Annotated in this window: 111 protein-coding genes and 1 tRNA gene (2 of these 112 running past the window's edge); 79 read left to right on the forward strand and 33 right to left on the reverse strand. The window is 33.1% G+C overall.

The genetic code is table 11. The annotated features are described in order from the left end of the window. The 3 genes from BUA46_RS07580 to purN all read right to left on the reverse strand — a co-directional run. Positions 1-846 carry the 5' portion of a PfkB family carbohydrate kinase gene (locus tag BUA46_RS07580; protein WP_019386861.1) on the reverse strand. The gene continues 81 nt to the left of window position 1, outside the view, so the window shows 846 of its 927 coding nt (coding positions 1-846); its start codon is at positions 844-846; its stop codon lies off the left edge, out of view. A gap of 211 nt (positions 847-1,057) precedes the next feature. Then, positions 1,058-1,699: a ribonuclease H1 domain-containing protein gene (locus tag BUA46_RS07585; protein WP_019386860.1), complete on the reverse strand. Its 642-nt coding sequence runs from the start codon at positions 1,697-1,699 to the stop codon at positions 1,058-1,060. Between the two features lie 44 nt (positions 1,700-1,743). Continuing rightward, the gene (gene purN / locus BUA46_RS07590; RefSeq protein ID WP_019386859.1) at positions 1,744-2,316 is read right to left on the reverse strand and encodes a phosphoribosylglycinamide formyltransferase; all 573 of its coding nucleotides are present in this window, start codon (positions 2,314-2,316) and stop codon (positions 1,744-1,746) included. Positions 2,317-2,503: 187 nt separating this feature from the next. Between purN and BUA46_RS07595 the strand changes: the two genes are divergently transcribed. The 6 genes from BUA46_RS07595 to BUA46_RS07620 all read left to right on the forward strand — a co-directional run bounded on the left by BUA46_RS07595 (position 2,504) and on the right by BUA46_RS07620 (position 7,395). Beyond that, entirely contained in the window at positions 2,504-2,737 is a 234-nt protein-coding gene (locus BUA46_RS07595; protein ID WP_007647141.1) for an acyl carrier protein, read from the forward strand. 22 nt (positions 2,738-2,759) lie between these two features. Further along, positions 2,760-4,010, forward strand: coding sequence for a beta-ketoacyl-ACP synthase II (gene fabF / locus BUA46_RS07600; RefSeq protein WP_019386858.1), 1,251 nt, complete (start codon positions 2,760-2,762; stop codon positions 4,008-4,010). A gap of 7 nt (positions 4,011-4,017) precedes the next feature. Next, entirely contained in the window at positions 4,018-4,758 is a 741-nt protein-coding gene (gene rnc, locus BUA46_RS07605) for a ribonuclease III (protein WP_026009968.1), read from the forward strand. A gap of 119 nt (positions 4,759-4,877) precedes the next feature. Next, complete coding sequence (locus BUA46_RS07610; protein ID WP_019386856.1) at positions 4,878-5,363, forward strand: IPExxxVDY family protein; 486 nt, start codon at positions 4,878-4,880, stop codon at positions 5,361-5,363. Next, positions 5,363-6,805, forward strand: a complete 1,443-nt coding sequence (gene pyk, locus BUA46_RS07615) for a pyruvate kinase (RefSeq protein ID WP_019386855.1) — start codon at positions 5,363-5,365, stop codon at positions 6,803-6,805. Before BUA46_RS07610 ends, pyk begins: the two co-directional genes overlap by 1 nt. A gap of 47 nt (positions 6,806-6,852) precedes the next feature. Then, the gene (locus BUA46_RS07620; RefSeq protein WP_019386854.1) at positions 6,853-7,395 is read left to right on the forward strand and encodes a hypothetical protein; all 543 of its coding nucleotides are present in this window, start codon (positions 6,853-6,855) and stop codon (positions 7,393-7,395) included. 81 nt (positions 7,396-7,476) lie between these two features. Here BUA46_RS07620 and dinB read toward each other — a convergent pair whose 3' ends face one another. Further along, on the reverse strand, positions 7,477-8,577 hold the full coding sequence (gene dinB, locus BUA46_RS07625; RefSeq protein ID WP_019386853.1) for a DNA polymerase IV: 1,101 nt from the start codon (positions 8,575-8,577) through the stop codon (positions 7,477-7,479). A gap of 79 nt (positions 8,578-8,656) precedes the next feature. On the opposite strand from dinB, the gene BUA46_RS07630 reads away from it, so the two are divergent. The 4 genes from BUA46_RS07630 (at position 8,657) to BUA46_RS07645 (ending at position 12,554) form a co-directional block, all read left to right on the forward strand. After that, positions 8,657-9,130, forward strand: a complete 474-nt coding sequence (locus BUA46_RS07630) for a CYTH domain-containing protein (RefSeq protein WP_019386852.1) — start codon at positions 8,657-8,659, stop codon at positions 9,128-9,130. Further along, positions 9,127-9,681: a YciI family protein gene (locus tag BUA46_RS07635; RefSeq protein WP_019386851.1), complete on the forward strand. Its 555-nt coding sequence runs from the start codon at positions 9,127-9,129 to the stop codon at positions 9,679-9,681. Before BUA46_RS07630 ends, BUA46_RS07635 begins: the two co-directional genes overlap by 4 nt. After that, positions 9,681-10,559 (forward strand): endonuclease/exonuclease/phosphatase family protein, encoded by an 879-nt coding sequence (locus BUA46_RS07640; RefSeq protein ID WP_019386850.1) that lies wholly within the window; start codon positions 9,681-9,683, stop codon positions 10,557-10,559. The genes BUA46_RS07635 and BUA46_RS07640 overlap by 1 nt, the downstream gene beginning before the upstream one ends. Positions 10,560-10,736: 177 nt before the next feature. After that, positions 10,737-12,554: a T9SS type B sorting domain-containing protein gene (locus BUA46_RS07645; RefSeq protein ID WP_019386849.1), complete on the forward strand. Its 1,818-nt coding sequence runs from the start codon at positions 10,737-10,739 to the stop codon at positions 12,552-12,554. Positions 12,555-12,629: 75 nt separating this feature from the next. Here BUA46_RS07645 and BUA46_RS07650 read toward each other — a convergent pair whose 3' ends face one another. After that, positions 12,630-13,679: an isoaspartyl peptidase/L-asparaginase family protein gene (locus tag BUA46_RS07650; protein WP_019386848.1), complete on the reverse strand. Its 1,050-nt coding sequence runs from the start codon at positions 13,677-13,679 to the stop codon at positions 12,630-12,632. 120 nt (positions 13,680-13,799) lie between these two features. Here BUA46_RS07650 and amaB point away from each other — a divergent pair, with 120 nt between their 5' ends. The 3 genes from amaB (at position 13,800) to BUA46_RS07665 (ending at position 18,094) form a co-directional block, all read left to right on the forward strand. Further along, positions 13,800-15,353 carry an L-piperidine-6-carboxylate dehydrogenase gene (gene amaB / locus BUA46_RS07655; RefSeq protein WP_019386847.1) on the forward strand — a complete coding sequence of 518 codons (1,554 nt, stop codon included), beginning with the start codon at positions 13,800-13,802 and terminating at the stop codon, positions 15,351-15,353. Between the two features lie 156 nt (positions 15,354-15,509). Further along, positions 15,510-16,901, forward strand: coding sequence for a DUF1800 domain-containing protein (locus tag BUA46_RS07660; protein ID WP_019386846.1), 1,392 nt, complete (start codon positions 15,510-15,512; stop codon positions 16,899-16,901). 2 nt (positions 16,902-16,903) lie between these two features. Then, positions 16,904-18,094, forward strand: a complete 1,191-nt coding sequence (locus BUA46_RS07665) for a DUF1501 domain-containing protein (protein ID WP_019386845.1) — start codon at positions 16,904-16,906, stop codon at positions 18,092-18,094. Between the two features lie 339 nt (positions 18,095-18,433). On the opposite strand, the gene BUA46_RS07670 is transcribed toward BUA46_RS07665, so the two are convergent. Both BUA46_RS07670 and BUA46_RS07675 read right to left on the reverse strand, forming a co-directional pair. Then, the gene (locus BUA46_RS07670) at positions 18,434-19,567 is read right to left on the reverse strand and encodes an ATP-binding protein (RefSeq protein WP_019386844.1); all 1,134 of its coding nucleotides are present in this window, start codon (positions 19,565-19,567) and stop codon (positions 18,434-18,436) included. A 39-nt stretch (positions 19,568-19,606) separates the two neighbouring features. After that, entirely contained in the window at positions 19,607-20,359 is a 753-nt protein-coding gene (locus tag BUA46_RS07675) for an SDR family NAD(P)-dependent oxidoreductase (RefSeq protein WP_026009966.1), read from the reverse strand. A gap of 249 nt (positions 20,360-20,608) precedes the next feature. Between BUA46_RS07675 and BUA46_RS07680 the strand changes: the two genes are divergently transcribed. The 14 genes from BUA46_RS07680 to BUA46_RS07745 all read left to right on the forward strand — a co-directional run bounded on the left by BUA46_RS07680 (position 20,609) and on the right by BUA46_RS07745 (position 36,082). Then, positions 20,609-21,610, forward strand: coding sequence for an AAA family ATPase (locus tag BUA46_RS07680; RefSeq protein ID WP_019386842.1), 1,002 nt, complete (start codon positions 20,609-20,611; stop codon positions 21,608-21,610). A 76-nt stretch (positions 21,611-21,686) separates the two neighbouring features. Beyond that, entirely contained in the window at positions 21,687-22,553 is an 867-nt protein-coding gene (locus BUA46_RS07685; protein ID WP_019386841.1) for a DUF58 domain-containing protein, read from the forward strand. A 36-nt stretch (positions 22,554-22,589) separates the two neighbouring features. Beyond that, a complete protein-coding gene (locus tag BUA46_RS07690; protein WP_019386840.1) occupies positions 22,590-24,230 on the forward strand; it encodes a BatD family protein in 1,641 nt (546 codons plus the stop codon). After that, a complete protein-coding gene (locus BUA46_RS07695; RefSeq protein ID WP_019386839.1) occupies positions 24,230-25,234 on the forward strand; it encodes a vWA domain-containing protein in 1,005 nt (334 codons plus the stop codon). The genes BUA46_RS07690 and BUA46_RS07695 overlap by 1 nt, the downstream gene beginning before the upstream one ends. Positions 25,235-25,249: 15 nt before the next feature. Beyond that, complete coding sequence (locus tag BUA46_RS07700) at positions 25,250-26,287, forward strand: VWA domain-containing protein (protein WP_019386838.1); 1,038 nt, start codon at positions 25,250-25,252, stop codon at positions 26,285-26,287. Positions 26,288-26,396: 109 nt separating this feature from the next. After that, positions 26,397-27,242 (forward strand): tetratricopeptide repeat protein, encoded by an 846-nt coding sequence (locus tag BUA46_RS07705; protein WP_019386837.1) that lies wholly within the window; start codon positions 26,397-26,399, stop codon positions 27,240-27,242. Positions 27,243-27,309: 67 nt separating this feature from the next. Beyond that, on the forward strand, positions 27,310-29,079 hold the full coding sequence (locus tag BUA46_RS07710; RefSeq protein WP_019386836.1) for a BatD family protein: 1,770 nt from the start codon (positions 27,310-27,312) through the stop codon (positions 29,077-29,079). 1 nt (position 29,080) lies between these two features. After that, complete coding sequence (locus BUA46_RS07715; protein ID WP_019386835.1) at positions 29,081-29,839, forward strand: tetratricopeptide repeat protein; 759 nt, start codon at positions 29,081-29,083, stop codon at positions 29,837-29,839. Positions 29,840-29,899: 60 nt separating this feature from the next. After that, entirely contained in the window at positions 29,900-30,184 is a 285-nt protein-coding gene (locus BUA46_RS07720; RefSeq protein ID WP_019386834.1) for a hypothetical protein, read from the forward strand. A 94-nt stretch (positions 30,185-30,278) separates the two neighbouring features. After that, positions 30,279-31,871 (forward strand): SulP family inorganic anion transporter, encoded by a 1,593-nt coding sequence (locus BUA46_RS07725; RefSeq protein ID WP_019386833.1) that lies wholly within the window; start codon positions 30,279-30,281, stop codon positions 31,869-31,871. A gap of 10 nt (positions 31,872-31,881) precedes the next feature. After that, positions 31,882-32,664 (forward strand): universal stress protein, encoded by a 783-nt coding sequence (locus tag BUA46_RS07730; RefSeq protein WP_019386832.1) that lies wholly within the window; start codon positions 31,882-31,884, stop codon positions 32,662-32,664. 47 nt (positions 32,665-32,711) lie between these two features. After that, positions 32,712-33,341 carry a carbonic anhydrase family protein gene (locus tag BUA46_RS07735; protein WP_019386831.1) on the forward strand — a complete coding sequence of 210 codons (630 nt, stop codon included), beginning with the start codon at positions 32,712-32,714 and terminating at the stop codon, positions 33,339-33,341. A gap of 7 nt (positions 33,342-33,348) precedes the next feature. Further along, positions 33,349-34,032, forward strand: a complete 684-nt coding sequence (locus BUA46_RS07740; RefSeq protein WP_019386830.1) for a DUF2490 domain-containing protein — start codon at positions 33,349-33,351, stop codon at positions 34,030-34,032. Between the two features lie 187 nt (positions 34,033-34,219). Continuing rightward, positions 34,220-36,082 carry a SulP family inorganic anion transporter gene (locus BUA46_RS07745; RefSeq protein WP_019386829.1) on the forward strand — a complete coding sequence of 621 codons (1,863 nt, stop codon included), beginning with the start codon at positions 34,220-34,222 and terminating at the stop codon, positions 36,080-36,082. Positions 36,083-36,139: 57 nt separating this feature from the next. Here BUA46_RS07745 and BUA46_RS07750 read toward each other — a convergent pair whose 3' ends face one another. Next, positions 36,140-36,655, reverse strand: a complete 516-nt coding sequence (locus BUA46_RS07750; RefSeq protein WP_019386828.1) for a CvpA family protein — start codon at positions 36,653-36,655, stop codon at positions 36,140-36,142. Between the two features lie 75 nt (positions 36,656-36,730). Between BUA46_RS07750 and BUA46_RS07755 the strand changes: the two genes are divergently transcribed. From BUA46_RS07755 to BUA46_RS07765, 3 genes are all read left to right on the forward strand, one after another. Next, positions 36,731-37,087 (forward strand): hypothetical protein, encoded by a 357-nt coding sequence (locus BUA46_RS07755; protein WP_019386827.1) that lies wholly within the window; start codon positions 36,731-36,733, stop codon positions 37,085-37,087. 139 nt (positions 37,088-37,226) lie between these two features. Further along, complete coding sequence (gene pheS, locus BUA46_RS07760) at positions 37,227-38,246, forward strand: phenylalanine--tRNA ligase subunit alpha (protein ID WP_019386826.1); 1,020 nt, start codon at positions 37,227-37,229, stop codon at positions 38,244-38,246. Position 38,247: 1 nt separating this feature from the next. Beyond that, entirely contained in the window at positions 38,248-38,643 is a 396-nt protein-coding gene (locus BUA46_RS07765) for a hypothetical protein (RefSeq protein ID WP_019386825.1), read from the forward strand. Positions 38,644-38,767: 124 nt separating this feature from the next. Here BUA46_RS07765 and BUA46_RS07770 read toward each other — a convergent pair whose 3' ends face one another. Further along, a complete protein-coding gene (locus BUA46_RS07770; protein WP_019386824.1) occupies positions 38,768-39,769 on the reverse strand; it encodes an NAD(P)H-dependent glycerol-3-phosphate dehydrogenase in 1,002 nt (333 codons plus the stop codon). Between the two features lie 211 nt (positions 39,770-39,980). Here BUA46_RS07770 and BUA46_RS07775 point away from each other — a divergent pair, with 211 nt between their 5' ends. The 3 genes from BUA46_RS07775 (at position 39,981) to lysM (ending at position 42,092) form a co-directional block, all read left to right on the forward strand. After that, positions 39,981-40,931 (forward strand): hypothetical protein, encoded by a 951-nt coding sequence (locus tag BUA46_RS07775; RefSeq protein ID WP_019386823.1) that lies wholly within the window; start codon positions 39,981-39,983, stop codon positions 40,929-40,931. A gap of 165 nt (positions 40,932-41,096) precedes the next feature. Next, the gene (locus BUA46_RS07780) at positions 41,097-41,444 is read left to right on the forward strand and encodes a hypothetical protein (protein WP_019386822.1); all 348 of its coding nucleotides are present in this window, start codon (positions 41,097-41,099) and stop codon (positions 41,442-41,444) included. A gap of 150 nt (positions 41,445-41,594) precedes the next feature. Continuing rightward, the gene (lysM, locus tag BUA46_RS07785; protein ID WP_019386821.1) at positions 41,595-42,092 is read left to right on the forward strand and encodes a peptidoglycan-binding protein LysM; all 498 of its coding nucleotides are present in this window, start codon (positions 41,595-41,597) and stop codon (positions 42,090-42,092) included. An 85-nt stretch (positions 42,093-42,177) separates the two neighbouring features. Here the strand turns inward: lysM and BUA46_RS07790 are convergent, their stop codons facing one another. The 4 genes from BUA46_RS07790 to BUA46_RS07805 form a co-directional block, all read right to left on the reverse strand. Beyond that, positions 42,178-43,029: a mechanosensitive ion channel family protein gene (locus tag BUA46_RS07790; RefSeq protein ID WP_019386820.1), complete on the reverse strand. Its 852-nt coding sequence runs from the start codon at positions 43,027-43,029 to the stop codon at positions 42,178-42,180. A gap of 64 nt (positions 43,030-43,093) precedes the next feature. Beyond that, a complete protein-coding gene (nadD, locus tag BUA46_RS07795; protein WP_019386819.1) occupies positions 43,094-43,672 on the reverse strand; it encodes a nicotinate (nicotinamide) nucleotide adenylyltransferase in 579 nt (192 codons plus the stop codon). A 9-nt stretch (positions 43,673-43,681) separates the two neighbouring features. Continuing rightward, positions 43,682-44,266 (reverse strand): guanylate kinase, encoded by a 585-nt coding sequence (gene gmk / locus BUA46_RS07800; protein ID WP_019386818.1) that lies wholly within the window; start codon positions 44,264-44,266, stop codon positions 43,682-43,684. Positions 44,267-44,319: 53 nt separating this feature from the next. Continuing rightward, positions 44,320-45,177, reverse strand: a complete 858-nt coding sequence (locus BUA46_RS07805) for a YicC/YloC family endoribonuclease (protein ID WP_026009963.1) — start codon at positions 45,175-45,177, stop codon at positions 44,320-44,322. Between the two features lie 346 nt (positions 45,178-45,523). Between BUA46_RS07805 and BUA46_RS07810 the strand changes: the two genes are divergently transcribed. From BUA46_RS07810 to BUA46_RS07840, 7 genes are all read left to right on the forward strand, one after another. Further along, positions 45,524-46,576 (forward strand): tyrosine-type recombinase/integrase, encoded by a 1,053-nt coding sequence (locus BUA46_RS07810; protein ID WP_019386816.1) that lies wholly within the window; start codon positions 45,524-45,526, stop codon positions 46,574-46,576. A gap of 8 nt (positions 46,577-46,584) precedes the next feature. Next, on the forward strand, positions 46,585-47,325 hold the full coding sequence (locus BUA46_RS07815) for a hypothetical protein (protein ID WP_019386815.1): 741 nt from the start codon (positions 46,585-46,587) through the stop codon (positions 47,323-47,325). A gap of 158 nt (positions 47,326-47,483) precedes the next feature. Next, the gene (locus BUA46_RS07820) at positions 47,484-47,726 is read left to right on the forward strand and encodes a helix-turn-helix transcriptional regulator (protein ID WP_019386814.1); all 243 of its coding nucleotides are present in this window, start codon (positions 47,484-47,486) and stop codon (positions 47,724-47,726) included. Beyond that, positions 47,723-48,253: a hypothetical protein gene (locus tag BUA46_RS07825; RefSeq protein ID WP_019386813.1), complete on the forward strand. Its 531-nt coding sequence runs from the start codon at positions 47,723-47,725 to the stop codon at positions 48,251-48,253. The genes BUA46_RS07820 and BUA46_RS07825 overlap by 4 nt, the downstream gene beginning before the upstream one ends. Before the next feature lie 32 nt (positions 48,254-48,285). Beyond that, positions 48,286-49,200, forward strand: coding sequence for a phage/plasmid replication domain-containing protein (locus BUA46_RS07830; protein ID WP_019386812.1), 915 nt, complete (start codon positions 48,286-48,288; stop codon positions 49,198-49,200). A gap of 26 nt (positions 49,201-49,226) precedes the next feature. Continuing rightward, positions 49,227-49,574, forward strand: coding sequence for a hypothetical protein (locus BUA46_RS07835; RefSeq protein WP_019386811.1), 348 nt, complete (start codon positions 49,227-49,229; stop codon positions 49,572-49,574). Positions 49,575-49,592: 18 nt separating this feature from the next. Further along, entirely contained in the window at positions 49,593-50,153 is a 561-nt protein-coding gene (locus BUA46_RS07840; protein ID WP_019386810.1) for a hypothetical protein, read from the forward strand. Between the two features lie 76 nt (positions 50,154-50,229). On the opposite strand, the gene BUA46_RS07845 is transcribed toward BUA46_RS07840, so the two are convergent. Together BUA46_RS07845 and BUA46_RS07850 are read right to left on the reverse strand one after the other, a co-directional pair. Beyond that, positions 50,230-50,311, reverse strand: a tRNA-Leu gene (locus BUA46_RS07845). 17 nt (positions 50,312-50,328) lie between these two features. Beyond that, complete coding sequence (locus BUA46_RS07850) at positions 50,329-50,577, reverse strand: GIY-YIG nuclease family protein (RefSeq protein ID WP_019386809.1); 249 nt, start codon at positions 50,575-50,577, stop codon at positions 50,329-50,331. Between the two features lie 234 nt (positions 50,578-50,811). Between BUA46_RS07850 and BUA46_RS07855 the strand changes: the two genes are divergently transcribed. The 3 genes from BUA46_RS07855 to pth all read left to right on the forward strand — a co-directional run bounded on the left by BUA46_RS07855 (position 50,812) and on the right by pth (position 53,333). Further along, positions 50,812-51,753, forward strand: a complete 942-nt coding sequence (locus BUA46_RS07855; RefSeq protein ID WP_019386808.1) for a ribose-phosphate pyrophosphokinase — start codon at positions 50,812-50,814, stop codon at positions 51,751-51,753. A gap of 56 nt (positions 51,754-51,809) precedes the next feature. Next, positions 51,810-52,460: a 50S ribosomal protein L25/general stress protein Ctc gene (locus BUA46_RS07860; protein WP_019386807.1), complete on the forward strand. Its 651-nt coding sequence runs from the start codon at positions 51,810-51,812 to the stop codon at positions 52,458-52,460. Positions 52,461-52,706: 246 nt separating this feature from the next. Further along, positions 52,707-53,333 carry an aminoacyl-tRNA hydrolase gene (gene pth / locus BUA46_RS07865; RefSeq protein WP_019386806.1) on the forward strand — a complete coding sequence of 209 codons (627 nt, stop codon included), beginning with the start codon at positions 52,707-52,709 and terminating at the stop codon, positions 53,331-53,333. A 28-nt stretch (positions 53,334-53,361) separates the two neighbouring features. Here pth and BUA46_RS07870 read toward each other — a convergent pair whose 3' ends face one another. Further along, positions 53,362-56,340 carry a reprolysin-like metallopeptidase gene (locus tag BUA46_RS07870; RefSeq protein ID WP_019386805.1) on the reverse strand — a complete coding sequence of 993 codons (2,979 nt, stop codon included), beginning with the start codon at positions 56,338-56,340 and terminating at the stop codon, positions 53,362-53,364. A gap of 154 nt (positions 56,341-56,494) precedes the next feature. Between BUA46_RS07870 and BUA46_RS07875 the strand changes: the two genes are divergently transcribed. From BUA46_RS07875 to BUA46_RS07955, 17 genes are all read left to right on the forward strand, one after another. Next, positions 56,495-57,013: a hypothetical protein gene (locus BUA46_RS07875; protein ID WP_019386804.1), complete on the forward strand. Its 519-nt coding sequence runs from the start codon at positions 56,495-56,497 to the stop codon at positions 57,011-57,013. A 57-nt stretch (positions 57,014-57,070) separates the two neighbouring features. Then, a complete protein-coding gene (locus tag BUA46_RS07880; protein WP_019386803.1) occupies positions 57,071-58,006 on the forward strand; it encodes a bifunctional riboflavin kinase/FAD synthetase in 936 nt (311 codons plus the stop codon). Further along, positions 57,996-59,312: an HTTM domain-containing protein gene (locus BUA46_RS07885; RefSeq protein WP_019386802.1), complete on the forward strand. Its 1,317-nt coding sequence runs from the start codon at positions 57,996-57,998 to the stop codon at positions 59,310-59,312. The genes BUA46_RS07880 and BUA46_RS07885 overlap by 11 nt, the downstream gene beginning before the upstream one ends. Positions 59,313-59,356: 44 nt before the next feature. Further along, positions 59,357-60,628 carry a serine--tRNA ligase gene (serS, locus tag BUA46_RS07890; RefSeq protein ID WP_019386801.1) on the forward strand — a complete coding sequence of 424 codons (1,272 nt, stop codon included), beginning with the start codon at positions 59,357-59,359 and terminating at the stop codon, positions 60,626-60,628. A gap of 570 nt (positions 60,629-61,198) precedes the next feature. Beyond that, the gene (locus tag BUA46_RS07895) at positions 61,199-62,974 is read left to right on the forward strand and encodes a tetratricopeptide repeat protein (protein ID WP_019386800.1); all 1,776 of its coding nucleotides are present in this window, start codon (positions 61,199-61,201) and stop codon (positions 62,972-62,974) included. Between the two features lies 1 nt (position 62,975). Further along, positions 62,976-63,488, forward strand: a complete 513-nt coding sequence (locus BUA46_RS07900) for a GNAT family N-acetyltransferase (protein WP_019386799.1) — start codon at positions 62,976-62,978, stop codon at positions 63,486-63,488. Between the two features lie 2 nt (positions 63,489-63,490). Then, the gene (locus BUA46_RS07905; protein WP_019386798.1) at positions 63,491-63,814 is read left to right on the forward strand and encodes a DUF4286 family protein; all 324 of its coding nucleotides are present in this window, start codon (positions 63,491-63,493) and stop codon (positions 63,812-63,814) included. Between the two features lie 60 nt (positions 63,815-63,874). Then, the gene (gene rsmA, locus BUA46_RS07910; RefSeq protein WP_019386797.1) at positions 63,875-64,663 is read left to right on the forward strand and encodes a 16S rRNA (adenine(1518)-N(6)/adenine(1519)-N(6))-dimethyltransferase RsmA; all 789 of its coding nucleotides are present in this window, start codon (positions 63,875-63,877) and stop codon (positions 64,661-64,663) included. Positions 64,664-64,722: 59 nt separating this feature from the next. Beyond that, positions 64,723-66,096, forward strand: a complete 1,374-nt coding sequence (gene mgtE / locus BUA46_RS07915; protein WP_019386796.1) for a magnesium transporter — start codon at positions 64,723-64,725, stop codon at positions 66,094-66,096. A gap of 192 nt (positions 66,097-66,288) precedes the next feature. Continuing rightward, positions 66,289-67,224, forward strand: coding sequence for a 2-hydroxyacid dehydrogenase (locus BUA46_RS07920; protein ID WP_019386795.1), 936 nt, complete (start codon positions 66,289-66,291; stop codon positions 67,222-67,224). Positions 67,225-67,233: 9 nt separating this feature from the next. Next, complete coding sequence (locus BUA46_RS15295) at positions 67,234-67,647, forward strand: response regulator transcription factor (RefSeq protein ID WP_019386794.1); 414 nt, start codon at positions 67,234-67,236, stop codon at positions 67,645-67,647. Positions 67,648-67,749: 102 nt separating this feature from the next. After that, a complete protein-coding gene (locus tag BUA46_RS07930; RefSeq protein ID WP_019386793.1) occupies positions 67,750-68,256 on the forward strand; it encodes a DUF4199 domain-containing protein in 507 nt (168 codons plus the stop codon). 7 nt (positions 68,257-68,263) lie between these two features. Next, entirely contained in the window at positions 68,264-68,722 is a 459-nt protein-coding gene (locus BUA46_RS07935; protein WP_019386792.1) for a DUF1801 domain-containing protein, read from the forward strand. Position 68,723: 1 nt separating this feature from the next. Then, positions 68,724-69,095 carry a VOC family protein gene (locus BUA46_RS07940; RefSeq protein WP_019386791.1) on the forward strand — a complete coding sequence of 124 codons (372 nt, stop codon included), beginning with the start codon at positions 68,724-68,726 and terminating at the stop codon, positions 69,093-69,095. Between the two features lie 12 nt (positions 69,096-69,107). Then, positions 69,108-69,494: a VOC family protein gene (locus BUA46_RS07945; RefSeq protein WP_019386790.1), complete on the forward strand. Its 387-nt coding sequence runs from the start codon at positions 69,108-69,110 to the stop codon at positions 69,492-69,494. A 25-nt stretch (positions 69,495-69,519) separates the two neighbouring features. Next, positions 69,520-70,284: a sulfite exporter TauE/SafE family protein gene (locus BUA46_RS07950; RefSeq protein ID WP_019386789.1), complete on the forward strand. Its 765-nt coding sequence runs from the start codon at positions 69,520-69,522 to the stop codon at positions 70,282-70,284. A gap of 98 nt (positions 70,285-70,382) precedes the next feature. Then, positions 70,383-70,835, forward strand: a complete 453-nt coding sequence (locus BUA46_RS07955) for an NINE protein (RefSeq protein ID WP_019386788.1) — start codon at positions 70,383-70,385, stop codon at positions 70,833-70,835. A 67-nt stretch (positions 70,836-70,902) separates the two neighbouring features. Here BUA46_RS07955 and BUA46_RS07960 read toward each other — a convergent pair whose 3' ends face one another. Genes BUA46_RS07960 through BUA46_RS07970 form a run of 3 tightly spaced genes read right to left on the reverse strand, consistent with a single transcriptional unit; the run spans position 70,903 to position 74,522 of the window. Then, positions 70,903-72,729, reverse strand: coding sequence for a GNAT family N-acyltransferase (locus tag BUA46_RS07960; protein ID WP_019386787.1), 1,827 nt, complete (start codon positions 72,727-72,729; stop codon positions 70,903-70,905). Between the two features lie 22 nt (positions 72,730-72,751). Continuing rightward, positions 72,752-74,002: an aspartate kinase gene (locus BUA46_RS07965; protein WP_019386786.1), complete on the reverse strand. Its 1,251-nt coding sequence runs from the start codon at positions 74,000-74,002 to the stop codon at positions 72,752-72,754. A gap of 40 nt (positions 74,003-74,042) precedes the next feature. Then, the gene (locus BUA46_RS07970; RefSeq protein WP_019386785.1) at positions 74,043-74,522 is read right to left on the reverse strand and encodes a GNAT family N-acetyltransferase; all 480 of its coding nucleotides are present in this window, start codon (positions 74,520-74,522) and stop codon (positions 74,043-74,045) included. A 120-nt stretch (positions 74,523-74,642) separates the two neighbouring features. Here BUA46_RS07970 and fbp point away from each other — a divergent pair, with 120 nt between their 5' ends. Next, positions 74,643-75,653: a class 1 fructose-bisphosphatase gene (gene fbp, locus BUA46_RS07975; protein ID WP_019386784.1), complete on the forward strand. Its 1,011-nt coding sequence runs from the start codon at positions 74,643-74,645 to the stop codon at positions 75,651-75,653. A 65-nt stretch (positions 75,654-75,718) separates the two neighbouring features. On the opposite strand, the gene BUA46_RS07980 is transcribed toward fbp, so the two are convergent. Together BUA46_RS07980 and gltB are read right to left on the reverse strand one after the other, a co-directional pair. Beyond that, on the reverse strand, positions 75,719-77,182 hold the full coding sequence (locus BUA46_RS07980; protein WP_019386783.1) for a glutamate synthase subunit beta: 1,464 nt from the start codon (positions 77,180-77,182) through the stop codon (positions 75,719-75,721). Between the two features lie 4 nt (positions 77,183-77,186). Beyond that, positions 77,187-81,701, reverse strand: coding sequence for a glutamate synthase large subunit (gltB, locus tag BUA46_RS07985; protein WP_019386782.1), 4,515 nt, complete (start codon positions 81,699-81,701; stop codon positions 77,187-77,189). A gap of 509 nt (positions 81,702-82,210) precedes the next feature. Between gltB and BUA46_RS07990 the strand changes: the two genes are divergently transcribed. The 4 genes from BUA46_RS07990 to BUA46_RS08005 all read left to right on the forward strand — a co-directional run bounded on the left by BUA46_RS07990 (position 82,211) and on the right by BUA46_RS08005 (position 86,349). Continuing rightward, complete coding sequence (locus BUA46_RS07990; RefSeq protein WP_019386781.1) at positions 82,211-83,221, forward strand: outer membrane beta-barrel protein; 1,011 nt, start codon at positions 82,211-82,213, stop codon at positions 83,219-83,221. 90 nt (positions 83,222-83,311) lie between these two features. Further along, complete coding sequence (locus BUA46_RS07995) at positions 83,312-84,598, forward strand: ammonium transporter (protein ID WP_019386780.1); 1,287 nt, start codon at positions 83,312-83,314, stop codon at positions 84,596-84,598. A gap of 160 nt (positions 84,599-84,758) precedes the next feature. Beyond that, positions 84,759-85,097, forward strand: coding sequence for a P-II family nitrogen regulator (locus BUA46_RS08000; RefSeq protein WP_019386779.1), 339 nt, complete (start codon positions 84,759-84,761; stop codon positions 85,095-85,097). Positions 85,098-85,116: 19 nt separating this feature from the next. Beyond that, positions 85,117-86,349: an ammonium transporter gene (locus tag BUA46_RS08005; protein WP_019386778.1), complete on the forward strand. Its 1,233-nt coding sequence runs from the start codon at positions 85,117-85,119 to the stop codon at positions 86,347-86,349. 315 nt (positions 86,350-86,664) lie between these two features. On the opposite strand, the gene BUA46_RS08010 is transcribed toward BUA46_RS08005, so the two are convergent. Next, a complete protein-coding gene (locus BUA46_RS08010; protein ID WP_026009960.1) occupies positions 86,665-89,256 on the reverse strand; it encodes a phosphoenolpyruvate carboxylase in 2,592 nt (863 codons plus the stop codon). Between the two features lie 285 nt (positions 89,257-89,541). Here BUA46_RS08010 and BUA46_RS08015 point away from each other — a divergent pair, with 285 nt between their 5' ends. The 3 genes from BUA46_RS08015 (at position 89,542) to nadB (ending at position 94,040) form a co-directional block, all read left to right on the forward strand. Further along, positions 89,542-91,353 (forward strand): hypothetical protein, encoded by a 1,812-nt coding sequence (locus tag BUA46_RS08015; protein ID WP_019386776.1) that lies wholly within the window; start codon positions 89,542-89,544, stop codon positions 91,351-91,353. 205 nt (positions 91,354-91,558) lie between these two features. After that, on the forward strand, positions 91,559-92,485 hold the full coding sequence (nadA, locus tag BUA46_RS08020) for a quinolinate synthase NadA (protein WP_019386775.1): 927 nt from the start codon (positions 91,559-91,561) through the stop codon (positions 92,483-92,485). A 1-nt stretch (position 92,486) separates the two neighbouring features. Next, positions 92,487-94,040, forward strand: a complete 1,554-nt coding sequence (gene nadB, locus BUA46_RS08025) for an L-aspartate oxidase (RefSeq protein WP_019386774.1) — start codon at positions 92,487-92,489, stop codon at positions 94,038-94,040. A gap of 57 nt (positions 94,041-94,097) precedes the next feature. On the opposite strand, the gene BUA46_RS08030 is transcribed toward nadB, so the two are convergent. Next, positions 94,098-94,430, reverse strand: coding sequence for a single-stranded DNA-binding protein (locus tag BUA46_RS08030; RefSeq protein ID WP_019386773.1), 333 nt, complete (start codon positions 94,428-94,430; stop codon positions 94,098-94,100). Positions 94,431-94,599: 169 nt separating this feature from the next. Between BUA46_RS08030 and BUA46_RS08035 the strand changes: the two genes are divergently transcribed. Continuing rightward, on the forward strand, positions 94,600-94,950 hold the full coding sequence (locus tag BUA46_RS08035) for a hypothetical protein (protein WP_019386772.1): 351 nt from the start codon (positions 94,600-94,602) through the stop codon (positions 94,948-94,950). A gap of 103 nt (positions 94,951-95,053) precedes the next feature. On the opposite strand, the gene BUA46_RS08040 is transcribed toward BUA46_RS08035, so the two are convergent. Both BUA46_RS08040 and BUA46_RS08045 read right to left on the reverse strand, forming a co-directional pair. Then, entirely contained in the window at positions 95,054-95,521 is a 468-nt protein-coding gene (locus tag BUA46_RS08040; RefSeq protein WP_019386771.1) for a CBS domain-containing protein, read from the reverse strand. A gap of 97 nt (positions 95,522-95,618) precedes the next feature. Continuing rightward, on the reverse strand, positions 95,619-96,140 hold the full coding sequence (locus BUA46_RS08045; RefSeq protein ID WP_019386770.1) for a hypothetical protein: 522 nt from the start codon (positions 96,138-96,140) through the stop codon (positions 95,619-95,621). A 157-nt stretch (positions 96,141-96,297) separates the two neighbouring features. Between BUA46_RS08045 and BUA46_RS08050 the strand changes: the two genes are divergently transcribed. From BUA46_RS08050 to BUA46_RS08065, 4 genes are all read left to right on the forward strand, one after another. After that, positions 96,298-97,266, forward strand: coding sequence for an NAD-dependent epimerase/dehydratase family protein (locus BUA46_RS08050; protein ID WP_019386769.1), 969 nt, complete (start codon positions 96,298-96,300; stop codon positions 97,264-97,266). 57 nt (positions 97,267-97,323) lie between these two features. Further along, on the forward strand, positions 97,324-97,914 hold the full coding sequence (locus BUA46_RS08055; RefSeq protein ID WP_019386768.1) for a HupE/UreJ family protein: 591 nt from the start codon (positions 97,324-97,326) through the stop codon (positions 97,912-97,914). Positions 97,915-98,267: 353 nt separating this feature from the next. Continuing rightward, on the forward strand, positions 98,268-98,699 hold the full coding sequence (locus BUA46_RS08060; protein ID WP_019386767.1) for a deoxycytidylate deaminase: 432 nt from the start codon (positions 98,268-98,270) through the stop codon (positions 98,697-98,699). Between the two features lie 2 nt (positions 98,700-98,701). Beyond that, positions 98,702-100,300, forward strand: a complete 1,599-nt coding sequence (locus BUA46_RS08065) for a S41 family peptidase (protein ID WP_019386766.1) — start codon at positions 98,702-98,704, stop codon at positions 100,298-100,300. Here the strand turns inward: BUA46_RS08065 and BUA46_RS08070 are convergent. The 3 genes from BUA46_RS08070 to BUA46_RS08080 are packed head-to-tail and all read right to left on the reverse strand — an operon-like array spanning position 100,297 to position 101,764. Further along, on the reverse strand, positions 100,297-100,905 hold the full coding sequence (locus BUA46_RS08070) for an NAD(P)-binding domain-containing protein (RefSeq protein WP_019386765.1): 609 nt from the start codon (positions 100,903-100,905) through the stop codon (positions 100,297-100,299). The genes BUA46_RS08065 and BUA46_RS08070 overlap by 4 nt on opposite strands. An 11-nt stretch (positions 100,906-100,916) precedes the next feature. After that, complete coding sequence (locus tag BUA46_RS08075) at positions 100,917-101,120, reverse strand: hypothetical protein (protein WP_019386764.1); 204 nt, start codon at positions 101,118-101,120, stop codon at positions 100,917-100,919. Between the two features lie 56 nt (positions 101,121-101,176). Further along, positions 101,177-101,764, reverse strand: coding sequence for a MarC family protein (locus BUA46_RS08080; protein WP_019386763.1), 588 nt, complete (start codon positions 101,762-101,764; stop codon positions 101,177-101,179). A gap of 110 nt (positions 101,765-101,874) precedes the next feature. On the opposite strand from BUA46_RS08080, the gene BUA46_RS08085 reads away from it, so the two are divergent. The 5 genes from BUA46_RS08085 (at position 101,875) to BUA46_RS08105 (ending at position 108,900) form a co-directional block, all read left to right on the forward strand. Beyond that, the gene (locus BUA46_RS08085; protein WP_019386762.1) at positions 101,875-102,438 is read left to right on the forward strand and encodes a DUF3109 family protein; all 564 of its coding nucleotides are present in this window, start codon (positions 101,875-101,877) and stop codon (positions 102,436-102,438) included. A 303-nt stretch (positions 102,439-102,741) separates the two neighbouring features. After that, positions 102,742-103,722 (forward strand): ribonucleotide-diphosphate reductase subunit beta, encoded by a 981-nt coding sequence (locus BUA46_RS08090; RefSeq protein WP_019386761.1) that lies wholly within the window; start codon positions 102,742-102,744, stop codon positions 103,720-103,722. Positions 103,723-103,918: 196 nt separating this feature from the next. Further along, positions 103,919-106,408 carry a ribonucleoside-diphosphate reductase subunit alpha gene (locus BUA46_RS08095; protein ID WP_019386759.1) on the forward strand — a complete coding sequence of 830 codons (2,490 nt, stop codon included), beginning with the start codon at positions 103,919-103,921 and terminating at the stop codon, positions 106,406-106,408. Between the two features lie 138 nt (positions 106,409-106,546). Then, positions 106,547-108,310 (forward strand): Na/Pi cotransporter family protein, encoded by a 1,764-nt coding sequence (locus BUA46_RS08100; protein WP_019386758.1) that lies wholly within the window; start codon positions 106,547-106,549, stop codon positions 108,308-108,310. Between the two features lie 86 nt (positions 108,311-108,396). Further along, positions 108,397-108,900 (forward strand): RDD family protein, encoded by a 504-nt coding sequence (locus BUA46_RS08105; RefSeq protein WP_019386757.1) that lies wholly within the window; start codon positions 108,397-108,399, stop codon positions 108,898-108,900. Positions 108,901-108,969: 69 nt separating this feature from the next. Here BUA46_RS08105 and BUA46_RS08110 read toward each other — a convergent pair whose 3' ends face one another. The 4 genes from BUA46_RS08110 to BUA46_RS08125 form a co-directional block, all read right to left on the reverse strand. Beyond that, a complete protein-coding gene (locus tag BUA46_RS08110; protein WP_019386756.1) occupies positions 108,970-109,833 on the reverse strand; it encodes an OmpA/MotB family protein in 864 nt (287 codons plus the stop codon). A 129-nt stretch (positions 109,834-109,962) separates the two neighbouring features. Next, positions 109,963-110,244: a pyrimidine/purine nucleoside phosphorylase gene (gene ppnP, locus BUA46_RS08115; protein WP_019386755.1), complete on the reverse strand. Its 282-nt coding sequence runs from the start codon at positions 110,242-110,244 to the stop codon at positions 109,963-109,965. 82 nt (positions 110,245-110,326) lie between these two features. Next, the gene (locus tag BUA46_RS08120) at positions 110,327-112,603 is read right to left on the reverse strand and encodes an inorganic phosphate transporter (RefSeq protein WP_019386754.1); all 2,277 of its coding nucleotides are present in this window, start codon (positions 112,601-112,603) and stop codon (positions 110,327-110,329) included. A gap of 72 nt (positions 112,604-112,675) precedes the next feature. Continuing rightward, complete coding sequence (locus tag BUA46_RS08125; RefSeq protein ID WP_019386753.1) at positions 112,676-113,878, reverse strand: porin; 1,203 nt, start codon at positions 113,876-113,878, stop codon at positions 112,676-112,678. Positions 113,879-114,262: 384 nt separating this feature from the next. Between BUA46_RS08125 and BUA46_RS08130 the strand changes: the two genes are divergently transcribed. Then, on the forward strand, positions 114,263-114,583 hold the full coding sequence (locus BUA46_RS08130) for a toxin-antitoxin system YwqK family antitoxin (protein WP_019386752.1): 321 nt from the start codon (positions 114,263-114,265) through the stop codon (positions 114,581-114,583). A gap of 74 nt (positions 114,584-114,657) precedes the next feature. Here BUA46_RS08130 and BUA46_RS08135 read toward each other — a convergent pair whose 3' ends face one another. Continuing rightward, positions 114,658-115,343: the 3' portion of a hypothetical protein gene (locus tag BUA46_RS08135; RefSeq protein ID WP_019386751.1), read on the reverse strand. It continues 487 nt past the right edge of the window; 686 of the gene's 1,173 nt are visible here — the last part of the coding sequence; its start codon lies beyond the right edge, outside the window; its stop codon occupies positions 114,658-114,660.

The raw sequence follows: 115,343 nt of genomic DNA on the forward strand, positions 1-115,343 counted from the left end.
CATTCGCTGGGTGCCAAATTTTTCAACACAAAACGAAGCTAAAGTTGATCCGTAGATAACAGCGTTTTTCATATTTTCAAACGATGTGTCGTCTGTTTTCGCAATATATCCAGCGAATCCACCAGCAAATGTATCTCCAGCTCCCGTTGGGTCAAAAACTTCCTCCAAAGGTAAGGCCGGGGCATAAAAAACATGGTCGTTATGGAAAAGTAACGCACCGTGCTCTCCTTTTTTAATGACCACATATTTAGGACCCATTTTGTGAATTTTCCTGGCTGCAACAAGTAAAGAGTATTCACCCGTTAATTGTCTCGCTTCTTCATCATTTATAGTAATAACATCTACACGTTTTATTACATTTAGTAAATCATCTAAAGCACAATCCATCCAAAAATTCATGGTATCTAAGATTACCAATTTTGGTTTAACCGACATTTGATCTAAAACACTAGATTGGACGAGAGGATGCAAGTTTCCTAACATAACAACCCCAGCATCTTTGTAATTTTCTGGCACTTTTGGATTAAAATCTGCTAAAGTATTTAACTCGGTTACCAAGGTATCACGAGTATTCATATCATTGTGATAGCGCCCACTCCAAAAGAATGTTTTTCCCTCTTTCACAATTTCAATACCTGAAATGTCAATATTTCTATCTGAAAGTAAATCTAAATATTCTTGTGGAAAATCTCCGCCAACAATCGAAACTGCAGCAGTATCAACATTAAAATAAGAAGCCGCAAGACCTATGAAAGTAGCGGCGCCGCCCAAGATTTTATCGGTTTTGCCGAAAGGCGTTTCTATAGCATCAAATGCTACCGTACCTACAATGACTAATTTGCTCATAAATGAGGTGTGAAATTAAGGTGCAAATATAAGTCTTTTTATAGATTACGTTGTGTTTATTTTTTCAATTAATTACCTTAGAAAAAAGTTAAATTTAAATGTGACTTTTTAAAAAAGCAGGTGTCTTAATATTGAATGCTATTATTAACAGAAATTGGGGGATGATATTATATTGTCTCCTTTTTTGATTTTTATTATTGCATATTATCAACTATTTTCTACCAAAATCGGCAGGAATTTCTCCCCAAGCTTTGGTTTCCCATTTTACAATTACCGTATTATAAGTATTGTTTTTTAGCCAATAGATAGCTCTATCTACCAAATCGAATACAGGTTTGTTTTTTTCGCTACGTTTTAGTTTGGTATTACATTTTTTATTTTTCACCCAGCTTATAGCAGTTTTAGAGTCGGTATATATTATTCTATCGCTATTGTTTTTTTTAAGTAGGGCTAAACCATGAACAATGGCTAAAAACTCACCGATATTGTTAGTGCCTTCTTCAAAAGGACCTTGAATAAAAAGTTGTTCTTTGGTTTTGGTGTCTACACCTCGGTACTCCATTTTACCAGGGTTACCGCTTGATGCCGCATCAACGGAAATAGAATTATAATTGGGTTGTCCTATTTTTTTAAGTTGAACTTCCGTAAGTTCACTTTTTAAGGATTTGTTTTTACCTATATAATCTTTGTAATTTCCTTTCAGCGCTTTTTTTGCTGCTTCAAAAGTTAAAAACGATTTGTATTGAGCGCCTTCAAAGTTTGATATTTGAGCTTTACAATCATCCCAAGTTTCAAAAACACCAGTTTTATGGCCCTTCCAAACGGTATAATATTTCTTTTTCTTTTTGCTCATTTACATCATTCTTCTAAAAAAGGAAACCTATTCAAATGTTACTGTTAATCGTGCCCTAATAATAGTTTGCTTACTACTTTGGGAAAGTGTTCCATTTCTAATTCGTGAATTTTTGCAGCAACATCTTCAGCTGAATCTGTTTTTTCAACTTGACATTTAGCTTGAAAAATAATAGCACCTTCATCATAATGTTCATTAACATAATGAATGGTTATCCCTGTTTCAGTTTCATTATTAGCCACCACAGCATTGTGTACATGCATGCCATACATCCCTTTACCTCCATATTTAGGTAATAAAGCAGGGTGCACATTAATCACTTTGTTTGGGAATTCACTTAAAATATGATCTGGAAATTTCCATAAAAAACCAGCCAAAATAATAAGATCTGGTTTGGCTGCTCTTAAAATGTTTAACACATCGTCTGTTTCTGAAAGGGCTATTTTGTTGAATGACAGTGCGCTAACTTTAAGCTTTTTAGCTCGCTCCAAAACTTTGGCATGAGGATTGTTACTGAGTACTTGAATAACAGACGCATTATCGCTGTTGTGAAAAAACTTAATTAAATTTTCAGCATTAGTACCACTTCCGGACGCAAAAATTACAATACGTTTCATTTTACAGACTATAGTGTTAAATATTGTTCAAACAAAAAAAAGAATAATTATTAACAATTAGAAGGTAAAAACTAAATACTTAAAAGTAATTTTAGTAAATTACCAACACATTTTTAAAGTAAAAGTGTATTATAAAATAAAGTTTTTTATTTTTGCCAACTAATTAAAACATTTAAATTAAAAGATTATGTCAGACATTGCATCAAGAGTAAAAGCGATTATCGTAGACAAATTAGGAGTAGATGAGAACGAAGTTGTTACTGAAGCTAGCTTCACAAACGATTTAGGAGCAGACTCTTTAGACACTGTAGAATTAATTATGGAATTCGAAAAAGAGTTTGATATCCAAATTCCAGACGATCAGGCTGAAAATATCGCAACAGTAGGTCAAGCTATTTCTTATATAGAAGCTGCAAAATAAGCAAAAAACAAGCAAATACTTTATGGAATTAAAGCGAGTTGTAGTCACAGGATTAGGAGCTTTAACACCAATTGGCAATACCAAAGAAGAATATTGGGAAGGCTTAATTAGTGGAAAAAGTGGGGCTGCGCCTATAACATATTATGATACCGAAAAGTTTAAAACAAAGTTCGCTTGCGAATTGAAAAACTTTAACGTAACAGATTTTATCGACAGAAAAGAAGCGCGAAAAATGGATAAGTTTGCACAATACGCCATGGTGGCTGCAGACGAAGCTATTGCCGATTCTAAATTGGATTTAGATAAAGTTAATAAATTACGTGTTGGTGTTATTTGGGGTGCAGGAATTGGTGGTTTAGAAACCTTTCAGCAAGAAGTTTTGAACTTTGCTGCCGGTGATGGAACACCGAGATTTAACCCGTTTTTCATTCCTAAAATGATTGCAGACATAGCGCCAGGTAATATCTCTATAAAACATGGTTTTATGGGGCCTAATTACACAACGGTCTCTGCTTGTGCGTCTTCGGCTAATGCTATTTTTGATGCTTTAAACTCTATACGTTTAGGGCATACAGATATAGTTGTTACCGGTGGAAGTGAAGCAGCAGTTACTATTGCTGGTATGGGTGGTTTTAACGCGATGCATGCGCTATCTACTAGAAATGAAAGTCCTGAAACAGCCTCTCGTCCTTTTGACGCTACAAGAGATGGTTTTGTTTTAGGTGAAGGTGCAGGAGCACTTGTTCTAGAAGAATACGAACATGCTAAAGCAAGAGGAGCTAAGATATATGCAGAATGCGTTGGAGGAGGTTTATCTTCTGATGCTCATCATATGACAGCGCCACATCCAGAAGGCATTGGTGTTATTGCAGTAATGAAAAATTGTTTGGAAAATGCAGGCCTTAGACCGGAAGATGTAGACCATATTAATACACATGGTACTTCTACCCCGCTAGGAGACGTTGCAGAATTAAAAGCAATTTCAGAAGTGTTTGGAAGTCACGCTAAGAACATAAATATTAATTCGACAAAATCAATGACTGGGCACCTTTTAGGTGCAGCAGGAGCTATAGAAGCAATTTCGGTTATATTGGCTATGGAGCATGGTATAGTACCACCAACAATAAACCACACGACTGTAGATGAAAACATTGATCCTGAATTAAATTTAACCTTAAACAAGGCTCAAAAGCGAGACGTAAAAGTAGCAATGAGTAATACATTTGGATTTGGCGGTCATAACGCTTGTGTATTGTTCAAAAAATTAGATTAAATCCCGAATGGATAAAATTCGTAACATACTAAATTCCCGTTTTAAACGTAACGGGAATTTTTTTATGGAATTAAGTAAAATCCTTGGGTTTAAACCAAAAAATCTTAAATACTACAAAAGAGCCTTTACGCACCGGTCTATGAACATTAGAGACCCTAAAGGCAATGCATTTAATTATGAACGTTTAGAATTTTTAGGTGATGCCATGTTAAGCTCAGTAATTGCATCACATTTATACCTTGAAGTACCGAGTGGCGATGAAGGTTATTTAACCAAAATGCGATCTAAAGTTGTAAGTAGAGAGCATTTAAATGAGCTAGGTAAAGATTTAAAACTTATTGACTTGGTGGAAAGTAAAATCCCTCCAGGACAGTTTGGAGACAATATCCATGGTAATATATTTGAAGCTCTAATAGGAGCTATTTTTCTAGATAGAGGGTATAAATATTGCGAGAAGTTTATTTATAAACGCGTTATTACCCCTTATGTTGATATCGAAACTTTAGAAGGAAAGGTTATAAGCTATAAAAGTTTGCTAATTGAATGGTGTCAAAAAGAAAAAAAGACTTTTGGTTATAATGTTTATGAAGATACTGGAAATGACGATGTACGACATTTTTCAGTAAAATTATCGGTAGACGAAAAAGTTATTGCTAAAGCCAGAGCAACTTCAAAGAAAAAGGCAGAAGAAAAAGCTTCCAAACGTGCCTTTTTTGCTTTCCAAAGCAGAATGTCAAAGATGCTATAATCTTCTTACTTTTCATTAATTTTACTAAAACGTTTTAGTGGTTTTTCTTTGTAAGAATAGCACAATCTTAATATAACTGAACGTTTTTAATACTATATTTACGAAATTTAAAATAAGTTATGGCTGTTCACAAACTTATTCTTGATGATGCTTTTGAGGAGGCATTGTATACTTTAATTGCAATTCATTGCAGACTTGAAGATTATCGTTTAGCATATCTTCTCAATAATCATTTAGGTATAACCCTCGCTAGAAAAGCATCAGATTTAGATTATAACAATGGACAAGTATCTTATTCAATATTTGAATGGGAAGACCAAAAACAATTAGTAACATGGAGTTTGGTTTCTAACATTTGTAAAACCGAAGAATTTCAGAAAACAGATTATAAGTCGTTATTCGACAACCAAGAAAATATAACCAAAACATTTCAATTAGTGCCAGAGTATAAAACTGTAAATTATTTTTTAAAAATAGACAGTGAAATCAGTTTTAGTAAAGAAAAATATATTATCGATAGTATATTAAAATTACCTCAAATTGCTACTGCTTACAGTGTTGATTCTAACACTTTGAAATCTAAAGAGAATTTAATATTTAACTAATGTCAATAAATAAAAAAACCAAAATAGTAGCAACTCTAGGTCCAGCTACAAGTACGAAAGAAGTTTTAAAAGGCATGCTTGAAGAAGGCGCTAATGTTTTTAGAATAAACTTTTCTCATGCCGACTATAAAGATGTGAAGGAACGTATTCAAATGATTCGTGAGCTAAACGAAGAGTACGGATACACTGCCGCTATACTTGGAGATTTACAAGGGCCAAAACTTCGTGTGGGAGTTATGAAGGAGGAAGTAGTTGTAAACCCAGGAGACGAAATAATTTTTGCAACAGGCGAACGTTTTGAAGGCACTAAAGAACGTGTTTATATGACCTACGAAAGGTTCCCACAGGACGCGAATCCTGGAGAACGTATCCTTTTAGACGATGGAAAATTAATTTTCGAAGTTGTTTCTACAGATAAAAAGAAGGAAGTAAAAGCAAAAGTTATTCAAGGGGGACCATTAAAATCAAAAAAGGGAGTTAATCTTCCTAATACTAATATTTCACAACCGGCGTTAACAGAAAAAGATATAGAAGATGCTATTTTTGCCATCAAACAAGATGTTGATTGGATTGCACTTTCATTTGTGCGTCATGCTGAAGATTTAATGCAATTACGAGATTTAATTGCTAAACATGCAGACCACAAAATTCCTATTATTGCGAAGATTGAAAAGCCAGAAGCAGTAGAAAATATAGATAAAATTGTAGCACATTGTGATGGTTTAATGGTTGCACGTGGCGATTTAGGAGTAGAAGTTCCAGCTGAGGAAGTACCACTAATTCAAAAGCAATTGGTGTTGCGTGCTAAAAAAGCAAGAATTCCGGTAATTATTGCTACGCAAATGATGGAAACCATGATTTCTAGCTTAACACCAACACGAGCTGAAGTTAACGACGTTGCAAACTCTGTTATGGATGGCGCCGACGCTGTAATGCTCTCTGGAGAAACTTCCGTAGGTCAATACCCTGTGCAAGTTATCAAGCAAATGGCAAATATTTTAAAGAATGTAGAAAATTCTAAGTTAATTCAAGTTCCTCAATTGCCACCTCATATTCGTACCAATCGATACATCACAAAATCAATATGTTATCATGCCGCAAATATGGCTAATGAAATTAATGCAAAAGCTATATCCACATTAACCAATAGTGGGTATACTGCATTTCAGATTTCAGCTTGGAGACCGTCATGTCATATCTTAGTATTTACTTCAAACAAGCGTATTTTAACACGTTTAAGTTTACTTTGGGGTGTACGTGCCTTTTATTATGATAGGTTCGTAAGTACCGATGAAACCATTGAAGATGTTAACAAAATTGCATGTAAAATGGGCTATTTAGATGTGGGCGATATGCTTATAAGTTTAGCAGCGATGCCAATTCAAGCCAAAGGAATGGTAAACACATTACGTGTAACAGAAATAGAAAGCTGCAGTTTTTAAGCTAGTTTTAATTAAAAATATACGTGTAAATTTTATCTCTTAATCATATGAAGTTGATACAGAATAATTTAAAATTAATAGCTGCCATAGCCATACTTATTTATAGTACAAATACGATGGCACAGTCAACAAGCGTCGTTGTTATTGATAGTACTTCGAAGAAAGAAAGTAGATTGAAATTTGCATGTGGATTTGGATTGAATTTTGTCGGGGCAACAAACATAAGTTTATCTCCAAATTTAATTTATAGAGCAAGTGATAAAATTAACCTAGGTTTTGGATTACAGGGTAGTTATGCAGCTGTAAAAGACTTGCAAAAAACAACTACATTTGGCTTTAATGCCATTAGTATTTATACACCAACAAAAAAATTCAGCATGTTGTTAGAGTTAGTTCAACTCAATGTAACTACCAAAATAGAAACTCCAATAGAAGATAAAAATAGTTATTGGGATACCGCACTTTTTGTAGGCGCAGGGATTAATATAACCAATAAATTTACAATTGGAGCAAAGTATAATTTACTCTATAATGAAGACGAAAGTGTTTATACAAGCCCTGTTGTGCCTTTTGTAAATATTATATTCTAGGATAAGCTTTATTACGCTAGTTCATATTTTCATGATTTGTTTTGAGAAATAAAGTATGGGGAGCGTCAATATAACCTTAAGCTAAAACTCAAACTTTAGTTGTACACTAACACTTTTTTTAATTTCGGGAGTTTTCTTTTTTTTGTTGTTTAAATTAGATAGTGAAATACCCAACAATCGTACTGAATTACTTAGTCGTTCTTGGAATAATAAATCTTTAGCAGTTTCTAAAATCACACTTTTATCACTTATAAAATAAGGCAATGTTTTACTTCTAGTTTGTAGTGTAAAATCACTATATTTTATTTTTAAGGTTAACGTTTTTCCTGCAACATTACTTTTGTTTAAGCGTCGTGCAACTTCTTCAGAAATATGGTCTAATTTTTCAAGCATAAAAACTTCAGAAGACAAGTTTTCAGAAAATGTGCGTTCAGCAGCTAAACTTTTTCGGGTTCTATCGGGTTTCACTTCACTGTCATGAATACCTCTAACAATGTAATAATAGTAGCGTCCAGACTTTCCAAAATTTTCATCTAAATACTGCAAAGATTTTTGCTTCAAATCTAATCCAGTAAAAATGCCTTTTTGGTACATTTTTTCAGCAGTTACTTTACCAACTCCATAAAATTTTCTAATATCTAATTGTTCTAAAAACGATAATACCTCTTCCGGATTTACCGTTTTTTGTCCGTTTGGTTTATTATAATCACTAGCAACTTTAGCAATAAACTTATTTATAGAAATTCCTGCCGAAGCGGTCAATCCAACTTCATTTAAAATACGTTTTCTTATATCTTTAGCTATTAAAGATGCACTTGGGTTACCTTTTTTATTTTGGGTTACATCTAAATAGGCTTCATCCAGAGATAATGGTTCCACCAAATCGGTATAATCATAAAATATTTTTCTAATCTTTTTTGAAATTTCGGTATATCTGTCAAATCGAGGGCGTACAAAAATTAAATCAGGGCACAATTTTGCAGCCAATGCCCCTGCCATCGCACTTTTTACACCATAAGTTCTGGCCTCATAGCTAGCTGCACTTACCACGCCTCGCTTACCACCACCACCAACAGCAATAGGTTTTCCATTTAATTCTGGGTTATCCATTTGCTCTACAGAGGCATAAAATGCATCCATATCTACATGAATAATTTTTCGTATTGGTAAATCGGTAGACATAGTGTAAATTTATGAATTCATAAGTTTGAAAGATATCTTATATAAGTTAAAAAAAAATCTCGTTTTTGCGAGCTTTATTATGATAGAAATTGAACGTAAATTTTTAGTGCTTTCGTCAGATTTTAAAGAAGAAGCATATAAGAAAACAAGAATAATTCAAGGCTTTTTAAACACTCACAAAAAGCGTACGGTACGAGTGAGATTGATTGATAATGAAGGTGTTTTAACCGTTAAAGGGTTGTCTTCTAAAAACGGTTTATCGCGTTTTGAATGGGAGAAAGCAATAACAAAAGAAGATGTATTAGAACTTTTAAAATTATGCGAACCCGTTGTAATTGATAAAATTAGATATCTTGTTAAAGCTGGAAATCATATTTTTGAAGTTGATGAGTTTCTCGCAGACAATGAAGGATTAATTATTGCTGAAATTGAATTGAAAAACGAAAACGAAACCTTCGAAAAACCATTTTGGTTAGGAAAAGAGGTTACAGGAGATATAAAATATTATAATTCGCAATTAAGTAAACAACCCTATAACACTTGGAATACATGAAAAAAATAATTGTATTACTTTCAATTACGGCCATTTTATTGAGCTGTAAAGAAGAGGCCAAAGCATCTATTGCAGACATAAAAGAACAATCTGAGGGGGAAATAAAAGACATAGTGAGCACCGAAGAAGTGGCTCCAGAAATCATTGAGGAAGTTCCTGAAAAGACAATAAAACAAATAAAAGAAGAGCTTAAAACTAAAGGCTTTAAAACTTTTGACTATGTAGATGAAAAAACCAAAGACACATTTTTGATGCAGCAATATTTCTTGGTGTTTTTGAAGAAAGGTCCAATTCGAGGTCAAAATGAAGAAGAGGCGGCAGAACTTCAAAAATTGCATATGGAACACTTAGCTAAAATGTACGAACTAGGTTATGCTGATATTTCTGGGCCATGTGGAGACGATGGCGATTTAAGAGGCATTACCATTTACAACGTCCCTAATTTAAAAATGGCAGATAGTTTAGCAAATGCCGACCCAATGGTAATAGCTGGTCGATTACAAACTGAAGTTCATCCATGGTGGGCAGCCAAAGGTTTCATGTTAAGATAATGATTAGATTTATAAAGCCCCATTTATCTAAAATCAATGTTATTGTAACTATTGCATTATTATTGATTCATTTTGTAATTAAAGAAAGCACTCATTTCTTTTCATTGCTATATTACACCTTCCCATTACCTTTAATAATCTGTGCTGTTATTTTCTTTTCATTTTTTCTAAACAAAAAAATCAGAAGAAATAATCTACTTCTGGCATGCTTACTTTTAGTAGTGTGGCTGGGAAGAAGTTTTAAAATAAATACATCTGAAGTCATTCAAGAAACAGATATTGAAATCGTTTTTTGGAACGCCACCCACAAGAGAGAACTTGAAGATGTTTTTAGTCGCGTTGAAAATATACCTGATATTGTGGTTCTCGTAGAATATCATGCTAAAGAATTAGAGGCTGATAAATTAAGATTCCCAAATTATTTCTTTTATTGGCATGCGGATAGTGAGATTGGTGTTTTTTCGAAAAAACCTATAAACATAAAAAGAGTGCTTGTTGCCAAAGATGAAACAGCCATTATAAATTTTGAAACAAATCAATTAAATTTTTATGCAATTGATGTGGGTTCGAGCTTAATTGTATTTCGAAAAGAGCAAATCAATTTCGTCATGAAATCGATTAAAATCAACAAAAAAGCCATAGTTTTAGGAGATTTTAATTTACCTCTAGAGTCGAAATATTTAGAGGATATCAAATTGAATTTCAACAATGTTTTAACCGAAAAAGGAAATGGTTTTAGAGAAACTTGGTTTTGGAATTTACCCTTGTTATCAATCGATCATATCTGGGTTTCAAAAGATTTACGTATTGTAAATGCTGAAAAAATAGGTACTTTTAAATCTGATCATAGCATGATCAAAACGGTGATTAGAGATTGAACAAGTTACTTAAATTGTCAAAAGATTTCTGAAAGAATATAATATCTTCCCTTCAATGTTTAATTGTTGATTGTTTTTTCAATAATATTGTTATCTAAATAATGTAAATAAGCATTTATCATCAATTATAGAACTTCTTTATTAATAGCGGTTATTATTTGTGCTTTTATTCAAAAAATGAATGCACAATTAGGATTTTGTACAGGAAATTCTGGAGATCCAATTTTTACAGAAACGTTTGGAGCTGGAACAACAAATGTGGAATTACCTCCTGGAACAACAACCTATACCTTTGCAAATACGTCTCCTAACGATGGTTTTTATACGGTTTCTAGCAACTCTAATTGGTTTGGTTGGCATAATATTACAGATCATACTAATGGTGATACCAATGGCAGAATGTTAATTGTAAATGCCGATTTTACTGCAGGTGAATTTTACAGAACAGCTATTAGCGGATTATGTGAAAACACAACTTATGAGTTTTCTTCGTGGATGATGAATTTACTTCCTGCATCGGGATGTGGAGGTGTAGGAATTCCAATTAATGTGAAATTCGAAATTTGGGATAACACCGACACTAACCTATTAGCGAGTGGCGATACAGGAGATATTACAGGTACTTCAAGCCCAAACTGGCAACAATACGCACTAGTTTTTCAAACATTACCAAGCCAAACATCTGTTATTTTAAAAATGATAAACAATGGTGTAGGCGGTTGCGGAAACGACTTGGCTTTGGATGATATTGTTTTTAAGTCTTGCGGAGATTCTGTTGTTATAGAAGACTCGTCAAGTACAAATATAACAAACATTTGTGAAGATGAGGGACCTTTTACTACAACTTTAACTGCAACCCCAGACTTCACTATATTTTCATCACATTTTTATCAATGGCAAGAAAGTACAGATGGTATCAATTGGGTTGATATTCCAGGAGAAACGAATACGAGTTACACCGCTTTAGCTATTACAGCCACAACCTTTTATAGAGTAAAAGTCGCAGAAGACATAATCAATGTCAATAACGATTCGTGTAATTCTACTTCGGAGATTTATGAAATTAGAATCGTAGAGCTCCCTAAAGCACCTTTGAGTAATGGCGATTTAATAATTTGCGAAAACGATGACACTGCTCTAACGGTTACAACTCCAATAGATATTACTGTAAATTGGTACGATGCTCCTACGGGTGGAAATTTACTTCTGGCAAATAGTAACTCATATAAACCTAATACCACTGGTATCTATTATGCCGAAGCAGTAACTCAAGTAGCAAATTGTTCTTCGGATACAAGAACAACTATGCAAATAGAATATCTTGAGACCCCAGAAGTAACAGATGAAACTATCACCTTCTGTGAAAATACCAACATAAATATACACGCCAACCCAACAAACCCTACTGCTGTAACTTCTTATCTCTGGAATACAGGAGCAGATACCGAGAGTATTGAAGTTTCAAATTCTGGTACTTATACCGTTGAGGTTGCTAATAATTCATGTAGCGTAATAAAATTCATAACGCTAACACAAATTGAAAATCCAATAATTGATGTCGTAGAATCAGAAGGTACCAGTATTATAATTACCACAACAAATACGGGCAATTTTTTATATTCTCTTGATGGTTTTAACTATCAATCGAATCCTGTGTTTTCAAACATTGAAGGTGGACAATATACCATTTATGTTAAGCATCAAGATTGTAATCAAGTAACCACCACTCAGCACATCCATTTTCATATCCCAAAGTTCTTCACGCCTAATAATGATAACGCTAATGACACGTTCAATTTAAAAGGTATTGAATTTTATAATTCTTCTCAAGTGTCCATTTTCGACAGGTATGGAAAACTATTGAAAATAGCTATTAACTCTGCCTTTTCTTGGGATGGAACATTCAACAATCAGCAACTGCCATCAGGCGATTATTGGTACATTGTAATTGTAGAAAATCAAAAATTTACTGGACATTTCACCTTAAAACGATAATTCGAATTTCATTCAATCGATTAGTTCAGTTTCCAAATTCTTCAACTCTAATAAATTAAAATCGGTGTACTTTAACTAATTTTTAAACATTCCGATATACAATTCGTCTTTATCATTCATAGTAGCTCTAAACATGCCTTGGGTATTAAATTCCATAGCCATATTTCCATTCTTATCAATAGCAACTATCCCTCCTGTGGCACCTTGTTCTCCAATGGATGGTAACTTGTTTTGAATTACTTCTTTTGCTGCCTCTTTAAGACTTAATCCTTTATATTCCATAAGGGCAGAAATATCATAAGCTACCATGCCGCGGATAAAAAATTCGCCCCATCCTGTACTTGAAACTGCACAAGTGTTGTTATTGGCGTAAGTTCCCGCCCCGATAATAGGCGAATCTCCTATGCGACCCCAACGTTTGTTGGTCATACCGCCTGTTGAGGTTCCTGCTGCTAAATTACCATACTTATCTAATGCGGCACAACCTACGGTTCCGAATTTAGAGTCATTTATATCGTCATTATAAAATGAAGCCACTTTATTTTTATTAGAGTCTTGAACTCGCTTTAATGACTTTAATTTTTGTTCGGTAATAAAGTAGTTGGGTTCAACAATTTCTAACCCTTGTACTTTTGCAAACGTTTCAGCACCATACCCAGAAAGCATCACATGTGGTGATTGATCCATTACAGCTCGAGCTAAATTAATTGGGTTTTTAACGGTTTTAGTTCCTGCCGAGGCTCCTGCATTTAGGGTTTGTCCATCCATAATGGAAGCATCGTGTTCATTGATGCCTTCGAAAGTTAAAACAGCGCCTTTTCCAGCATTGAAAAGCGGGGAGTCTTCTAATATAGTTATGGTTTTTTGTACCGCATCTAAACTCGTGCCTCCATTTTTCAAAATGTCATAGCCTACGCGAATGGCTTCTTCTAGTTTTTGGCGGTATTCTGCTTCTTTTTCTTCGGATATATTATCGCGCCTAATGCTTCCAGCTCCACCGTGAATGACAATTGAAAATTCAGCTTTTTTAACTTCTTTTTGAATAGTTTCAGGACTGCTTTTAGAATCGTTTTTACAAGAAAAAACAATCAAAAATGTAAAAATTAAATAGTAAAATGTTTTCATGAAATATGAATTGAATTGCAGACTAAGTTAACAATTTTATAGTTAGTAAATATTAACAAAATCGACTTTTAATTAGTATATTCGCAATTAATTTCAATATAGTTAATAAATCAATAATTTATGAATACAATAGCGACCAATTTCGGTATAGATAAAGCACTTCAAATTTTAGGAATACAAGCGTTAAATAATGGAACTTCTACTGGAACAAATCAATTTTCTAGCGGAGAAATTATTGAAAGCTATTCTCCTGTTGATGGTCAGCTAATTGGAAAGGTAAAAACAACATCAAAAGCTGATTACGAAAACGTAATGCTAGCTGCGACTTCTGCCTTTAAAATATGGAGGACTACACCTGCGCCGCAACGTGGAGAAATTGTACGACAGTTTGGAGAAAAATTAAGAGAAAAGAAAGAAGCCTTAGGTAAATTGGTGTCTTATGAAATGGGTAAAAGCTATCAAGAAGGCCTAGGTGAAGTTCAAGAAATGATAGATATCTGTGATTTTGCTGTAGGTTTATCGAGGCAGCTTCATGGTTTAACAATGCATAGCGAAAGGCCCGGACATAGAATGTACGAGCAATATCATCCATTGGGTGTTGTTGGTATCATTTCAGCATTTAATTTTCCAGTAGCAGTTTGGGCTTGGAACACTGCTTTAGCTTGGGTTTGTGGTGATGTTTGTGTTTGGAAACCTTCGGAAAAAACACCTTTGTGCGGAGTTGCCTGTCAGAATATCGCGGCCGAAGTTTTTGCAGAAAACAATTTACCTGAAGGGATATCATGCCTAATAAATGGAGATTATAAAGTGGGTGAGTTTATGACCAAAGATACTCGAGTGCCTTTAATTTCAGCAACCGGTTCTACCCGAATGGGAAAAATTGTGGCACAAGAAGTAGCTGGACGTTTAGGGAAATCTCTTCTAGAATTAGGTGGAAATAATGCCATTATTGTTACACCTGATGCCGATATAAAAATGACAGTAATAGGTGCTGTGTTTGGAGCTGTTGGTACTGCAGGACAACGTTGTACATCAACGCGTCGATTAATTATTCATGAATCAGTTTATGATAATGTTAAAAATGCCGTTGTTGACGCGTATAAGCAATTGCGTATTGGAAATCCTTTAGATGAAAAAAATCATGTTGGACCATTAATTGATAAGGATGCCGTAAAAATGTATAAAATGGCCTTAGAAAAAGTGGTTGAAGAAGGCGGAAAAATTGTCGTAGAAGGCGGTGTACTTTCAGGAGAAGGTTATGAAAGTGGTTGTTATGTAAAACCTGCAATTGCCGAGGCAAAACCAGAATTTAAGATTGTACAGCATGAAACTTTTGCTCCTGTTTTATACTTATTAAAATATGAGGGCGATGTTGAAAATGCTATTGATATTCAGAATAATGTAGCTCAAGGATTAAGTTCAGCTATAATGACGAATAATTTGCGTGATGCTGAACGGTTTTTATCTGTTCAAGGCTCTGATTGTGGAATTGCAAATGTTAATATAGGAACATCTGGTGCCGAAATAGGTGGTGCTTTTGGTGGTGAAAAAGAAACTGGAGGCGGTAGAGAATCTGGTTCTGATGCTTGGAAAATATACATGCGTAGACAAACAAATACAATTAATTATACAACCGAATTGCCTTTAGCACAGGGCATTAAGTTTGATTTGTAATTTAGGGTTTCACTAAAATAGTTAAAAACCGTTTCAATTTTGAAACGGTTTTTTTTTGTAACTTCTTAGTCCAGATTAAACCATTTTAAAAAGTTGAAGTCTAAGAGTTTGCAACCATATTATTAAAGAAGGTTTGATTATTAAGATTACTACTCTATGAAAGCTAAGCACATTCAACATTTATACAGACGAATTGGTTTCGGAATTTTGCCTTCTACTTTAAATGAGTTATCGAAAAAAAGCAAGAAAGAAGTCATTCAAAATCTTATCATTTCTTCAAAAAATGTGACGCCTCTAGAAGTTGATACTTCTGAGATCATAGCTATTGTAAGTGGTAATATGATGATGAATTCTAAATTGGACCCAGAAACACGCAGAAAAATTCAAAAATTAAGTCGTAAAAAACAGTTAGAATTGAATGTTTCATGGATTGAGAGACTAACGCATTCATCGGAAATTTTAAGGGAAAAAATGACCCTCTTTTGGGCCAATCATTTTGTGTGTGAAGATAACAGTATCACTTACATCCAACAATTCAATAATACACTTAGAAAGCATGCTTTAGGCGATTTCAGAGATTTTGTCAACGCCATTTCAAAAGAAGCAGCAATGACAAAATATTTAAATACAAAACAAAATAAAAAACAAAAACCTAATGAGAATTTCGCTAGAGAATTAATGGAGCTATTTACATTAGGTGTGGGCCATTATACCGAAGAAGACATTAAAGAAAGTGCTAAAGCATTTACAGGTTATAGTCATAATTTACGCGGTGAATTTGTTTTTAAAAAACGTGCGCATCATGAAGGGCAGAAAACCTTTTTTGGAAAATCCGGTAACTTCTCTGGAGAAGATATCATCAATATTATACTAGAGCAAAAACAATGTGCCAAATATATTTGCGAAAAAATATACCGCTATTTTGTTAATGATACTCTTGATAATAAGTATGTTAATGTCATGACTGATGTGTTTTACAAAGATTATAATATTGAAAATCTGATGCGATTCGTATTACAATCAGATTGGTTTTATGATGAAAAAAATATAGGGACAAAAATAAAATCACCAATTGAGCTTTTAGTAGGTATGAAAACTTTGGTGCCTACAGAATTTAAGAATCCTAAACAATTATTATACATTCAAAGATTACTTGGTCAAACCCTGTTAGACCCTCCAAATGTTGCAGGTTGGAAAGGTGGTAAAAGTTGGATTGATAGCAATACCATTGTTCTACGTTTAAAACTGCCTTCTCTTTTACTGAATGAAGCTTATATTTCTAAGGCAAAAGATGGACAAGAAGATGCGGGGATGCAAATAAAAAAGGAGTTTTTTAAGAAAAATTATGGCAAGCGTTTTAAAGCTGAAGCAAATTGGAAATATTTCAATACGCAGTTTAAAAATGTTAGAATAAGCGAATTTCAACAGCATCTTTTAGCATGTGAAGTAAATGAAACTACACAACAATATTTAAATACTTTAGAAAAAGTGTCTAAAAAAGAATACTGTGTACAACTTATGTCGCTTCCTGAATATCAAATGTGTTAATTATGGACAGAAGAAAATTTTTAAAACAGTCATCCTTAGCTAGTAGCTTGTTTTTTGTTCCTAGTTTTGTAAAGGCATTCGAAGAAGTGGCAAGTAATAAATTAGGTTACAAGCGTTTGGTAATCATTCAACTATCAGGAGGTAATGATGGTTTAAATACGGTAATCCCTTTTAGAAACGATTTGTATTATAAAGAGCGTCCAGCCTTAGCTCTATCGAAAAAGGATATTATAAAACTTAATGATGAAATCGGACTTCATTCTAGCCTAGAACCTTTAAAAAAACTATATGATAAAGGTTATTTATCAATTATAAATAATGTAGGCTACCCAAATCCGGTGAGATCTCACTTCAGGTCTATGGATATTTGGCAAACAGCAACAGATTCAGATACTTATTCTCAAAACGGTTGGGTGGGTCGTTATTTGGATCATTATGGAAAAAACTCGCACAGCGCCATTGAAGTTAATGAAAGCCTATCGTTAGCCATGAAAGGCGAAAACCTTAATGCCATTGCAACTCAAGATGCTAAAGCGCTATACAATTTATCTAAAGACCCTTATTTTAAAAACCTTAATAGACATCAAAATGATGCACATTTAAGCGAGCATAATTTAGGGTATTTGTATAAATCCATGATAGCTGCAGAATCTTCAGCAAAATATATTTATGAAACCAGTAAAACAGTTACAAGTCTTCAAGAGTATCCAAACAATAAATTTGGGAAACAGCTAAAAACTACTGCGCAATTCATCAATTCAGGATTGCAAACGAGAGTGTTTTATACTTCTTTAGGAGGGTTTGATACACATGTCAATCAGTTAAACACTCAAAAAAAATTATTAGGTCAATATGCTAATGGAATTGATGCTTTTGTTCAGGATTTAAGAAACAATAATACTTTTAAAGACACGTTAATATTAACATTTTCTGAGTTTGGTCGTCGCGTAAAGCAAAATGCCAGTGTAGGTACAGACCATGGTACTGCCAATAACGTTTTTGTAATTGGCGAAAACTTAAAAAAACAGGGAGTTTATAATAATATGGCGAGTTTAAGCGATTTAGACGATAATGGAGATTTAAAATTCGAAATAGATTTTAGAACTATTTATGCTACTGTATTAGATAAATGGCTTGAAGTAGATGATAAAAAAGTCCTCAATAAATCTTTTAATCAATTGGATTTCATTTAAATTAATTTAGGCGTTACCGCAAGGGTCGGGCTTTTTGCTATATCTTTTTTAGAACGCATTTTAGGAGCAAAGGTTATCGCTTACAGTTAAATTGTAATTTAAGGCAAAGTTTGTAGCTATTGTGTTCTAAAAAAGGATGTCGCGGCAATCCCTAACGCAGTTCACAATTATCAATGAATTTATTGGCATTATAAAGAAATAAGAAACAAAAAAACCTTGACTCTGTTTCGATTTGGAGCACAAGGTTTTATAAATTGATTAATAGCACTGCAAATGTACTACTTTTTCTATAATCTCAAATGGATGAATGTTAAAAAACTGTTAACTTATTAACATTTGTTAACTATATTTTACTTTTCTAAGGATACGTAATGACTCTTTGTAAAGATCATAAACTTCTTTATTATATGCTTTTAAGTATGGCTTAGCTTCATTTAATTTATCTATGGCATTATGGAATAAATTTAAATAACAAATTAAATAGGTGGCAGGTAAATTTTTTAAATCTATTTCTTCTCTTGCGGTTAAAGTTATCCCTTTTTTAAGTTTTTCTAACAGCGTATTATTGATATTGTAAATATGGTGAAGGTCTTTTTTATCAAATTGAGGTGGTTCAAAGAGTAAACGCGTGTCAATATTATATTGTGCATTATCTTCAAATTTTATAATGGTTTCTTCTAATTGATAATATTTGTTTGAATTTTGTAAACCCAAATTCACATATTCAATAATTTTAAAACTATTGTCATCAATGTCTATAGAGACTTCATCTAGAGCCGAAAAAAACAAACGCACCTGCTCATTTATGAGTTCAATATCTACTCTAGAAAAGAATATTTCATCTTTTATAATTTTTTTCTGACCCGCCCAACACACTACAAAATATTCTTTAAAAACTTTGTATTGGGCATTAAAATCTACTCGTGTGTTCATAAACTCGAAAACACCGTTTAGTGTATGTTCAATATTGTTTTGAGCATGTTTTTCAATGGCTTCAACAATTTTAGAGTTCACATCCTTTATCTCTATATCGAAAACTTTAGGCATACTCATGCTTCCGTCTCTAAAGAAAACCGAACCACCGTAATATTTCCAAATGTTTTTTCTTAGCGACGTGATTTTTGCTGTAGATCGAATAGTAACTAACCCCACAACTTTATCATCTGGTAAATGCGGAAATGGAATGTTTTCATACTGAACAATAGGCGGATTAGTTAAGTATGCATTTATTAAATTCTGAATTTTGCTATCATCAAAAAAATCAACTCCGATGATGTTGTTGTCTTCATCTTCAACACCAATAACTATATATGAATTATTATCAGGATTGCTATTCGAAAGGGCACAAACGTGTTTTAAAAACTTCGCTTTTCCTTCTTTATGGCTAATATCAATTTTACGCTTTTTGTCATAAAAACTATTCTCATCGTTATGAGCCAATAGATGTTTTATAAGTAGGCGTTTGTTAATCATAATTTTCAATTCCTAAGTAAGTAGAAATTTATCTTTTGTTTATAATTCTTTTTTTACTGTGACACTATTAGCCTGAGCAGTCGGGAACACCAACAAATCGGCTATATTAACATGAGCGGGTCTCGTTACGGTAAAGTAAATAATTTCGGCAATATCTTTGGCTTGTAAAGCCTTAAAACCTTGATAAACCGTATTTGCTTTGGCATCACCTTTAAATCGCACTTGAGAAAATTCGGTTTCTACTAAGCCTGGGTTTATAGAACTTACTTTAATCCCAAATGGGTTTAAGTCTATACGCATGCCTTCCGTAATTGCTAAAACTGCATGTTTACTAGCGCAATATACGTTGCCTTTAGGGTAAACTTCTTTGCCTGCCGAAGATCCTATGTTAATAATATGCCCAGATTTTCGATCCGTCATTTGTGGAATTACCGCTTTACTAACATATAACAGCCCTTTTACATTAATATCCATCATAGTATCCCAATCGTCTACACTACCTTCATGTATAGGGTCTAAACCATGCGCATTTCCCGCATTATTTATTAGAATATCAATAGTATAAAATGGTTTCGGTAAACCCTTTATAGCCTTAAATGTTTCCTCTTTATTTCGAACATCAAAATTTAAAATATGTACATCGGTTAGACGCTCTAAAGCATTTTGTATGCTATTCAAACGTTCTAATCGTCTTCCACAGAGCACCAAATTAATACCTTGTTTTGCAAATTCATACGCGGTGGCTTCACCAATACCGCTTGTAGCTCCAGTAATAAGGGCAGTTTTTTTCATTTGTAGTTGTATTATTCTGATTATAAAAATAATTAAAAGGGCAACATATTTAGAAGCCATTCAATTTTAAAAAGAATCGATTAATCAGTAATTAAGATAAACTTATAATAATTATTTGTTAAATACCACAATCATTGATATTCGTTGGTATTTTTAACCATTTTTTAACACCACTGCACTATTTTTTTTAACATTTTGCAGTCCTTAAAAACAAAGTGTAAATTCGAGCTTTTAATAATATAAGAAATGATGGAAGAAACAGGGACAATTGATATTAAAACAATTAACGAGAAAATTGAAAAGGAAAGTGCTTTTGTTGATTTACTGATGCTGGAAATGAATAAAGTCATTGTAGGCCAAAAACACATGGTTGAACGTTTGTTAATTGGTTTATTGGGGCAAGGTCACATTTTACTTGAAGGTGTGCCTGGATTAGCAAAAACATTAGCAATTAATACGTTAGCACAAGCTGTAGATGGAAGTTTTAGTAGAATTCAATTTACGCCAGATTTATTACCTGCCGATGTTACTGGGACACTAATTTACAACATGAAAGTAAATGATTTTTCAATTAAAAAAGGTCCTATTTTCGCAAATTTTGTTTTAGCAGATGAGATTAACAGAGCACCTGCAAAAGTGCAATCGGCTTTATTAGAAGCTATGCAGGAAAAACAGGTAACTATTGGCGATGAAACGTTTGTTTTAGATAAGCCATTTTTAGTAATGGCGACCCAGAATCCTGTAGAGCAAGAAGGAACCTATCCTTTACCAGAAGCGCAGGTTGACCGTTTTATGTTAAAAACCGTAATAGATTATCCAAAAATAGACGAAGAGCAATTAATAATGCGTGCTAACATGAAAGGTGCATGGGAAACTGTGAAATCTGTAGTTTCAACAGCTCAAATTCTAAATGCCCAAAAGGCAGTTAGAGAAGTGTATATGGATGAGAAAATTGAAAAATACATTTTGGATATCATTTTTGCTACGCGTTATCCAGAAAAATATAGACTTCCGGCTTTAAAACCATTAATTTCCTTCGGAGCATCGCCTCGTGGAAGTATCAATTTAGCAACAGCAGCAAAATGTTATGCATTTATTAAGCGTCGTGGATATGTAATCCCTGAAGATGTGCGTGCCGTAGTTTATGATGTGTTAAGACACAGAATTGGTATTACCTATGAAGCAGAAGCTGAAAATGTAACTTCAGAAGATATCATCAACAAAATTGTAAACGAGATTGAAGTACCTTAAAATTGACAATTGATAATTGACAGTTGATTATTAAATAAAACTAATCAATAAAAAATATTCAATAGACAATTGAAAAATGGATACTAAAGAATTACTAAAAAAAGTTCGTAAAATTGAGATCAAGACACGCCGTTTGTCTGATCATATTTTTGGAGGTGAATACCATTCTACTTTCAAAGGGCGTGGTATGACTTTTAGTGAAGTGCGACAGTATCAATTTGGCGATGATGTTAGAAATATAGATTGGAATGTAACGGCACGTTATAACGAACCTTTTGTTAAGGTTTTTGAAGAAGAACGCGAGCTTACCATGATGCTTATGGTAGATGTTTCTGGTTCCGAGATGTTTGGAACATCACAGCAATTTAAAAATGAAGTAGTAACAGAAATAGCCGCAACTTTAGCCTTTTCGGCTACTCAAAACAACGATAAAATTGGTCTTATTTTATTTTCAGACCAAGTGGAATTATACATTCCTCCTAAAAAAGGACGTTCTCATGTATTGCGTATTATTCGTGAACTTATTGAGTTTAAACCAGAAAGTAAAAACACCAATTTAGCCGAAGCTTTAAAATTCATGCAAAACGTTATGAAGAAAAAAGCGATTGTTTTTGTACTGTCAGATTTTATTGCCGATGACTATCGCCAAACCATGAAAATCGTTTCAGGAAAGCACGATGTTACTGGCATCAGGATTTATGATAAGCATGAAGAGGAAATCCCAAATTTAGGAATGGTACAAATGCAAGATGAAGAAACTGGCGAGCTTATGTTGGTGAATACGTCATCAAAAAAAGTACGACTTAATTATGGTAAATTTTATCATCAAAAAGTAGAATATTTTAGAGAGAGTTTTACCAAATCAGGAGCAGGAACTATTGATTGTCGGGTAGATGAGAGTTACGTTAAAAAACTTTTAGGATATTTCAAAAGACGAGGATAAAGAGATTAACCATTTATGAATAGCACATTACGATATATGAATAGAATATGCTCCATCTTCGGATTACCGTCTTTGGTCATATATTCTATTTTCTTTTTTCTATGTTATTTTTCAGCTTCAGCACAAGTAACTTCTTCTATTGATTCTACATTAATAAAAATTGGAGAACAAATTACGTATCATATTCAGGTAGAAACAGACACGACAGATTTAGTGGTTTTTCCAGAAGGCCAAACTTTCATACCTCTTGAAATGATTGAGTCTTATGATATTGACACACTAAAGAAAAAAGACAAATACAACCTAATAAAAAAATACGGATTAACTCAGTTTGATTCTGGAGCTTACACCATTCCAAGACAAAAAATAATTATTGGCGACAAAACTTTTTTCACAGACTCACTTAAAGTTGAAGTTAATAATGTTGAGGTTGATACCACTCAAGGTCTTTACGATATTAAACCGATAATTGCGGTTAATAAAAAAGGAAGTAATTGGTGGAAATATGTATTGCTTACGCTCCTTATTCTGGGTGTTTTAGCATTTTTATTGTTCTGGTTTATTTGGCGCAAAAAACCATTAACTGAAGACCAAAAAATAGCCCTTTTACCACCATACGATAGAGCGAAATTAGCCTTGAAAAAATTAGACGAAAGCTCATATTTAGAAAATCAAAATTTAAAAGATTATTATTCGGAGTTAACGTTCATAATAAGGAATTATCTTGATGAAAAAGTATATGATAAAGCTTTAGAAAGCACAACAGATGAACTAATATCTAGACTAAATTTACTTAAAGAAGCCAATCAAGTTGATTTGAGTAATGAGGATATAAAAAATCTTGAAAGCATTTTAAAACGTGCCGATTTAGTAAAATTCGCAAAATCTGCTCCAGATGTTGAATTGGCTAAAATGGATAGAGAAACTATCGATGTTGAGATTGACCATGTAAAAGAAGCATTGCCAGAACCAACCGAAGAAGAAAAGCTTCTTGATGAAAAATACAGAGAAGAACAAGAACGAAAAAAGAAACGTAAAAAGATTTGGTTAACTGTAGGGATTAGCATCTTTTTATTACTCGCTACACTAACAGCATTATCTGTAAAATATGGTTTTGATTTTGTAAAAGACACCATTATTGGTCATGATAGTAAGGAGCTTTTAGAAGGCGATTGGGTTCGAAGCGAATACGGATTTCCGCCGATTACCATTTCAACTCCAAAAGTTTTAAAACGAATGGATGCTGGTTTATCTGAAGAATTAGCTGCACAAGTTGATATTACGTTATTTGGATACGGTACGTTAATCGACAAGTTTAATGTTGTTGTAGCCACATCGAAATACAAAAATTTAGGTGATAACAAAATCGATTTAGAGCAAGTTATTGATGGGAATTTAAAAACTTACGAAGCCGCAGGAGCACAAAATATTATTACTAAAAGAGATAAGTTTGTTACGCCAAATGGAGCCGAAGGGTTAAAAGTATACGGTTCGCTTCAAATGCCGGCATATCCAGGTTCTGAGAGTTTAGAAAATGGCAAATATGTCATATTGGCTTTTAACGCAGAAAATGTGGTACAGCAAGTGTCCTTATCTTGGAAAGAAAATGATACTTACGCAGACCAGATGGTGGAACGTATTTTAAATTCAGTTGAACTTAAACCAGCAGAAGAGTAATGTTTGAAGGGATTGAATTTGTAAATAAAGAGATGTTTTGGTTGCTATTGGCGTTTCCTCTGGCTATACTTTGGTATTTGTTAAAGCATAACAAACAAACGGCAGAGTTAAAAATTTCAAGTTTAAAAGGTTTTAAAATCACAAATTCTTGGTTGCCAAAACTCAGGCATTTATTATTTGTATTACGTCTAATAGCATTAGCGTTACTAATAACTGCACTTGCAAGACCTCAGTCTGTTGATGTTTCAACCAAAACTAAAACTACGCGAGGTATTGATATTGTAATGGCTATAGATGTTTCGGCGAGTATGTTGGCTAAAGATTTATCACCAAACAGATTAGAGGCCTTAAAAAAGGTGGCTGCAGAATTTATTAAAGGAAGACCTAACGACAGAATTGGTTTAGTAGAATACGCAGGCGAGAGTTATACAAAAACGCCAATTACTAGCGATAAAGCCATAGTGCTACGCTCATTAAAAAGTATAAAATATAACACCATTATTGAAGGAGGTACCGCTATTGGTATGGGTTTAGCAACTTCAGTAAATAGGTTGAAGGATAGTAAAGCAACAAGCAAGGTCATTATTTTATTAACCGATGGTGTCAATAATTCTGGATTTATAGACCCTAAAATAGCTAGTGAATTGGCTGTAGAATATGGCATAAAAACATACACCATTGGGCTTGGAACTAATGGTATGGCATTGTCGCCAGTGGCTATTTTACCAAACGGTAATTTTCAATACGGTCGAATTCAAGTGGAAATAGATGAAGAGTTACTAAAAGAAATTGCTGAAGTTACCGGCGGAAAGTATTTTAGAGCTACCGATAACAAGAAGCTTGAAGAGATTTATGATGAAATAAACAAACTTGAAAAAACAGAAATTGAAGAATTTAAATATTACAATTACGAAGAAAAGTATAGACCATTAGTCATTCTAGCAGGATTGTTCTTGCTTATGGAATTACTATTGCGTTATACAATTTTTAGAAGTTTTATATAAAATAAAAGAAGAAGAGTGTTTCAACTTGAAGAAAAAATATGGTTTTGGGGATTAGCAATTATTCCAATAATTCTGCTCCTCTTTTTGGCGCTCCATTTTTGGCGATATAAAACGCAGAAAAAGTTTGCAGAAGCCTCTTTGTTAAAAAGATTGAGCCCTAATAGATCGGTATTTAAATCTGTTTTAAAAGCGCTGGTTTTAAGCTTAGCTTTTCTTTGTTTAATAATTGCGTTAGTAAACCCTAAAATTGGCACAAAACTAGAAACGGTAAAACGAGAAGGTGTCGATATTGTTTTTGCTGTCGATGTTTCCAAAAGTATGTTGGCAGAAGATATTGCACCAAATCGATTGGAAAAATCGAAGCAATTAGTCACTCAAATCATTAATAATTTAGCAAGTGACCGCGTTGGCATTATTGCTTACGCAGGAAAAGCTTTTCCGCAATTACCAATTACAACAGATTATGCTTCGGCTAAAATGTTTTTACAAAGCATGAATACCGATATGTTGTCTTCACAAGGAACTGCCATTGATGAAGCCATAAAATTGGCAAGAACTTATTTTGATGATGAAGAGCAAACCAATCGGGTATTAATTATCATTTCTGATGGTGAAGACCATAGCGAAGTGGCTGCAACTGTTGCCGAAGAAGCTAGTGAAGAAGGTATTAGAATTTTCACAATTGGAGTTGGCGATGTTAAAGGCGGACCAATTCCAGAAAAACGAAATGGTATAGTTTTAAACTATAAAAAAGATAACCAAGGCGAAACGGTTATTACAAAATTAAACGAAGAAACACTACAAAATATAGCCGCTGAAGCCAACGGCGCTTATATTAATGGTAAAAATACGAACGATGTTGTTGAGAATATTCGTGAAATTTTAAATGCCATGGATAAAACTGAATTTGAAGCCAAAGAATTTGCCGATTTTAAAGATCAATTTCAATGGTTTTTAGGTTTCGGAATTTTCTTGTTATTAATTGATGTGTTCTTATTAGAAAGAAAAACAGCATGGTTAAAGAAGTTAAATTTATTTAATGAAAATCTTTAGAAAAATGAAACTCTATTGAAACACAGGCTAGCGGTGAGCAGTCAAGAGATTAATTTATAATTTTTTTAACGAACAAAACAACTAAGGTTTTATAAATTAGAAATAAAAAATGATTCGAAACATAGTACTTTTATTATTAGTGATACCTTTTATTTCTTTCGCTCAGGAAGTAAGTAAAGAACAACTTATGGCTGCAAAAACAGCTAATAATTTTGTTTATGAAGGCAACGAATTATTAGAAGATGAAGATTTCGTTTCAGCAGAAATGGCCTACCGTAAAGCCATTGCTAAACAATATTCAACCGAAGCCGGAGCTTACAACTTAGGGACATCTTATATTAAAAGTGGCAATTTTGACGAAGCATTATACCGTCTAGAACAAGCCACAAAAATTGCAAATTCTAAATCAGAAAAACACAAAGCCTTTCATAATATTGGTAATCTTTTAATGGAAAATAAAAAGTGTATGGAAGCTGTTGAAGCCTATAAAAATGCACTAAGAAATAATCCTGCCGATGATGAAACACGATACAATTTAGGTGTTGCTAAAAAATGCGCTGAACAACAACAGGATCAAGACGACCAGAATAAGGACGACAAAAAAGATCAAGAAAAGAAAGACGACAATAAAGAAAATCAAGATAAAGAGAATCAAGAAAATAAAGACCAAGAGGGCGATAATAAAGACGATAAAAAGGAAGAAGGCGACGAAGATAAAAAGGAAGGTGAAGACGAAAAAGATGATGAAGGGAAGCCTAAGGATGAAGAAAAAGATAAAGGTAAAGGTGATGAAGACAAGAAAAAGGAACAGCCAAAGCCGCAACCTGGTCAGTTGTCTCCGCAGCAAATAAAAAACTTGTTAGAAGCTATGAATAATCAGGAACAAAAAGTTCAGGAAAAAATGAATGCTGAAAAACAAAAAGGTGTTAAAATAAAAACTGAAAAAGACTGGTAAATAAACCTTGAAGATAGATTCCGTATTGTCATGCTAACCGCAGTCAAAGCATTTCGATTTAATAATAATGATAATTAAAAAATACATATACATATTAGTAATACTCGTTTCAGCTTCTGCTTGGGCGCAAGTCAATTTTGATGCTAAAGTGAGCAAAAACAAACTTGGTGTTAATGAGCGTCTGCGTATTGATTTTGAAATGAATCAAGATGGAGATAATTTTGTGCCGCCAGATTTTGTTGGTTTTACGGTAGTTGGTGGGCCAAATCAATCAGTAAGTAATTCTTGGATTAACGGAAAACGATCGTTTAAAAAAACCTATACATATTTTTTAGCACCTAAAAAGCGTGGTGAATTTACAATTTCGCAGGCTACTATTAGTATAGAGGGAGAAACTTATAAAACGACACCTATAAAAATTCAAGTTACTGCTGCGGTAGATATTCCGAAAGACCCGAACGATCCAACTTATTTGGCTTCAGAAAACATTCATCTGGTTGCAGAAATTTCAAAAACAAACCCGTATTTAAACGAAGCCATTACGGTTGTTTATAAGCTTTATGTATCGCCTAAAATTGCAGTTGATAACTGGAATGAATTGGACACGCCTAGATATAACGACTTTTGGAGTCAGAATATAAATACTCAAGGTCAAAAAGTTCAAAATGGAATATACAATGGTGAAGATTATCGCTATTTAGTTTTAAGAAAAACCGTTTTATATCCGCAGAAAACAGGAAAACTTAATATTGAGCCATTAACATTAGATATTTCAATGCGTGTACCATCAAACCGTCGAGATATCTTTGGAAGTCTATTAATGACTCGAATTAACAGAACGGTTTCAGCCGGAAATAAAACCATAAATGTAAAAGCTTTGCCTGAAAAAGGAAAACCTGTAGATTTTACTGGTGCTGTTGGTGATTTCGACTTAAATGTCACAGCCTCTAAAACAGAATTGGATGCTACTGAATCACTTCAAGTTAAGGTAAATGTTGAAGGTAATGGAAATTTAAAATTATTTAAACTTCCTAAAATTTCGCTTCCAAGTTCTTTAGAGGTTTATGAACCCGAACATAGTGAAAACGTAAAAACAAATTTAGCCGGCATGCAAGGTAGTATTACGGATAGTTATACGGTAGTGCCACAGTTTAAAGGTAAATATCCAATTCCAAGCATTTCATTTTCATATTTTGATTTAAAAACAGAATCTTACAAAAGGCTGTCTTCCAACGAAATTGTAATTAATGTTTTAAATGGACCTTCTAATAACGCGTCTTCAAATGAAAGTGCTGTAACTGCTAATAACAAACAAGCGGTCGTTTTAAATAGCGATCAGTTTGCTTTTATAAAAACCAAGACGAATTTTGTGGATGCGAAAACAGAATATTTTTTCAAAACCAAACTGTTTTGGAGTTTATTATTGGTGCCTTTTTTAGCAATTCCGTTGGCTATTTTTATTCGCAAAAAGAAAGTAGCGAGAGATGCCGATGTTTATGGAAACCGTATTAGAAAAGCTGATAGATTAGCACGCAAATACTTAAGTAATGCTAAGAAATCTTTAGGCCAAAAAGAAGCATTTTACATTGCTTTAGAAAAGGCTTTACACAACTATTTAAAGGCTAAACTACACATTGAAACTAGCGATTTAAGTAAAGATAAAATTAATAATTTGTTAGATGGTAAGGGTGTTGAAGCAAGTGTCATTAAAGATTTTGAAAGCATTTTAGAACGTTGTGAGTTGGCACGTTATACACCTATAGATATTGTAACCATGCAAGAAGATTATGAGAAGGCAGCAAAAACAATTTCTTTAATAGATAAACAAGCACGTTAACATGAAACGAATATTATATATACTATCTTTTTTGTTATGTTTAAGTGTTTTTGCACAAAATCAAGCTCAGTTTGATAAGGCAAATGCGTTGTATAATGATGGTAAATATGCTGAAGCCATCGATAATTACATGGCTATTCTTGAAACCGGAAAGCATTCTTCAGATTTGTATTTCAATTTAGCAAATGCCCATTATAAACTTAATAATATAGCTCCGAGTATCTATTATTATGAAAAAGCATTATTGCTAAATCCGAATGATACTGATATCGAGAATAATATAGCCTTTGCAAAAAATATGACTATTGATGCCATAGATGTTGTTCCTGATGCAGGTTTTTCAAAATTGTTAAATACAACGACAAATAAAATGACTTTTGATAATTGGTCTAAACTCTCTGTAGCTTTAGTATTTGTATTCGTCATGTTGTTTTTGGTATATTATTTTGCTTATTCAACTTTAAAAAAGAGGCTCGCATTTATTGGGAGTATTTCTGCATTAATACTAATGTTTATAACATTGGCGTTTGCGTTTCATAAGTATAATCTTGATAAAATAGATAATCCTGCAATTATTTTTGCTCAAGAAAGTAAAGTAAGAAGTAACCCAAATTCCAGAAGCGAAGAATCGTTTAGGTTACATGAAGGCACTAAAGTCCAGGTCGTTGAAGCTTATAATGACTGGAATAAAATTAAACTTTCAGACGGCAAAACAGGCTGGATAATTTCTAAAGACTTAAAACTGTTGAAGGATTTTTAAAAATAATTTAACAATATTATCAGAATCATGTATTATATTTGTGGTTTCAATTTTTAATTTATGATTAAAAACATTATTGCAATTTTCTTTTCTGTAATTCTTTTGGCGCTTATAGCGGCACCTGCTATTATTATTGCAATAGACGATTCAGTAGATACTTCTATAATTTACAGTGTTTCAGAAGAAGAAGAAACTACAAAAATTAAATTACAATCTCCACAAGACCTTTTTGATTCAGAGCGTTTGTTTGAGTTTAATAATTTAGAAACCATTGTGTATTTCTTCAAAAAATACCCCAAACCTCATTTAAATTTAATTTCCCCGCCCCCCGAGTTTCACATATAATAATTTCAGATTTATAGACCATTTAGGTCTTAATTAATTATTTACTTACAGCTTTTGGTATGAAAAATTCCCAAGAGCAATAATTTATTATAATATGTTTAAAACTATTAAGAATGACTTGCCAGCGAGTATAGTCGTATTTTTTGTTGCATTACCATTATGTTTAGGTATTGCATTAGCTAGTGGAGCTCCACTTTTTTCAGGGTTAATTGCAGGTATTATTGGCGGAATTATTGTTGGATCATTAAGTGGTTCTAAAATAGGAGTTAGTGGTCCTGCTGCAGGTTTAGCGGCTATTGTATTGGCAGCAATTGCTACATTAGGTAGCTATGAGAATTTTTTAGTTGCCGTTGTTTTAGGTGGAATAATCCAAATAATATTTGGAATTTTAAAAGCGGGAGTTATTGGATATTATTTCCCATCATCAGTTATTAAAGGAATGCTAACCGGTATTGGGATTATCATTATTTTAAAACAGATACCTCATTTTTTAGGGTATGATTCTGATCCTGAAGGGGACTTTGCATTTATTCAAGTTGATGGAGAAAATACATTCTCTGAAATAATCAACACCATTAATCACATCCAACTTGGATCGGCTATTATAGGTATAATTAGTTTAGCAATCTTATTGCTTTGGGATAAGGTATTATCTAAAAAAGGAAAAATATTTCAGTTAGTACAAGGGCCATTGGTTGCTGTGGTAGTTGGTATTATTTTTTACGCATTAACGCAATCGCACGAAACGCTTTCAATTGCTCAATCGCATTTGGTAAGTGTACCTGTTCCTGAAGATACTGCATCTTTTTTAGGTCAGTTTAGTTTTCCTAATTTCTCGGTGATAACAAACCCAGATGTTTGGATAATCGCTTTTACCATTGCACTTGTGGCAAGTTTAGAAACCTTGTTATGTGTTGAAGCGACTGATAAGTTAGACCCGCATAAAAACGTAACCCCAACCAATAGAGAGTTATTAGCTCAAGGTACTGGAAACATTATTTCTGGTATGATTGGCGGGTTGCCAATAACTCAGGTTATTGTTAGAAGTTCGGCGAATATACAATCTGGTGGGCGTAGTAAAGCCTCTGCCATTATACATGGTTTTTTCCTGTTAACTTCTATCATATTAATCCCTAGATTGCTAAATATGATACCGCTTTCGGTTTTAGCGGCTATATTATTAATTGTTGGTTATAAGCTTGCAAAACCTGCATTATTTAAAAAAATGTATAATTTAGGATGGAAGCAATCCATTCCATTTAACGTCACTGTTCTAGGAATTGTGTTTATTGATTTACTTTACGGTATCGGTCTTGGATTAGCAGTTGGAATTGTTGTAATACTTTTAAAAAGTTATCAAAACTCTCACTTCTTGCATATTGAAGACAAAAGTAACGGCAAACACAGAATTAAAATGACGCTTGCAGAAGAAGTAACATTTTTTAATAAAGGTGCTATTTTAAAAGAGTTAGACAGCTTACCTAGAGATACTTATTTAGAGTTAAATCTATTAAATACGAGATACTTGGATAATGATATCATTGAGATTCTTGAAGATTTTCTTTTTAAAGCTAAAGAGCGAAATATTGATATAAAGCTAGTATCTAAACGTGGTGTTGAAGAAAACCCAGAAAGCTTCATCAGATTCTTCAATGAAAGACCAAAATCAAGTTTAAGTTTAAGCTAAAAAAATTAAAATGAAAAATAAATATAAAATATTAGTGCTTTCAGATGTCAATAATTATACAGAAATCATTCTGAAAAACGCGGTAAGTCTTGCTAAAATGATAGATGGGGAAATCGAGTTATTATGCATCAAAAAACCAGCAGAAATTGTAAAAGAAGATAACCAGTTATCGGCAATGCGAACAATTAATCAAAAACACTTCGCGGTAGATAAAAAAATACAAAAATTGGTAAATTCTTTTTCTAAAGATTATAACATAAATATCAATTATACACTATCTTATGGAAATGTAAAACAAGAGATTAATAAGCATATAAAGAAACACCAGCCTGATGTAGTTGTATTAGGAAAAAGAAAATCTAAATTATTAAAGTTAGTTGGAGATAAGATTACAAAGCATGTTCTGAAAAAACATAAAGGTGCTGTAATGTTGTCTTCATTAGAAAATATTTTAGAGCCTGAGAACAACATTGCATTAGGCATGCTAAACGAAATGGAAGATTCTTTAGAGTTTGCAAAACGTTTAACACAAAAAACTCAGAAGCCAATAAAATCATTTAAATTGGTAAATAAAATAGAGACTGAAAATCATTCGATAAATAATAATAAAGACACTGTTGAGTATGTTTTTGAAGAAAATGAAAATGTAATCAGTAACCTTTCAAATTATCTATTAAAAAGTAATATCAACTTATTATTTGTGAATAGAGAAAAAATAAATAACAAGTGTGAAAAGCATCTTATAAAATCGGGAGACGATAAAGTAGATGTTTCATTACTCTTAACAGCATAATATATTTCAATAATTTAAAAACATTAATTAAAAACAAATAATTCATTATGAAAGCACATACTAGAGAAACACAAGCCACCATGACTCCCGAGAAGTCAATTCGATTTTTAAAAGAAGGGAATTTAAGATTCCAACAAAACCTAAAGGCTAACAGAAATCTATTAGAGCAAGTAAATGATACTAGCGATGGGCAATTTCCTTTTGCTACCATTTTAAGTTGTATAGATTCTAGAGTATCTGCAGAATTGGTATTCGACCAAGGTTTAGGCGATATTTTCAGTGTTCGTATTGCGGGTAACTTTGTAAACGAGGATATTTTAGGAAGCATGGAATTTGCTTGTAAATTGGCGGGCACAAAGCTTATTGTTGTATTAGGGCATACTGCTTGTGGCGCAGTAAAAGGTGCTTGCGACGATGCGAAATTAGGAAACCTTACTAAGCTAATCGAAAAAATAACACCAGCGGTAAAAGCAACGCCAGAACCTAAAGACGCAAGTTTAAGAAACTCTAAGAATTTAGATTTCGTAGATTCTGTTGCAAAAAAGAATGTAGAATTAACTATTGAAAGAATACATCAAGAAAGTCCTGTGCTATCAGAGATGGAAAAAAATGGCGAGATAAAAATTATAGGTGCTATGTATGATATTAATACAGGAGCCGTTGATTTTTACGAATAGCATTTAAATGGTAAACTATATTCTAAACATTAAAGTAAATCTGGTGGCATTAACTATGGTGTTGATGCTGCCAATTTATGCCCAATCTCAAGATAGTAATTTTGGTAATTGGCTTATTTATATTGGTAACAAAAAATTAAACAATAATTGGAATCTACACCACGAAGTTCAATATAGAAATTATAATGCCATTGGCGACTTAGAACAACTGCTTCTAAGAACAGGTTTAGGTTATACGTTCAACAATAGTAAAAACAATCTTTTACTGGGTTACGGTTATATACTTTCTGAAAACTATTTAGGCAATACAGATGAAAAAATTTCGGTAAACGAACACCGTATATTCCAACAATTTATTACAAAACAAAATTTTAATAAGTTTTCACTACAACACCGATATCGATTTGAACAACGATTTGTAGAATCGGATTTTAAAATGAGATGGCGTTATTTTTTAGGGCTAAATGTACCTTTTTGTGTAAGTGAAGATCAAACCAGTAAATTGTACTTCTCAGCGTATAATGAAATATTTTTGAATACCAAATCATCAGTTTTCGACAGAAACAGGTTATATGGTGGCATAGGCTATAACATCAACAAAAACATAAGAGTTGAAGCTGGATATATGAATCAGTTTTTTGAAACCAGTAGTCGAGATCAGTTTAATATCTTAACCTTTGTAAACTTCTAGAAAAGAAGAATGACAGAATTAAAAAGCTAATACTTTGGTAATAGCTTTTTTTTTGCCTCAATAACAATTAACTTAGAAAATTAATATTAAATTTCAGTAATGAAATGCGTTATATCAATCGAGTTTGGAAGAATGGTAAGGTTGTGAACGAAAATATTTCACTTAATAAAACACTAAAATTTATCAAATGAAAAATTTATTCTCGAATATAAAAGGCGATGCTTTTGGTGGAATTACAGCTGGTATTGTTGCATTACCGTTGGCATTAGCATTTGGTGTATCATCTGGGTTAGGTCCAACTGCAGGGCTCTATGGAGCCATTTTTATAAGTTTCTTTGCTGCGCTTTTTGGTGGTACAGCTACTCAAATTTCTGGTCCTACTGCACCAATGACTGCTGTAAGTATGGTGGTAATTGCTGGAATTATAGCCGTGAATGATGGCGATGTTACAAAAGCGTTACCAGTAATTTTAACGGTATTCTTATTAGCAGGACTCATGCAAATAGGTTTAGGGATATTAGGTCTGGGAAAATATATTAGATACATACCTTACCCCGTAGTTTCTGGATTTATGACAGCAATAGGTGTTATTATTTTATTAACTCAAATTTTACCTTCATTAGGTTATTACCCTAAAGAAGATGAGGTCTTTGTAGAAACTTTTAAACCGCAAGCAGAAGAAGTTATTCTTGAGAATATTTTGAAAGAAGAAGCAGGCGAAGGCATTTTAGTTTTAGAAAATTTTAAAGAGACTATTGATAGAGCTGAAAAAATAACGCAAGCAGATATTTTGAAAGAATCCCAAACTCTGGCGGCAAAGGAAGCTTCAGGCGCATTAGGTGCTATCAAGGCACTTCCAAGAGCGTTACAACACATTAATTGGTTAGAACTTATACTAGCATTGGGAACGATTATAATTATTTATGGGTTTAAAAGAATTACTAAAGCCGTACCCAGCACATTGGTGGCATTAATAGTCATGTCTGGAATTGCCGTTGGTTTTGGACTAGAATACAGGCCAATTGAAGAAATTCCAAGTGGGCTACCCATTCCAAATCTAGAAATATTTACCAGTTTTAAGTTAAGCAGTATAACACCTTATATTTTTACAGCTCTTACATTGGCATTATTAGGGGCTATCGACTCATTATTAACCAGTGTAGTTGCAGATAATATGACGAAAACTAAGCACAAACCAAATAAAGAATTAGTGGGTCAAGGTATTGGTAATAGTATTGCCGCTATTTTTGGCGGTATTCCAGGTGCTGGGGCAACTATTAGAACGGTGGTAAATATCACTTCTGGTGGTAAAACCAAATTATCAGGAATGATAGCAGGTGTTATGCTCTTAATTATACTTTTAGGTTTAGGACCAATTGCCTCACAAATTCCGGCGGCTGTATTAGCCGGTATTTTAATTACCGTTGGTATTGGGGTAATGGATTATAAAGGATTAAAAGCCATACCAAGTTTACCTAGAGATATAAAATTAGGGCCGTTTAAAATGAGTTCGGAAGTTTTAATTATGCTGGTCGTATTATTGCTTTCAACGTTCTGGAATCTTGTTTACGCTGTAGGAATTGGTTTGATAATAGCCTCATTAATGTTTATGAAAAAAATAGGCGATTTAACTGCTGAACGTAGTGATGTTAAACCACTAAAAGAAGAAGCTTGGGCAGATGAAAAAGGCTTTCCAACCAATTTAAAAGAAGAAGTATTCATAAAGCATATTAAAGGGCCATTATTTTTTGGTTCTACTAGTGAATTTCAGCAATTAACAGCACAAATTCCAGATACAGCAAGTACGGTTATAATTAGATTAGGCCGTATGCAATATATGGACCAATCTGGATTATATGCAATGGAAGACATGCTACAAGATTTAAATAAAAAGAATATAGAAGTCCTTTTTGTTGGGTTGCTTAGACAACCTAAATATATGATGGAACGTATTGATATTATTCCAGATTTAATTCCTTATGAACATATTTTCGATTCTTTTAAGGAATGTATCGCTTGGGTAAAAGCAAATGTAAAAGACGTGTATTAAACATAAGGAAATTTATCATTTAGACTAACAGAAGACCACTCGAAAAGAGTGGTTTTTTTATGCTTCAGTTTCAGGGTTTTCAGCTTCTTCTTTTGGCGTCAATAAATCCGGAAATATCATCGGAAATACGGATTTTACAGGTTCGTAAAAAGCAGAATCCCTCTTCGTATCTTCATCTAAAAAAGGGATTGTATTATTCAGTTTGTCAAATATATTTAAAACCACACTTAAAATTAAAGCAATTTTTAATGCACCAAAAACACCACCAGCCAATTTATTTATAATGCCTAAAGCAGCAAAGTCTGCTAATTTAGTTAACGCTTTACCCGCAAGACCAATCGCTAAAACAATAACAACAAACGTAATAGCAAAAGCGGTAATATTCACGGTTTTGTCAGACCAATCGGTTTTGTTTTGTAAAAATTCGGCAGCAAAATTACTAAAATGTATGGCGCCGTAAACTCCTGCTAATAGAGCCACTAACGAGGCAACTTCAACAAAAAGCCCTTTCATAAAACCTCTTACTAAACCAAATAAAACTAATGCACCTAAAACAATGTCTATAACTCCCATAATTAATTACAATTTCAACAAATATAAAATAATAGTCACAATATGGTTTATTAACTTTGCAACCTATTAAATATTATGGCAAGAGACAAACAATTAAAAGAACGCTGGGAGCTTTTGGTAAAAAAACTATCCAACCAATTTGCAGATGGAGAAACTCTCGATCTCGATGCCATTATTTATTTAATCGGTGTACAAGAATTAGGACAGTTAAACCGAACTTTTAAAAAAGACCAAAAGCTAGACCTCATGCACATTGCCATTTGCAAGTTGTTAATGCCGTACGGTTATTACGAACTCGATTTTGTAGATAACGATGGCTGGCCACATTATAAAACCTTAGAGGCCTTACCACATTTAAAAGCGGGCGAGCAAAGTGTATTAATGAAAGAGGCTATTGTAAGCTACTTTCTAGAAACCGAGTATATCATTTAAAGTAATTTGGGCGTTACCACAAGGGTCGGGCTTTTCATTCCAATCTTTTTAATCGTGCCTCATAAAAAGGATTTCCTTTTCAATCCCTAACGCAGTTCACGTAAAAAATAGTAAATTTGCCATCATTTTGTAAAAGGTCATGATAGATAAGATAAACCAACTCATAGCAGAAGCCGAAGCATTTAAAGCCCAATCCAAAGAAGAGGTAGAAGCGTTTCGTATAAAATACTTAGGTAAAAAAGGATTACTTAATGAGTTTTTTGCAGAGTTTAAAAATGTGGCAAACGACCAGAAAAAGGAATTTGGTCAAACCATTAATAAACTTAAAAAAACTGCCGAAGATAAAGTTAACGCTTTAAAAGAAGAGCTGGAGAGTAAAGAAGAAGTAATAGGTGTTTACGGCGATTTATCGCGCCCAGGAGAGCCTATTCAAATAGGAGCGCGTCACCCAATTTCAATTGTAAAAAATCAAATAATAGATATCTTTTCTCGCATAGGTTTTAATGTAAGCGAGGGTCCAGAAATAGAAGACGATTGGCATAACTTTACAGCCTTAAACCTTCCGGAGTATCATCCAGCGCGCGATATGCAGGATACCTTTTTTATTCAAACCAATCCAGATATTTTATTACGTACTCACACCAGTTCTGTGCAAGTGCGTTATATGGAAAATAATAAACCACCAATAAGAACCATATCTCCAGGTCGAGTTTACAGAAACGAAGCCATATCAGCACGATCACACTGTTTTTTCCATCAGGTAGAAGGTTTGTATATTGATAAAGACGTGAGTTTTGCAGATTTAAAACAAACGCTTCAACACTTTACCACCGAAATGTTTGGTAAAAGTAAAATTCGTTTGCGTCCGTCTTATTTCCCGTTTACAGAACCAAGTGCAGAAGTAGATGTGTATTGGGGCTTAGAAACCGAAATAGATTACCGCATTACAAAAGGAACAGGATGGTTAGAAATTATGGGATGTGGTATGGTAGACCCTAATGTTTTAGAAAACTGTGGCATAGACTCTAAAGAATACACAGGTTTTGCCTTTGGTATGGGTATAGACCGAATTGCTATGTTATTACATCAAATAGGTGATATTCGCTTGTTAAGTGAAAATGATGTACGTTTTTTAGAGCAATTTAAAAGCGCTCTTTAGATTGAAAAAAGACATCCATATACCAAAAGTTGAGGACGTTTATATAGCGGTGGTTAATGAGTATAATGACGTTTATAAAACTCAAGATTGGAACGCATACATAATTAATGATAAGAATGTAGACTTAGATATGATTCTTATTGTTACCAGCGGTTATTCTGAAAATAAAACCACTTCTGTTTTTAGAAAGAAATTAGACACTCTGCCTAAAAAAAGTTATGCCAAAATAGAGCTGATGCAAGAAGAGCTTTTTGCGTTAAATAACACATTTAAAGTGTCTTTTTTTGAAGGAAACACCATGTTTGATAAAACATACACGTTTAGAAAAAATACGATTAATTTAAAAGCATTACAATCAGTGCCTTTGATGGATGCAAAAGGAGTTTTGGTAAAATAGACTTTGGCAGGATGGCCCGCGTTAGGGATTGAGCAATTGTTGGAGCTCCTCGCAGAGAGCGACTTGCGAAAGCCCGACCCTTTTAGGGTAACCTGCCTGCCGGCAGGCAGGCGCCCAAATTTTTCTAATCTAACTTTTCGGTCAATTTTTTAAACACTTTTTTAGGATCTTTATTTTCGTATAAAATCTCATAAACTGCGTTTATAATTGGAATTTGTGCTTTTTTTGCATTTTTTTCATGCAGTAAATGGGCACTTTTGGTGGCATAATACCCTTCGGCAACCATACTCATTTCCATTTGGGCCGATTTTACAGTGTAACCTTTACCAATCATGTTGCCAAACATACGGTTTCGAGAAAATACCGAGTAACCTGTTACCAATAAATCGCCCAAATAAGCCGAATTATTGATGTTGCGTTTCATTTTATGGCGTTTTTTAATGAAGCGTTTCATTTCGCGAATAGAATTACTCATTAATACGCTTTGGAAGTTATCGCCATAACCTAAACCGTGTGCTATTCCTGCTGCTATGGCGTAAATGTTTTTAAGCATTACGGCGTATTCTATTCCTATAATATCGTCGCTTATTTTAGTTTTTATATAATCGCTAGACAGATTCTTAGCAATTTGTTTTGCTTTATCTTGATCTGAGCATGAAATAGTTAAATAAGATAAACGCTCTAAGGCAACCTCTTCTGCATGACAAGGACCAGCAATAACTGCAATGTTATCAAAAGGAATGTTATAGGCTTCATGAAAATGCTCACCTACTAAAAGCCCTGTTTCAGGCATTATACCTTTTACGGCAGAAACTATAATTTTATTTGATATATCTACTGTTAGTTTTTCCAATTCACTGTGCATAAATGCCGAAGGAATTGCAAAAATTAAAACATCGGCATAAGTAGCAATTTCATTAATATCGTTACTTAGTTTAAGTTGCTCTAAGTGAAATTCTACAGAACTTAAATAATTAGGATTGTGCTGCTCTCTTAACAAATGCTCTTTGGTATAAACACTACGCATATACCAACCAATTTCATCTAAATTTTCGCAAAGCATTTTTACAATTGCTGTAGCCCAACTTCCTGCGCCAAAAACCGCATATTTTAGAGGTTTATCCATAGATTTAAATCGTTTTCTATTTCAAAAATACATAATTATTTTTCCATTTTAAGAACCGAGGTGCAAAAGAATAAATATCGGCTTCATAAGCGCAAAAACAATGGGAGTCTTGCTAAAAATGAACCACTTGAATAAGTCTTAATAATACCTCTATTTCGTTTTTGGCACGTGTTTTGAAACCTTAGTACTAAGAACCCTAAAATGATATATTATGAAAACGATAAAAATACTTTTAAGTTTTGCATTAACAGCAACCCTTTTTACTTCGTGTTATACTGAAGTCGTGGTAGATGATTTTGCTTATGTTGATGAACCTACAATTTCTTTAAATCAATTATTACGCTCGCACGAGCTTTGGTATGTTGATATTAACAGCACACTTGGTTATGGAGAAACCCCGTTTTTACAAAAAGCATTTACGGTGTCATTTATTAATGGTGTTGTGTATGCTAATAACAATATTGCAGGATTAGGTGCTAATGGTGATGGCTTTGGGATTGATGTTGGTGAGTATAACGCTTATGAAAACATTTTAGATGTGTATCATGATATTGATGGGTTTTCAACTTTTGATGTTTATGAAATAGATTATAATACTATTGAATTGTATAATCCAAATAACGATACCTCGTACTTTTTAGATGGTTACCAAAGAAATAATTTTGATTACGATTTTGTTTTCTACGACAATATTCATTATTTCTTACAAGAATATGAAGCTTGGGAAAAAACGTATACCAGTGAATATGGTGCTATAAATGAGTTTGATAATGAAAATTATTTACAATTTTTAGCAGGCGGAAACGATTCTACATTCAGAAGCTCTCAAGATGATACCGGAATAAATGCGAACAACTTATATTGGGATTACACAGGGGTGTATGGCGTAGGAGATGTGTATGGTGATGCCTACTTAAAAACTTTAACATTAGATTATGATTATTTAGGCAATGAATATTTTGAATTGAGCGTTATAAATGACGGAAAGATTGAATTGTTTCATCCGTCATCTGAAACGGTTTATGAATTTGAAGGTAGAGGATATATTCAATATTTAAAATCTGAAAGTGGTACGAAAAAAGAAAAAGTACAATCGGATAAATTGCGTAAGCAAAGAAAAGATAAAGTAGCAAATCCTAGAGAAAATACTCGAAAGGTTTAAAAATAAAAAGTGATTATTCACTAATAATTTTGGTTGGTTATTTAGTTTAGAAACCGTTTAAAGCAACTTGCTTTAGGTGGTTTCTTTTTTTAATCTAATTTTTTTTTGTGACTAAATAGAACTTAGTGTTTCCTATAAGTAAAAGTCTATAGCGAATATTGTAAAATGGGATTATATTCATTTAATAAAAATAGTGGCGTTAAACTGATTGATTTTGACAAAACTGAAGGTGTTGCCAATGATTTAGAATTGAACGAGGCTCTCGCCAGAAAACTAGAAGCATCAATCAACGACTTATGTATACAAGTAGAAGAATTAAAGATTAATGTCGTAGAGGATATTGTTTCAGTTTCAGGGTTGGTATGTGATGTTGCTACAAAAAATAAGGTGATTTTAATAATAGGAGGAACATTTGGTATATCAACTGTTAACGACCAGATAATTGTAGAAGACCAGGAAATCTCAGCACAATTTCATACGGTTTCAAGTGCGGATAGCTTAGTTGAAAATTAATTCTAAATTTAAGTAAGACCCTGAAACAGCTAATGATTCTTGGTATGAAGAAAACTTCAAGAGGTTTATTTTATTTCAAAAGATTTTGATTGTGACCAAATAGAAATTATTGTGTCTTAAAAATATTAACCCTTAAAACAAATTATAAAAATGGGACTATTTTCATTTATAAAAAATGCCGGAGCTAAAGTTTTCGGTATTGGCAAAACTGATGCAGAAGAAACTGCGGTAGCTGTAGCTGAAGCAGCGGCAAAAGAACTAAAATTAGAAGAGGCTGCTGCGAGAAAATTGGAAGAAACAATTACAGATTTACAACTGAAAGTTGAAAATTTACACATATTTATTGATGATGACGCGGCTAAAATTGCAGGCATAGCTTATGATCAAGCAACAAGAGAAAAAGTAGTTTTAGTTGTTGGAAACTCAAATGGAATATCAACTGTAGATGACCAGATGACTGTTGAACATGAAGAGCCAGCAGCACAATTTCATACCGTGGTAAGAGGTGATACTTTAGGTAAAATTGCAAAAAAATATTATGGTAACGCGATGAAATACCCTGTTATATTCGACGCGAATAAACCAATGCTTACCCATCCAGATAAAATTTATCCTGGGCAAGTATTAAGAATCCCAACTTTAGATTAGAACATGAGAACCTAGTTAATAGCTAATTATGTTATGTTCGAAAACCAGCTTGAAAGAGTTGGTTTTTTTTTGCCTATTCTTGAATTTAATCAGGTGGATTTGCTGTTACATTTGATTTTACATGCACATCCATTTGCGGGAATGGGATAGTGATATTGTGTTCAGCAAATTTCTGACTTATCTTTCGGCGTATATCGCTTTTCACCTTACTTATTCGAAATATATTTTGACTAAAAAACAAGACCTGAAAATCTAATGAGGAATTTCCAAAATTAACTAATCGGGCTTCAGTGGATTCTCGCCCAGATATATCTGGATGTTCAAATGCGCATTCTTCCAGAATTTTTATAACCAAGTCTATATCGCAACCGTAAGCAACGCCTACATCAATTCTAAAGCGTGTTTTCATGGTTTGATGGCTCCAGTTTATAACCTTATTAGTTGTAATTAATGAATTGGGAATTATAATGGAAACATCATCGGTATTTAACGCCTTTGATGTTCGTAAACCGATAGATTGAATCTTAACAATATCCCCATCGATATCTAAAACATCATCTATTTTTATGGATTGTTCTGAAAGTAAAATGATACCTGAAATAATATCGTTAAAGGTTTGTTGTAAGCCTAACCCGATACCAACTAATAATGCTGCAGAACCAGCCAAAAGCACGGTCACTTTAACCCCAATAGTTTCGAGCATAAGCCCAATGGCAATGACCCAAATTACGTATTTAATAATTTGAAATAAGGCATAAACACTACCTCGTTGCAAATTTCTAAATCGACGTTTACGAAATAGCGCTTTTTTTATTAACCAGAGCGTTAATTTTGTAAAAAGGAAAATTAGTAAAATAACCGCAATAGTATAAACCTGAATCTTATTTTCACCTATGCTAATGAGCTCAATTTCTAAAAACTCCTTAATTGTTTCCATGTTTTATTGTATTGCTAAATAAAGTATAGCTAATATAATTTAGTTTTGATGAATTTAGTTTCGATTATCGATAAAAATTCATCTCATCTAAATATTCCCAAACGTTTTTTGGAAGCATAGGTTCTACATTTTTACGAGCTTTAATAGCTTTTCGTATAAAAGTTGATGAAAGTTCCATAATTGGCGCATCAATAGCATGAATTTTTTCGTGACCGTCAAATTGAGATGCTTCAATATTTTTGGTAATTCTTGGGTAAACGTAAATATGATGATTTTCAAGAATTACCTGATAGTTTTTCCATTTGTGGAAACTCTTTAAATTATCCTCGCCCATTATTAACGCAAACTCGTGGTCTGGATGTTTATCTTGCAAATAAGCTAAGGTGTTTACGGTGTAATTTGGCTGTGGTAAGTTAAACTCTATATCGCTTGGTTTTAGTTTCGCGTAATCTTTCGTCGCTAGATAAACCATTTCCAAACGTTGGTAATTGTCCAGAAGGCTATTTTTCTTTTTAAAAGGGTTATGTGGTGTAACTACAAACCATATTTGGTCTAAATCGCTGTATTCTGCTAAATGGTTTGCAATTACCAAATGCCCAATATGAATAGGGTTAAACGAGCCAAAATACAGTCCGATTTTCATGTTTCCGTTTTAAGAATTTATAAAAGCATCCACTTGCTGCTTTGCTTCTTCAAGGGCTTTTTCTAAATTATCATTTACAATTATGGTATCGAATAAAGGGGCGGTGGCTAATTCTGCAGAAGCTTTTGCAACACGCATATTAATTTTGTCTTCACTTTCAGTTTTACGTTTTTTCAAACGTATTTTCAATTCATCAATACTTGGTGGTTTTACAAAAATAGCTAAGGTTTCTTCAGGGAATTTTCGTTTAATTCGTAAACCTCCGGAAACATCAATATCAAAAATCACGTTTTTACCTAAAGCCCAAATACGTTCTACTTCGGTTTTTAAAGTGCCATAAAAATTGTCGCGATACACTTCTTCCCACTCTAAAAATTCATCGTTTTTTATTTTATTTTTAAAGGCTTTCGCTGTAAGAAAATAATAGTCTTTTCCTTCTATTTCGTTGCCTCGCTTTTCTCTTGAAGTTGCAGAAATTGAGAATTCTAAGTTTAATTCTTCAATACCTAATAGATGCCTGACAATAGTAGTTTTTCCAGAGCCTGATGGTGCCGAAAATACGATGAGTTTTCCTTGTTTTTTTTGTTCTTTCACTATTAATACTTATCAGTTTTATTGAATACTTACATTTAGTACTAGTATATAGATTAGAGTACATTCAATAATTGTTCCTTAATTTTTTCTAACTCATCTTTCATTTGAACCACCAATTGTTGCATTGGTGCATAATTACTTTTAGAGCCTATGGTATTTATTTCTCTTCCTATTTCTTGACTAATAAAACCTAATTTTTTTCCGTTAGAATCTTCAGAGTTTATCGATTCAGTAAAGTAATTCAAATGGTTTTTTAAACGTACTTTTTCTTCGGTAATATCAAATTTTTCAATGTAATACACGAGTTCTTGTTCAAACCTGTTTTCATCATATTTTTCTCTTAACTCATCTACGCCTTTAAGTAAACGTTCTCTAACCCCTTCAACACGTTCAGGATCCATGGCAATTACTTTTTCAAGTATTTCGTCAATGGCAACAATACGATTGTTGAAATCTTGCTCTAGCACTTTACCTTCATTTAAACGATAGCTATTTAATTCATCAATTGCGTTATTAATTTCACTTTGAATGGCTTTCCATTCGGTTTCATCAATTTCTTCTCTTACGGTATTAAGTGCATCAGGAAAGCGAACAGCCATTTTTAATAAATCCATGTCGTCACCATCAACAACTTGTCTTAATTGTTCAATGTATTGCTTTACTGCAGGGGTGTTAATTTGCGAGGACGTATCTTCAGCTGTGGCTTCAACATAAATTGAAAAATCTATTTTTCCACGTACTAATTTATCAGCAAGAATTTTTCTAATAGCTAATTCTTTTTCACGATAAATGGAAGGCATTCTAGCATTTAAATCTAAATTTTTACTATTTAAAGATTTTAACTCAATGGTTATTTTCTTTGTTGGTAATTGCAAAACAGATTTCCCATAACCTGTCATTGAATATATCATAAATGTGTGTATTAAGTTCGCAAAGGTAGTTAAAACTGTAAGAAACTTAAGTGTTTAACTGTTGCTAAAAATAACATTTTAAACTCAAAAATTGGATTTTAAAACAGGTAATTCTTTAGAATCCATTAAAAGAAGATGAATTAAAATAAAAGGCTTAAACGAATTTGTTTAAGCCTTTTGTACTCAAGGTGGGTACATAACTATGAAAACTAAGGAAAACAAAAATCAATAAAAATCAATAAAATCAATACTTTATAAGGAAAAACCTCATCTTTATTTTCTTTTAATTTCCTATATTTGTTTTTATAATCGCTACTATAGCGCTACTGAAAATAATGATGTTCTAATGGGTGTTAAATTAAAAGAGAGAATACTGGCTAAGGGTGTTAAAAGGTATTACTTAGTTATTTGGAATAATGGCAATAGAAGCTATGAATGGTTACATACAGTAGAAAAAGGAGATGATAAAAGGCAGAAGAAGAAGCTGGCAGAAAATATAAGAGCACAAAGAGCGCTAGAGATTGAAAGTGAAGGAACTAATTTTGTACCTAAACACAAAAAGAAGATAACAATTTCACAGTACTTTGATTACTATATAAAAAACTACAAACAAAAGGATATTAGAACTATTGAAGGTGCTCTCAATAAATTTCAAGAATATCTTAAAAAGCCTAAACTAGCATTTAGCAGTCTTACTAAACTTCAAATAGAGAAATTTAAGCACTATTTGGTCCATGAATCTGGATTAAATGGAGAAACACCTTATAGCTATTGGAGAAGGTTTAAAAAGGTTTTAATTCATGCTGAAAAGGAAGGTTATATAAGTGAATCAGTATATAAACACATAAGGTGGGAATCCAAAAATAAAAAGGCTGAAACTACTCTCACAAAACAAGTTTTAACAGAAGAAGAAATTACCAAATTAAAAGATACTAGATGTGGCAATAATGAAGTAAAAAGGGCTTTCTTATTTGCTTGTTACACTGGTTTAGGTTATGCTGAATTCAAAAAGCTTACATGGAAAAATATTGTAAATAAAAAATTAATCATTGATAGGGCTAAAACCAATAGTGAGATAAATATAAAACTTAGTAATTCAGCACTTCATATATTGGGTGAAAGAAAAAAAGGTTTGATATTTGACTTAAAGCATGAAGGAAAGTTTTTAAGTGATACTGCAATAAATAAGAATTTAAGAAATTGGGTAGGTATTGCTGAAATTGAAAAGGATATTACTTTTTATTGTGGAAGACATACTTTTGCTGTACGGTTATTGATGAATGGCGCTAATTTAAAGACAGTTTCAGATGCTTTAGGACATAAGACATCAGCACATACAATAAAATACTTAAACCATGTTAATAGCCTTAAAGATGATGCTACTTTTAACTTAGATTAATTAATGTTATGAATTATGCAGAAATAGTATATGATGCCTTTGATTTGCAAAATAGGTTAGATAAATACTTTTTAGATAAAAGTCAAGAAGCAGAGCAAAAATATTATTCAAAAATTCAATTCTTTGATGGGTGTTTAAGAGTGGTTAAAAAGTTACAGGTAATTGTTAACCTCGATGCTTTGCAAAAAGAGGAAGATTTATTTTTGTTATTAAAAAAAGAAGAAAAACTAATTAAGAAAAACTCATATATTCCTGAATTCATGCAGCCTGTTAGCCTTGAATTACAAGACTTAGCAAGAAGGCTTAAGGCAAAAAGTGTATCTGAAACCATATCTATTAATTCTTTAGAGAAGATTAATGAATCACTTTTAAAAACAAAAAAAATATGTAATGAATTAATTAATGATATTGGAGACTTAAAAATTAGTGAAGTAAAGAAGCAATTACTCAAAAGGTACATTTGGGATAATAGACATTCAGACTTTATTAAAACTAATGAAAGCTTTGTAAAATATTGGAATGATAATAAACAAACAAACAAAGACCTCATATATTATCTTCATTATCTTTTAAATAAAGAATTTTTCAGAAAGGTTGTAGATGGAAAAGCCTTTAAAGCTACTTATGGTAAAGACTTTTTATCACTCTATTTCTATGGGGATAAATTAGCCTTATCGGAAGCCAAAAAACAATATTATAAAAATCTCACTGTAAAAAACAATCATTTATACACCATTCTTGCCATTTAATACTCTCATTAATACACCTTTTTTTGGCTAACTATATGTGTTTCAGTTTATTGAAATACACTTTTGTCTTATAGTTTCCTTTGTTATCTACCTTTGTTTTGATATCAAATAAGAGATAAGCTTATCCATTATTATTAATCCATTAAAAAGATAATAAAATGGAAAAAACAATTTTAAATTTAATTCAAGCATCAAATTTCACAGGCTATAGTAAAAGTCATTTATACAAACTTACACACTATAAAAAAATAAGGCATTATAAGCCTAATGGCAAGAATATTTTCTTTCTGAAAGAAGACTTAGAAAACTTCTTATTGCAAGGCAAAAAAGAAGCAGTTCCTACAGAAGATATAGAAGCACTTGCTGCAAATTATTTACTAACTAAAAACTCAAGTAAATGATAGCAGCATATTATAACTTAAAGGTGCTTTCAGATGATTTAAAAGCAGCCAATAAAATTAAAGTAGGTGCTAAAATACCTAGATATGATTGTACAGATTTTTCTGGTAATTATGAAGGAGTAGAGCCTTTTATTAATCCTAAAGGGATGTTCAAGCTTTCTTTAATGGAATGTAAGGAATTTGTAAAGACAGATAAAAGAAGGATGGCAGAATTTGCCCTTATAGGTGGTAAAAACTTAAACTTTAGCAGCTTATTTACTGAAGATGGAAGCAACATTTATTATGGTTATCCTAATGGTAAGCCTTTCTTAAAAGATGGAAGGAAAAATCCTTTATTTCAGTATAGAAATGATTTGTATCTATTTGTAATTGATAAGGACTTTACACAAATTGAAATCCTGGTTTTACCTAATCAAAAAGGTTATGCTTTAGAATTAGCACAATCCTTTACAGATGGTGATTTTGAAGAAGATTTTAATAAACTTAAAAGCAATGCTAAAACCTTCTTTTTTTATGGGTGTTTATAGTAAGTGGTATTTAAGGACAAAAATTGTCTTCTATGTATGATAATGTAGGTTTGTGGATGCCTTCAGATAGGATTAATTGGAGTGGGTATAAAGATACTATACCCGCTCTTTTATCCAATATAACTTATACTGAAAAACAGAATGGTAATTGGTGGATAAATGGAAGTTTAGAAAATCTAAAAATTGCTGTAGGTGAAGCTGGTATTTCAATTATTGGAAGTCCTAATAAATATGTACATGGTTATAATTTTGCAGCACTTACAAGGCAAGAGTTTCAGCATGGCATTGAAAAAATAAGTGATACCTTTAGTATTGATATTAAAAAGGCTAATACTTCAAAAATTGATATTGCACATAACTTTTGTATGCAGGAAGAAGTAAAACATTACTATCATTATTTAGGTATTTGCAAATACTATAAAAGACTAGCTTATGAGAATAGTCTATACTACAGTAACAAGCAAAGAACAATAGTTTTTTATGATAAAGTTAAGGAGGGAAAAAAGAATGGTGAAACAATACCTTTAGCTTGGTTAAATAAGAACATACTTAGATATGAATTTAGATTAAAAGGAAGGATTTTAAAACAGTTGAACCGATCCAATTTATATGCTGAAGATTTATATAAGGATGAGTTTTATATTCAGATTATAGATAGATGGATTTTAGAATACCAAAACATAACAAAAAATAAGATTATGAATCCAAACAAAGAAACCTTAACAAACAAGGAAGCAAAGGATTATTTATTAAGTGCTTTAGTGGCTGAATTTGGGCAGAATAAGGTGCTTTCTATTGTAGATGGATGGAATAGTAGATTTACAACAAATAAGGAAGCACAACGCTTTAGAAAGTCTTTAAATAGTCTAAGTGGCTTAACATTAGAAAGTGATTTGATACAGGAATTAGATACTAAGATTAATAGAGTAAAAGACTATTATAGATGATTAATTAATTAATACAAAATTAAATTATGGATGGTAGAAAAAATAATGGAGGGCATAGCACAAAGGGATATGCAGGAAGGAAACCAAAAGAAGATGAAAATAGAATAAGGGGTTTATCTATTAATGCATTAGAAACAATTTATGGAAGTGAGGAAGCAGCCTTTGAGCATATTGCAGAACAGGCAAAAGATAGCTTTCCACATTTAAAGCTTCTTATTGAATATGCTTATGGTAAGCCAAAAGAAACTAAGAATATAAATACACAGGTTGAGCAACCTCTTTTTGTTGAAGATGAATTTCCTTATGATAAATTATCTACTGAAGCCTTAAAAGAGATAGCAGATATTTATAATGAAATTGAAAGAAGCAATTAGTTTTTCTTAAATTTATGAATGGGAAAAAAGTACTCACTAGATACATTACAAAAGTTTTTGGATAAATATAAGTGTTTTGAAGAGCTTGGATTTAATGAGTTTCATATAAATGTATACTATTTAGAGTGGCAAGGTAATAAGGGCAACATTATTTTTAATGATTTTTTGTGGTCATTATTCAATAAGGCTATAGATTTGAATGGTGATTATTTTAGTAGTACAGGTGATGAGTATGGTTTTTATTTTAATAATTACTTGATTTACTCAAATATGGCTAGGTTTAGAAGTGAGGAAGGAGCAAACAAGAAAGTTATAAATAAATTCATTAAACTTGCTCAAGATGCAAGCTATCAAAGAGATGTTTGTAATCTTAATGAGAATTTAGAATATCAAGTAGTTATTATTAGTGGTGGATGTTGTGGTTATTGTGATTCCTTAAATAATACAAAATATGATTTAGATTATTACAATAGAAAGCCTAGATTAGATGTTACAAAATGCACCAGAGAAACAGGGTGTAATTGTTGTACTTCAATAATTGTAAAAAGGGATAAAAATGGTAGAATAATGAGAAAATAGTCACTGTAGCGCTACTATAATGCTACCAATAAAAATGTAAAACCCTATTAATCAATTGACTAATAGGGTTTATCTGTACTCAAGGTGGGAATCGAACCCACACTTCCGAAGAAACTGGATTTTGAATCCAGCGCGTCTACCAATTCCGCCACTTGAGCAAATTTCTAGTTTGGTTTTATTTTTTATCTCTAATCTTTCTTAGCTTTTCTTTGCCTATTCCAGATTTCCAATATTTTTCTCTTTTTCTTGCTTCAACTCTATCACCGTCAATGATTTCAGAAAAAATCAATTCAAAAGGCATGTAAGCTCTTGTAGTTTTTTCTCTACCTTCATTATGCCTTTTTACTCTAGCATCTAAATCAATAGTCATACCAACATAAATATAATTTCTATTGAGACTAGATAAGGCGTAAATATAAAACATATTTAGGAACTTGATATGTTAAGCGCGCCTGCCTGTCGGCAGACAGGTCTACCAATTCCGCCCTGCCTACCGGCAGGCAGGCATTTGAGCTAATTGGACAGCAAAAATATAGATTTTTTCGATATTACGTATAAAAATACTAGTCAATATCCTTTTTAGGTTAAAATAAATGTATAAATTTGCACCTCGTTTAAAATAAGGTGTGCTTTTGCACTAAAAAACAACAAGTTAACTATGCCAATTGTAATAACCGAAGCTAAAATTTTTGCATGTACTCAAAGTAGAGTTCTGGGTAAAAAAATTGCTAAAGCTTTTGGTGCTAAATTAGGTAACGTCATCACGTCAACATATAGTGATGGAGAATTTCAACCGTCTTACGAAGAATCGATAAGAGGGACTCGTATTTTCATTATTGGTTCTACCAATCCAGGACCCGAAAATTTAATGGAAATGTTGTTAATGATTGATGCTGCTAAACGCGCTTCGGCAAGACATATTACGGCAGTGCTACCTTATTTCGGATGGGCCAGACAAGATAGAAAAGATAAACCTCGTGTGCCAATTGCTGCTAAGTTAGTAGCAAAAATGCTGGAAGCTGCAGGGGCGACACGAATTATAACTATGGATTTACATGCAGATCAAATTCAAGGGTTTTTTGAAAAACCTGTAGATCATTTATTTGCGTCAACAATCTTTTTGCCATACTTAAAAAGTTTAAACTTAGATAATTTAACCATTGCATCGCCAGATATGGGAGGTTCTAAAAGAGCATATGCCTATTCAAAAGCATTACAAAGCGATGTAGTTATTTGTTACAAGCAACGTGCTAAAGCGAATATAATTTCGCACATGGAACTTATTGGAAATGTAGAAGGTAAAAATGTGGTGTTGGTAGATGATATGGTTGATACCGCAGGAACATTAACAAAAGCTGCAGATTTAATGATGGAGCGTGGTGCTTTAAGTGTAAGAGCTATTTGTACACATCCTATTTTATCCGGTAAGGCTTACGATAATATTAATAATTCAAAATTAGAAGAATTAATAGTTACAGATTCTATACCGGTTAAACCTTTAAGCGATAAAGTTAAAGTTTTAAGTTGTGCAGATTTATTTGCCGAGGTTATGGATAAAGTACATAATAATCAATCTATTAGTTCACAATTTGTGATGTAAATCACTTTAAGAAAGAATAATAATTAAATAACAATAAATAACAATAAATAACAATTATGAAATCAATTACAATCAACGGATCTCAAAGAGAAAGCGTGGGCAAAAAAGCAACAAAAGCCTTACGTAATGCTGGTCAGGTTCCTTGCGTACTATACGGAGGAGATAAGCCAGTGCATTTCTCTGCACCAGAATTAGCTTTCTCTAAACTTGTATACACACCAAATGCGCATACAGTTGTGATTGCTTTAGATAATGGCGATAAATTAAATGCCGTATTACAAGACATTCAATTTCACCCAGTAACAGACAGAATTTTACACGTAGATTTCTATCAATTATTCGAGGATAAAGAAATTGCTTTAAATATTCCTGTAAACGTGGTAGGTAACTCAAGAGGTGTTAAAAATGGAGGTGTTTTAAGAAGACCTTACAGGAAATTGCGTATTAAAGCACTTCCTGCTAATTTACCAGATTTTATCGAAGTAGATATTACACCATTGAAAATTGGTGATAAAATCGCAGTAGGTGATTTACCAAGCGATAAATACACTATTCTTCACCCAGATGCAACAGTTGTAGCCGCAGTTAGAACGTCTAGAGTAGCTATTGCAGATGAAGAAGAGGAAGAAGAAGAAGGAGCAGAAGCAGCTGAAGGAGCAGAAACTCCAGCAGCAGAAGGCGCAGAAGCACCAGCAGCTCAAGAATAGAACATATTCTCTAATAAAATATAAAAGCATTCTGACATTTTCAGGATGCTTTTTTTATAATTAAATTTTGGGCGCCCGCCTGCCGGCAGGCAGGTTACCCCAAAGGGGTCGGGCTATTCGTTACAAGTCCTCGCTTCGCTGTGGGCTTTCCACTGCTATCCCTAACGCGGTCAATCCAGCCAGAAATATTTAAAGCAACATGTTTTTGGCATGTTTAATGTATTTTTGCTTCAAAATAAGAAAAGCATGTGGCAGTTTTTGTCAAATTTATTTAAAAATAAAAATCAATTAGAAGAACAAGACCCTATGAAAAAATTTTTGATTGTAGGTTTAGGTAATATTGGCGAGAAGTATGAAAACACACGCCACAATATAGGCTTTAAAGTACTAGATTATTTTGCGAAGCAAGAAGATATAACCTTTACTACTGATAAATTAGGAAACGTTGCAACTTACAAATTAAAAGGAAGAACTTTTGTGTTTTTAAAACCAAGTACCTATATGAACTTAAGCGGTAAGGCAGTTCTGTATTGGTTAACAAAAGAGAAAATTCCTTTAGAAAATCTTTTAGTAGTAACAGACGATTTAAATTTACCTTTTGGAAGCATTCGCGTAAAAACAAAAGGAAGTGATGGCGGACATAATGGTTTAAAAGACATTCAAGACAAATTAAACACAACCAAATATAATAGGTTTAGGTTCGGAATTAGTGATGCTTTTAGTAAAGGTAGACAAGTAGATTATGTTTTAGGTGAATGGACAACCGAAGAAAACGATAAACTTAAAGAACGCCTCGATATAGCAGTAGAACTTATTAAATCATTTGCGCTTTCAGGAATTAATAACACCATGAATGCATTTAATGGTAAATAAAAAAAAGAGGCTTTAAAGCCTCTTTTTTTTATTCTATAATAATTTTTTTAATTGATTGTCGTAAGCCATCACTAACATTTAAAATATACATACCAGATTGTATGTTTTTTAAACGAACAGTTTCTTCAAAATCGCCGCTTTCATCAAATATATTGTTATAAATAACTCTTCCTCTTAAATCAACAAGATCAACCTTTATTTTATTTGTTAAGCTACCATTCAATTTTATAGTAAACTCTCCTTTATTTGGATTTGGATAAACAACAAAATTTTCAAAACCAAATGTGTTTACAGAAAGTGTAGGCATCACATTAATGGCATAATCTTCAACTTCACCATCAAAACCATTTTCACATGAACCTGGTAAACCATCATCTTTATATTTTGTAGAAATTCGCATTACGGTTGTGCCTAAAGCGGCATCATTTGGTATGGTGATACTTAGTGGCGAATTACCAGTTAGTCCATCGGCAACATTAAAAGCATCGCCCAAATCATATTCTTCACCTGCATCAAATTCACAATTATGATTCCAATCTATCCATGCCTTGGTGTTCGTGGTATAGGCGCCATCGCCGGGGTCTGTATTTACACGTACACTTAAACTGTATGAACTATCTCTATTTGCATCGGTTGGAGTTCCGCTGTAATTAGAATAGCCAGAAGGTTTTCCTGAAACTTGCATGATATCGCCAAACTCTACATAAGTTGTACTTGTTTGATAAGTTGTATTTCCGGCAGATGTACAAACACTATTAAAGAAAGGCAAGTCTATCGTTCTGTTTTTAGTTTCAGAAGGTGCAGTACCAATTATATTAATAAAGTAATTGTTTGGCGAAACACCATCTAAATTACTAATGGTTAATGTTACATTACCAGTGGCACTTCGGCTAGTAGGAGAAAAAGTTGCAGTACCACTGCCTGGAATTCCAGAAGCACTAAACACTGTCGTTTCCGTAAAACCGTTTACAGCAAAATAGTCAAAATTATAAACTACAGTAGTTTCATCACAGTTTATAGGTGTTAGAGTTTCATTACCAATAAAAAAATCAGGATTGTTGGAAATAGAAAAATCAAAGTCTGACACGTCGTAGAAAATATTATCTGCAGCTTCAATAAGTATTCTTGCAGTCGCTGTGTCTGAAATGGTTGGTACTACATACGAAAACGAGCCGTCGTTAGGGGTGTTTGAAGCAATGGTTGTTGGAAATGTTAATCCGCCGTCTGTGGATAATTTAATGTTCACTAATTGACAATTAATAGTGCCAACATCAGCTGATTGTCCAACAATCCATTCAATATTTAGTGTTGAACCTTGTGCCCAAGACACCGGATTTACAACTGCAAATGGGTCTGTACTATTTACTGTAATGTCAACAAAATCTACGGCTGTTTGTCCACCGCCATTAGCACCAACAACATCATTATCCCTAACAGTAAGCGCAAAAGTCAAAGTGCGATTAACAGATGGAATTTTTTCCCAAGCCGTAGAGCCACCTGCAGCAATATAATCGGCAAAAACAGGGATATTTCTAACGGGATTAGTTGTGCCTTCAAATGAACGAACTAGTGGACCTGTAGTATTTGTTTCTTCTGGAAGTCCTGCAGGACCAAGATCGTATTGTTCCCAAGTATAAGTATGTCCTGCTGTTCCATCAGGATCAGAGGAGTCGCCAACGAGTTTAAATGCTGTAGAAATTGGTATCGTATAATCTGGCCCCGCATTGGCTACTGGCGCATTATTCGATAGTGTGGTTTGCGTACCGCAGGTACTAAGCCCAGTTGTGATATTATCCCAAATCATTTGAATACTCTTTTGATGAAAATAAGCATCACCGTTAAATTGTATATTTTGAGGAGCACAAATACCCGCATAAGCCATTATTGTTGATCCACTTCCAGGTTCATAAGCGTTATCTGCAGTTCTATTGCCACTACAACTCCCCGCATCTCCATTAAAGGTATGAGGCGCACCAAATTGATGTCCCATTTCATGAGCTACATAATCAATATCATAAGCATCTCCAACAGGATTTGGTGATCCTGTAATGCCCATAGCTTTTCTACTTGCAACACAAGGTGAATTTAAGGAAGCTAAACCACCACCACCTGTACTAAACGTATGTCCAATATCATAACTAAATGGTGTTGAGGTTGCCGCGGCATCAATTTCTTGTTGACTTTCATTAATTAAAGCACTGGCATTATCATTTGAAAAAGAATCCGATAAAATAAATATGATATTGGTATTGTCTACCAAAGTCATTTTTATCGCTAAATCTCTTTGAAAAATGGTGTTTACACGATTCATAGTAACTACCATGGCAGCTAATACAGCTGCTTTTCTATCTTCTACCGAATCAAATCCTGTTAAACCTGCTGCTTCCCAATGAAATTGAGAATATTCTACCGTTGAGGCGAGCGCTAAATTAAACGTTCGTAAAGCGCTGTCGCTAGGATTGTTAAAAGCCATAGCGCTTTTGCTAACGTCTCTAGCAGCAATCATATCATCTGGAACTAAGCATTCAAATTCTTTTTTTAATGCAGGAAGATCGCCTTTGTTATAAACAATATAGGAGTTGTTTTTGGTGTAAGGATCTATAAATTGAGTGCCTTTTTTTGACGACAGAGTCATAGCATGCAACCCTTGTGGTGTGATACTAAAACTAATTATAGATGAAGGGTTCTGAGTGTTTTTTCCAATATAGGTTTTTATATCTGGATGTTTTTCTTGATATGCAGGTTCTAAGATTGAAGATTCTTGAACTTCAAAAGTATCAAAGCCTCCATCACTATTCGGAAATTGGACGGTTTGACTCTGTTTCTTGTTAGATTGTACACTTTTTGAAGCAAATGCCAGCGTATTTTTTAATTGTTCAACATTTAATTGAAAATATACTGATGCGTTTGGTTCAGTTTTTCTCACTACTTTTTTTCCAACTATAGCTTCATCTTTTGAAATTTTAGTCCAAATTTCTTGCTTGTTTTGGGAAAAAGCAGCTGACATTATAAATGAAAACAACAGTAGGTAAAAACAATTTTTCTTAGTAAAAAGTCTCATAGCAATATGGGGTTATTTTTTTAAGGCTTGCTAAAAATAGGCTCTAAATGTATCAATTGCAAAAAATAATGAGTCATTTTAAATTTACATATATTTGTTTATGAAGTATTTTTATGCCTTTTATCTTATTATTTGCTTCGTTTCTTGTAAAGCAAAAAGTAACTTAACCCCAGAGAAAACAGGTGATGTAACGACAATACTGTGCCCTGAAGACGGTGTTTGCACTTTCGAAATTCTAGAAAACTCTGCACTTAAAAATAAAATAGATCATTTAGGAAGTATTTACCCTGAAATTGTTCCAGGCAACACCTTAGTGGCTAAATTTGAATACAAAAAAAATAATGATATTAATTTACAGGATAGTAGTTATAGAGAAGAATTGTACATAGAATTAGATAAAAGCAACCCAGAAATTGAAACGGAAAATTTAAAAAATGAAAATCTGTTTTTTGCGAGATGGTGTTATTGTAAGGGGCAAACGGGTTTTTATAAAATAAATAAAGGGAAATTAAAGGTTGTTAAAATTTCTGAAAAAGACTATCAAATTAATCTCAGTTTTATAATAGATGAAGTACCACAAATTATTAACAAAATAAATTACAATTTCAGTCTACAATAAAGGTTTATTGTTTGTTTTAAAAGACATTATACCTAGTTTTGTTTAAAAATAAAAAGCTTGAAAACAAAGCATAATCTAAATACTTTACCAGATAAACCAACCGTTGTAACCATCGGCACTTTTGATGGTGTGCATATTGGGCATCAAAAAATTATTCAGCGTTTAATAAATACAGGAAAAGAAGAAGGATTAAAGTCTGTAATATTAACATTCTTCCCGCATCCAAGAATGGTTTTGCAAAAAGATTCCAACATAAAATTAATAAATACCATTGATGAGCGCCATGGTATTTTAAAAAATATGGGACTCGATTTTCTAGTCATTAAAAAATTCACACACCAGTTTTCAAGACTTTCAGCTGAAGATTTTGTAAAAGACATTTTGGTAGAAAAGCTTAAAGCAAAAAAAGTTATTATTGGCTACGACCACAGATTTGGAAGAAACAGAAATGCCGATATTAATGATTTAAAAGTTTATGGAGAGGCTTTTGGATTTGAGGTTGAAGAAATTTCAGCTCAAGATATTGACGATGTTGCAGTAAGTTCAACAAAAATAAGGACAGCTATAACTGAAGGCGATATTAAAAAGGCTAACGATTATTTAGGCTATCATTTTATGCTTACTGGTAAAGTTACTAAAGGCAAAGGTTTGGGTAAACAAATAGATTATCCAACGGCAAATATTGAGATTACGGAAGATTATAAAATTATTCCAAAACAAGGTTCTTACATTGTAAAATCAATTATAAGCGATAAACTTGTTTATGGTATGATGAATATTGGTATGAATCCAACCGTTAATGGAAGTATGCAAACCATTGAGGTTCATTTTTTTGATTTTGATAAAGATATTTATGGAAAAACTATTGAGATAGAGTTGCTTGATAGGATACGCGATGAAGAAAAATTCGAATCTATCGAAGCACTTAAACTTCAGCTTGCAAAAGATAAGGAATCGGTATTGAAATTTATTTCAAACCAAAATGCTCAATAAGGCATTATTTAAACATATCGATAATTCTGCTTTAATTGTTTTCAGGATATGCTTCGGCTTACTTTGTTTTTTGGAATCTGTAGGTGCCATATTTACGGGCTGGGTTAAGCGCACTTTAGTTGAACCTGATTTCACGTTTAATTTTATAGGATTTGAATTTTTACAGCCTTTACCAGGAAACGGCATGTATTATTATTACGCCATAATGGGTGTTTTTGGATTGTTTATCATGCTAGGTTACAGGTATCGATTAAGTATGGTAATGTTCACTGTAATGTGGTCTGCAACGTATTTAATGCAAAAATCATCATACAACAATCATTACTACTTATTGATGCTGTTAAGTGGTTTAATGGTATTTCTGCCAGCTCATAAATACGCATCTTTAGATGTTAAATTAAACCCGAAACTTAAGAGTTTTTCCATGCCACAATGGTGTAGTTGGGTAATTATTTTGCAACTTTTTATTGTTTACACCTATGCTTCATTAGCTAAATTTTACCCAGATTGGTTAGATGCTTCAGTTATCAAGCTAATGATGACTGCCAAAAGAGATTATATGCTTGTTGGAGATTTACTTCAGCAAGATTGTTTGCACTATGTTTTGGCTTATGGAGGTATTTTGTTTGATGGTTTAATTGTACCCTTATTGCTTTTCAAACCTACCAGAAAATATGCTTTTATAGTATCAATTTTCTTTCATCTATTTAATTCGTTCATATTTCAAATTGGTATTTTTCCGTATTTAGCGTTGGCATTTTCGTTATTCTTTTTTCCTTCAAGTAGTATTCAAAAAATATTCTTAAGAAATAAACCGTATTACACCTCAGAAACGGTAATCATTCCCAAGTATAAAACACCTCTAATTTTAGGTTTTGTCATTTATTTTATAATTCAAATAGGCTTACCATTAAGACATTATTTTATTGAAGGCGATGTGCTTTGGACGGAAGAAGGCCATCGTTTATCGTGGCGGATGATGCTTCGAGTAAAAAACGGACATACAACGTATTGGGTTCAAAACAAAGAGACTGGAAAACGCATGAATATCAATCTTGATAATTATTTAAGTCCCAAACAAAAACGAACGGCAAGTACCAAACCAGATGTGATTTGGCAATTTGCACAATACTTAAAACAAGATTTTCAAAATAGAGGTGAAGATGTTTCGGTTTATGTAAATAGCAAAGTAAGTGTGAATGGGAAGCCTTATAAAACGCTTATTGATCCTGAAGTTGATTTAGCAAATGTACCCTGGAATGTTTTTAAACATTGCGATTGGATTTTACCCTCAAAAGAAGACTAATTATATATTCAATTCCTTAAATTTGTCGTTTAAATTTTCAAGACATGTTACAAGTTGCTTTTATTAGAGAGAACAAAGAGTTGGTTATAGAGCGATTAGCTAAAAGAAATATTGAAGCTTCGCAATTGATTAATGATGTTATAAATTTTGATGAAGACCGAAGACGACTTCAAACAGAATTAGATAATACTTTGGCTGAATCTAATACCTTATCAAAGGAAATAGGAAACTTATACAAGTCGGGTAATGTTGAAAAAGCTAATCAATTAAAAGAGAAAACAAGCCAATTAAAAGAAACTTCAAAAGATCTTTCTGAAACTTTGAATACAAAGGCGGAAGCATTAAATGAGCTGCTTTATAAAATACCAAATGTTCCTCATGATTCTGTGCCACGTGGAAATTCGGAGCTTGATAATGAAGAGGTTTTTAAAGCAGGTGATATTCCGAAATTACATCTAGGCGCATTGCCACATTGGGAGTTAGCCAAGAAGTACGATATTATAGATTTTGAATTAGGAAACAAAATTACAGGAGCCGGTTTTCCTGTGTACAAAGGAAAGGGGGCTAAGTTACAACGTGCTTTAATTGCTTATTTTTTAGATAAAAACACAGCCGCAGGTTATACCGAATATCAATTACCTCTGTTGGTAAATGAGGCTTCTGGATTTGGTACTGGACAGTTGCCAGATAAAGAAGGCCAAATGTATCATGTAACCGAAGATAATTTGTACTTAATTCCAACAGCAGAAGTGCCGGGAACAAATATATTTAGGGATGTCGTTTTAAACGAAAGTGATTTACCTATTGGTATTACAGGATACACACCTTGTTTTCGTCGCGAAGCAGGTAGTTACGGAGCGCATGTTAGAGGATTAAACAGATTACATCAGTTTGATAAAGTAGAAATTATAAGAGTGGAACATCCAAGTAAATCGTATGATGCGCTTGATGGGATGGTAAACCACGTTAAAGATATTTTAAAAGAATTAAAATTACCATACCGAATTTTGCGATTATGTGGTGGAGACACCTCATTTGCATCAGCTCTAACTTACGATTTTGAAGTATTTTCTACGGCGCAAGATCGTTGGTTAGAAATATCATCAGTATCAAATTTTGAAACCTTTCAAGCCAACCGATTAAAGCTTCGATATAAAAATAGCGAGGGCAAAAATGAATTGGCGCACACGCTTAATGGAAGCGCATTAGCTTTACCAAGAGTATTAGCTGGAATTCTTGAAAACTACCAAACAGAAGATGGAATTCTTGTGCCAGAAGTACTTCAATCTTATACAGGTTTTGAAATTATAAATTGAAGCAATAAGATTACAAATATCTTTATTTGACCACAAAAACATCGATGAAATGCATTTTTCGTATGCTGTTTGACGATTTGAATTAGATTTTCTTGATTATTAAGTATTTATTTTTGAAGTTTGTTCTTCCAAATCTACTTAACCTACTTAATTATGAAGAATGTTAAACGCATTGTATTAATTATTGCATTAATTTTTTTCGCATCCAAAGTTTTATCCTCAGATTTCAATCTGTTCAAATCTGAAAATAAAACATCTACAATTGCGAGTAAATAAAATATTTTTTACAATTAAATAAGATTTTAGTAAAATAGTCGTTCTTATGTATAATAAGAAATAAAGACTGTCCCCAATCGAGTTTTTAATTAGCGAGTAGTTAATAGAAGATAATTTTTGGTTGGTAAGTGCCCAATTTATATTGGGCACTTTTTTTATAAATATCTAGAAATAACATGCGTTTGTGTTTAGAATCGACTCAATACTAAATATACTTCTATAAATACGTGACTAGCATGTTAAAAATTTCATATTAGAACAAGTTCAACACCTTACATTTGCTATATTTACGCTATGCGATATCTTTTAATTTTATGTTTATTAGTTTCGGGTATTTTGTATTCGCAAAATCCTACGCTTGCCGATGATTATTTTGAAAAGGGTGAATATAAAAAAGCCTTAATTGAATATCAGAAATTGCACGCAGAGTCAACTTCAAACATTACCTATATCAACAAAATTATAAGCACGCATCAACAATTGGAGCAGTACGATGAAGCTGAAGGTTTTATTGTAAAACTCATGGAGCGAATTAATTATCCCGCATTTTTGGTAGAACTTGGATATAATTATCAACTTAATAACAATCCTGATAAAGCAAGCGAATATTACCAATTGGCTATCTCAAAAATAGACGAAAAGGCTAGTCATGTTTTTGGTATCTCCCGTAGTTTTCAAAATCATGCATTATTAGACCAAGCTGTAATTGCTTTTGAGAAGGCCGCTAATTTAAATCCGAATTATAATTTTAGTGTCCAGCTTGCACAAATCTATGGAGAGCAAGGTAATATGGAAAAGATGTTTCATAGTTACATAAACTTTGCAGAATCCAATCCACGTGTTATAAGAGATGTTAAGAGAGCATTAAATGATTTTATTACTGAAGATAGTTCTAATGAAAATAACATACTGTTTAGAAAAATTCTGCTTAAAAAAATGCAGGAAGAACCAAATATATTATTGAACGAATTATTAAGCTGGTTATTTATTCAGCAGAAAGATTACAAAAAAGCATTTACTCAGGAAAAGGCCATTTATAAAAGACAACCAGAAAATTTAAACAGAATAGAAGAAGTAGCACTAATGGCTTCAAACGACAATGAAAATGAAATTGCAAGAGAAATTTTTAATTTCATTATAGATACGTCTCAAGATGCCGAAACCAAACTTGAAGCTCATAAAAATGTTATCGATATAGATATTAAAGAAAGTTCGAAAACAAATTATAATACCATCAAATTGAAATTTGAAGACTTGCTGAAAGAATTTGGGAATACGCCTGAAACATTAGAGTTACAGATAGCTTATGCGCATTTTTTAGCATTCTATTTAAATGAAACACAAGACGCTATTAATTTCTTAGAAACCAGTTTAGAATTGCCACTTGCCTCTATAGAAAAGGCACAAATAAAACTTGAGTTAGGTGATATTTTAGTATTGCAAGAGCAATTTAATAAGGCCTTAATTTATTACACACAAATACAGCGTAATTTAAAAAACAGCACCATTTCGCAAATGGCGAGATTTAAGGTTGCTAAGGCTAGTTATTATAAAGGGGATTTTAAGTGGGCCGAATCGCAACTAAAAATTTTAAAAGCATCAACATCACAACTTATTGCTAATGATGCTCTTGATTTGAAACTTTTAATAACAGACAACAAATATGAAGATTCACTTCAAACAGCTTTAAAATTATATGCTAAAGCCGATTTATTATCATTTCAGAATAGAAATCAGGAAGCAATTAGTTTATTAGATAAAATTTTAGATGAACATAAAACGGAGCCAATTGTTGCCCAAGCGCTTTACAAACAAGCGCAATTGTTTGAAATGAATTCGGAATTTGAAAAGGCAAAAGCAAACTACGAGGTAATTATTGAAAATTATAGAGAGGGTATTTTAATTGATGATGCCAATTTTCATCTAGCAGAAATTTATGAGAAGTATTTAAATCTTCCAGAAAAAGCAAAAGCCTTGTATGAACAAATTATTTTTAATCATGCCGATAGTATTTACTTTGTTGAGGCTAGAAAAAGATTTAGAGCCTTACGTGGCGATGCTATAAATTAATATGAATATTGCAACTACAGAGCGGTTACTCATTAAAAAATTCAATTTAGAAGACGCTGCTTTTTTAAAAGATTTAGTGAACACGCCAAATTTTTTAAAGTTCATAGGTAATAGAAATGTTAATACCCTTGAAGACGCTAAAGCCTATATTAAAAAGACTCATTTTAAAAGTTACGATGCACACGGGTTTGGGTTTTATAAATTAATTTTAAAAGAAACTAATTTGCCTATTGGGACCTGTGGATTGGTAAAAAGAGATGAATTAGATGATGTGGATATTGGGTTTGCTTTTTTAGAAGATTATGAAAGAAAAGGCTACGGATTCGAAGCTTCTAAAGCCATAATAAAACTTGCTAAAGAACAATTTAACCTAAATAAATTATTAGCTATTACTGTGCCGTATAATACAGGCTCAATAAAATTATTAGAAAAACTAGGATTTACTTTCGAAAAAAAGATAAAACCTTTTGAAGATGATGAGGAACTACTGTTATTTGCAAAAACATTAAAATAAATATGATTATATATAACGTAACTGTAAATATTGACGAATCCATTCACGACGAATGGCTCACTTGGATAAAAGAACATATTCCTCAAGTTTTAGGTACAGGGAAATTTGATAAAGCTACCTTATCTAGAGTTTTAGTAGAAGAAGAAATGGGAGGTGTTACCTATTCTGTTCAATACCGTTCGTATTCTAGAGAAGCTTTAGAGGCATACTATCGAGAAGACGCAGATAGATTACGTACTGAAGGACTTAAAAAATTTGCAGATAAAATGTTGGCTTTTAGAACCGAGCTTCAAATTGTGGATGAATACACGGTAAACTTTAAGTAGTTTATTTTTGAAACAAACGGCAATTTAAATGGCGACTCTTAACTTTAAAAAATAAAACCAGTGTCAAACCAACATCAAGTAAAAGCTAAAAAACATTTAGGACAACATTTTTTAAATGACGAATCAGTAGCTGAAAGAATAGCCGATTCACTCACGCTAAAAAACTACAAAAATGTTTTAGAAATTGGACCTGGTATGGGAGTGCTAACCAAATATTTGCTTAAAAAAGATATTAAAACCTACGTCATTGAAATTGATACCGAATCGGTTGAATACTTGCAATCCAATTACTTAAATTTAGCACCAAGAATAATAGAAAAAGATTTTTTAAAGTATAATCTAAAAGAAACTTTTAAAGAAGAACCATTCGCCATTATTGGTAATTTCCCGTATAATATTTCAACACAAATAGTATTTAAAACTTTGGAAATGCGCGATCAAATCCCTGAATTCTCTGGGATGTTTCAAAAAGAAGTTGCGCAACGTATTTGCTCTAAAGAAGGCAGTAAAGTGTATGGTATTCTTTCGGTTTTAACTCAAGCATTTTATGATGCAGAATATTTATTTACGGTGCCGCCAAATGTTTTTAACCCGCCACCAAAAGTGGATTCTGGAGTTTTAAGGCTTACCAGAAAAGCAGATTACACATTACAATGTAACGAAGCTCTATTATTTAAAGTTGTCAAAGCGGCATTCCAACAACGCCGAAAAACAATGCGTAATAGTTTAAAAACATTCAATTTATCCGATAATTTAAAAGCAAATAGTATATTTGGCAAGCGTCCAGAACAATTAGGTGTGCAAGCGTTTATTGAACTCACGCAATTAATTGAAAACGACCAATATTAAATATAGTTACAATTGGTAAATATTTTAGTGTCTAAATCTCATCGAGCCCTGTTATATTGATGCAAGAAGAAAACGAAAACATACAATTTCAGCTAACCGACGAACTCGTTGAGCAAGTTGAGTTGCTTATCGAAGAACAAAACGATAAAGCACTCAAAAAACAACTTGATGCGTATCACTATGCCGATATTGCCGAAATTCTAGATGAGCTCAATCTCGATAATGCCATTTATATCATAAAACTTCTAGGTTCTGAAACTACTTCAGATATTTTAATGGAGTTGGATGAAGACAACCGAGAAAAAGTCTTAAAAAATCTTTCAGCAAAAGAAATAGCCGAGGAAGTAGAAGAGTTAGATACCGATGATGCTGCCGATATTATTGCTGAATTATCCGAAGAGCGTCAACAAGCAGTAATCGATCAAATTGAAGACGAAGAGCACAAAGCCGAAATTACCGAACTTTTAGCTTATGACGAGGATACTGCTGGTAGTTTAATGGCTAAAGAGCTGGTAAAAGTTTACGAGACTTGGACGGTTGCAGGTTGTATGCGCAGAATTCGTGGTCAAGCTCAAGAAGTAACACGTGTGCATTCCATTTATGTAGTAAACAAAGAAGAAAAACTTATTGGGAGGCTGTCGCTAAAAGACTTAATTGTAGCTAAAAGTGAGCAAAAAATATCAGATTTAGTAAAAGTAAATGTTGATTATGTAAATGTTAATGATGATGTGGAAGACGTTGCCAAAATCATGGCAAAATACGATTTAGAAGCTATTCCTGTAGTTGATGATAACAAAACACTTCTAGGAAGAATTACCATTGATGATATTGTTGATGTTTTAAAAGAAGAAGCCGATAAAGATTACCAAATGGCTGCAGGTATTACTGGCGATGTCGAGGCAGACGACAGTATTTTTGAACTTACTAAAGCCCGTTTACCTTGGCTATTTTTAGGTTTAGTTGGAGGTGTTGGCGCCTTTTTAATTATGGAAGGATTTGAGGGGCTTTTTACAGGTAAAGCTGTTATTTTATTCTTTTTCACACCATTAATAGCAGCTATGGCAGGAAACGTAGGGGTACAATCTAGTGCCATTATTGTGCAAGGTTTAGCCAACGATGATGTTCGCGGAAGCGTCAATAGCAGATTAATAAAAGAAATGTTGCTAGCTGCCCTAAACGGTTTTATCCTAGCTATATTTTTATTTTTATTTGTTTGGGCTTTTAAAGGTGAAATAATCACTGCCTTAGCCATTTCTATATCCTTGGTTGCAGTAATTATAGTTGCAGGACTTATTGGTACTTTCGTACCATTATTTTTGAATAAACGCGGTATCGACCCAGCTATTGCAACAGGACCTTTCATCACAACTAGCAACGATATTTTAGGAATATTACTCTACTTCTGGATTGCTAAAACGATTTTAGGAATTTAAAAATCCGACGATCAAGAATAAGCAAGAGACTTATAAAAATTTATCATTATTTGGGCGCCTGACTGCCGGTAGACAGGTTACCACAAGGGTCGGGCTTTAGGCTACAATCTTTTTGATCGTGTCTCACAAAAAGGATTTTCACTTCAATCCCTAACGCAAAAACATTGTATTTTTGTAACTTAATAAATTCAAATGAAAATACTGCACCTCGATAGCAATCATCAATTATTAATAAATCAATTAAACGATTTAGGATATACAAATCATGAAGATTACAAGTCGTCAAAAGAAGTTGTAGAAGCAACTATTCATGAGTACGATGGCATTGTTTTAAGAAGCCGTTTTACAATAGACCAACAATTTCTCGACGCAGCAATAAACCTAAAATTTATAGGTCGCGTTGGTGCAGGGTTAGAAAATATAGATTGCGACTACGCACATAAAAAAGGAGTGTATTTAATATCGGCACCAGAAGGTAACCGAAACGCTGTTGGCGAGCATACTTTAGGCATGCTTCTATCACTTTTCAACAAACTTAATAAAGCCGACGCTGAGGTGAGAGGTGGTAAATGGTTAAGAGAAGATAATCGCGGAATAGAGTTAGATGGCAAAACGGTAGGCTTAATAGGCTACGGCAATATGGGTAAGGCATTTGCAAAAAAATTACGCGGTTTTGATGTGGAGGTACTTTGTTACGATATCAAAGAAAACGTTGGTGATGCCAACGCAAAACAAGTTACACTTCAAGAATTTCAAGAAATAGTAGATGTGGTTAGTTTGCACACACCGCAAACACCACTCACATTAAACATGATTAATGCATCTTTTATTAATCAAATTAAAAAACCATTTTGGTTTTTTAATACCGCTCGAGGTAAAAGTGTAGTGACCTCAGATTTGGTTTCAGCTTTAAAATCGGGTAAAATATTGGGTGCCGGACTCGATGTTTTAGAATATGAGAAAGCATCTTTTGAAAGTCTGTTTTCTTCAGAAATGCCAGAAGCATTTCAGTATTTAATCAATTCAGAAAACGTATTACTTACGCCGCATGTCGCAGGTTGGACTATTGAAAGCAAAGAAAAACTAGCTCAAACCATAGTTGATAAAATTAAAGCAAAATTTTGTTAATTTTAATACATGAAGAAAACCATTATTGTTTTTTCATTACTAATTTTAGCACTACTTGTTCTGTTTCAATTCATTAAGTACACGTTAGTTAGTGGCGATTTACAAACCGAATATGTCATGGCAATAATTGCCATTATATTTTTCGGTATTGGGATATTCATTAATAAAAAGGCTCAAAATAAACAACAAACTTCAGTTAAAAAGGAGATAAATTATAAAAAAATTGAAGACTTAGGTTTAAGCAAACGAGAGTACGAAGTGTTGCAACAAGTAGCTTCGGGCTTGTCTAACCAAGAAATAGCCGACAAATTATTTGTTTCAGAAAGCACTATAAAAACACACGTTTCTAATGTTCTTGTTAAGCTAAATGCAAAACGGAGAACGCAAGCTATTCAAATTTCAAAAGCTCTAAATATCATTTAATTCACACTTTTAATACTAAAGTAGTAGCAATTTAGTACTTTAGTATGAGCTTCAATTCTTTCCATCGCACTACTTTTGGTTAACTAATCAAAGTAAAATAAAATGAAAAAAACGGTTATAAAGTTCGGACTTCTAGCTTTTTTAAGTGGGTTTATATTATTTGGGTTGCCCTTCTTTTTAGGCATGGGCGTAGATTATGACTATGGCGAACTTATTGGATACACCGCCATGGTTCTCTCGTTACTGTTTGTTTATTTCGGAATCAAACATTACAGAGATAAAGAAAATAATGGTAAAATAAGTTTTAGAAAAACCATATTAATTGGTATGCTCATTACTTTCGGATCAGCAGTTGGGGTGGCACTATTCGATTATATTTATACTTCACAGATTAATCCAGACTTTGCTAGCGAGTATTTGGAGTATTCTATAAATAAAATGCAAGAAACTTTATCTGCTGAAGAAGTAAAGGTTAAAGCAGCAGAGTTAAAACAACAAATGGAAGATTATGGGAGCCCAGGATTTATGGCGTTTATGATGTTTGCTTCGGTAGTTATTCTTGGTTTTATCATCACATTAATATCAGGTTTAATTTTGCAACGTAAATAATAGAGGCATGCAGTACAAGGCAACATCACCAGAAGATTATATTAATCAAGTTCCAGAAGAACGACAAGACACCCTTAAAAAGCTTAGAAAAACAATAAAAGATAATTTACCTAAAGGGTTTGAAGAAGGCATTCAATATGGTATGATTGGGTATTATGTACCACATTCAATTTATCCAGATGGTTACCATTGTACACCTTCAGAACCATTGCCATTCATGAGTTTTGCATCACAAAAAAACTCTGTCAACTTATATCACAGTGGTATTTACGCAAATCCCGATATGTATAAATGGTTTGTGAATGAATACCCAAAACATTCTTCGCTTAAATTAGATATGGGTAAAAGTTGTATCCGTTTTAAAAAAATTGAAGCCATTCCTTTTGATTTAATTGCTGAATTGACTTCTAAAATGACAGTTGAAGATTGGATTGAATTGTACGAAACTAACATTAAAAAGAAATAACATGACACTAGGAGCATTTTCAATAAGTTTAAGTGTAAAGGACCTAAAAACCTCAAAAGAATTTTACGAAACTTTAGGGTTTACAGTATTTGCAGGTGATATGAGTATGAATTATCTAATAATGAAGAATGATAAAGCGCTTATTGGTTTATTTCAAGGTATGTTTGATAATAATATTATAACATTTAATCCAGGTTGGGATGAAAATGCTAACAAGCTTGAATCTTTTGATGATGTGCGAGACATTCAGAAACATTTAAAAGATCATAAAATTAAGCTTGTTAATGAAGCAGCTGAAACCACAACAGGTCCTGCGAATATTGTTTTGTATGATCCAGACGGGAATACCATACTTATTGATCAACACGTTTAAAAGCATTTATTGATGAAAATAAGAGTTACAGGAATAGGCGGATTGTTTTTTAAAACAAAAGATCCAAAAACTACAAAAGAGTGGTATAAAAAGCATTTAGGATTTAACACTGATGATTACGGATGTACTTTTTGGTGGAAAGATGAAAACGGAAATAAATGCTCAACACAATGGAGCCCTTTTCCAGAGGATACTAAATACTACAACCCTTCTAAGAAAGATTTTATGTTTAACTATCGTGTTGAAAATTTACGCGAATTACTCAAGATATTAAAAAAAGAAGGTGTAACTATTGTTGGTGAAGTAGAAGAGTACGAGTATGGAAAATTTGGCTGGATTTTAGATAACGACGGCAATAAAATTGAACTTTGGGAACCTATAGACAGTGCTTTTTTGTAAATTCGATTTTCGTAAAAAGTAACTATTGAATTATTTAGAAATACTACAATCCTATCAATTAACTGCAATACAATGGTTAGCCATAAGTTTTGCGGTTTTTTTATTAGGCTTATCTAAGTCTGGTATTAAAGGCATTGGGATTATAATCGTTGTTATTTTAGCCTTCGTTTTTGGCGAAAAGGCATCAACAGGAATTTTACTTCCAATGCTTATTGCTGCGGATATTTTTGCTGTTATTTACTACAACAGACATGCACAATGGCACATTATTAAAAAATTAATCCCGTGGATGATTGTTGGTGTTTTAGTGGGTGTTTGGGTTGGTAATGATATTTCTGAAATGGTTTTTAAAAGGCTTATGGCCATAATTATTATCATTTCAGTCCTTATTATGTTTTACACAGAACATAGAAAGTCCAATAATGTTCCACAGAACAAACTATTTGGTATTATTACAGGCTTTTTAGCTGGTTTTACAACAATGATAGGCAATCTAGCTGGCCCCATTTCTAATATTTATTTTCTCGCCATGCGATATCCAAAAAACGAGTTTATAGGAACCGCAGCTTGGTTGTTTTTTATCATCAACGTGTTTAAATTACCCTTCCATATCTTTGTTTGGAAAACAGTAACATACCAATCTTTGGTTTTAAATTCAGTCTTAATTCCCGCAGTAATTATTGGTTTTTTTTTAGGGGCTTATATTGTAAAGCTAATCTCTAATGTAAATTATAGACGTTTTATTTTGGTTGTTACGGCTCTTGGAGGCATTATTATGCTTTTTAAATAGTAACAAATATGTATCTGTGTAACAAAATGTTAATTTAAATGACTTATAAGTAAAGGAGTTTTTTATTAACTTTATAGTCTAACCAAAATTATTACAGAATGGCTGATGAAAAAAATTTAAGCGACGATTTAAACGATATGTTGGGCGACGCTAAAGAAGGCGCAAAAAAAGCGGCGAATAAAGCTGAAGACTTAGCAGGAGAAGCTAAAGAGAAGGCAAAAGAATTTGCAAATGAAGCAAAAGAAACAGCTTCGGAATTTACAGAGGGTGCAAAAGAAGCATTTGATAAAGCCTCGGGAGAAAATAAAAAAATTCTTGCAGGCGTTTTAGCCATTTTATTAGGAGCCTTAGGTATTCATAAATTTATATTGGGGTATAATAAAGAAGGTATTATAATGCTAATTGTTACTTTAGTAATTGGAGGTTTTACCTGCGGAATGGGTGTAGGTTTAATGGGTATAGTTGGACTTATAGAAGGTATAATTTATTTAACTAAATCAGACGTTGAATTTTATAACACCTATCAGGTAGGTAAAAAGCCTTGGTTCTAATTGAACAACTTAAAAGAAAAAAAGCCAAAATTTATATTTTGGCTTTTTTTATTAAAACAGAAGTTGTTTAGTCTCCTTTGTTTTCTAACTTTCGTTCTAATTCTGCTTGAAATTCTTCCATAACAGGTTTTACCGTGCTTTCAGGAAGATCGGCAATTCTTATATACATCAATCCATCAACCGAATTATTGAACAACGGATCGACATTAAACGCTACCAAACGCGCATTTTGCTTGATGTATTTTTTTAACAAAACAGGTAGTCTCAACGCACCTGGTTCTATTTCATCAATAAATTTATCAAACTTATTTAAATCTGCTTCAGCTTCATCAAAAACAAAATCTTTATCTGCATCTTTTAGTTTTACCTTAAATTCCTTTTTAGGATGCACGTATTGAGCTATGTACGGATCGTAATAATGTGATTTCATAAATTCTACCATCAAAGATTTTGAGAAGTTTGAAAACTGATTGCTAATACTAACACCTCCAATTAAATATTTATGTTCAGGAAAACGTAAAGTGGTGTGAACAATACCTTTCCAAAGTAAAAATAAAGGCATTGGTTTTTGTTGGTATTCTTTAATTATAAATGCACGACCCATCTCTATAGATTGGCTCATCATTTTATGCAATTCGGGTTCAAACCTAAATAAATCTTGCAGGTAAAAACCATCAATACCATAGCGTTCATAAATTTGAGAACCTAACCCCATTCTGTAAGCGCCGGCAAGCACATTATTTTCGTTGTCCCATAGGAACATATGGTGGTAATAATTATCAAAAGCATCCAAATCTATAGCTTCATTGGTGCCTTCACCAACTTCTCTAAAGGTAATTTCTCGCAACCTTCCTATTTCACGCAGGATATTCGGAATTTTTTCGGCTTGTGCTAAAAACACTTCGTAATTTTTACTTTGTAGTAGCCTTGAATCATTTTCTCTAAGGGCGTCAACCTCTTTGGTCATTAACCCATTTTCAACGGGTGTTACTATGTTTTTAGGTGCTTTAGGTGTTTTTAAACTCGATGAAATATTATCTAGTATTTTTGGTTTATCTTCAAATGCATTCGATAACATATAGGTTTTACGTCTTAAAAATTCGGTAAAATCTTCTAGTGTATTGTGTTCTTTTTGGTCGGCAACAGAAATGGGTTTTCCAATGCGTACTCTGATGGTTCGCCTTTTTTGAGTTAATAATTCTGAAGGTAATTTAGCGGTTCTAAACGTATCGCTAATTTTAGAAAGCTTGTAGAATAATTTACTGTTTTTGGCGTGAAAGTAGATTGGAACAACGGGCACCTCCGCTTTTCTTACTAGCTTCATGGCAGCTTCTTCCCAAGGTCTGTCTACCACCAACTTACCATCTCTGTAAGTTGAAACTTCACCAGCTGGAAAAATACCTAGAGGATGTCCATCTCTTAAATGTAGTATGGCACTTTTAAACCCAGAAAGACTAGATTTCACATCTTTTCTATCTTCAAAAGGATTAACAGGCATGATATAAGGTTTCAATGGCTCAATTCTATGAAGTAAAAAATTGGCTATTATTTTAAAATCTTTGCGTTGCTCTAGCATTAATTTCAAAAGTAAAATACCATCAATACCACCTAGTGGATGGTTAGAAATAGTAATGTATGGGCCTTCTTTTGGTAAGCGTTTTAAATCTTCATCGGGAATTTCAAATTTAATTTGAAAATCGCCTAGTATACCATCTAAAAAAGGAATTTCACTAAGGTGTTTGTTGCGCTTGTATATTTTATTTAATGTAGATATTTTAAGAACTTTCATTAAAAGCCAACCAATAAACGTGCCTATAAAGCCATATTTATCGAGTTGAATAGCTTTTGCGACTTCTTTTGCATTTACCAATCCTATATCTTGTGGTTTACTCATGAGTGTAAATGTACTAAATAAACTATTTAGTTATAATTTGAACAGTTTCTTGGGTTAATTGTTTAAGCAATACGGTTTTACCTTTTTCAATTTGATTTATTGCCGATTGATTATAATGACGAATCGTATAAAGCGACACGTTTTTATGACTATTCACCTTAAATTTTGCTTTTAATTGCTGTAACAATTTATCCAAATTATTATAAATATTATCAACACATACAGAAAAACTAATGGCCGAATTTTGAATAACATCAACTTTCATCTTATACCTATGTAAGAGTGTAAAAATTTCGCTGATATTTTCTTCTACTATATAAGAGAAGTCTAATGATGACAATGAAATTAAAACCTGGTTTTTTTTCACTATAAAACAAGGTATCATAGGTTTTAAAGTTACATTTTTACCAATTTGTGTGCCTGCAGACTCAGGGTTTAAAAATGATTTGACATACAATGGGATTTCTTTTCTTTGCAGAGGCTGTAACGTTTTTGGATGAATTACCGATGCACCATAAAATGCCAATTCTATGGCTTCTCGATACGATATATTTTCTAATAACTGAGCATTTTCAAAATATCTAGGGTCTGCATTTAAAACCCCAGGAACATCTTTCCAAATGGTTACTTGTTCTGCATTAAGGCAGTAAGCATATATGGCTGCCGTATAATCACTACCCTCTCTACCCAGCGTTGTGGTGAAATTATTATCGTCGCTTCCTAAAAAACCTTGGGTGATATTTAAAACCGATTTATTAAAATTTGATGAAATAAGTTTTTGAGTTTCAGCCCAATTTACATTTGCGCGTCTGTAATAATTATCAGTTTTTATATGATTTCGAACGTCTAACCAAGTATTTTTTATGTCAATAGAATTTAAATATTCACTGATTATGGTGGTAGAAGCTAATTCTCCAAATCCTATAACTTGATCGTATACAAAATTATAATCAGGCGATTTATTAGATTTAAAAAACCCATTTAATTCGTCAAATAAATCATTTACTTTTTTAAAGGCTTGATGGTTAACATTCTCGAATAAATCTAGTAGAATTTCATTATGAAATTTTTTTACTTCCTGAATAGCACTTTGTAATTCGGTTTTGTTTTCAAAATAATTTTTAATGACACCCTCTATAGCATTGGTAGTTTTTCCCATTGCAGATACTATAATTAAAGTGTTTTTATGTCCTACTTTTTTTAAAACAGAAGCTAAATTTTTTACACCTTTAGCATCTTTAACAGATGCTCCACCAAATTTAAAAACTTGCATATGATACCAATTTTTACTTATTTAATTAATATTATCGGTATTATAGTTTTGCCACATAATTTTTTATACCTGCCTCGTCTAGCCAAACAACATCCCAATCTCGTAATACTTTGGCGCCTTTTTTTTCGTAAAATGCGATGGCACTCTCATTCCAATCAATCACTTCCCAATTGATGCGTTTAACACCTAAATCGTAGCTGTATTTTACAACTATATCTAATAAGGCAGTTCCTAACCCTGTTCCTCTCATGGCCTGACTTACTATTAAATCTTCAAGATGGATAATTTTTCCTTTCCATGACGAATAACGATTATAAATTAGAGCTATACCTTCAATTTTAGAATTTACAGTTGCAACAAAACAATGAAATGCAGGCTGTTCTCCAAAACCATCTTCTTCCAAGTCTTTTACAGTAACTTCTACCGCATCTGGTTCTTTTTCAAATATTGCTAATTCCGTTATTAATTCTAAAACGGCAGGCATATCTTCTTTCTTGGCATTTCTTATTGTGAAATTCATATTTTATATAATTATTTCAAATATAGTTTAAACTTCATTATTTAGAACCGTTATATTAACTGAAAACGTTGAAATCTCCTATTTTTTTATAATATTTGTATTATCTAAAAAACCAAAGATATGGCCCATAAAAAGCAAACCTTAGGAGAGTTTATAATTGAAAATCAATCGTCATTCCAGTATTCTTCTGGTGAATTATCTAGCCTTCTTAATTCATTAAGATTAGCTGCAAAAATTGTAAACCATGAAGTTAATAAGGCGGGTTTAGTTGATATTATAGGGGCTGCAGGAGATACGAATATTCAAGGTGAAGACCAGCAAAAATTAGATGTTTATGCGAATGAAAAGTTTATTCAAACGCTTACAAAGCGAAATATTGTTTGTGGAATTGCTAGTGAAGAGGAAGATGATTTTATAAGTATTAATAGTCAAGATGAAAATCATCAAAACAAATATATTGTACTCATTGATCCATTGGATGGCTCTTCTAATATTGATGTTAATGTATCAGTTGGTACTATCTTTTCAATTTATAGACGTGTAACACCAGTTGGCACACCTGTTTCGTTAAAAGATTTTTTACAAAAAGGAGATGCACAAGTAGCTGCTGGTTACATTGTTTATGGTACTTCTACTATGTTGGTTTACACTACTGGTGATGGCGTAAATGGTTTTACCTTAAACCCAGCAATAGGTTCATTTTATCTATCACATCCTGATATGCAATTCCCTGAGGATGGCAATATATATTCTGTGAATGAAGGAAACTATATTCATTTTCCTCAAGGGATAAAAAATTATATAAAATACTGTCAGAAAGAGGAAGAAGATAGACCTTATACCTCGAGATATATTGGATCATTGGTATCAGATTTTCATAGAAATATGATTAAAGGCGGAATTTATTTATATCCACAGAGTTCTAAAAATCCAAATGGTAAATTACGTTTGTTATATGAATGTAACCCAATGGCGTTTTTAGCAGAACAAGCTAATGGATTAGCAAGTGATGGGTATGCCCGAATTATGGAAATAGAACCAACTGAATTGCACCAACGAGTGCCATTTATTTGTGGAAGTAGAAATATGGTTAAAAAAGCAGAAGAGTTTATGACTGACGCTCTGAAATAAATAGAGACGAATAAAAAAAAGCGAACTAAACAGTTCGCTTTTTTTTATTTATAAATGTTCATAATTTACATTGCAACTAAATCTCCAGATTCGTCTTTCGTTGGTAAATTGGTTTTACCCATTAAATAAATATCCACCTGTCTTGCTGCTTCTCTACCTTCAGAAATAGCCCAAACTATTAAAGATTGCCCACGACGCATATCGCCAGCTGTAAATATATTTGGAATATTAGTTTGGTATTTTCCGTATTCTGCTTTATAATTGGAACGTGCGTCAGTTTCAATACCTAGTTTATCTGCAAGTGTACTTTCAGGACCAGTAAAACCTAATGCAAGCAATGCTAAATCACAAGGCCATGTTTTTTCTGTACCAGGTATTTCTATAAGTTGCGGACGCTCTCCAGGAACCATTTTCCATTCTACGTTTACAGTTTTTAGAGCTGTTAACTTTCCGTTTTTATCTTTTACAAATTCTTTGGTGTTTATAAGCCAATTGCGTTCCACTCCTTCTTCATGAGATGAAGATGTTTTGAGTTGTAATGGCCAAAAAGGCCATGGTGTTGTTGGCGAACGATGCCCAGGTGGTTTTGGCATAATTTCAAAATTAACAACCGATTTTGCTCCATGACGATTTGAAGTACCAATACAATCTGAACCAGTATCTCCGCCACCAATTACAATAACGTTTTTATCAGTTGCTAAAACTTGGTTTTCTACTTTTTTACCAAACAAAACTTTAGTTTGTTGCGTTAAGAAATCCATAGCTTGAACAACTCCATCGGCATCAATTCCTGGTGTTGGTAGGCTTCGTCTTTCTGTTGCTCCACCACATAAAACAACCGAATCAAATGCCTTTAATTCTTCAACATCGTAGTTTACACCTACGTTAACATTGGTTTTAAAGGAAATGCCTTCAGCTTCTAAAATGGCTAATCGACGATCAATGATCTCTTTTTCCATTTTAAAGTTAGGAATACCGTAACGTAATAAACCTCCAATTTCATCGTCTCGTTCAAATACGGTAACCGTGTGTCCTGCTCTATTTAGTTGTTGGGCAGCGGCTAACCCAGCTGGACCAGAACCTACAACAGCAACAGTTTTACCTGTTCTAGTTTTTGGTGGTTGTGGTTTAATCCACCCTTCTTTAAAGGCACGTTCTACAATATTTTTTTCAATATTTTCTATAGATACAGGGTCTTCAATGATTCCTAAAACACATGATTTTTCGCAAGGAGCTGGACATAACCTTCCTGTAAACTCTGGAAAATTATTAGTTGAGTGTAATATCCAAGAAGCTTTTTGCCATTCACCTTGATGAACCATATGATTAAAATCTGGAATTAAATTCCCTAATGGGCATCCACTATGGCAAAAAGGGATACCACAATCCATACAACGAGAACCTTGTTTTTGTAGTTCAGGCTCATTTAATGGTACTGTAAATTCTTTATAATGTTTTACACGGTCTTTTACCGGCGTGTAAGTTTCATCTTGTCTTTCAAATTCTTTAAATCCTGTTACTTTTCCCATGACACTATGCTGTTGTTAATTCTTCTACCATTGGTTCTTCAGTCTCTAAACGTTTTAATGCACGTTTATATTCAATTGGCATCACTTTTACAAAATGGCCTAAACTTGTATCCCAGTTTTCTAGCAAGTTTGTACCTAAACTACTGTTTGTGTAAAGCACGTGCTTTTTAATAGTTTGTTTTAAATCATTAGCATCTTCAGTACTAATATCTTCAAATTCTATTGTTTCGGTATTACATAAACCGTTTACAAATTTATTTTCAGGGTCGTAAACATAAGCGATACCACCACTCATACCTGCAGCAAAGTTTCTACCTGTTTTTCCTAAAACAATAACTTTACCTCCCGTCATATACTCGCAACAATGATCTCCAACACCTTCAACAACCGCAGTTGCGCCTGAGTTACGAACTGCAAAACGTTCTCCTGCAATACCATTTATAAAAGCTTCACCTTGAACTGCCCCAAACAAGCAAACATTACCAACAATAATATTTTTTTCTGCTAAGAAATCTGCTTTAGCTGGTTTTTTAACAATAAGTTTAGCTCCAGAAAGCCCTTTACCAAGGTAATCATTAGTATTTCCTTCAACAGTAAACGTTAATCCGTGAGCTCCAAAGGCACCAAAACTTTGTCCGGCAGAGCCTGTGAAATTAATATTTAAAGTATCTTCAGGCAAACCAAGGTGTCCGTAGATTTTAGAAATCTCGTTACTTACAATAGCACCCACCGTACGATTAATATTATTTATAGGATAAGCCAAATTCATTTTTTCTTTTCGATACAAAGCTCTATGTGAGTCCTTTAATATTTTAAAGTCAATGACTTTATCTAAATTATGATCTTGCTTTTCTGTGTTCCTAACAGTTAGTTGTCTATAGGCAGCAGGTCTATGCAGTATACTTGATAAATCTAAGCCTTTAGCTTTATAATGTTTTATAGCTTTATTAGCGTTAATTTTATGGGTCTGCCCAACCATTTCAGCAAGCGTTCGAAACCCTAATTGTGCCATGATACCTCTTAATTCTTCAGCAATGTAATAGAAGAAATTAATAACGTGTTCTGGTGTACCTTTAAAGTTTTTTCGAAGTTCTTTATCTTGAGTTGCAATTCCTACCGGACAGGTATTTAAATGACATTTACGCATCATAATACATCCTGAAGCCACTAATGGAGCTGTGGCAAATCCAAATTCTTCAGCACCTAAAAGCGCTGCAATAGCAACATCTCTACCAGTTTTTAATTGACCGTCGCACTCTACAACAATTCTACTTCTTAGGTTATTTAATACCAAAGTTTGTTGAGCTTCTGATAAACCAAGTTCCCAAGGTAAACCTGCATGTTTTAATGATGTTAACGGAGAGGCTCCAGTTCCACCATCATAACCAGAAATTAATACGACATCTGCTTTAGCTTTTGCAACACCTGCAGCAATAGTACCTACTCCAACTTCTGAAACTAATTTTACATTTATTCTAGCCTCACGATTGGCATTCTTTAAATCGAAAATTAATTGTGCCAAATCTTCAATAGAATAAATATCGTGATGCGGTGGTGGCGAAATTAATCCAACAAACGGTGTTGAATTTCTTGCAGCGGCAATCCAAGGTAAAACTTTTTCTCCTGGTAATTGACCACCTTCACCTGGTTTAGCGCCTTGAGCCATTTTAATTTGAATCTCTTGGGCATTTGTAAGGTAATGTGAAGTTACTCCAAATCGACCAGAAGCTACTTGCTTTATTGCTGAATTTCGGCTGTCGCCATTAACGTCTTTTTGGAAACGTTTTCTATCTTCTCCACCTTCACCAGAATTGGACTTTCCTCCAATACGGTTCATAGCAATGGCTAAATTTTCATGTGCTTCACGAGAAATAGAACCGTATGACATGGCTCCGGTTTTAAACTTTTTAACTATTTCAGTCCATGGTTCAACTTCCTCGATTGGAATAGGATCTAAGTTATCAAATTCAAATAACCCTCGTATTGTCATTAAGTTTTCAGACTGCTCATTAATTGCTTTAGCATAAACATCATAACTTGCTTGATCACTTAACCTTACTGCTTGTTGCAATTTAGAAACTGTTGTAGGGTTAAATAAATGTCTTTCGCCGTTACGTCTCCATCTATAATCGCCACCAATATTTAAACCTAGTTTTCTATTAATGGCATTATCTGGATAAGCTTGTTTATAACGTTGATCTATTTCTTTCTCTATTTCATACAACCCGATACCTTCTATTCTTGAAGCGGTGTATGGGAAATACTTTTCAACAAATTGAGAATTGAAACCTACGATTTCAAAAATTTGAGAACCTCTATACGAATGCAGTGTTGAGATTCCTATTTTGTTCATGATTTTTAAAATCCCTTTTCCTATAGCTTTGTTAAAGTTATCTACAGCTTTTTGCTCGTCCATACCAGTAATGAAGCCTTCTTTTACTTGCATTCTGATAATTTCGTTTACCATATAAGGGTTAATAGCACTTGCGCCATAGCCAAATAAAGTAGCAAAATGATGAGGTTCACGAGGTTCTGCGGATTCAATGATAATATCGAAATACGAACGCTTACGCAAACGATTTAACTGATGATTTACATAAGAACAAGCCAATAATGCCGGAATAGGAGCAAATTCTTGATTAACTCCTCTATCTGAAAGAATAATAATATTTGTTTTTCGATCGATTGCTTTTTCAATTTGAACAATGATATCTTCCAAAGCATCCTCTAAACCATTCATCCCTTTAGCTTTTGGGTAAAGCATTTGTATCGTTTCTGCTTTATAGCTTTCAATTTGAATGGTTCTGATTTTTTCTAAATCGGCATTAGAAATTACAGGGTTTTGTATTCTTAATTTTCTACATTGTCTTTCTGTAATGCTGAAAATGTTTCTGTCTTTACCTAAATTTAAACTTATATCGGTAACAATTTCTTCTCTAATCCCATCTAAAGGCGGGTTTGTTACCTGCGCAAATAATTGCTTGAAGTAATTAGAAATGAGTTGTGGCCTATCAGATAAAACAGCTAGTGGGGTATCTATACCCATAGACCCTAACGCTTCTTTACCAACTTGCGCCATTGGCGTTATTACTTCTTGAATATCTTCAAAAGTATAGTTAAATAAGCGCTGTCTTGTTTTTATATCGATAGTTTCAATAGGACAAGTTTCGTTTGTGTAAGGCACATCTTTTAAATGCAAACGTGTTTTGTCTAACCATTCTTTATATGGTCTTTCAGAAACAATTTTACTTTTAATTTCTTCATCTTCAATAATACGGCCTTCATTCATGTCTACCAAGAACATTTTTCCTGGTTCTAATCTACCATGTTCTTGAACATCTTCAGGATCAACTTCTACTACACCAATTTCAGAAGACATGATTAATTTGCCACTTTTAGTAACAGTATACCTTGATGGTCTTAGACCATTTCTATCTAACAAAGCACCAACGTAATCACCATCTGTAAAAGGAACAGATGCAGGACCATCCCAAGGTTCCATAATACAAGCGTTATACTCGTAGAAGGCTTTTTTATCTTGAGTCATGGTGGCGTGTTTTTCCCAAGCTTCAGGAATCATCATCATCATAATCTCAGGAAGTGAGCGATTGGTATGTGTTAATAACTCTACCACCATATCCATAGAAGCAGAATCTGATTTTCCAGGTAAAATTATTGGGAATAATTTATCAATTTGAGGCCCGAAAACATCACTTTTCATAATTTCTTCGCGCACACGCATTCTACTTACATTCCCTCTAAGCGTATTAATTTCTCCATTCTGACACATAAAACGGAATGGTTGTGCCAACTCCCAAGTAGGCATAGTGTTTGTAGAGAAACGTTGATGAACTAACGCTAATCTTGTCACCAAGTCTATTTGTTGTAAATCGGTATAATATGGTCCAATATCTTCAGGCATAATAATGCCTTTGTATATGAGGGTAGTAGTTGATAAACTTGGCACGTAGAAATAACCACTTTCAGAAATCTTAGAATTTCTTATCGCGTGTTCTGTTATTTTTCTGGCTGCATATAATTTAGCTTTAAAAGTAGCTTCATCAATTTCTTCAGTTTTGCCAACAAAAAGCTGCTCAATATTTGGTTCTGATGCTAGTGCAATTTCACCAAGTTGCCTAGAGTCTACAGGAACTTTTCTCCATCCTAATATTGAAAGACCTTGCGCTTTAACTTCATTTTCAAAAGTTGTTTTACAATAATTATATTGATTGGTCACTTTAGGTAAAAACACCATACCAACGGCATATTCTCTTTGTTCTGGAATGCTAAAATCGCAAACGCGTTTAAAATAATCGTGAGGGATATCAATTAATAAACCAGCACCATCACCAGTTTTTCCATCAGCACTTACACCGCCACGGTGTTCTAGTTTTACCAGAATTTCTAACGCATCGTGAATGATTTGATTTGTTTTCTCTCCTTTAAGATTACAAATAAAACCTGCGCCACAGTTTTCGTGTTCATATTCTGGTAAATAAAGTCCTTGCTTCTTAATCATAATCAACAATAAATTAGTTTAAAAACTTGAGTTGAAAAGCTAAGATACGCCCTAGAATTTAATTAACAATAGGGTATATTTCATTATTTCGATTTTAGAAGCCAATGGGTTATAAAAATAATTATATATCAATATTACTCCGCTTTTTTAATAAATATTCAAACCTAAAAAAATTGTTAATAAATGCAGATATGTGAATTTATGTTAAGAATCTAATTAAGAAATGGCAATTATAGCATAAAAACGCAAAAAATACTGACAATAATTCAATTCTCGCGATTGTTGAATCTGTAAAATTTTATTTTATTTGATGAATACCCCTAAAAAAATAGGGGTAAAATTATGTAATTGATAAAAATGAATCAATTACCCCTATTTTTTATGGGGGTTAAATGTTTTTAACATAGTTTTACCCCGTTCTTAAGTAAAAATGGATCTAGAATTTTAAAAACTATGAAGAAACCAACTCTAGATCTTTTGAAATTAAATAACTTAAAAAGAAAACAATGATGAAAAAATTTATTACACTTTCAATGCTTTTTGTAGCAACAGCGTTATTTGCACAAGAAGATGCAAAAAAATTAACTATAAGTGGATCAGTTGATGCTTACTACCAAACTTATTTAACAGCTCCTGATAATGATGCGCCATCTTTCGGAACTGCTTTTGCAGATCAATCAGGTTTTGCTGTTGGTATGGCAAATGTTATAGCGAGCTACGAAGGTGAAAAAGTAGGTGCTGTTCTTGATTTAGTAACTGGACCAAGAGGTGCGGGTGCGACATTTAATACTGATATTGTTGATGGTATTGTTAATCAAGCTTATGTATACTGGAATGTATCTGAAGGAACTACCTTAACAATGGGTAGATTTAATACCTTCTTAGGATATGAAGTTATTGCTCCTGCAGCAAATTTTAACTACAGCTGTTCTTATTTGTTCTCAAGCGGTCCTTTTTCGCATGTAGGTTTAAAAGCTGATTTTACGTTAAGCGATGACTTTAGTTTAATGTTAGCGATTACTAACCCATGGGATACTAACAATATTTCTATGAGTGGTGAATATGCGCTTGGAGCTCAATTAGGGTTTTACGGACAGTATTTAAACTTATACTATGATAGTGGAAATGCGGGTGGTTTAGGTTTTGAAATCGATTACACAGGTGGTTTTGATGTATCTGATGACTTTTTCTTAGGTATCAATGCTGCTTACAATGATAATGATGGCGAAGGATTTTACGGCGCTGCATTATACCCACAGTTAGCAACTTCTGATAGTTTTTCAATAGGTTTAAGAGGTGAATATTTCGCATTACACGGAGATGGTGATGATTTACCAAGTGTATTCGCTACAACTTTAACTGGGAGCTATACTATTGAAAACTTAATTATTAAGCCAGAAATAAGATTAGATGCTTTAACTAATGCTGATGGAGGCTTATTAGGTAATGTAATTGATAATGATGGCTTACCTGCTGATAGCTTAGCTGCATTTACTTTAGCTGCAATCGTATCATTCTAAGGAATTATACAAAAAATAAAGAGAATAAAGGCAAGTTCTCTAAATGAGGGCTTGCTTTTATTAATTAACTAACCCTAAAAATTATTTATTATGTCAATATTAAATATCCCTTTAATTATACAAGATACAGCCGCTACTGAAGGCGATATGGGAATGTTATGGATGCTTATTTCTGGTATCTTAGTATTCTTTATGCAAGCAGGATTCTTTCTTGTGGAGTCTGGAATGACAGATTCAAAAAATGCTGTTAACATAGCAATGAAAAACTTCCTAGATATTGCAGTTGGTTCTTTAGCTTTCTGGTTTATAGGATATTCATTAATGTATGGTGGTGATACTGGTGGAGGATTTTTCCACTGGGGCGGGTTTACATTTTCGCAAGGTGCTGCCGATTTATTTTTCCAAACTGTATTTGCCGCAACTGCCGCCACTATAGTTTCTGGTGCTATTGCTGGTAGAACAAAATATACAACTTATGCTATATTTAGTATTTTACTAACGGCTTTCATTTATCCAATCGCTGGTGGTTGGGAATGGAATGGTGGATGGTTAAATAATACTGATGGTATTATGCCTGCAGAATTTATCGATTTTGCTGGATCTTCTATTGTTCACTCTGTAGGTGGATGGGCAGCTTTAGTTGCTGCGTGGATGGTTGGTCCTAGAATTGGAAAATTCCTTAACGGTAAACCAATTGAAATGCATGGTCATAACCAAATGTACGCTACTTTAGGTGTATTCATCTTATGGTTAGGATGGTTTGGTTTTAATGGTGGTTCTCAATTAGCATGGGGTGGCGATGATGCTACTGCTGCTTCTCAAGTAGTATTAGTAACTAATTTAGCTGCTGCTGCTGGAGCTTTAAGTGCCTTATTATTTACGTGGATTAAAAACGGTAAGCCTAATTTAAGTATGACTTTAAACGGTGCGCTTGCAGGTTTAGTAAGTATTACTGCTGGATGTGGTAATATGACTGAAGGCGGTGCTGTTTTAGCTGGTTTATTAGGAGGTATTCTTGTTGTGTTATCTATTGGATTTGTTGAGAAAACTTTAAAAATTGATGATGCTGTAGGTGCTATTTCTGTACATGGTGTTGCTGGAGCTTGGGGAACCTTGGTAATAGGTCTTTGGGGTGTTGATGGTGATGCTGGTATTGGAATCTTTAATGGAGGTGGAGCTGCTCAATTAGGAGCTCAGGCCATTGGAGTTTTAGCTTATGCTGTTTGGGCCATTGGTTTATCATTCATTTTCTTATTTATTATGAAAAAGACTGTTGGCTTAAGAGTTACTGAAGCTGAAGAAATTGCAGGCCTTGACTGGACAGAACATGGTTCTATTGCTTACCCAGGTAAGAGACAAAGAGAGATTGAAGAATAATCAAAACATAAAATTTATAATTCTAAAAGATACCTTGCTTCATGCAAGGTGTCTTTTGATTTAATACAAATAAATAATACAGGTTATTTATTGAGTTATTTGAAAAATTAAAATTTTACTATTTTCACAAACTAAACAATTATAAGATATTTATTGAATTATGAAAAAAATTGAAGCAATCATTAGAAAATCAAAGTATCGTGTAGTAAAAGAAGCTTTACATGATGTTGGTGTGAACTTTTTTTCTTACTGGGATGTAACGGGTCTTGGTAATGAAAAAGAAGGACATGTTTACAGAGGTGTGTCTTACAGTACTAGCGATATTCAACGTAGACATTTAGCTATCGTTGTTAACGATGATTTTGAAGAAGTAACAATTAACGCCATACTTAAATCTGCAAGTACAGGGGAGGTAGGAGACGGAAAAATATTTGTTTCAGACGTTACAGAGTGTTATAGAATACGAACAGGAGAAAAGGGTGGAAACACTTTAAAATAAAAAAACTAAAACTAATATAATGGAAGGATTATTTACAGCAAATAATGTATGGATGATGATCTGTACTGCACTTGTTTTCTTTATGCATACAGGATTTGCATTCTTAGAGATAGGATTAACTAGACAAAAAAATACAATTAACATATTATTTAAAAATATATTTATTATTACAGTAGGTTTATTACTGTATTACATCGCAGGATTCAATTTAATGTATCCTGGTTTTGCAGAAGATTCTTTAGGAGTTATTGATTTCGCAGGCTTTGGAATTGGAGCGCCAGAAAACGGAATGACACCTGAGTATGCTGATGGAGGTTACACTTGGTGGACAGACTTTTTATTTCAAGGTATGTTTGCGGCAACTGCAGCAACTATAGTATCTGGAGCTGTTGCTGAACGTATGAAAATAGGGCCATTTATGATTTTTACCGTAATCTATGTAGGTCTTGTTTACCCAATTGCAGGTTCTTGGAAATGGGGTGGTGGTTTCTTGGATCAATTAGGATTCTACGATTTTGCAGGATCAACTTTAGTGCATTCTGTAGGAGGTTGGGCAGCATTAATGGCTGTTTGGTTATTAGGATCGCGTATTGGTAAATTTGATAAAGCTGGAAAACCTCAAGCCATTCCAGGGCATAGTATTCCACTTGCAACAGCTGGTGTATTAATATTATGGTTAGGATGGTTCGGATTTAATGGAGGTTCGGTGCTATCTGCTGATCCAGAATTAACCTCGTTAACTTTAGTAACAACTTGTTTAGCTGCAGCGTCAGGTGGTGTAGTTGCTGCGTTCGTATCTTTTATAAAATATAAGAACTTAGATTTAACTATGTTTTTAAATGGAATTCTTGGAGGTTTAGTAGGAATTACTGCTGGTGCGGATGTAATGACTCCTGAAAGCGCTATTATAATAGGAGCAGTTGCAGGTGCATTAATTGTTTTTGCAGTAAGTTTTATTGATGCTATAAAGCTTGATGATCCTGTAGGTGCTATTGCTGTACACTTAGCATGTGGTATTTGGGGTACGTTAGCAGTTGGAATATTCTCAACTAACCCGGATCATACATTTTTAACTCAATTAATTGGAGTAGCATGTTATGCCGTATTTTGTTTGATAACATCATTCTTAATTATTTTTACGCTTAAGAAAGTGGTAGGAATTAGAGTTTCGGAAAGAGAAGAATTAGAAGGTTTAGATGCCCATGAACATGGAATGGATGCTTATCCAGATTTCAGATTAAATGAGCACTAATCGCTAAAAAAATAGTTTAGTTTAGTTTGATAAAAGGATGTCTTGCTTAATTGTAAGGCGTCCTTTTTTTATTGAAGAATGTTGAACAAGTAACTTAAAACGTAGCGATTCTCATTTAACTTCAACGATTAATTAAAGTCCGAGTTAGGGATAGAAACGGATAGCCCGCAGGGAGGCACGACCGAGGACTTGTAATGTATAGCCCGATCCTTGTGATAACCTGCCTGCCAGCCGGCAGGTGCCAAAATATTATTTAAAATAAAAAGCCTTCAACGAGTGAAGGCTTTTTTGTTTGATGTCTTTAATTTAAAACATTTATGCAGAATTTCTACTTGCATTAATATTTCCGAATAAAGAACGCGTTACGATTTTCTCAAAGATTAATTTTTCAGGATCTTCTTTGTCAACACCAGCTTTTTCAAGTTCTTGAATCTTTTTTAAAGCATATTGCTGTATGGTTAATAATGGTAATACAATTGATTCTCTAACTTCAATTGAGGCTTTTCCTGATGGTTCATTTTCCATCAGTTCTTGATAGCCTGTAAGTTTAAGTAATAACCTTTTAGTGGTTTCATACTCCTTAAAAATAATTTTCCAAAAATCACCAAATTCTTCGTCGTTAGACATATATTTTGTTAAATCGAAAAACGATTTAGTCAACGACATCATGCTATTCTCTAATAATGTTTTAAAGAATTTAGAGTTTTTGTAAAGTTGCTCTACTTTACTCCATTCATCTCTGTCTTCATACATTTTTAAAGCAGTACCTACACCATAAAATCCTGGTACGTTTTGCTTCAACTGGCTCCATGATCCTACAAACGGGATGGCTCTTAAGTCTGAAAAAACCAATTTATCTGAAGTTCCTCTTTTTGATGGTCTACTTCCAATATTAGTTTTAGCATAGTATTTTAAAGTACTCATGCGTTCTAAGTAAGGAATAAACATAGGATGATTTTTGAAATCTTTGTATGTTTCATAACTTGTTTCAGCAAGCGTAGTCATCACTTCTCTATCGTCATCAGCTAATCGATTCTTTTCACCATCAATTCTGTTTTTAATACCAGAACTTATTAATTGTTCTAAGTTATATTGAGCAGAATCGCTGGTTCCAAAATTAGAACTTACTGTTTGTCCTTGTATGGTTATTTGAACTTCTTTGTCTTCTATAGTTGGACCTAAAGAAGAATAGAAATTATGAGTTTTTCCGCCACCACGTGCAGGAGGTCCACCACGACCATCAAAGAATATGGCTGTAATGTCGTATTTTCTAGACATTTCAGTTAGTTTTTCTTTAGCTTTATAAATACCCCAGTTAGCCATTAAATAGCCACCATCTTTAGTACCGTCTGAAAAACCTAACATAATGTGTTGCTTGTTTCCTCGAGATCTTAAATGTGCTATATATTCAGGGTTTTGGTACAATTGTTCCATTACTCCTGGCGCGTTTTCTAAATCTGGTATGGTTTCAAATAATGGTGCAACATCTACCGTTAACTTGTCTTTAAAGGCAACCATTTTCAACATAGCAAATAGTTGCATAACATTTAGCGCCGTCTGGTTGTTACTTATTATGTATCGGTTAGCACCACGTTCGCCATTACTTTTTTGAATGTCTTTTATTATGGCAATAGTTTTTAAAGTATTTCTAACCATTTCATCTTCAAAATCATCTAAATCTCCAATGTTATCTGTAGCTTTCGAAAGTATTTTTATTTGTTCGGCTTCAGATAGGTCATGATAATTTTTAGGAAATGAAGACGTTCCTGTTGAAATTAATTTGTCGATAACAGTGGTAAATACATTATGGTGAATTCTACTGTCTTGTCTTATATCAAGCGAAGCAAATCTATAATCAAAAAGATGAACTCTATTGATTAAATTATTAATTTCGTTGACATATAATGACTGATGCTGCTCAATAATAAGATCTCTTATACTTAAAAGCTCTTTTCTTAATTCTTTGGCACTAATCGCTTTTTTTGTTTTTAGGTTGATGCTATAATCGTACATAATCGTTTCTAAACGAATGATGCGCTCTTCAACACCTCTAAAAGTTAATTTTTTTCTTAAATCTTTTAAATCTAGATAGTACCTTTTTAGAATTGATTTTTTTAATTTTTTGGCTACTTTTAAAGTAGTTTCTGGTTTTACAAATGGGTTTCCATCTCTATCTCCACCTGGCCAAAATCCAATATTAATGATATCGTTATGCTTTTTATCATCAGCATAAATATTGGTTTGAATGTAATTGTAAATCTCACCAAAAGTTTCATAAAAAACATTTTCCAAATACCAAATTAAACTTTTGGCTTCTTGATATGGCGTTGGTTTTTTATGCTTGAAGAAAGGTGTTTTACCTAATTGACCAAACAAATTGTTTATTTCTGAAAGATCATTTTCCTTGATGGCCTTGGTTAAAGAGGTTATGATACCTAAAACAGAACCGGGATAGAATTGTGTTGGGTGTGCCGTTAAAACAATGCGCACCTTAAATTCATCTAAAAAGGCTTTAAGATCTTCAATATTACCTTCAGACACAGCAGACCCTTTAAGGTTTCTTAAAGTACCTACGCCTTCCATATTATTTACAATTGGGAATGCAGCATCTTCTATGGCATCAAACAATACCACTTGTCTTTCAATATATTGGATAAATCTAAATAGCAGATTTATTTGACTTTGCTTATTTCTTCTGGCTTGATATTTAGTAAAGAAAGTTTCTACTATTTCAGTAGGATTGTCTCCATTTTTAAAACCTTTGTCGCAAGTTTCATGAAATAATGGGAGCAAAACCCCAGTTTTTGTAACAGCATCAAAAGGTAAGGTCATAAATATACTGTTGTATATTTGATATTTGGACAAAACGGTTTGATTGAATCGCGTTAATTTAGGTTCTACAGACATAATTCAGCTTTAGTAAAATTTAGCCATAAAAATACTAAAGGTTTAGCGAACAACACAGATGTTGTAAAGTTTTATCAATTTTTGTCGATTGTGCAATTTAGATTATGAATAATTGAAAAAAATTGATGTTAACGCCATTTCTTATTAATTAAACCAGACTCTACATCATTGAAATTGTAATAGAAGTAACAAAAATCAAAAAGATTAATTCATTAGCTTATGACTTATGTCATGTTCTGCGCTTAGTCATACTAATAACTTTGCCCTTTCAATAAAATAATACTTATGCACAAAACACATTCCTTTCATATCCCAGTAATGGGTATTGGTTTTACCATCGATACACCATTAAAAGTGGCGCATTATGGCATAGATTCTGTAATTTCTTTAGTTGACGATATTTTGTTAGAGAAGTTAAGAAAAATGTACAGTGAAAAATTTCAAATCCCTTATCATGAAATAACAGATAAGATTGAAGATTTTAGAGCAAAACGTATTACTTCTTATTTAAACCTCATCTCCGATTTAGCTGATAAAAAATTTGAAGCCTTAAAGAACATCACTTCAGAACGGAGTGACGAATTCATTGCTTATTTAAATATGCTTCCTAATGGATCGTATTTAAAGAAAGAATTCAAGCAATTAACAGCAAAAGAATTTAATTTTTCTGAAATTAAAAGATGGGCAAATAAGGCATTGTCTATGGGTAGTATTGATGTAAATATCATGACTAAAGTTGATAAAGATAATTATATAAAAAACGAAAAATTACCTGTAGAGTATAACGATGCACATGCCGCGTTAAGAGGGTTTGCAAAGAGTAAACTTCAATCTTCGGTAGTACTTTCTGCAGGAATGAATCCCAGATTATACAGTTACATGTCTCAGTTTGCTGATTTTTATCCAAATGAACATGGAGAATTTAAAAAACGTATCATTTTAAAGGTAAGCGATTACCGATCGGCATTAATTCAAGGAAAATTTTTAGCCAAAAAAGGCTTATGGGTTTCTGAATATAGAATTGAATCTGGATTAAATTGCGGTGGTCATGCCTTTGCGACTGATGGTTATCTTTTAGGTCCTGTTTTAGCAGAGTTTAAAGAAAAACGTAACGAATTGCAGCAGAGTATTCAGACAGTTTTGTTTCAAGAATTAGAGAATCAAAACAAACCAATTCCTACTAATGAGTTAACTATTTCGGTTACAGCCCAAGGAGGCGTAGGAACAAATGAAGAACATGATTTTTTGTTAGAACATTATAATCTCGATTCAATAGGGTGGGGAAGCCCATTTCTTTTAGTTCCAGAGGCAACAACTGTTGATGACGATACCTTAAATAAATTGGTAAAAGCTAAAGAAGGCGATTTGTATTTAAGCGATATTTCTCCATTGGGTGTGCCTTTTAATAACCTGAAAAACAATACAAAAGACAATGAAAAACAAGCTTTTATAGATAAAGGCAGACCAGGTAGTTCTTGTCCTAAAAAGTTTGTGGCTTTAAACACAGAATTTAAAGAAAAAGGTATGTGCACGGCTTCAAGAGAGTATCAACATTTAAAAATACAAGCCTTGGAAAATAAAGCATTACCGCTGGAACAGCATAAAAAAGAATTCAATAAAATAATTGAAAAATCTTGTACTTGTGTTGGATTAGGTACTTCGACATTATTGGCCTATAATTTGGATACTAAAGTTGAAGGCGAAGGTGTATCTGTTTGTCCTGGGCCCAATTTAGCTTATTTTTCAAAGCTTATGAGTCTTCAAAATATTATTGATAATATTTACGGAAGAGCTAACATGATTTCAAGAAATGATCGTCCTAATTTGTTCATAAAAGAATTACAGATTTATATTGATTATTTAAAAAATAAACTGGACGATGTAAAAACAACAATGACAAAAAAAGACGAAAAGTATTTACTCAATTTCACCAAAAATATGTCTTTGGGGGTTGCTTATTATAAAGATTTGTTCAACGAGGCAAAATCTGTTTTTAATGATTCAAAAAATGTCATACTTAACGAATTAAACAAAAGCGAGATTGTTTTGAATAAGATTAATGCTGAAATACAAGAGTCATCTTTGGTGTTGAGTTAAAGATCAACATTGTAAGTTTCGTTATTTTCAATCATTTACAGTTTTATTTGTTGAAAATTTAAATATTTTCACAAAATTTTGTTGGACCTTAAATCAACACTTTTTTTCGCGAAAATCCCATTTTATTACGCCTTTTAATTAAGATATTTGCAGTAAATTCTTGGTATTCAAGAATCTTTATCAACATTATTCTGAAGAGTTTATCATGGATTTAGTTAAAGAAATACAACGACTTAAAAAGGAGAAAAATGCAGTAATTCTTGCGCATTATTATCAAGTGCCGGAAATACAGGATATTGCAGATTATGTTGGAGATAGTTTAGGATTGTCTCAAAAAGCAGCCGAAACTGATGCTGATATGATTGTTTTTGCGGGGGTTCATTTTATGGCTGAAACGGCAAAAATTTTAAGTCCTAATAAAACTGTAGTACTTCCTGATTTAAATGCAGGTTGTTCGTTGGCAGATTCTTGTCCGCCAGATGAATTCGAAAAATTCACCAAAGCACATCCAAATCATGTAGTAATAACTTATGTGAATTGTTCTGCCGAAATAAAAGCATTAAGCGATATTGTTTGTACCTCATCAAACGCATTAAAAATTGTAAACTCTATTCCGAAAGAAACCCCAATCATTTTTGCTCCAGATAAAAATCTGGGGAAATATATTATTAATGAAACAGGAAGAGATATGTTGCTTTGGGACGGAAGTTGCATAGTTCACGAAGCATTTTCAATGGATAAGCTCATAGCTTTACATAAAAAATATCCTGATTATAAAATTATTGCACATCCCGAGTCTGAAACGCATATTTTAAATACTGCAACATATATTGGATCTACTTCAGGAATGATAAATTATGTAAAAGAACATCAAGACCAAAAGTTTATTGTGGCGACTGAAGCCGGTATTTTACATAAAATGCAACAAGAAATGCCAAATACCGAGTTGGTGCCGGCGCCTGCTAAAGAAGACAATACTTGCGCATGTAGTGAATGTCATTTCATGAAAATGAATACGCTGCAAAAATTATACGATTGTATGTTGAATGAATCGCCTCATATAGAAGTTGATCCAGCTATAATTGAACGCGCTTTGTTACCAATTGAACGCATGTTAGAGTTGTCTAAATAAAATGACTACAGATTATTTAGTTATCGGGTCGGGAATAGCGGGATTAACGTTTTCAGTAAAAATTGCCGAAAAGTATCCTGACAGAACGGTTGTTGTTGTAACTAAAGCTAATGAAGACGAATCGAACACCAAATACGCTCAAGGTGGTGTCGCTATAGTTCTAAACAAAGAAGAAGACTCCTTTAAAAAACATATTAATGATACGTTAATTGCTGGCGACGGACTTTGTGATAAAGATATTGTTGAATTGGTAGTTAAAGAAGGTCCTGATCGCTTAGAAGAATTGTTGCTTTGGGGCGCAAATTTTGATGTTAACGATTCTGGGAAATTTGATTTAGGTAAAGAAGGTGGCCATTCAGAATATCGTATAGTACACCACAAAGATATTACAGGTTTTGAAATAGAGCGGGCGTTACTATCAAAAGCACATCAGTTACCAAATATTTCTATTTTACCACATCATTTCGCTATAGATTTAGTTACCAATCACCATATTAAAGATGTTCAATCGGATAAAATATCGTGTTTTGGAGCCTATGTTTTAAACCAAAAAAACGGCGAAATATTCACAATAAAATCAAACAACACGTTGTTGGCCTCGGGTGGCATTGGTTGTGTTTATGGTCATACTACCAATCCTATAATTGCAACAGGTGATGGTATTGCCATGGCATATCGCGCAAAAGCACATATTAAAGATATGGAGTTTGTACAATTTCATCCCACTGCTTTGTATGAAGCCAAAGGCGAATCTTCTTTTTTAATATCCGAGGCGGTAAGAGGGTTTGGTGCATACCTTAGAAACAAAAACGGGTATCGATTTATGCCTGATTATGATGATCGTGCAGAATTAGCATCTCGGGATATTGTGTCTCAGAGTATTGATAGTGAATTAAAAAAATCGGGTGAATCTCATGTCTTTCTTGATTGTACGCATTTGGACATGGAAGCCTTCATCAATCATTTTCCTAACATTTATAATAAATGTTTAGAGCATCATATTGATTTAAATACCGATTGGATTCCTGTAGTTCCGGCTTCACATTATTTATGTGGCGGAATCGACGTTGATAAAAATGGCAAGACAACCATTAATAACTTATTTGCATGTGGCGAATGTTCAAGAACTGGGTTGCATGGTGCCAATAGGTTGGCATCAAATTCATTATTAGAAGCTTTAGTTTTTGCACATAACATTTTTAAATATCATGCTGAGAATCAAAGTAAAGCCTTGGAAGTTGCTATTCCAGATTGGAATGACGAAGGCACTGTAATTACTCAAGAGCATATTTTAATTCAACATAATTTAAAACAGCTACAAGCCTTAATGCGCGATTATGTGGGAATCGTAAGAAGTAATAAACGCCTAAAACGCGCCATAAAACATTTAGATTTAATTTATGAGGAGGTTGAAGATTTGTACCGTGAATCTAAAATCACCACATCGCTCTGCGAATTACGAAACATGATTAATGTAGCCCACTTAATAATTAGGCAATCATTAGACAGAAAAGAAAATAAAGGGGGTTATTTTAATATTGATAATGTAAAATAACAAAAGAGACCCTTACGATAAGAGTCTCCTTTTAAAAATTTTGGGCAAAAAAAGGTGCTATTTTCCTAGCATCAATAATTCATTACATACAACTTCTGTGATGTATCGTTTGTTACCATCTTTATCATCGTAACTGCGGGTTGTAAGTTTACCTTCAATAGCAACTTCTTTTCCTTTGGTTACATATTTCTCTATAATTTGAGCCGTTTTCCCCCAAGCCACAATACTATGCCATTGGGTGTCTGTAATTTTTTCACCTTTATTATTCGTATAACTTTCATTTGTAGCAATATTAAATTTTGCTAAAGTTTTACCTGATTCTAAATTGATGATTTCTGGATCGTTTCCTAAGTTACCAATCAACTGTACTTTGTTTCTAAGTGTGTTCATAATTTTAATTTTTAATTGTTAAACAGTTAATACTATCGAGTTCTTATGTTTCGACACTGCAAAGATGAGACAGCTTCAAAATTTTATTCGGTAATTACTTGTTTAATTTCGTTTGTAAATGTTTGTAGTCGTTTGTAAACGGTTATAATTTTTTGTTTATATTTACACCATGCAAAAAGAATGTTTAGAATGTGGCGATAAAATTGTGGGCAGAATTGATAAAAAATTTTGTAGCGATGGTTGTAGAAACGCCTATAATAATCGAGTGAATAAGGATAGTAAAAACCTCATTAGAAATACGAATAACAGACTTAGGAAAAATTATAGAATTTTAGAAACCCTCAACCCAGACCAAAAAACTAAAACCTCGCGGGCGCGATTAATTGAGGCTGGATTCGATTTTAATTATTTCACAAGTATTTATAAAACTAAAGCCGGAACCATTTATTATTTTGTTTACGATCAAGGGTATTTGCCTTTAGAGGGCGATTATTATGCGCTTGTTAAACGCGAGAGCTAAAATTGTAATCATAAAAAAAGCTTTTGATTATTAACATATTCAAAAGCTTTTCCTAATGAATCACAGGTTAGTGTGATTGTTATTTTTAACAAAAAAAACTAGTCTATTTCCAATTTTGACCTTTTAATTGCATCGCAGCTTTTAAAACATCTTTTTGACTAATTTGACCTATTAACTTGCCATTTTCAACTATTGGAAATCTTCTGCGTTTGGCTTCTAAAAACTTATTCGCAGCATCAAAAATATTCATATTCGCATCAATAGTTTCAACATTACCAGCCATATGTTTTTCTATGGTTTGGTCTTGCATAGGCATGTTGTAGTATCTACTCTCGCTTATTTGTTTTATACAATCACCTTCAGAAATGATGCCTATTAATTCATTTTTATCATTTACTACTGGTCCACCAGAGATTCTGTTCTTAATTAAAGATTGCATAACACTTTCAATGGTTTGGTCAGGAGTAAATGTTATCAAATCTGTTGTCATGTAATCACTTACCGTCAACGACGGTTGGTCCGAAGTGGCATTTTGCTGCCTCCTTGCCCCTTGAAAACTCTTTATTCCCATAATTTTTTTAATTTTAAAGTAATTTTAAATATAAAGGTTTTTTTTAACAAAACCTAAAAAACCTACTTATAGCGTCGATTTATATAAAGTATTCTAACTATTCTGGGCGTTCAATAGAGCGGTTATCAAACTCAATTTTCTTATTCATTTGGAAAGTTAAGGTGTAATAAGCCACAAAAAATTCTTTAATAGTATCTAAAAGCTCATCCTTTGTGGTTGTAGATAAATTGGCTAAACTTTCAAGTTTAAGAATTTTAGTTTCTAAAACCAAAAGACGTGCTATAATGGATGGCGAATTTAACGCTTCAGGTATAGATTGTTTCAATTCTTTAATTAATAATAAAACCACTTTTTCATTATCCCTAAAAAATTTCAAATCGCCTTTTTTTATGTCGGCAACTAATTGTTCTAACTGATCGTATTCTGCCCAATCCTTAATAACATCTTCGGTTTTACTGTCTAAAGCGTATTCAATATACTTTAATTTTGAAACGTCTTGCTCTGTAACAAGTTGTGTGTGGTCTTGTTCAATTTCTGTGTTATCTGAATTTTCGGCCTCCTGTTTGCAAGCTAAAAATAACAACAGAACACTTAAAATAGTTAGAGTTTTAATACGCATGTAGTTTCATTTAAAATGATATGTTACAAATATATAGTAATCGTTTAATTTTTATTCGTTTATAGAATAATCAAATTGAGAATATTTAAACTTAATAATGCATTATTATCAATAAAAACTTATTATTTTTGAAATATCTTTATAATAATGCGATTTAATGAGCTCTAAAATATTAATCATTGGTGCTTGCGGGCAAATTGGTTCAGAATTAACATATAAGCTTAGAAGCTTATATGGGAATGAAAATGTGGTGGCTTCAGATATTAGTTACAATAATTTAGAGATTGTAAATTCTGGCATTTTCGAGATTGTTGATGCTCAAGATTACGCGAGTGTAAAAACCTGCGTTGAAAAACACCAAATAGATACGGTTTACCTTATGGCCGCTATGTTAAGTGCCACCGGCGAAAAATTCCCAATGAAAGCTTGGGATTTAAATATGACCTCGTTATTCAACGTCTTAAATCTAGCCAGAGATAAATTTATAAAACGCGTTTTTTGGCCATCAAGCATTGCGGTTTTCGGCTCCACAACTCCAACAGATTTTACACCGCAATATACTATTATGGAACCATCAACCGTTTATGGTATTACCAAACAAGTGGGGGAACGCTGGTGCGAGTATTACCATAACAAATACAACGTAGATGTGCGCAGTGTGCGATATCCAGGTATTATTAGCTGGAAAACCCAACCTGGTGGTGGTACTACAGATTATGCCGTTGAAATTTATCACGAAGCGGTTAAAACCAAATCGTATGAATGTTTTTTAAAAGCAGACACCAAGTTGCCAATGATGTATATGGACGATGCTATAAAAGCCACCGTGGATATTATGACTGCTAAAGCAAAAGACATAAAAATAAGGTCGTCTTATAACCTGGCAGCTATAAGTTTTACGCCAAAAGAAATCGCAGAATCTATTAAAAAGCACATGCCAGATTTTAAAATAACTTACGCGCCTGATTACCGACAAGATATTGCAAACAGCTGGCCAAAAAGCATTAACGATTCGTATGCAAGACAAGACTGGAAATGGAAACACGCCTTCTCTTTAGAAGATATTACCGAAGAAATGCTCTTTCAATTAAATAAAACCTACAATAACATTTCAAAACCGTTATAAGGCTTTGGTTGAAACCATTCTATTTGTATCTTTGGTATACCCTAAATCTTAATTATTATGCTAGAAAATTTTTGGTTTAACGTAGAGTATGGCATCAATCATGTACTTGATATAAATGCTTACGACCATGTTTTATTCCTTATAGTACTTACCATACCTTATGTGTTTAAAGACTGGAAACGCGTATTGCTTCTCGTATCTATGTTCACACTTGGGCATACGCTATCGCTCGTTTTAGCAGCTTACGGTGTAGTAAGTGTTAATGCATCGGTAGTAGAATTTCTCATTCCTATAACCATTCTGGTGGTTGCTTTGTTTAACGTATTTACTTCTGGTAAAGGCGCACAACGCGAAAAAGTAGGTGTGCTTTTTTTATCAACCTTATTTTTTGGATTAATTCACGGGTTAGGTTTCGCACGCGAATTTCAAATGCTATTAACCGATTCTGATAATAAACTTGTTTTATTACTCGAATTCGCTCTAGGTATCGAAATCGCTCAAATCATCATCGTATTTATAGTACTCTTTTTAAGCTACATCGTGCAAACTATATTCAGGTTTACCAAACGCGATTGGATTATGGTAGTTTCGGCTATAGTAGTAGGTCTGGTAATTCCTATGATATTAAATAGCGATTTTATAACCTAAATGTTTAGGGAGCCTGCCTGCCAACAGACAGGTTACCACAAGGGTCGGGGATTTACTACTCTCCCGATAAAAATCGAAATCAAACAGGCCGTTCAATCTCTAACGTAAATTCGTTGTAACCACAAATTTTCGTAAAACTTTAACGCACTTAGCGTTGTAATTAAAATACTTACTAACTATATTCGTTATATGCACGCGCGTTAAGGATTGAAGAGAAAATCCTTTTGCTTTTTTGCAAAAGATTGTAACGAAAAGCCTGACCCGAATTGATGTAAAGTTTAATATTGTATTTTAAATATTAAATGAGGGTAACCTGCCTGACGGCAGGCAGGCGCCAAAAAAATTAAAAGTTAATGCCAGAAAAAAAACAGCTTAAGTACGATAAAGCTTATTTAAGAATAGCGCAAGAATGGGGCAAATTGTCTTATTGCAAGCGCAGACAAGTGGGAGCCATAATAGTAAAAGACAGAATGATAATTTCAGACGGGTACAATGGCACACCATCTGGCTTTGAAAATTTTTGTGAAGACGATGAAGGTTACACCAAATGGTACGTTTTGCATGCCGAGGCAAATGCCATTTTAAAAGTAGCAGCATCAACACAATCGGCAAAAGGTGCAACACTTTACATAACCATGTCACCTTGTAAAGAATGTAGCAAATTAATACATCAAGCCGGAGTTGTAAAAGTGGTTTATCACCAAGCGTATAAAGATGATTCTGGATTACAGTTTTTAAAGAAAGCAGGAATAAAACTTGAACAAATTGAAGATTTAAAAGCATAATAATGCCTATTCAAAAAAAATATTTGCCCTTAATATTAGGTGTTGCAATTGCGGCCGGCATTTTTATTGGCGGAACTTTAGATTTTTCTGATGCGCCAGATCGATTGTTCTCAACCAATAGTAAAAAAGATAAGCTTAATCGACTTATAGATTATATAGAGTACGATTATGTTGATGACATCAATACCGATAGTATTGTTGATGTTACCGTAAATGGTATTTTAGAAAATCTAGACCCGCATTCGGTTTACATTCCTAAAGAAGACATGGCACGTGTTGCCGAGGAAATGAAAGGCGATTTTGTTGGTATTGGTGTGAGCTTTTATACGTATAAAGATACCATTGCCGTAATTCGTGCCATAGAAAACGGACCAAGTGCTAAAGCAGGAATTAAAGGTGGTGATAGAATAATTATGGCTAATGGCGATTCGTTATATGGTAAGCGCTTAAAAGACGGCGAAATTATTAAAAAGTTAAAAGGCGAAATAAACTCTAAAGTAAAACTTAAGGTATATCGAAGAGGGGAGCCCAAACTCTTAGATTTTACCGTAAAACGCGGAAAAATTCCTATTAAAAGTGTAGACGCTGCTTATATGCTAACCGAAAAATTGGGCTACATCAAAATTAATAGGTTTGCCGAATCTACATATAAAGAATTTAAAGCAGGTATTGAAAAACTAGAAGCTCTTGGTGCTACAGAAATTGCTCTAGATTTAAGAAATAACCCAGGCGGTTTTTTAGGCATTGCAGAACAAATTGTCGATGAGTTTTTAGAAGATGATAAATTGATTCTGTTTACCAAAAACAAACGTGGCGACATAGAAAAAAGTTACGCTTCAAGCAAAGGCGATTTTGAGGATGGTAAGGTGTTTGTCTTAATAGACGAAAACTCTGCATCAGCAAGCGAGATTGTAGCAGGCGCATTACAAGATAACGACAAAGGCACCATTGTTGGGCGACGTTCTTATGGCAAAGGTTTGGTGCAACGCGAAATGGATTTAGGCGATGGTAGTGCAGTACGCTTAACCGTATCGCGCTATTACACACCAACAGGGCGTTCTATACAAAGGCCTTACGCTAACGGTAATAAAGATTATTACGATGAGTATTTTACAAGATTGGACAGCGGCGAGTTGCTAGACCCCGAAAAAATTAAGGTAGATGATTCTTTAAAATTTAGAACTCCCGGTGGTAAAATTGTTTACGGCGGCGGTGGTATTATTCCAGATGTATTTGTGCCTCTTGATAATAGCATGCACAACGAAACACTATCTTTTTTACAGCGTCGTGGGTTTTTTGGCAATTTTGTTTTTGAACAATTAGAAATGGACCGTCACCATTATGACGATTTTGAAAGACAAGATTTTATAGATTCTTTTGAAGTTGGCGACGATTTAGTGTTTGCTTTTCAAGATTACTTAAACTTGAGAACCGAATCGAAAGTTACGTTTGTCGCGTATCACGATGAAGTGAAACAATACATTAAAGCTACGCTTGCCGACCAGCTTTTTGGCGCTGGTGCTTTTGAGGAGGTTTACAACCAACGCGATATTATGATTGATGAGGTTATTAAGTTGAGTGATGGGAAAGAACTAGATTAAACATCAACTTTATCATGCACCTTCACATGTTTCCCGCCATTCCAAAGCGTTAAAATATCAGTAGCTACATGCGCACCACTACCTGAAGCTATAGAAAACTGGCTGCGCCATCCTGCAAGAGTGCCTGCAACATATAGGTTTTCTTCAATTACATGATTGGTATTTTTTAACCAAATGCGATCTTTTTCAATATTGGCTCTAGGGTGTGGTTCAATGTACTGGTTTAAACCATCAATAGTCATTAAATTAGTGTAACCCACTGCAATAACCACAATTTTAGCTTGGTAAGTGCTTTTGTTAGTTCTAACTAAAAAGACATTATCATTTTTCGAAATTTCTAGAACTTTTTCGTTTTCAATTTGCTCTAAATGCGGATACAAGCTGGCAAGTTGTTTTTTTCCGCTTTCTAAAATAGATGCACCTGTAGTTCCTGGCTTTAAACCTAATACATTATTAAAAAGAGCAGTTTGTAAATGCGATGTTTTTTGATGTGTAATAATGCCAATTGACTTATCGGCAGCAAAAGCTTTTGGTTTAGCAGAACCTAAAACCAATGCACAAGACATACCTGCTGCACCACCCCCAATTATTAAAGCATCATACATTCAAGAAATATTTATTTGTGTCCTTTTACTTTTTGTTCGATACGTTTTGAGGTTCTTAAAATAGCCATCATCATAATAACACACAATGAAGCTACAATAGTTATAACAGCAACAATGCTATCACCTTCAAAAGGGGCATTAAAATTAACTTGTGTAAAATTAAATACAATTAAACCAAGTGCAATCACACTAAGAACTATAGTAAATATCTTCATTTATTCAATTTTTAAATGGTTACCAATAATCTAAATTACAAACCTCACAATGGTTTTTAAACCACATCAAATAACGCTTTAATGTTGTGAGCAAACAGTTTTACAGCAATAGCTAATAAAACAACTCCGAATACTTTTCTAATGATATTTATGCCATTTTGCCCAATTAAGCGCTCAATTTTCGAAGACGTTTTAAGTACTATAAAAATAATAATAACATTAATTAAAACAGCAACTATTATATTTTCTGTTCTAAACTCGGCTCTTAAAGATAGCAAGGTGGTTAAACTACCTGGTCCAGCAATTAAAGGGAATGCTAAAGGAAACACAGCCGTAGTCATAGAATCATGCTCTTCTTGTTTGTATAATGTAATACCTAATATCATTTCTAATGCTATAAAAAATAAAATGAAAGCACCAGCAACGGCAAACGAATTCACATCAATCCCAATTAAGTTTAAAATACTTTTTCCTAAGAATAAAAAGACAATTAAAATCACACCTGCAATAATAGATGCTTTTTCACTTTGTATATGACCAGCTTTTTTTCTTAAGTCAATAACAATAGGAATGTTACCTACAATATCAATTACTGCAAATAAAATCATGAATGCTGTGAATATTTCTTTAAAATTTAATTGCATAATCCGTAAGTTTTAAATTTTCGGCAAAAATATAGCATTATTACTTAATTATCTTAAAAATAAAGTCAAAGTTTATCTATTTTTGTAAACTATTTTTAAGAGCATTTTTTATGTTTCAGTTGGGTAAAACGATAGTGTCTGAAGATATTATTGAAAAAGATTTTTTGTGTAATCTATCGGCTTGCAAAGGTGCCTGTTGTATTGATGGCGATGCTGGCGCCCCGCTTGAAAAAGAAGAAGCTCAAATTTTAAAAGACATTTACCCCAAGGTAAAACCATTTTTACGTCAAGAAGGTATTGATGTTATTGAAGCCCAAGGTGCCTACATTACTACAGAAGAAGGCGAACTGGAAACACCATTAATTAACGGTGCAGATTGTGCTTATGTTATTTTTGACGAAAAAAAAGTGGCCCTCTGCGCCATTGAAGAAGCTTATAATCAAGGCGAAGTTAGTTGGAAGAAACCTGTATCTTGTCATTTATATCCCGTTCGTGTCCAAGATTATTCTGAATTTTCTGCAGTAAATTATCATAAATGGCAAATTTGTGATGATGCTTGTGCGCTTGGTAAAGAATTACAAATCCCTATCTACAAATTTGTAAAAGAGGCTTTAATCAGGAAATTTGGTGAAGATTGGTACGCCGAATTAGAGAAGGTTGCAGAAACTTTTTAACAACCCAAAAATATCCAAAAAAAATACCCAAAAATCCCTTTGTTTAAAAGGGTTCTTCGCTAAAAAACATAATATTTTTTTGTTAACTTTTTTAATTTTTAAAAATGTTAAGTAATTAATAATCAGAATTTTAACCAATTTTTATTGTAAACTTTCTGATTATCAGTGTTTTTTTTATTTGTTAAAAACTTGTTGAAAAGGTTTCATGAAATTTTGAAAAAAATAGCAATCATTTTACAATCTTTGTGAACCCGTAACCGAAGAAAATTGTCGTTTAACTAATATTAAAAAAATCTAATCATTATGTCTCAAGTCGTAGAGCCCATTCTTCAAGAAAACAAAGATCGTTTTGTTATTTTCCCAATTCAACATCATGATATCTGGGAATGGTATAAAAAATCTGAGGCAAGTTTTTGGACTGCAGAAGAAATTGATTTACATCAAGATCTTACAGATTGGTCTACGAAATTAAATGATGACGAGCGTTATTTTATTAAACACATTTTGGCATTTTTTGCAGCTAGTGATGGTATTGTAAATGAAAATTTAGCTGAAAACTTTGTAAATGAAGTACAATACAGTGAGGCTAAATTTTTCTATGGGTTCCAAATTATGATGGAAAATATTCATAGTGAAACATATTCTCTGTTAATTGACACTTACGTAAAAGACGAAAAAGAAAAAGACTTATTATTCAATGCCTTAGAAAATTTTCCTGCCATTAAGAAAAAAGCAGATTGGGCTTTAAAATGGATTGAATCTCCAAGTTTCGCTGAACGCTTAATTGCATTTGCTGCAGTAGAAGGGATTTTCTTTTCAGGAGCATTTTGTTCTATTTTCTGGTTAAAGAAAAGAGGTTTAATGCCAGGATTAACGTTTTCAAACGAATTAATCTCTCGTGATGAAGGTGTACACTGCGACTTTGCTGTGCATTTACATAACAAACATTTAATAAACAAAGTGCCTAAAGCTCGTATTCGCGAGATTTTAGTTGATGCTTTAGATATAGAACGTGAATTTATAACAGAATCTTTACCAGCTAGTTTAATTGGTATGAATGCTGTGTTAATGTCTCAATATTTGGAATTCGTAACCGATAGACTTTTGTTTGAGTTAGGTTGTGATAAAGAATATAATACAGCAAACCCATTTGATTTTATGGACATGATTTCTTTACAAGGAAAAACAAATTTCTTTGAAAAGCGAGTGTCTGAATATCAAAAAGCGGGCGTACTAAATAAAGAAGAAGAAAAAGATAAATTCAGTTTCGACGCCGATTTTTAATTGACTCCCTATTCAAAACGAAGTATTTTGAAGTTCAATTAAAATGACATTTCCTGCGAAGGAAAATATACTAAACAAACTTATTAAATTAATTAAATCAATCAAGCATGTTTTGGCTCTTGGGCTAAACAGGTTTGGCCTATTAACTAACCATTTTTCTGAAGGTGTATCAGAAATACTAAAAAAAGTGTAAACAATGTATGTAGTAAAAAGAGACGGTAGAAAAGAACAAGTTATGTTCGATAAAATCACTGCCCGAGTAAAAAAATTGTGTTATGGATTAAACGAATTAGTGGATCCATTAAAAGTCGCTATGCGAGTTATAGAAGGACTTTATGACGGCGTAACAACTAGCGAGCTTGATAATCTTGCTGCTGAAGTTGCTGCAACCATGACTACTGCACATCCAGATTATGCACGATTAGCTGCACGTATTTCTGTCTCTAACTTACACAAAAACACAAAAAAAACGTTTAGCGACGTTATGGAAGATTTGCATAAATATGTAAATCCAAGAACAGGTAAAGACGCGCCGCTTCTTGCTGATGACGTTTACGAAGTTATTATGGCAAACAAAGAGCGTTTAGATTCTACAATAATCTATAACCGCGATTTTGGTTATGATTATTTCGGATTTAAAACCCTAGAGCGTTCTTATCTATTAAAACTAAATGGCAAAATTGCTGAACGTCCACAACACATGCTTATGCGTGTTTCAATTGGAATTCATTTAAATGATTTAGAGGCAGCCATTGAGACCTATGAGTTAATGTCTAAAAAATATTTTACTCACGCTACACCAACATTGTTTAATGCGGGTACACCAAAACCGCAAATGTCTTCATGTTTTCTTTTAACCATGAAAGAAGATAGTATAGATGGAATTTACGATACCTTAAAACAAACGGCTAAAATCTCTCAATCTGCAGGAGGTATAGGTTTAGCAATGCATAATGTACGTGCTACAGGAAGTTATATTGCCGGAACAAACGGAACGAGTAATGGTATCGTGCCAATGCTTCGTGTATTTAATGATACGGCCCGTTATGTAGATCAAGGTGGAGGAAAACGTAAAGGAAGTTTTGCTATTTACCTTGAAACTTGGCATGCTGATATTTTTGAGTTTTTAGATTTGAAAAAGAATCATGGTAAAGAAGAAATGCGTGCGCGCGATTTATTTTATGCGATGTGGATTTCAGATTTATTCATGCAACGTGTTCAAGAAAATGGCGATTGGACGTTAATGTGTCCTAACGAATGTCCAGGATTACCAGAAACACACAGTGAAGAATTTGAAGCATTGTATTTAAAATACGAAGCCGAAGGTAAAGGTCGAAAAACTATTAAAGCACGTGAGCTTTGGGAGAAAATATTAGAATCTCAAATTGAAACGGGTACGCCTTACATGCTATATAAAGATTCGGCAAACCGTAAATCGAATCAGAAAAATTTAGGAACTATTCGTTCTTCAAATTTATGTACCGAAATTATGGAGTACACCTCTCCTGATGAGGTGGCTGTTTGTAATTTAGCCTCTATTGCATTACCAATGTTTATTAAAAATGGTGAATTCGATCATAAGGAATTATACCGAATTACTAAGCGTGTAACAAAAAACTTAAACCGCGTTATAGATAGAAATTACTACCCTGTAATTGAAGCAAAAAATTCTAATATGCGACACAGACCAATCGGTTTAGGTGTGCAAGGATTAGCGGATGCATTTATTCAATTACGTATGCCTTTTACAAGTGACGAGGCTAAAAAATTAAATCAAGATATTTTTGAAACCCTTTATTATGCAGCGGTAACGGCAAGTATGGAAGAAGCCAAAGCTGAAGGTCCTTATGAAACTTATGAAGGTTCACCAATAAGTAGAGGTGAGTTTCAACACAACCTTTGGAATATTAAAGATGATGAGTTAAGTGGCAATTGGGATTGGGAAAAATTACGTAAGCAAGTGTTAAAACATGGTGTTCGTAATTCACTTTTAGTAGCGCCAATGCCAACTGCATCAACTTCTCAAATTCTTGGAAATAATGAGTGTTTTGAGCCTTATACCTCTAATATTTACACCCGTCGTGTATTATCTGGTGAATTTATTGTTGTGAATAAGCATTTATTAGAAGACCTAGTAGAATTAGGACTTTGGAATGAAAACTTAAAACAAGACATCATGAGAGCTAATGGTTCCGTTCAAGGAATAGATATCATCCCTCAAGATATCAAAGAACTTTACAAAACGGTTTGGGAGTTAAGTATGAAAGATATAATTGATATGTCGCGTCATCGCGGGTATTTCATCGATCAGTCACAATCACTTAACTTATTCCTTGAAGGTGCAACCATGGCTAAATTAACCTCTATGCATTTTTATGCATGGAAAAGTGGCTTAAAAACAGGAATGTACTACTTACGTACTAAGAGCGCTGTTGATGCCATTAAATTTACCTTGAAAACAACTAAAATGGAAGAACCAGCAGCTGAGGTTGTTGAAGTAACTAATGTTGTTGAAGAACAGCAAGATGCTAAGAAAAAGAAATTGGCGGCACAAAATGCGGCTAAATTTGCTAAGGAAAAGAACCAAGAAGTAGAGGTAGAACCTATGTCTGCCGAAGAAATGAAAGCACTCATTGCACAAGCTAAAGAAGCTGAAGGTGATGATTGTTTAATGTGTGGATCTTAATTAATTCATTATTATTGGGTTTGTTCCCTCGAAAGGGGGAACCCCAAATTTATAAAAAAGACATCTTGAAAAAGATGTCTTTTTTTATTTAAAATAACTCTAGTTTTTTTATCTTCAATACCATTTAAAATACTTCATATGGTAAAAAGGTCTATTTTTTTTGGACTTTTAATTGTTCTAGGGGTTTTATTGTATTTAAATCCAAATTTTAAAACCATTTCAGCCGGAGTTTCTATTTTGCTCTTCGGTATGATTATGTTGGAAGAAGGTTTTAGAGTTTTTACTAAAGGCCCGCTTCAAACCATATTAAAAAAAGCGACAAATAAACTTTATAAAAGTATTTCTGTAGGCGCCTTTGTAACGGCTTTAATTCAATCGAGTTCACTTGTTTCTGTAATTACTATTTCATTTATAAGCGCTGGTCTCATCTCTTTAGGCGGAGGGTTAGGCCTAATATTCGGAGCAAATATCGGTACGACAACTACAGCGTGGTTAGTTGCAGGTTTTGGACTAAAAATTAAAATTTCTGCCCTAGCAATGCCCATGTTGGTATTCGGAATCATTTTTTCATTTCAAAAAAAAGAAGCCCTAAAAGGACTCGGCAACGTGTTGGCTGGTTTAGGTTTTTTCTTTTTAGGAATTCATTACATGAAAGAAGGATTCGATGTATTTAAAGATTATATAGACTTAACTCAATATGCGGTTTCAGGTTATTTGGGAGTAGTCATTTATACTGGTCTTGGAATTATAATTACAACCATTTTACAATCTAGTAGCGCCACTTTAGCTTTAATTTTAACGGCGCTTTCTGCTGGACAAATTGAATATGAAAACGCATTAGCCTTAGCAATTGGTGCCAATATTGGTACCACAATTACGGCGGTTTTAGGGTCTTTAGGAGCTAATATAGCAGGAAGAAGACTGGCAGGAGCTCACTTAATTTTTAATTTAACTACAGGCATTGTAGCTTTAGCAATCATTTTTCCGTTGGCAAGATTCGTGAACATTATTTCAGAATTAGTGCATATTGCCGCCACAGATTATACTTTGAAACTGGCTATGTTTCATACTATTTTTAATATTCTTGGGGTCATTTTAATGATTCCTTTTGTAGGTAAATTAGAAAAGTTGTTGTTGAAAGTATTCAAGGAACAAGCTGCAGATAAAAAGGCTATTGACGAGCCTAAATATCTTAATGAAGCCATACTGAGTTTCCCAAGTACCGCCATTTCATCTTTAATAAAAGAGTCGCAATATTTGTATAAAAACACCATTTTTGAAATTGTAACGCATGGACTAAATCTCCATAGAGAAGATGTAAAATCGGATTTGAAAATTAAAGAAGTCATTAAAAAATCTACTGAAGATATGAATATTGATGTGGATGAACTTTATTATAGTAAGGTGAAAACTATTTATGGTGAAATCATTAGATACGCTACAACAACTCAAAATGATTTGAAGCTTAATAAAAAACAACATCAGTCTATAATTGATATTAAAATTGCTAACCGAAAAATGGTTGAAATTGTTAAGATTGTTAGAGAAATAAACAAAAACATCAAACTATCACTGCATGCCGATAGTAAACATTTGCTAAAAGAGTATAATGAATACAGAAAGAAGCTCACGAAAGTGCTACGCGTAATTTATTTATTTAGAACTGAAGAAGATTCGAAGAAGTATGCATTAAAATTAAAGGAATTAAAAAAAGAGGCTAAAGAAAATATTAGATTAAGTAATAAATCTATCGATAAGCTTATTCGAAAAAACTTAATAACTACTGAAATGGCATCGTCTTTATTTAATGATTTTGCCAATGTTAACGACGTGATAAAAAAATTAATTGAGGTTGCAGAATTGTTATATGGCAAAACAGATTCACTTTTAGAAGAGAGTTAGCTCTCTAAATTTATTCTGGAAAAGCAGCAACATTTAATGCAATTTTTTGTACTAAAAATACTATATTTAATGCTTAAAACTTAGATATGGATCAAAACAATTTTTTAGTAACCGCAGACTTATACGCAAGTAAAGAAAAACGATTTATTAACATGGTAATAGACACGATAGGTTACTACGCGTTTTCTTTTATAATTGGTCTAATACTAGGGGTTTTTGAGCTTTTAGGAATTTCAGGGCCTTTAAATTTTATCGCATCAATGGGAACTATCGGTTCATTTATATTCAGTATATCCATCATGCTTGCATACTTTTGCTTGTTAGAAGTGCCTTTTCAAAAATCTCTCGGGAAGTTTGCAACAAAAACCATAGTAGTAATGGAAGACGGAAGTAAACCAACTTTTCAAGATATTTTTATAAGAAGTTTATGCCGTTTAATACCGTTTGAAGCATTTTCATTTTTAGGGCAAGATGGTAGAGGCTGGCACGACTCTATGTCGAATACCTACGTGGTTGAAATTGATAGATTTGAAGCAAAAAAAAGGTCGCTACATGAATTAAACCAAATAGGTGTGGCTCAAGAATTATAACATCTATTTTTAGAAACAAAAAAGCATCCCGTAAAAGGATGCTTTTCGTATTACATTAAAATGGATTAATTAATCTAATATAGTATTTTCTGCTACTGCTTCATTGTTTTCAGACATTAAAGCGAAAAATTTATCAATGTTTGGAAGAATGATAATTCTTGTACGTCTGTTTTTCGATCTGTTTTCAGCCGAATCATTTTCAGCGATAGGTTGGTAACTACTTCTTCCTGATGCAATCAACTTTTCAGGAGCTACGTTATATTCTTCTTGTAATTTACGAACAACAGAAGTTGATCTTAATACACTTAAATCCCAGTTATCAGTAATGTGACCTGTATTTATTGTTCTAGAATCTGTATGCCCTTCAACCATAACATCTAAACTTGGCTCAGAGTTAATAACGTCTGCTAACTTCTTTAAAACATTATCGGCTTTAGAACTTAATCTATAACTACCACTATTAAATAACATATTATCAGCAATAGAAATCATTACAACAGTTTCATTAATATTTACTGCAAAATCTTCATCTTCGTTCATATTGCTTTCGCTTATTGTTTTTTCAAGATTATAAGCAACAGCTAAATTCATAGAGTCTTTAAGCGTTTTTGCATTCGTTAATTTTTCAGCACTAACGTGTTGTAAAGTTTCGCGCATTTTGGCTTTTGAGTTGTTCGACATAAAAGCAACACCTTCAACAACATCTAATTTAGAGTCGTTTTCTAGCTTAAGAGATGCGATTTTAGAATTGTAAGCATCAACACGAGTTTGAATTTGTTCAAATTTAGCTTCTAAATCTTCTTTAGCAACTTGTGTTTTTTGTAATTCACTTTTAATCTCACCATTTTCTTGTTGTAAGGCTAGATACTTCTTTTTTGAAACACACGAAAAGGTGAATACTGTAATTAATAATAAAATTGAAATGTTTTTCATAATAATAACTTTAGGTTTTTATTATGTACGTTTAAAGTTGATTTATAGACGTTGAAATGTGAATTTTTTATAAAAAAAAGCATCATTTAAAATGATGCTTTATATAATGGATTTCAAGCCTAGAACAACTTATTTGTATTGGCATAAATATGAAGTTTGAACTGGGACTTTAACCTGAAACTTTTCGTTGGCATCAACTGTATAAGATTCGCCTGATTTAAAAGTTACCCAATTGGAACTTCCTGGGAGTTTAACATCCATTTCACCTTCTATGACTACCATAGTTTCATGAGTAGATGTTCCAAATTCGTATTCGCCTATTTCCATAACACCAACAGTAGATTTTCCTTTTGCTGATGCATAGCCTAAAGATTTTACATGGCCATCAAAATATTCATTTGTTGAAATCATAAATTAAATTTTGTGTTTAAGTTCTAAATGTAAAAACACCTCAATTGAGGTGTTTTTTATAATAAATTTTATATTTTAAAAATTATTCTTCTACGTTTTCAGGTAGTTTGGCAGGTTTTACCGAAGCGTCATGCGAATGGTAATATTCTTCCAAAAGATTCATAGTTGCCGTTAATAAATCCTTGGTTTCTAATAAAATACTAAAGTAAAGGGTTGTGTTTTTTGGGCTAGATTCTTCATTTCTAGTTCTTGATACTTGTTTGTTAATCTTATCAGTTACTAAATCGAAAACTACTTTTTTACGTTCAATAATTTCTCCAACATGTTCAAACGAATGTGTATCGAAGGCAGTTTTAGCATTGTTAAATAAATCCTCTAAAGCGTCTTCAACTTCCTTAAGTTCTTTGATTTGACTAAACTTAAGCTTTTTATGATTATTGTTAATATGCTTGTAACTTACTTTAGAGATGTATTCTAAAGACTGCGTCATATCTTGTAAATACCCTAGAATATTAATATAAAAACTACTAGCTCTTAAACTTGTTTCTTCTAAGTTTTTAATGAAAAAGAATATATTATCACGTAAGTTATCAACTTCAGTAGAAAGTTTATCTACTTGTTTTTGATTCTTCTTAAGCATTTTTAAATCTTGTTTTGCTAAACCATTTACAGCATTGCTATAAATTTTATTTCCTCGTTTAACGACGTTTGCAATATTACTTGCGCTTTCGTGAATAACACCTTGTACAGATTTACTTCCAGTTGCTTTTAAACTATCTTCTTCAACAACTTTTGAAGAACTGATTTGATGCGATTTATAGTTTCTATATAATAAGAAAGCTGTAATTAGTAATAATATTGGAGTCATCACTTGAGGATTCCAGTTTATTAAAAACACAACAGTTCCAGCAGCTACAAAAGCTCCGATTGCAGTTCCGAACCAGCCAGCAATAACATTTAAAACACCAGCTACTCTGTAAACAGCACTTTCCCTTCCCCAAGCTTTATCGGCAAGAGATGAACCCATGGCAACCATAAACGTTACGTAGGTTGTAGATAGAGGTAATTTCATTGAAGTAGCAATAGCAATTAATACACCAGCAACCATTAGGTTTACTGAGGCTCTAATCATATCGAAAGCAGGAGCGTCAATACTTTGATCTTTTGTAAGAATGACATCTGTTTTCTTAAAGCTATTCCCAATGCTGTTCTGTAATGAATTAGGAATAATGGCGCTAAAGTATTGTGATAAACTCGTAGACCCTTTTACGATGGCTCTAGACAATGCATTAGGCTCAAATTTCTCGTGAGTTTCACCTTGTCTTGATAAACTTATTTCAGTTTCTGCAACGGTTTTTGCCTTTTTAGAAAGCCATAAAGTAAGTACCATAATAGCTCCAGCGATAAATAGCAATAAAGGTTCTGCAGGTACTTTCTTATCTAACACAGCCATAGACATTGTAGAATCCATACCATTAGCTATCCAAGCCTCATAAGAGTGATATGCTGCCATTGGTACACCAATAAAGTTTACTAAATCATTACCAGAAAATGCTAATGCAAGTCCAAAGGTGCCTACACCAATAACAACAAGTAAAACGGTTTTTTTAGTAATTTTTTCAAAAATGAATGAAAACAAAGTCCAGAAAACAAAACTTCCAAGAATAATCATAGATTCGTTTCCTTCTACAAGTCCTTTTAAGTCTTTATAGTATGGTGTTCCTTTTAATCCTTTTAAAAAGATAAAATAGGTAATGGCTGTTAATGCTAAACCTCCAAAAAAGATACCGAACTTTTTTATTTTACCTTCATAGTTAAATGTAAAAAGAAGACGAGAAATCCATTGAACAAGCGCTCCAACTGTAAAGGCTATTAAAACAGAAAGTAAAATTCCGCTAATAATAGTCAGGGCAGTTTCTGTATTAATATAATTCCCTAAATCTGCTAGAGTTTCTTCACTGGAAGCACTAATCTTGATTATAGACATCACTACAGCAGCACCTAATAAGTTAAATACAATAGATACAGTAGTAGAAGTTGGTAACCCAAGGGTGTTGAAAAAATCTAATAGCAGAATATCAGTAATCATTACTGCCATAAAAATTAACATGAGCTCGCCAAATTCAAATTGAGCAGGAATAAAAATACCTTTTCTGGCAACTTCCATCATACCACTTGAAAAAACAGCTCCAATAAAAATACCTAAACTCGCAACAATCATTATGGTTCTTAAAGAGATTGCTTTAGAACCAATTGCTGAGTTTAAGAAGTTAATTGCGTCATTACTTACACCTACAACGATATCAGCTACGGCTAATATGGTAATGGCGATTAACATGAATGTGTACAAATTTTCCATAATTACTTATATATTTTGCAAATATCTTGACTGATAAGGTCTGAAATGTTACGTAATTGTTATTTTTTTAAATTAAAAATGTAAATCAAAACCAAGCCTAAAGGTAATATTATCTTCGTTACCTGCAATAGTAGTATAGCTTAAATCGCTTTGTACTTTTAATTTATGACCAACAATAAATTTATTTAAACCAATTGTATATTGTTTACGTGGTAAAGTACTTGTAATTGATTCGAATTCAACCGTTGTAAATCGAGCTGCAAGTTCATAATTACTCTTGAATAAATAACCAGCTTGTAAATTTAAAGCGTTACCAGTTAGAACGATATCTCCAGTAGGTGTTACACCATCAGCTTCTGTAGCAATTTCATTATCTGCGGTACGTTTAGCATATTCACCCATAAATGAAAATCCATCAAATTTAAACATCGCATCTGCAAATATGGTCGTCTGGTCTGTTTCGTAAATTGTTCCGTCCGTTCTTTCCATATAATCACCTGCAAAACCTCTTTCTCTAACCGCGTCTTGGTTATAGTTATAGGTAAAGCCTAACATTAATTTTGGTTTTGCTTCACGTTTTAAATCAGATTGACTATAATCTCCTTTAGATTTGAAAGCCCCGAAAGGTAAAAGTTCTAGTCTAGCAGTATATTGTAATCCTCCTTCATTCCCCTCAGTTACATTACGCCCTTCACCTTGTGAAATTGCAAATTTTTCACGCATTAAGAAGTTGCCTCCTAAATTGGATTTATGACGGAGTTGAATTCCTAAATCACGATCTATGTTAAATCGACTGTTTAATAAAGAACGATCAATAAGTTGAAGATTTGCCGAAGACACGACACGCTCAACATTTCCAGGAAGTTTAGTTTGTCCTGCCCAAAGTTCCCAGTTTTCAGCAAATTGCCACATAATAACGGCATCTAGTATGTAACGTGGGGTATTTCTGTTATAATCATTAGCTCCTGAGATATCTCTGTTTGATAAGCCTAACTCAATTTTATATTTAAGTTTAGGGCTATAGGCAAAACCATCGAATTTTAATCGAGCACGACGTACAATAAAGTTGTGTTCTGGACTTCCATATTGGTCTCCATCATGATCCCAAGAAGATATAGAACGAACCTGAAAACGAGGTGCAAATTTTACACTAAAAGAGCTGTCTTTAGCAGTGAAGTTAATTAATCCTTTTCCAAAAGAAGTATCACTGATTTCTTGTGCGGTAACGTTAATAGCAAACAAAAAAAGTGCTATTAGGGTAATTTTTAATTTCATTAGTATATCATTAATTTTTGTCGTTGCAAATAAACAACTCAAATGTTAACTCAATGTTTCCTAACTATTAAATTTTCGCATAAAAAAGACTGCCTTGGCCTAAGGCAGTCTCATTAGAAATCATGATAATGTAGTCGACAAAAACTAATAGATTATATGAAATACTAATTTTTTGTCTCAAGACGAAGCAAATATCTAATTTTTAGTTAATCTTAATGTAATCTCAATATTAATTAATTATTAACTTTCCAATGTTAAATCTTTTATTTTAACAAACTGTAAATCAAATAAATACAAGCTTAATGTTATCTTAATGTTAATTAAGTGTTGCTTTAAGGTTATGTAATTTGTATCTTTGGGGTATAATGTTAAACACCCATAATTATGAAGAAATTTATTTTATTTCTTGCCTTTTTAATTACTGTGGTTTCTTTTGCTCAAGAAAAGCAAAAGAGAGATTTAAAGCTTAATGAAGACACCAATTTAATTGAAGTTGTTTACTATCATGACAATGGCGTTGTAAGTCAAACTGGGACTTATACGTTAGATGGTAAATTACACGGTGAATGGTTAAGTTTTGATACAGCAGGCAAAAAATCAGTTTCAGCAAATTATGATAATGGTAAAAAAGTCGGCAAATGGATTTATTGGATTGACGGAGTTAAAAAAGAAGTCAATTATACTAATAATGTCGCGTCTATGTAATTACTTATAAAGACGTACAAAACAAAAAAGCATCCTATTTAGGATGCTTTTGGTTTTTATTAGGCTTGTATAATTTAATTACTAAAGGTCCAATTGGCTCCCCAAGTGGCATAGTCTGTTCCAGTTGCAGAACCTTCACCAGTATAGAAATCTGAATCAGTAAAAATTACCGTTGTATCATTCTTCATTTTAGTTGTTACATCAACAAAAGTTACGCCTGTTACTTGTAAATCATCACTTACTACACCATTACCGGTATCTTCATCATCTAAATCAAACCCTTCAGCATAACCAGTAATATGAATGTTTGAAAATATACCTTGAGTTCCAGCCCTAAGTCTTACTGCTTCAGAAGAATTTGTTGAACCTTCGCCTACTATAGTGACATTATTTAAAGTTGGTTTAGAGAAAATACCTGTGGCATTGCTAAAGTCTGTATTGTACCCATCTGCTTCAATAGCTTTATCATCTGAAGCCCTGTTTGAAATGTAAACATGTGTTAACGTTCCTGAATAGCCTTCAGTCCAATCTACTGAGTCATCTTCAGCATTGATAACCGACACATAACTTGCGTTAACGGTTCCACCAAAAAACTCAATACCATCATCTTTTCCTGCATAAGCTTGAATATAATTTACTACAGTACCACTACCTACACCGTAAAAAGAAAATCCGTTATTTTCTGATTGTCCATCTGCAGCACCACCAGAATACTCAACTCGAACGTAGTTTAAAGATCCTGAATTATCATCTGCAACAT

It is taken from the genome of Algibacter luteus, assembly GCF_900141715.1.
Taxonomy (GTDB): Bacteria; Bacteroidota; Bacteroidia; order Flavobacteriales; family Flavobacteriaceae; genus Arenitalea; species Arenitalea lutea.

What these genes read in the sequence shown, in the direction of transcription:
- BUA46_RS07585 (WP_019386860.1), bottom strand. Translation starts at nt 1,699, where the DNA reads ATGAGCAAAAAGAAAAAGAAATATTATACCGTTTGGAAGGGCCATAAA.
- purN (WP_019386859.1), bottom strand. Translation starts at nt 2,316, where the DNA reads ATGAAACGTATTGTAATTTTTGCGTCCGGAAGTGGTACTAATGCTGAA.
- BUA46_RS07595 (WP_007647141.1), top strand. Translation starts at nt 2,504, where the DNA reads ATGTCAGACATTGCATCAAGAGTAAAAGCGATTATCGTAGACAAATTA.
- fabF (WP_019386858.1), top strand. Translation starts at nt 2,760, where the DNA reads ATGGAATTAAAGCGAGTTGTAGTCACAGGATTAGGAGCTTTAACACCA.
- rnc (WP_026009968.1), top strand. Translation starts at nt 4,018, where the DNA reads ATGGATAAAATTCGTAACATACTAAATTCCCGTTTTAAACGTAACGGG.
- BUA46_RS07610 (WP_019386856.1), top strand. Translation starts at nt 4,878, where the DNA reads ATGGCTGTTCACAAACTTATTCTTGATGATGCTTTTGAGGAGGCATTG.
- pyk (WP_019386855.1), top strand. Translation starts at nt 5,363, where the DNA reads ATGTCAATAAATAAAAAAACCAAAATAGTAGCAACTCTAGGTCCAGCT.
- BUA46_RS07620 (WP_019386854.1), top strand. Translation starts at nt 6,853, where the DNA reads ATGAAGTTGATACAGAATAATTTAAAATTAATAGCTGCCATAGCCATA.
- dinB (WP_019386853.1), bottom strand. Translation starts at nt 8,577, where the DNA reads ATGTCTACCGATTTACCAATACGAAAAATTATTCATGTAGATATGGAT.
- BUA46_RS07630 (WP_019386852.1), top strand. Translation starts at nt 8,657, where the DNA reads ATGATAGAAATTGAACGTAAATTTTTAGTGCTTTCGTCAGATTTTAAA.
- BUA46_RS07635 (WP_019386851.1), top strand. Translation starts at nt 9,127, where the DNA reads ATGAAAAAAATAATTGTATTACTTTCAATTACGGCCATTTTATTGAGC.
- BUA46_RS07640 (WP_019386850.1), top strand. Translation starts at nt 9,681, where the DNA reads ATGATTAGATTTATAAAGCCCCATTTATCTAAAATCAATGTTATTGTA.
- BUA46_RS07645 (WP_019386849.1), top strand. Translation starts at nt 10,737, where the DNA reads ATGAATGCACAATTAGGATTTTGTACAGGAAATTCTGGAGATCCAATT.
- BUA46_RS07650 (WP_019386848.1), bottom strand. Translation starts at nt 13,679, where the DNA reads ATGAAAACATTTTACTATTTAATTTTTACATTTTTGATTGTTTTTTCT.
- amaB (WP_019386847.1), top strand. Translation starts at nt 13,800, where the DNA reads ATGAATACAATAGCGACCAATTTCGGTATAGATAAAGCACTTCAAATT.
- BUA46_RS07660 (WP_019386846.1), top strand. Translation starts at nt 15,510, where the DNA reads ATGAAAGCTAAGCACATTCAACATTTATACAGACGAATTGGTTTCGGA.
- BUA46_RS07665 (WP_019386845.1), top strand. Translation starts at nt 16,904, where the DNA reads ATGGACAGAAGAAAATTTTTAAAACAGTCATCCTTAGCTAGTAGCTTG.
- BUA46_RS07670 (WP_019386844.1), bottom strand. Translation starts at nt 19,567, where the DNA reads ATGATTAACAAACGCCTACTTATAAAACATCTATTGGCTCATAACGAT.
- BUA46_RS07675 (WP_026009966.1), bottom strand. Translation starts at nt 20,359, where the DNA reads ATGAAAAAAACTGCCCTTATTACTGGAGCTACAAGCGGTATTGGTGAA.
- BUA46_RS07680 (WP_019386842.1), top strand. Translation starts at nt 20,609, where the DNA reads ATGGAAGAAACAGGGACAATTGATATTAAAACAATTAACGAGAAAATT.
- BUA46_RS07685 (WP_019386841.1), top strand. Translation starts at nt 21,687, where the DNA reads ATGGATACTAAAGAATTACTAAAAAAAGTTCGTAAAATTGAGATCAAG.
- BUA46_RS07690 (WP_019386840.1), top strand. Translation starts at nt 22,590, where the DNA reads ATGAATAGAATATGCTCCATCTTCGGATTACCGTCTTTGGTCATATAT.
- BUA46_RS07695 (WP_019386839.1), top strand. Translation starts at nt 24,230, where the DNA reads ATGTTTGAAGGGATTGAATTTGTAAATAAAGAGATGTTTTGGTTGCTA.
- BUA46_RS07705 (WP_019386837.1), top strand. Translation starts at nt 26,397, where the DNA reads ATGATTCGAAACATAGTACTTTTATTATTAGTGATACCTTTTATTTCT.
- BUA46_RS07710 (WP_019386836.1), top strand. Translation starts at nt 27,310, where the DNA reads ATGATAATTAAAAAATACATATACATATTAGTAATACTCGTTTCAGCT.
- BUA46_RS07715 (WP_019386835.1), top strand. Translation starts at nt 29,081, where the DNA reads ATGAAACGAATATTATATATACTATCTTTTTTGTTATGTTTAAGTGTT.
- BUA46_RS07720 (WP_019386834.1), top strand. Translation starts at nt 29,900, where the DNA reads ATGATTAAAAACATTATTGCAATTTTCTTTTCTGTAATTCTTTTGGCG.
- BUA46_RS07725 (WP_019386833.1), top strand. Translation starts at nt 30,279, where the DNA reads ATGTTTAAAACTATTAAGAATGACTTGCCAGCGAGTATAGTCGTATTT.
- BUA46_RS07730 (WP_019386832.1), top strand. Translation starts at nt 31,882, where the DNA reads ATGAAAAATAAATATAAAATATTAGTGCTTTCAGATGTCAATAATTAT.
- BUA46_RS07735 (WP_019386831.1), top strand. Translation starts at nt 32,712, where the DNA reads ATGAAAGCACATACTAGAGAAACACAAGCCACCATGACTCCCGAGAAG.
- BUA46_RS07740 (WP_019386830.1), top strand. Translation starts at nt 33,349, where the DNA reads ATGGTAAACTATATTCTAAACATTAAAGTAAATCTGGTGGCATTAACT.
- BUA46_RS07745 (WP_019386829.1), top strand. Translation starts at nt 34,220, where the DNA reads ATGAAAAATTTATTCTCGAATATAAAAGGCGATGCTTTTGGTGGAATT.
- BUA46_RS07750 (WP_019386828.1), bottom strand. Translation starts at nt 36,655, where the DNA reads ATGGGAGTTATAGACATTGTTTTAGGTGCATTAGTTTTATTTGGTTTA.
- BUA46_RS07755 (WP_019386827.1), top strand. Translation starts at nt 36,731, where the DNA reads ATGGCAAGAGACAAACAATTAAAAGAACGCTGGGAGCTTTTGGTAAAA.
- pheS (WP_019386826.1), top strand. Translation starts at nt 37,227, where the DNA reads ATGATAGATAAGATAAACCAACTCATAGCAGAAGCCGAAGCATTTAAA.
- BUA46_RS07770 (WP_019386824.1), bottom strand. Translation starts at nt 39,769, where the DNA reads ATGGATAAACCTCTAAAATATGCGGTTTTTGGCGCAGGAAGTTGGGCT.
- BUA46_RS07775 (WP_019386823.1), top strand. Translation starts at nt 39,981, where the DNA reads ATGAAAACGATAAAAATACTTTTAAGTTTTGCATTAACAGCAACCCTT.
- BUA46_RS07780 (WP_019386822.1), top strand. Translation starts at nt 41,097, where the DNA reads ATGGGATTATATTCATTTAATAAAAATAGTGGCGTTAAACTGATTGAT.
- lysM (WP_019386821.1), top strand. Translation starts at nt 41,595, where the DNA reads ATGGGACTATTTTCATTTATAAAAAATGCCGGAGCTAAAGTTTTCGGT.
- BUA46_RS07790 (WP_019386820.1), bottom strand. Translation starts at nt 43,029, where the DNA reads ATGGAAACAATTAAGGAGTTTTTAGAAATTGAGCTCATTAGCATAGGT.
- nadD (WP_019386819.1), bottom strand. Translation starts at nt 43,672, where the DNA reads ATGAAAATCGGACTGTATTTTGGCTCGTTTAACCCTATTCATATTGGG.
- BUA46_RS07805 (WP_026009963.1), bottom strand. Translation starts at nt 45,177, where the DNA reads ATGATATATTCAATGACAGGTTATGGGAAATCTGTTTTGCAATTACCA.
- BUA46_RS07810 (WP_019386816.1), top strand. Translation starts at nt 45,524, where the DNA reads ATGGGTGTTAAATTAAAAGAGAGAATACTGGCTAAGGGTGTTAAAAGG.
- BUA46_RS07815 (WP_019386815.1), top strand. Translation starts at nt 46,585, where the DNA reads ATGAATTATGCAGAAATAGTATATGATGCCTTTGATTTGCAAAATAGG.
- BUA46_RS07820 (WP_019386814.1), top strand. Translation starts at nt 47,484, where the DNA reads ATGGAAAAAACAATTTTAAATTTAATTCAAGCATCAAATTTCACAGGC.
- BUA46_RS07825 (WP_019386813.1), top strand. Translation starts at nt 47,723, where the DNA reads ATGATAGCAGCATATTATAACTTAAAGGTGCTTTCAGATGATTTAAAA.
- BUA46_RS07830 (WP_019386812.1), top strand. Translation starts at nt 48,286, where the DNA reads ATGTATGATAATGTAGGTTTGTGGATGCCTTCAGATAGGATTAATTGG.
- BUA46_RS07835 (WP_019386811.1), top strand. Translation starts at nt 49,227, where the DNA reads ATGGATGGTAGAAAAAATAATGGAGGGCATAGCACAAAGGGATATGCA.
- BUA46_RS07840 (WP_019386810.1), top strand. Translation starts at nt 49,593, where the DNA reads ATGGGAAAAAAGTACTCACTAGATACATTACAAAAGTTTTTGGATAAA.
- BUA46_RS07850 (WP_019386809.1), bottom strand. Translation starts at nt 50,577, where the DNA reads ATGTTTTATATTTACGCCTTATCTAGTCTCAATAGAAATTATATTTAT.
- BUA46_RS07855 (WP_019386808.1), top strand. Translation starts at nt 50,812, where the DNA reads ATGCCAATTGTAATAACCGAAGCTAAAATTTTTGCATGTACTCAAAGT.
- BUA46_RS07860 (WP_019386807.1), top strand. Translation starts at nt 51,810, where the DNA reads ATGAAATCAATTACAATCAACGGATCTCAAAGAGAAAGCGTGGGCAAA.
- pth (WP_019386806.1), top strand. Translation starts at nt 52,707, where the DNA reads ATGTGGCAGTTTTTGTCAAATTTATTTAAAAATAAAAATCAATTAGAA.
- BUA46_RS07870 (WP_019386805.1), bottom strand. Translation starts at nt 56,340, where the DNA reads ATGTCAGCTGCTTTTTCCCAAAACAAGCAAGAAATTTGGACTAAAATT.
- BUA46_RS07875 (WP_019386804.1), top strand. Translation starts at nt 56,495, where the DNA reads ATGAAGTATTTTTATGCCTTTTATCTTATTATTTGCTTCGTTTCTTGT.
- BUA46_RS07885 (WP_019386802.1), top strand. Translation starts at nt 57,996, where the DNA reads ATGCTCAATAAGGCATTATTTAAACATATCGATAATTCTGCTTTAATT.
- serS (WP_019386801.1), top strand. Translation starts at nt 59,357, where the DNA reads ATGTTACAAGTTGCTTTTATTAGAGAGAACAAAGAGTTGGTTATAGAG.
- BUA46_RS07895 (WP_019386800.1), top strand. Translation starts at nt 61,199, where the DNA reads ATGCGATATCTTTTAATTTTATGTTTATTAGTTTCGGGTATTTTGTAT.
- BUA46_RS07900 (WP_019386799.1), top strand. Translation starts at nt 62,976, where the DNA reads ATGAATATTGCAACTACAGAGCGGTTACTCATTAAAAAATTCAATTTA.
- BUA46_RS07905 (WP_019386798.1), top strand. Translation starts at nt 63,491, where the DNA reads ATGATTATATATAACGTAACTGTAAATATTGACGAATCCATTCACGAC.
- mgtE (WP_019386796.1), top strand. Translation starts at nt 64,723, where the DNA reads ATGCAAGAAGAAAACGAAAACATACAATTTCAGCTAACCGACGAACTC.
- BUA46_RS07920 (WP_019386795.1), top strand. Translation starts at nt 66,289, where the DNA reads ATGAAAATACTGCACCTCGATAGCAATCATCAATTATTAATAAATCAA.
- BUA46_RS15295 (WP_019386794.1), top strand. Translation starts at nt 67,234, where the DNA reads ATGAAGAAAACCATTATTGTTTTTTCATTACTAATTTTAGCACTACTT.
- BUA46_RS07930 (WP_019386793.1), top strand. Translation starts at nt 67,750, where the DNA reads ATGAAAAAAACGGTTATAAAGTTCGGACTTCTAGCTTTTTTAAGTGGG.
- BUA46_RS07935 (WP_019386792.1), top strand. Translation starts at nt 68,264, where the DNA reads ATGCAGTACAAGGCAACATCACCAGAAGATTATATTAATCAAGTTCCA.
- BUA46_RS07940 (WP_019386791.1), top strand. Translation starts at nt 68,724, where the DNA reads ATGACACTAGGAGCATTTTCAATAAGTTTAAGTGTAAAGGACCTAAAA.
- BUA46_RS07945 (WP_019386790.1), top strand. Translation starts at nt 69,108, where the DNA reads ATGAAAATAAGAGTTACAGGAATAGGCGGATTGTTTTTTAAAACAAAA.
- BUA46_RS07955 (WP_019386788.1), top strand. Translation starts at nt 70,383, where the DNA reads ATGGCTGATGAAAAAAATTTAAGCGACGATTTAAACGATATGTTGGGC.
- BUA46_RS07960 (WP_019386787.1), bottom strand. Translation starts at nt 72,729, where the DNA reads ATGAGTAAACCACAAGATATAGGATTGGTAAATGCAAAAGAAGTCGCA.
- BUA46_RS07965 (WP_019386786.1), bottom strand. Translation starts at nt 74,002, where the DNA reads ATGCAAGTTTTTAAATTTGGTGGAGCATCTGTTAAAGATGCTAAAGGT.
- BUA46_RS07970 (WP_019386785.1), bottom strand. Translation starts at nt 74,522, where the DNA reads ATGAATTTCACAATAAGAAATGCCAAGAAAGAAGATATGCCTGCCGTT.
- fbp (WP_019386784.1), top strand. Translation starts at nt 74,643, where the DNA reads ATGGCCCATAAAAAGCAAACCTTAGGAGAGTTTATAATTGAAAATCAA.
- BUA46_RS07980 (WP_019386783.1), bottom strand. Translation starts at nt 77,182, where the DNA reads ATGGGAAAAGTAACAGGATTTAAAGAATTTGAAAGACAAGATGAAACT.
- gltB (WP_019386782.1), bottom strand. Translation starts at nt 81,701, where the DNA reads ATGATTAAGAAGCAAGGACTTTATTTACCAGAATATGAACACGAAAAC.
- BUA46_RS07990 (WP_019386781.1), top strand. Translation starts at nt 82,211, where the DNA reads ATGAAAAAATTTATTACACTTTCAATGCTTTTTGTAGCAACAGCGTTA.
- BUA46_RS07995 (WP_019386780.1), top strand. Translation starts at nt 83,312, where the DNA reads ATGTCAATATTAAATATCCCTTTAATTATACAAGATACAGCCGCTACT.
- BUA46_RS08000 (WP_019386779.1), top strand. Translation starts at nt 84,759, where the DNA reads ATGAAAAAAATTGAAGCAATCATTAGAAAATCAAAGTATCGTGTAGTA.
- BUA46_RS08005 (WP_019386778.1), top strand. Translation starts at nt 85,117, where the DNA reads ATGGAAGGATTATTTACAGCAAATAATGTATGGATGATGATCTGTACT.
- BUA46_RS08010 (WP_026009960.1), bottom strand. Translation starts at nt 89,256, where the DNA reads ATGTCTGTAGAACCTAAATTAACGCGATTCAATCAAACCGTTTTGTCC.
- BUA46_RS08015 (WP_019386776.1), top strand. Translation starts at nt 89,542, where the DNA reads ATGCACAAAACACATTCCTTTCATATCCCAGTAATGGGTATTGGTTTT.
- nadA (WP_019386775.1), top strand. Translation starts at nt 91,559, where the DNA reads ATGGATTTAGTTAAAGAAATACAACGACTTAAAAAGGAGAAAAATGCA.
- nadB (WP_019386774.1), top strand. Translation starts at nt 92,487, where the DNA reads ATGACTACAGATTATTTAGTTATCGGGTCGGGAATAGCGGGATTAACG.
- BUA46_RS08030 (WP_019386773.1), bottom strand. Translation starts at nt 94,430, where the DNA reads ATGAACACACTTAGAAACAAAGTACAGTTGATTGGTAACTTAGGAAAC.
- BUA46_RS08035 (WP_019386772.1), top strand. Translation starts at nt 94,600, where the DNA reads ATGCAAAAAGAATGTTTAGAATGTGGCGATAAAATTGTGGGCAGAATT.
- BUA46_RS08040 (WP_019386771.1), bottom strand. Translation starts at nt 95,521, where the DNA reads ATGGGAATAAAGAGTTTTCAAGGGGCAAGGAGGCAGCAAAATGCCACT.
- BUA46_RS08045 (WP_019386770.1), bottom strand. Translation starts at nt 96,140, where the DNA reads ATGCGTATTAAAACTCTAACTATTTTAAGTGTTCTGTTGTTATTTTTA.
- BUA46_RS08050 (WP_019386769.1), top strand. Translation starts at nt 96,298, where the DNA reads ATGAGCTCTAAAATATTAATCATTGGTGCTTGCGGGCAAATTGGTTCA.
- BUA46_RS08055 (WP_019386768.1), top strand. Translation starts at nt 97,324, where the DNA reads ATGCTAGAAAATTTTTGGTTTAACGTAGAGTATGGCATCAATCATGTA.
- BUA46_RS08060 (WP_019386767.1), top strand. Translation starts at nt 98,268, where the DNA reads ATGCCAGAAAAAAAACAGCTTAAGTACGATAAAGCTTATTTAAGAATA.
- BUA46_RS08065 (WP_019386766.1), top strand. Translation starts at nt 98,702, where the DNA reads ATGCCTATTCAAAAAAAATATTTGCCCTTAATATTAGGTGTTGCAATT.
- BUA46_RS08070 (WP_019386765.1), bottom strand. Translation starts at nt 100,905, where the DNA reads ATGTATGATGCTTTAATAATTGGGGGTGGTGCAGCAGGTATGTCTTGT.
- BUA46_RS08075 (WP_019386764.1), bottom strand. Translation starts at nt 101,120, where the DNA reads ATGAAGATATTTACTATAGTTCTTAGTGTGATTGCACTTGGTTTAATT.
- BUA46_RS08080 (WP_019386763.1), bottom strand. Translation starts at nt 101,764, where the DNA reads ATGCAATTAAATTTTAAAGAAATATTCACAGCATTCATGATTTTATTT.
- BUA46_RS08085 (WP_019386762.1), top strand. Translation starts at nt 101,875, where the DNA reads ATGTTTCAGTTGGGTAAAACGATAGTGTCTGAAGATATTATTGAAAAA.
- BUA46_RS08090 (WP_019386761.1), top strand. Translation starts at nt 102,742, where the DNA reads ATGTCTCAAGTCGTAGAGCCCATTCTTCAAGAAAACAAAGATCGTTTT.
- BUA46_RS08095 (WP_019386759.1), top strand. Translation starts at nt 103,919, where the DNA reads ATGTATGTAGTAAAAAGAGACGGTAGAAAAGAACAAGTTATGTTCGAT.
- BUA46_RS08100 (WP_019386758.1), top strand. Translation starts at nt 106,547, where the DNA reads ATGGTAAAAAGGTCTATTTTTTTTGGACTTTTAATTGTTCTAGGGGTT.
- BUA46_RS08105 (WP_019386757.1), top strand. Translation starts at nt 108,397, where the DNA reads ATGGATCAAAACAATTTTTTAGTAACCGCAGACTTATACGCAAGTAAA.
- BUA46_RS08110 (WP_019386756.1), bottom strand. Translation starts at nt 109,833, where the DNA reads ATGAAAAACATTTCAATTTTATTATTAATTACAGTATTCACCTTTTCG.
- ppnP (WP_019386755.1), bottom strand. Translation starts at nt 110,244, where the DNA reads ATGATTTCAACAAATGAATATTTTGATGGCCATGTAAAATCTTTAGGC.
- BUA46_RS08120 (WP_019386754.1), bottom strand. Translation starts at nt 112,603, where the DNA reads ATGGAAAATTTGTACACATTCATGTTAATCGCCATTACCATATTAGCC.
- BUA46_RS08125 (WP_019386753.1), bottom strand. Translation starts at nt 113,878, where the DNA reads ATGAAATTAAAAATTACCCTAATAGCACTTTTTTTGTTTGCTATTAAC.
- BUA46_RS08130 (WP_019386752.1), top strand. Translation starts at nt 114,263, where the DNA reads ATGAAGAAATTTATTTTATTTCTTGCCTTTTTAATTACTGTGGTTTCT.